This window comes from Mesocryomonas lacus, from assembly GCF_055730105.2.
In genome coordinates this window covers 1-112,037 of record NZ_JBUZWF020000003.1, presented here as the reverse complement: position 1 = coordinate 112,037, position 112,037 = coordinate 1, and the positions used below count along the sequence as shown (strand labels likewise).

Genomic DNA, 112,037 nt, shown 5'->3' with positions numbered 1-112,037 from the left:
TGTCGGTGTTCATCCGCCCCATCTCGGCCGAGATGCGAAAGCCCATGCCGACGATGGGGGTGCCGAAGAACTCCGCGACGATGGCCCCGATCAGCGCCAGCGTCGAGTTGATCTTGAGGGCATTGAACACGAAGGGCATGGCGGCGGGAAGCCGCAGTTTGGCGAGCGTGACCGCATGACCGGCGGCATAGGTCCGCATCAGGTCCCGCTCCATCGCGCCGGCCGCCGAGAGCCCCGCCAGCGTGTTCACCAGCATCGGAAAGAAGGTCATCACCACGACGACGGCGGCCTTCGATTGCCAGTCGAAGCCGAACCACATCACCATGATCGGCGCGACGCCGACGATCGGCAGCGCCGAGACGAGATTGCCGACCGGCATCAGCCCGCGCTTCAGGAACGGCGACCGATCGATCGCGAGCGCGGCGAGAAAACCTGTGCCGCAGCCGATGAGATAGCCGGCGATCACCGCCTTGAGAAACGTCTGCGCGAAGTCGGCCCAGAGGATCGGCAGCGAGGCGGCGATGCGCAACCCGATCGCCGAGGGCGGCGGCAGCAGCACCGAGGGAACGGCGAGACCGCGCACCACGCATTCCCAGAGAAACAGCAGCGTCAGGCCAAAAGCTGCGGGCACCGCGACGTCGACCAGCCGCGCCATACCCGGCTCCTTTGGCGCCAGCGCCGCCAGCCGCGACGTCAGCTGCCAGGCGACCAGCCAGAACGCCACCACCAGCAGCCAGAAGCTCGCGCCGAACTGCCCTTCACGCAGTGAAGGCACGAGCACCACCACGGCGGCGGCGACGAGGCCGGCCGGGAAAAGCAGCCCAGTATACGGGTTCTGCGACCGCGTCCTCATCGCAACATCCCCGTTCGCTTCAGGACGGCCCGCTCTGCCAGCGAGACCAGCGCGACCAGGACACCCGCCATCGCGGCGGCGGCGACCAGCGCCGACCAGATCTGGATCGTCTGCCCGTAATAGGAGCCGGCGAGCAGCCGCGCGCCGAGCCCGGCGACAGCCCCCGTCGGCAGCTCGCCGACAATCGCCCCGACCAGCGCCGCCGCCACCGCGATCTTCATCGACGCGAACAGGAACGGGAGCGCAGCCGGAAATCGGAGTTTCGCCAGCACCTGCAGGGGGCTCGCCGCATAGGTACGCATCAGGTCGAGATGCATGGCTTCGGGCGAGCGCAGCCCCTTCACCATGCCGACCGCGACCGGGAAGAACGAGAGGTAGGTCGAGATCACCGCCTTCGGAAACAGACCCTGGATGCCGACCGAGTTCAGGACCACGATCACCATCGGCGCGACCGCGAGGATCGGGATGGTCTGCGAGGTGATCAGCCACGGCATCAGGCTGCGGTCGAGCGTGCGCGAGCCGATGATGCCGATAGCCAAGAGGATGCCGAGCACGGTGCCGATGGCAAAGCCCAGCAAGGTCGAAGACAGCGTCACCCCGGCATGGAAGAGCAACGACCGCGGCGAGCTCGGCTTGACCATCACCGTCGTCTTCCAGATGTCCCCGACGATCTGGTGCGGCGCCGGCAGTAGCGGCCTCTCCGCGCTCCAGGTTGCGCCGACGGTCTGAGTAAAGGACGCAGGCGTCCCCGCCCGTGCCAGCCGGTCGACGGTGGTCTGCCAGTTCATGGGGATTGCCGCCACATACCAGACCGCAAGGATCACCAGCACGACGACGGCAATGGGCAGCGCGCTGCCCTCGGCAAGACGGCGCCGCAGGGCGGCGGCGGTGGCACTCATGGCGCCCTCACCGCGCCACCGGCCACATCATCAGCACCAGACCGCTCAAGCCCAGCGCCATGCCGGCGAGCTGCAGCGGCGGGAGGCGTTCGCCGAAGGCGAGGACCGCAACGAGGTTGACCAGCAGCAGCTGCGCGATGCTGGAGACCGAGATCGCCAGTGCGAGCCCGCTTTCGCGCATCAGCCGCACCATCATCAGATTGCCGATGCCGTAGAGCGTCAGCATGCCGCCCAGCGCCCAAAAGGAGTTGTTGGCGACGTAGAGCCGCGACAGCGACGCCGCGGTGAGGAAGACCGGGATGGTCGCCAGCAGCCAGAGCGAGGCAAGCCCGCTCATGCCGGCGCCCCGGCGTTCGGCGCGCCCTCAAACCCCGTCATAGCTGTGCCCTGCCCTCAGTCCCTCGCGCACCTGGTGGGCGATCGCCAGGAATTCCGGCGTCTCGCGGATTTCGAGCGGCCGGTCCGGCCCGAGATTGCAATCGATCACCTCGTGGATCCGTCCGGGCCGCGGGCTCATCACCACGATCCGCGTCGACAGGAACACCGCTTCCGGGATCGAGTGCGTGACGAAGACCACGGTCTTCCGCGTCTTCGCCCAGAGCTTCAGCAGTTCGGCATTCAGGTGGTCGCGGACGATCTCGTCCAGCGCCCCGAAAGGCTCGTCCATCAGGAGGAGGTCGGGATCGAAGGACAGCGCGCGGGCGATCGAGGCGCGCTGCTGCATGCCGCCCGACAGCTGCCAGGGAAATTTCTTGCCGAACCCGGTCAGGCCGACGAGTTCCAGCCCCTCGGCCACCCGACGCGCGCGCTCCGCCTTGTCGGTGCCCATGATCTCCAGCGGCAGGCCGACATTGCGCTCGATGTTGCGCCACGGGTAAAGCGCCGCCGCCTGGAACACGTAGCCATAGGCCCGCGCCCGGCGGGCCGCGTCCGGCGTCAGGCCGTTGACGGTGATGGTGCCGGCGGTCGGTTGCTCGAGATCGGCGATCACCCGCAAAAGCGTGGTCTTGCCGCAGCCGGACGGACCGATCAGCGAGACGAACTCGCCGCGGCCGATGCTGAGATCGATGTTCTTCAGCGCCTGGACCGGTCCGTCGGAGGTCGAGAAGACGAGGTCGAGGCCACGGGCCTCGACGACCGCCGCGGCACCCGGCGCTGCCCTCGATGGCGCCGTGGCTGGGGATCGCACGTCAGACATGCCGGCTCCGAAATGCCGATCCTTGGCCGGGCGGCGACAAGCGGGACGCCAGCGCGTTACGGCGGCGCGAAATCGGATTAGCCTTCCTAGGTCCGCCGTTCCCGGCGTCTGACGTTTCGAGAGGAGCCGCATCGATGAGAATGACGAAGCAGCATTGCGCCTTGATCCGACCGGAGGCGACGTATGAGGGCAAGCAGGGCTTCCGGTATCTCGCCGGCATTTCCGCCGAAAGCGTCGGTTCAACCGGCATCTGCATGCATCTCCTGACCATTCCGCCTGGCGGCCGCGCCAAGGCGCATCTGCATGAGCGCCACGAAACGGCGATCTACGTCGTCAGCGGCGTCGCCGAGGTGTTCTACGGCGAGAGCCTCGAGCAGCATGCCATCACCGCCGCCGGCGACCTCTTCTATATTCCCCCGGGGGTGCCGCATCTGCCCTACAACCGGGGCACCGAGCCTTGCGTCGCGGTGATCGCGCGCACCGACCCCAACGAGCAGGAGAGCGTCGTGCTTCGGCCGGATCTTGATGGCCTTGTGGCGATCTGAGCTATCGGTCCCGCGCCGGCATCTGCCGTCCAGGACTGCCATGCCGCTCAAACGCCCGCCGGAATGCCGGAGCGTTCGACCCGGCGTGGCGCCGTCAGTTCCTTCCAAGTCGACAGGGCCTTGCCGACGGCCGCCCCCGCCGGCCGCGGCACGAACTGCCCGCTGCCGGTCTCAGCCCGCACCTCGCCGTCGCGATAGGCGATACGCCCGCGCGACAGGGTGACAGCGGCAAGCCCCCTCACCTCGACGCCTTCGAAGACGTTGTAGTCGATGATCGACTTCTGCGCCGCCGCCCGGATCGTCTTGGTCGCGCCGGGGTCGAAGACGACGAGGTCGGCATCGGCGCCTGGCAGGATGGCGCCCTTGCGGGGATAGATGTTCAGGATCTTGGCGATGTTGGTCGAGGTGGCTGCGACGAACTCGTTCATCGTCAGGCGCCCGGTGGCCACGCCCTTGGTCCAGAGCACCGACATCCGGTCCTCCAGCCCCCCGGTGCCGTTCGGGATCTTGGTGAAATCGCCGACGCCCATCCGCTTCTGCGCCGTCGTGAAAGCGCAATGGTCGGTCGCCACCACCTGCAGCGAGCCGCTGGCAAGGCCCGCCCAGAGCGAATCCTGGTGCTGCTTGTTGCGGAAGGGAGGGCTCATCACGCGGCGCGCGGCATAATCCCAGTCCGAGTTGAAGTACTCCCGCTCGTCGAGGGTCAGGTGCTGGATCAGCGGCTCGCCGAAGACCCGCATGCCCTTGGCCCGGGCCCGGCGGATCGCCTCGTGCGCCTGCTCGCAGGAAACGTGCACGACGTAGAGCGGCACGCCTGCCTGGTCGGCGATCATGATCGCCCGGTTGGTCGCCTCGCCTTCGACCTCGGGCGGGCGTGAATAGGCATGCGCCTCGGGCCCGCTATTGCCCTCGGCCATCAGTTTGGCTTGCAGGAAGGCGACGACGTCGCCGTTCTCTGCATGCACCAGCGGCAGCGCGCCGATCTCGGCGCAGCGCGAGAACGAGGCGAACATCTCGTCGTCGTTCACCATCAGCGCGCCCTTGTAGGCCATGAAGTGCTTGAACGAATTGATGCCGCGTTTCACTACCAGCGGCATCTCGTCGAACACCTGCTGCTCCCACCACGTGATCGCCATGTGGAAGGAAAAGTCGGTACGTGCCTTGCCGGCCTTCTGGTGCCAGGCCTGCAGCGCGTCGATCAACCCCTCGTTCGGCGCCGGCAGGCAGAAGTCGACGACCATCGTCGTGCCACCCGACAGCGCGGCCGCCGTGCCGGTGTCAAAATCCTCGGCGGCGTGCGTGCCCATGAACGGCATTTCGAGATGCGTGTGCGGGTCGATGCCGCCCGGCATGACATAGGCGCCGGACGCGTCGATCACCTCGTCGCCCTGAAGATCCGGCCCGATTGCCGCGATGGTCTCTCCGTCGATCAGCACGTCGGCGCGAAGGGTCAGGTCGGCGGTGACGACGGTGCCGCCCTTGATGACGATGGTCATGATGGATCCCTGAAATTCGAGAAATCGGCCAGCACTTGCCCAAGACCCAGGATGGTCAGGAGAGCGAAGTTGATGGACCGCATGTCGTCTTCATCGAGCGTCCCGATGATGGTGCCGATCTCGCGGGGCATGGCACCGGTGATCCGGTCCACCATCGCCTGCGAGAGGACATGCAAACCGTTGACGATGGAAGGCTTGAGCAGGGGCCGGATGATCGTCACTGGCACGAGTTCACTGGAAAGCGGGCACACGAGGACAGGATGATCGGTCCTGATCAAGGGAGTCGCTTGAACGATAATTCCGGGCCTTGGCTTCGCTGCCAGCCCGCGTGTGGAAACGGTGAAGACGTCACCCCGCTTCACGGCGTTTCATCGCCCCAAAGATCCCCCCGGACCTGGCGGATCCAGTCGTCGATCGTCGGATCCTCTGCGTCCGCGGCGGCGATCAGATCCATCTCTGCCCCAATACGAGCAGAGAATTTCGAGCTATCCCAATCCGGCACCCAAATCTCGACCGGCTTGTAGCCCTTGGCCAGAAGCTCCGTCCGCTCCGCCTCCGTCAATTCCCGCGGCCTTCCCATTCCAGCCTCCACCGAAAACTCGATCCTACGCCACGATCCCTGCCGTCTCGACCACGGCATGGAACAGCACGTTGGCCCCGGCCTTCGCCCAATCCTTGGTGATGGCCTCCGCCTCGTTGTGGCTGAGGCCATCGACGCAAGGGCAGAAGATCATCGCCGTCGGCGCCACGCGGTTGATCCAGCAGGCGTCGTGGCCGGCGCCAGAGACGATGTCGCGGTGGCTGAGGCCGAGCCGTTCGGCCGCCGAGCGGACGGCCGAGACGCAAGTCTGGTCGAAGGTGACGGGGTCGAAGTGCCCGACCTCTTCGACCGTCACTTCTAGCCCGAGCCCCTCAGCAATGATGTCGATCCCATCCTCGATCGCCGCACGCATGGCCTCCAGCGTCGTCTTGTCAGGCGAGCGGATGTCGACGGTAAAGACGGTGCGGCCGGCGATGATGTTGCGCGAGTTCGGGTACACCTCCATGTGCCCGACCGTGCCGACGGCACCCGGCTGGTAGTCCATCGCCACGGAGTGAACTAGTTCGAGCACCCGCGCCATGCCGAGGCCGGCATTGTGGCGCTTGCCCATCGGGGTGGAGCCGGTGTGGCTCTCCTTCCCCGTCAGGGTGACCTCGAGCCAATAGAGCCCTTGCCCGTGGGTGACGACGCCGATGTCGATACCCTCGTCCTCGAGAATCGGCCCTTGCTCGATGTGGTATTCGAAGAAGGCCTTCATCTTGCGCTCTCCGACCGGCTCGTCGCCCTCCCAGCCGATGCGCTTGAGTTCGTCGCCGAAGCGCTTGCCGCCGGCATCCGTCCGGTTCTTGGCCCAGGTCTCGTCCATGACGCCGGCGAAGACCCCGGAGGCGAGCATGGCGGGAGCGAAGCGCGCACCCTCCTCGTTCGTCCAGTTCACCACGACGATGGGATGCCTGGTCTTGATGCCGAGGTCGTTCAGCGTGCGGATCAGCTCCAGCCCCGCCAGGACGCCGAGCACACCGTCATACTTGCCGCCGGTCGGCTGGGTGTCGAGGTGGCTGCCGACATAGACCGGCAGCGCGTCGGGATCGGTGCCCTCGCGCCGCGCGAACATGGTGCCCATTGTGTCGAGCCCCATCGAGAGGCCGGCGGCCTCGCACCAGGACCGGAACAGCGCCCGCCCCTCGCCATCGGCATCCGTCAGCGTCTGGCGGTTGCTGCCGCCGGCGATCCCCGGACCGATCTTCGCCATCTCCTCCAGCGAGTCCCAGAGCCGGTCGCCGTCGATCTGGAGGTTGGTGGCAAGGGCCATGCGGGTCTTCTTCTGCTGGTGGCGGGAAGGCGGATGCCGTCAATCGAGATTGGCGAGGATGGTCCGCAGCGTTTCGGCGATCTCGTCGATCTGGGCCTCGGAAACGATCAGCGGCGGCGACAGCGCGATGATGTCGCCAGTGGTGCGGATGAGCAGCCCCGCCTCGTAGGCTTTCAGGAAAGCGGCGAAGGCGCGCTTCGTCGGCTGGCCCTGGATCGGCTCCAGCTCGATCGCGCCGATCAGGCCGACCGTGCGGATGTCGATGACATGCCGGCAGCCCTTCAGCGACTGGATCGCCTGAGACCAGACCGGCATCAACTCCTTCGCCCGCTCGAACAAGCCTTCCTCGCGGTAGGTGTCGAGCGTCGCCAGCGCCGCCGCCGAGGCGATCGGGTTGCCGGAATAGGTGTAGCCGTGCGCGAACTCGATCATCGCCGGCGGGCCCTGCATGAAGGCCTCGTAGATCTCGTCGCGCACGAAGACCGCGCCCATCGGGATCACGCCATTGGTCAGGCCCTTCGCGGTGACCATGATGTCGGGCGTGACGCCGTAATGATCGGCGGCAAAGGCCGCGCCCATGCGGCCGTAGCCGGTGATCACCTCGTCGAAGATCAGGAGGATGCCATGCTGGTCGCAGATCTCGCGCAGGCGCTTGAGGTAGCCTTTCGGCGGCGGCAGCACGCCGGTCGACCCCGCCACCGGCTCGACGATGACGGCGGCGATGGTCGAGGGATCGTGCAGGGTGGCGATCCGCAGCAGGTCGTCGGCGAGCTCCATGCCGTGCTCGGCCTCGCCGTCGGAATAGGGATTGCGGACGGGATCATGGGTGTGGCGCATGTGGTCCACGCCGGTGAGGAGCGTGCCGAACATCTTGCGGTTGCCGACGATGCCGCCGACCGAGATGCCGCCGAAATTGACGCCGTGATAGCCGCGCTCGCGGCCGATCAGCCGGAAGCGCCCGCCCTCGCCCTTCACCCGCTGGTAGGCCAGCGCGATCTTCAGCGCCGTCTCGACGGACTCCGAGCCGGAATTGGTGAAGAACACGTGGTCGAGCCCGGTCGGGGCGATCGCCGCCAACCGCGAGGCCAGCTCGAACGCCTTCGGATGCCCCATCTGGAAGGCCGGGGCGTAGTCGAGCTCGGCAGCCTGGCGCTGGATCGCCTCGGTGATCTTCGGGCGGCAATGGCCGGCATTGCAGCACCAGAGCCCGGCGGTGCCGTCCAGCACCTGGCGGCCGTCGGCCGTGGTGTAGTGCATGTCCTTGGCACCGACGAACATGCGCGGCGCCTCCTTGAACTGCCGGTTCGAGGTGAACGGCATCCAGAAGGCTTCGAGATTGTTGGGGGCGACCGGGGCGCCTCCCCGGATCGGCGCGGTGTCGTTCATGATGGGCGCTCCCCTCGATTCCGCGTCCATCCGCCAGGACACCGCGAATTCTTGACTACATGGTCAAAGGGAAGGCTAGAAGTGAGGCTCGAGCCGGTCAAGCGGCATTGCGGACGGCAGGTGGATTGTTTGGCCGGGGATACCGGGGATCGGCAGAACATGGATGCGAAGGCGGGCGAGGACGCAGGATCGGCCGGCGGGGAAGAGCGCCAGCAGACGCGAATCCAGCAGATCAACCGCGGCATCATCCTCGACGCGGCGCGTGAGGTCTTCTCCGTGCATGGCTTCCGCGGCTCGACCGTCGACCAGATCGCCGCCAAGGCCGGCATGTCGAAGCCGAACCTTCTCTACTATTTCCGCCGCAAGCAGGACATCTATGCCGCGGTCCTGGAATCGACGCTGGACGAATGGCTGGCACCGCTCGAGGCTCTTGATCCCAGCGGTGATCCCATCGAGGAACTGCGGCGCTACATCTCGGTGAAGCTCGCACTGTCGGCCGACAAGCCCGAAGCCTCGCGGCTCTTCGCCAACGAAATCCTGGCCGGCGCGCCGGCGATCGGCGGCTTCCTCACGACCCGCCTCAAGACACTGGTGCAAAAAAAGGCCGGCGTCATCCGCCGCTGGGTCGACGAAGGCAGGCTGGCGCCGATCGATCCGCACCACCTGATTTTCATGATCTGGGCGACGACCCAGCACTATGCCGATTTCGACATCCAGATCCGGGCGGTGCTCGGCCAGCAGGTCGGCAAGCCCGGCTTCCGGGAGCAGACCGCGCAGGCGGTGCTCAGCATCGTCCTCAACGGCATCCGTCCGCGGGATCAAGCCGCGGTGCCTCCGTCGGGATGCGCAAGGGACACTCTCCCTTCCTGAGACGACACATTACCGCAGACCGTCGCTGGCAAGCCTGCGCCCGGCCGGCACACCGAAAGCTTCGCCATCCAGCCGCTGCAGCTGCTGCGATACCGCCAGCAGCAGCAAGGGCAGTTCGCCAGCTGGCCGTGGCCGGCTGAACAGATACCCTTGCATATGGCTGCAGCCCTCCTCCTGCAGCAGCCGGTACTGTTCGACCGTCTCGACGCCCTCGGCGATGACCGCGATGTTCAAGGCGCGGCTGATCCCGAGGACCGCGCTGACGACTGCCCGGCTCTCGGGCTTGTCGATGTCGCGGACGAAGGACTGGTCGATCTTGATCTTGTCGAACGGGAAGCGCGTGAGGTAGCCGAGCGACGAGTAACCGGTGCCGAAATCATCCATCGCGATGCGCACACCGAGTTTGCGAAGGGCCGTCAGCATGTCGAGAATTTCCGGCGCCGGCGAGAGGAACAGCGACTCCGTGACCTCCATCTGCAGCCGGCCGGGCGCCAGTCCCGAACCGGCAAGCGCTGCGGCAACGTCGGACACCAAGGTCCCGCTGCGGAACTGAGCCGCGGAAAGATTGACCGAGAGCATCAGCTCCTCCGGCCATTCCGCGGCCTGTCCGCAGGCCGTCCGCAAGGCCCAGAGGCCGAATTCATCGATCAGGCCGAGTTCCTCGGCCACGGGAATGAATTGGGAAGGGGAGACGAAGCCCCGAAGCGGATGATTCCAGCGCAGCAGCACTTCGAAACCGGAAATCTGGCAGCGGCCGGCATCGACGAAGGGTTCGTAGACGAGATCGAGTTCGCCGTTCACCAATGCCAAGCGGAGATCGTCCTCGAAGGCATGGCGGATCTTGAGGTCCTCGCGCATTTCCGGGACGTAGAAGCGATACGCACTGCCCGCCTGTCGCTTGGCCGCATAAAGCGCAAGGTTGCAGCTCTGCATGACCGCGTCGGGCAAGCGCGTCGCCGCTGCATCCTTGTACGATACGCTGACGATACCGATGCTGGCCGATATCTGAACCGGGCGTGCCTCGATCGGGAAAGGCTGGAGGAAAGCTCGCAGAAGGCAATCGGCCAGGGCCGTCGCCGCTGCGGGCTGCGCGCCGGCTTCCTGGATGATGGCAAATTCGTCGCCGCCCAGACGCGCGACGACGTCGCGGGGCCCGGCGCAGGATCTCAGCCGTTCAGCAACCGCCTGCAGCAATCCATCGCCTGCCGGATGACCATAACTGTCGTTGATCAGCTTGAAGCCGCCGAGGTCGATGTAGAACACCGCGATCTCGCCAAAACCCGAGCCTCCCGTCAGAATGTCCTGCAGCGCCGTGCTGAACTGTCGGCGGTTGGCAAGCCCGGTCAGCGCGTCGTGTCCTGCAAGGTGCTCCAACCGCTGCGCGAAACGGTGCTGGACGGTGACATTCTCGAAGGTGATGACCAGCCCGCCGCCCCCGACACCGCGCCGCTTCACCTGGTAGATCTCGCCGTTCTCCATTTCGTGCAGGAAGACGCCGGTCTGGTGCGGTTCCAGAAACAGCTGAAAGGTCGGGTCGGCGAGGATGGTCGCGGCGCAGGCGCCGTGCCGGAATTGCTCGAACAGCTTTGCGAAGGGCTCGTTGAAGACGACGAGGTTCCGCTCGTGGTCCAGCATGCAGAGACCCTGCGGCATGTTGTTCATCGCTGCGAGGAACTGGTTTTCCTTGGCCGTCAGCGCGCTGCCGAGTGTGGTTGCTTGCATCAGGATGGAGCGCCGCCGGAGCTCGCTCTGCGTGCTGACCCAACTCCCGAGGTCCTTCAAGGCCAGTTGCAGGGCCATCAACTCCCGGGCACCGGCCGGCGCCTCCTTGCCGGCCGGCTTGCCCGTGGCCATCCCGCCGATGGCCGCCGTTGCCCGTCGCACCGGCTCGACCAGACTGCGGGAGATCCAGAAGGCCACCGCGGCCAAGCCGAGGAAGGAACAGGCAAGTCCCGCCAGATTGCTGCGGGCGGCGAGTGCGATCAGTCCGGTGACCTCACCCGCCAGGCGGCTCGCATCCTCGCGGGACGCGGCGATCGCCGCGTCGAGGGCGATTTCCAGCTTTGCGAGTTGTGCGAGGAGCGAGCGGCGGGTCAGATCGCCCCGGGTGCCCTGCAGGCCGACGAGGTCGTAGACGACGGCGTCGGTGGCACGCTGCGCCTCGGGCGCACGGACCGTGGGCATCGAGGCGCGAACCTCGGCCAGCATGCGGCCGACCGCGGCGGCAAGCACCCCTCGGTCGGCGGTATCGAGGGCAACCTCGGAGCCTTGCAACTGGGAAAAATGCGCCTCGGTCAGCGCCGCGGCGTGACGGGCGGCTTCAAGGTTCGACGCCGAGGCCAGCACGGCCGCGTATTCCTGGTTGAAGCGCACGTCGATCCTGTCGTGCGTGCGCTCGCTGACGATCCCGACCAAAAGTGTCAGAACGCCAAAGACCCCACATAGCAGCATCAACCGCAGATTGATCGACATGACGGCTTAGGCCCCTGGTCAGGGGGATCGTGCGAACCGTGCGCCCCCGTGAGTAATAGCTTAGGTAGCTACTAACTTCCAGAAAGTTAAGGCGAAACGAAAAGACGTACGCGGCCATGCCCTCGATCGCGGAGACCTTGACGCTAGCAACCAGGCTCAAGCCGGCTCGAGCTTCGCCGCCGGGTTGCTCGGATGCGTTGTCCAGTTCGCGTAAGTCGCCGGGATCGGACGATCGGTGCGGGGATCATAATCGCCGATCTGCTCCATGGTGATGCAGTCCTCGACCGGGCAGACATTGACGCAGAGATTGCAGCCGACGCACTCCGCGTCGATCACCTCGAAGTGCCGGACACCGTCGACCTCGCGGGTGATCGCCTGATGCGAGGTATCCTCGCAGGCGATGTGGCAGCGGCCGCACTGGATGCAGAGATCCTGGTCGATCCGCGCCTTGGTGACGTAGTTGAGGTTAAGGTACTGCCAGTCGGTGACGTTCGGCACCGCGCGGCCGCGGAAATCCTCGATCGTCCGGTAGCCCTTCTCGTCCATCCAGTCGGAGAGGCCGGACACCATCTCCTGCACGATCTTGAAGCCGTAGGTCATGGCCGCGGTGCAGACCTGCACGGTGCCGCAGCCGAGCGCAATGAACTCTGCCGCATCGCGCCAAGTGGTGATGCCGCCAATGCCGGAGATCGGCATGCCGCGCGTCGCTGCGTCACGGGCGATCTCGGCGACCATGTTCAGCGCGATCGGCTTCACCGCCGGGCCGCAATAGCCGCCATGGCTGCCCTTGCCGTCGATGGTCGGGGTCGGCGCGAAATTGTCGAGATCGATCGAGATGATCGAGGAAATGGTGTTGATCAGCGACACCGCATCGGCGCCGCCGGCCCGCGCCGCGCGGGCGGGATAGCGGATGTCGGTGATGTTCGGCGTCAGCTTGACGATCACCGGCAACCGCGAGTGCTGTTTGCACCAGCGCGCCACCATCTCGATGTATTCCGGCACCTGCCCGACCGCCGAGCCCATGCCGCGTTCGCTCATGCCGTGCGGACAGCCGAAGTTCAGCTCGACGCCGTCGGCGCCCGTCTGCTCCACGGCCTGGACGATCGAGCGCCAGCTCTCCTCCTCGCAAGGGACCATCAGCGAGACGATCATCGCGCGGTCCGGCCAGTTCCGCTTGACCCGCGCGATCTCCTCGAGATTGAGGTCGAGCGCCCGGTCGGTGATCAGCTCGATGTTGTTGAGGCCGAGCAGCCGTCGGCCCGGCCCATACACAGCGCCATAGCGCGGTCCGTTGACGTTGACGACGGGATCGCCCTCGCCAAGCGTCTTCCAGACGACCCCGCCCCAGCCGGCCTCGAAGGCGCGCTGGACGTTGTACTCCTTGTCGGTCGGCGGTGCCGACGCCAGCCAGAACGGGTTCGGCGAAGAGATGCCGAGGAAGGTCGTCGACAGGTCGGCCATAGCTTTCTCCTCAGCGCGCGGTCAGGGACGAACAGGCGGAGGACAGCGTCCCGGCGAGCCGGGCGGCGATCCCCGCCGGGGCACTCAAGGCCTCGTGGATGCTCATCGCCGCCACCTTGCCGTCCTCGACCGCGACGACGGTAAGGTCCTCGCCGCCGGCCGCGCAATCGCCGCCCGCCCAGACACCGGCAAGACTGGTGCGGCGGTCGGCATCGACCTTGATGCGGCCCGCCTCCAGCGCGAGGAGGCCCTCGACGCCGACCGGCAGAAACGCCTGGCCGATCGCCTTGAAAACCTGGTCGGCCTCGATCGTCACCCGCTCGTCGGTCACGATCAGGCGCCCGTCCTCGACCAGTGTGCGCGCAAACACGACGCCGGACACCGCGCCGCCCTCCGTCAGGATCTTCACCGGCTGCAGATGCAAGCGCAACGAGACGCCGCGGGTTTGCGCCAGTTCCTGCTCGTAGCGCGAGGCGTTCATCGCCGCCTGCCCGCGGCGGTAGGCGACCGTCACTTCCTCGGCGCCGAGGGCCTTCGCCTGGACGGCGGCATCGATGGCGGTCATGCCGCCGCCGATCACCACGACACGCCGGCCGATCGGCACCGTCGCGACGTCATCGGCCTGCCGCAGCCCCGCAATCCAGTCGACCGCGTCGAGCGCGCCGGCCGCGGCCTCCCCCTCGACCTGCAGCGCGTTGACGCCGGCCAGCCCCATGCCGAGGAAGACGGCGTCGAAGGTGGCGTTGAGATCGTCCAGCTGCAGGTCGCGACCGAGCATCTTGCCGGTCTCCACCGTGATCCCGCCGATCCCGAGGATGAACTCGACCTCGCGCTGGGCGAAGTCGTCGACGGCCTTGTAGGCCGCGATGCCGAACTCGTTGAGGCCGCCAGCTTTCGGACGGGCGTCGAAGAGGGTGACGTCGTGCCCGAGGAGAGCCAGCCGGTGGGCGCAGGAGAGGCCCGCAGGCCCCGCCCCGACAACCGCCACCCGCTTGCCGGTCGGCGCGGCGCGGCTGAAGGGATGCCCTTCGCGCGCCATCAGATGGTCGGTCGCGTGGCGCTGCAGGAGGCCGATCCGCACCGGCTTGCCCTCGGCCACCTCGCGCACGCAGACCTCCTCGCACAGCGTCTCGGTCGGGCAGACGCGGGCGCACATGCCGCCGAGGATGTTGGACTGGAGGATGGTTTTTGCGGCGCCCGTCGGGTTGCCGGCCTGGATCTCGCGGATGAAGAGCGGGATGTCGATCGAGGTCGGGCAGGCTGTCATGCACGGCGCGTCGTAGCAGAAATAGCAGCGGTCAGCCTCGACCAGTGCCTCGTGCCGGTCGAGCGGCGGGTGCACGTCTGCGAAGTTGGCGGAGAGTTGCTCCGGCGAAAGCCGGGCACAGGCAATATCGAGAACGGCAGGCGCTTCAGTCATGCGAAACCAGCCTCATCTGCAGCCGTCCGGTCAGTGCGCCGGACTGATCCAGTTTAGAATGGTCCGAAATTTCAGAACGGTCAAATTTTTTATCATCTGGTCAAAGATTTTGCCGCGGTGTCGGCAAGGCCCTGCTTTGCGGCCAATGCGCCGTCCTGAAGCGCGCGCTACCGGACATCAGACTGGATCGCCGACCGATCCTTCCGTATGAAGCGGCGAAGCTCCCAAATCCTCCCTTCCCATCATCGGACAAAGCCCATGAAAACCCGCCCGCTCGGCCGTACCGGCCTGGACGTCAGCGAGATCTGCCTCGGCACCATGACCTGGGGCAGCCAGAACAGCGAGGCCGAGGGCCATGCTCAGATGGACTATGCCGTCGCGCACGGCGTCAATTTCTTCGACACCGCCGAAATGTACCCGACGACGCCGCTGGCGAAAGAGACCGTCGGTCGGACCGAGGAGATCGTCGGCAGCTGGCTGAAGGCCTCCGGCAAACGGCAGGACATCATCGTCGCGACCAAGATCATCGGCGCCGGCAATGACAAGGTTCGCGATGGCGGGCCGATCTCGCCGGAGAGCCTGAAGATCGCCGTCGACGGCAGCCTCGCCCGCCTGCAGACCGACGTCATCGACCTCTACCAGCTGCACTGGCCGAACCGCGGCTCCTACCATTTCCGCAAGTCCTGGACCTATGATCCGTCGGGACAGGATCCCGTCGCCATCCGCGACAACATGCAGGCCGTCCTCGAGACGCTCGCGGAGCTGATCGCCGCCGGCAAGATCCGCCACGTCGGACTGTCCAACGAGACCGCCTGGGGCACGGCGCAATTCCTCGAGCTGTCGCGGGCCCAAGGCCTGCCGCGCATGGCCTCGCTGCAGAACGAGTACAGCCTGATGCACCGCATCTACGACCTCGATCTGGCGGAGCTCTCGCTGAACGAGGATGTCGGGCTGCTCGCCTATTCGCCGCTCGCCGCTGGCCTTCTCACCGGCAAATATGCCGAGGGCGCCAAGCCCGAGGGGTCGCGCGCGACCATCAACACCGATCTCGGCGGCCGGTTCACGCCCTCGGCGCTGTCGGTGGCCGACGAATACACCGCGATCGCCCGCCGGCATGGGCTCGACCCCAGCCAGATGGCTTTGGCCTTCTGCCTGACCCGGCCCTTCATGGCCTCGGTCATCATCGGCGCGACGACGATGGACCAGCTCGCCACCGACATCGGCGCGGCCGATCTCGTGCTCGGCGCCGACGTGATGGAAGAGATCGCGGCCGTCTACCGCCGCTATCCCCTCCCCCTCTGACGCCGCCGGGGGTGAAGCGGTTGTAAAGACGCCGTTTACCATGACGGCCTATCCTGCCGGCGACCGTCAAATCGCCGGCTTTGCGTGCGATCGGCATCGTGGTCGCACGCAACCTGCCGATGCTGGCCCCATGGGCTCTGGAGAAACGATGCTATCTGGCTTGCGCATCCTCGCGATATCGGCGGCCCTCGCTTTGACGGGCTGCGTCTCCGTGACGGAAGACGCCTACAAGGGCATTGCCGAGATCGCCGCCCTGCAGCAGCGGCCGCAAGGCTCGGTGCTCGTGCGAATCTTCAAGGAGGAAAGCGAGCTTGAGGTCTGGAAGCTCGGCGCGGACGGACGCTATGCGCTGGCCAAGAGCTTTCCGCTTTGCCGCTGGTCCGGCAAGCTCGGCCCGAAGACCAAGATCGGCGACCGGCAGGCGCCCGAAGGCTTCTACCGCGTCACCAGGGCCAATCTGAACCCGAACTCGAAATACTACCGCTCTTTCAATCTCGGCTATCCCAACCCGCTTGAGGCGTCGCTCGGCTACACCGGTGACGCACTGATGGTGCACGGCGCTTGCTCGTCGGCCGGATGCTTTGCGATGACCGACGAGGGCGTCGGCGAGGTCTACGCCATGGTCGAGGCTGCGCTTGCCTCGGGCCAGACCGATTTCCAGGTCCAGGCCTTTCCGTTCCGCATGACGCCCACCGAAATGGCGAAGCACCGCTTCGATCCGAACATGGCGTTCTGGAAGAACTTGAAGCTCGGCTACGATGTTTTCGAGGCGACCCGACGCGAACCGAAGGTCGACGCCTGCGGCGGTCGCTATGTTTTCGATGCCGAGCCCGCCGTTCCCGGCACGGTGATCAACCCGGCGGCCGCCTGTCCGCCGATGAAGAGCCGGATCGACCAGCGTGTGGCCGCCCAGAGGGCCCGCGACAGCGTGCAGTTGCAGGCATTGCTGGAGTCCGGAAAGGCCGGCAGCGCCTCCGCCTATGCCGATGGCGGGATGCATCCGCGGTTCCGCGACATGCTGGCGCAACTCGGCGCCGACGGCCTTGCCAAGCAGACCTCGGGCACCTCTGTCCAGATCAGCCGGCCGGATGCAGCGCTCGCCGATCCCTACGTCGCCCCCGCTCCCGCAAAATCGCCTACGCCCTGAACGCGTCGTCGCCCTCTTTAATGGGGAACGCGCCCGACTGAGTTTAGCCTGCGTTCTGAACTGGTCTTCTTAAGCGTGGGCCCTCGGGGCGGCTGCGCAGGATCACTCGGAAGTGACGATCTCGCGCCCCTGCAAAGCCTGAGTTTGCGGGCGGGTGCGCCATTGGCATGGACTGGAATCGGAACGTCAGACGCGCCACGTGCGTATTGCTGGAACGAAACATTGACGTGAGATATCCATGCTGAAGTCCCTCATCGCCGCGACGCTGGTCCTGTCCTCGACTGCTGCCTTCGCGGCAGAGCCTATCGTCGGCAAGTGGAAGGCGCCCGGCGGCGGCATCGTGAATATTGCCCCCTGCTCGAGCGGCTTCTGCGCGACGGTCATTTCCGGCCAGCACAAAGGCAAGGATGCCGGGACGATGAACGGCTCCGGCGCAAAGTACGAGGGCACCGTCACCGACCCGCGCGACAACAATACCTATAGCGGCAGCGCCGACGTGCAGGGCGACAAGCTAAACCTGACGGGCTGCGCTCTCAAAATTCTTTGCAAGACGCAGGTCTGGGTCCGCGTTTAGGACGATCGAAGACAATTCAAACATGCAAGGCGCACTTCCTTTTCTCGTTTAGAGGGGGTGCTACTTGCAGTTTCTATGTCATTCGACCTGCTGGCTGCAGCCAGCTCCCTCTGATCATTCGGCACTTGCTGCCAGGCATTGAATGCCGTTCTTAACGCTTCAAACGTTGGTGCGCATTTTAGGCTATCGCAGCTGAAAGCCTTCCGAGATGGCTCTTGAGATCGAAGTCAGCGCTCGCGATTTCGGCTTTTGCCAGCGTGAAATCACCTGACAGAAATTTGCGGCCTGCCATGTGGTCGCCGGGACGATTGACCGTCTCGATCCCGAGGAGACGGTCGCCGCGGAAGCAGTAGGTGATGAGGCGGCCCTCGGTGAATGAACCGGCGACATGGACATGATCGGCTGACGCGGTAATGCCGGCGATCTGTAGCTTGTAGCTCCCCTGATCGCTCCAGAACCACGGCACGCTGTCGTAGGCCGTGTCGCCCCCGATGATGCGTGCCGCAACGCATTTCGCCTGATCGACCGCGTTCTGGACCGATTCCAGCCGAACCCATCCCGCCGCATGCCGGCTGTGAAAGACCGCACAGTCCCCGATCGCGAAGATCCGCGAATCGCTGGTGGTCATGAACCGGTCGACGGTGATTCCGCCCGCCGTCTCGAGGCCGGCATGGGCCGCGACCTCGTCATTCGGCACGACGCCGGCGGCCATCAGCACCAGGTCCGCTGGGTCGAACCCTCGGTCCGTCTCGACCCCGCGCACCGCCGTCTCGCCAGCAATGCCGATGATCGCAGCACCCAGCACCACCGTCGTCCCCATGGCGCGGTGCGCTTCCAGAAAGAAGTCGGAGATCGCCGGCGACACGACGCGACCCATCAGCCGGTCCGTCGCCTCGTAGACGGTGACGGCAAGGCCTTTCAACCGCGCCGAAGCGGCGACCTCGAGGCCGATGAATCCGCCACCGATCACCGCAAGACGCTCAGCCGTCCCGAGAGCGAGGCGCAGTTGTTCCGCCTCGGCTGCGCTGCGCAGCAGGTGAACGCCGGGAAGCCCCGCTCCCGGCAAGGCAAGCACCCGGTTACGGGCGCCCAAAGCGAGGATGAGGTGGTCGAAGGCGACGGTCGTGCCGGAGGCGAGTTGGACCCGGCCAGCCTCCCGGTGGATCTGCCGCAGCCCATCGGACAGGCGGAGTTCAATGCGGTTCTGCTCGTAGAAGTTTTCGGGACGCAAGGGCAGGCGATCGAAGCCGAAGTCGTCTTTTAGATAGGCTTTCGACAGCGGGGGGCGTTGATAGGGCAACCGGCCCTCGTCACCGACAAGCATGATCTCGCCGTCAAAGCCCGCCAGCCGCAGGCTATGTGCCGCCTGGAATCCCGCCTGACCGGCACCGGCGATGACGACGCGCGTCATCGCGAAGTTCTAGTGGCGACGAACCGCAAGTGCGTGGTTTGCCTGAGGGGGAAAAGAGACGACGACTGCATCCGGAACCTTCATGCAAGAGCGCGTCGGTCTACAGCGGTTTCGAGCGCCGATCCAGCGCCCGAGTCTCCATGGCGGAGCAGATACCTTATCAAAAAACTGGCCTTATTCAGACGGGAAGGCACTTCAGCAATCTCGGCGCCAACGGCTGCGCCTCGCGCGCGAGGCGTTCGGCAGCCTGGGCCGCGTTCATGGGCCGGTCGAACAGGTAGCCTTGCCCCTCGCTGCACCCGGCGGCGCGAACCATGGCGAGCTGTTCGGCGGTCTCGATGCCTTCCGCCACCGTCGCCATGCCGAGCTTGCTGGCGAGATCGCAGATGGCGTGGATGATGACGGCCTCGTTCGATCGATGCGAAGCGCCGCGGACGAAGGACTGATCGATCTTGATGACGTCGAAGGGAAAGCGCGTGAGATAGCTTAGCGAGGCATAGCCCGTCCCAAAGTCGTCGAGTGCGATCTGCACGCCGACCTCGCGCAGTGCGTTAAGCGTGACCAGCACGGACTGGTCGTTCTGCAAAAGCGCCGACTCGGTGATTTCCAGCGTCAGCCGTTCCGGCGTCAGCGCATGACGGGTCAGGGCATCGAGCACACAGGATCGAAGATCGGGGTCAACGAACTGCCGCGCCGACAGATTGACCGCGACGCCGACATCATCGGGCCAACCGGAAGCCACCGCGCAGGCCCGGTCGATGATCCACCGTCCGACCGGCAGAATGAAGCCGGTCTCCTCGGCGATCTCGATGAACTCGCCCGGCAGCACCCAGCCTCTTGAGGGGTGATTCCAGCGTAGCAGAGCCTCGAAGCCGCTGGTGCGTCGGTTGTCCAGAACGATGATCGGCTGGAAATAGACCTCGAACTGACCTTCCGCCAGCGCGACGTCAAAATCGCTGATCAGCGTCTGGCGCGCCAGATAGGCAGCTTTCAGCCCGGGCTCGTAGACATGGTATCCCCCGCGCCGTGCACCCTTGGTGGCGTAAAGCGCAAGATCGGCATTCCGCAGCAACTCGTCGGGGTCCCGGTCGTCCGGGCTGGCCACCGCGATCCCGATGCTGCCACCGGTGACCAGCATCTTCTGCGCCACCGCGAAGGGGGTCTCGAAGGCCTCTCCGATCCGCTGTGCCGACGCTTCCGCGGCCGCCAACGCGTCTGGGCAACGATAAATCGCCGCGAACTCGTCTCCTCCCAGCCGCGCGAACAGCACGGCGTCGGACAGGACCGGCCGCAGCCGTGCAGCCACCATCGTCAGCAGCTGGTCGCCGGCGGCATGGCCTTGCGTATCGTTCACGTCCTTGAAGAAATCGAGGTCGAACGTCAGCACGGCCAATGTCTCGCGTGGCTTTGCGGCCTGGAATTCGGCGGCCAGCACGGTGTTGAACGCCAGTCGGTTCGGCAACCGCGTCAGCACGTCGATGCCGGCACTCTTGTGGGCCCGCCGCCGCGCCCGCCGCAGCAGCGCGATCACGGTGATGCCACAGGCGAGCAAGCCGAGAATGTTCCCCAGCAACAGCCAGAGGATGTAGGCGAGCTTGTGCTCGTTGTCGGCGATGCGGGTTGCCGCCGACGATGTCGTCAGCGCCGCCAGCCGTGTCGCTTGCCGGTTCAAGGGCTCGAAGATCGCCAAGACGTCGACCGCGTCCTCCGCGCTGCGAAGCTGTGCGACCTTCGGCGCAGCGGCCGCGACAGCTGACCGCAAGCGCCGGATGAGGTCGCTGGCCTCCTCGCTGTCCTGGCGAACCTTGCGGGACTCAGCGGTCGCCAGCACCAGCATGCGGTTCTCGAGGATCGAGAACCGCAGCGCGACATCGTCGTCGGTGATCGTCGACCCCGGCAGGAACCGCGCGGCGACGGTCGACTGAAGACGGGCCAGTTCAGGCGACGTCGCCATGACCTCGTAGATGACGTTGTTCTCGGACGAGGTGGCAATGCGCTGGATGTACCGGGTGCTCGACAGGAGCATCGCCGCCGCGACGATACCGAGCCCCGCCGTTACCACCAGCAGCGGCAGTTCCCACCTGTCTTCGATCCGGGTCATGCCGCACCTTGTTCCGGACGATCAGGCTAAAGAATGTCCATCCGAGCGATCTGCCAAACGCAGCGCATGTAGAAGCTCTGTCGCTGGAGTTCGGTGGCGTCGTCGAAAGGATAGACGATGAAGAGCGGCCCCTTATTGCTGACCGGCATCAATTCTCCATCGCGGCGAATGGCCAGGATCGAGCCCTCGTCCGCAAGGCCGGCCATCGGCATGTCCGCAACGTAGTCGTTCAACGCCGTCGTGCGAATGGTGGAGCCGGAGGCTTCGACCGCCTTCATCAGAACGCTCATCGGCACGCCTTCCCAGGTGACGACACCATCGGTCCACGGCGTCTTCGTCTTGAAGCTGCGGGTGCCCAGAGCGTCCAGCATCGCGACGTCGAAGACGGCCTCGTCATCCACGTTGTGCAGGCCGATCTTTCCGCCGATGCGCAGCACCGGCTTTCCCGTCGGCTTGCCGAGTTCGGCAGCCTGTGCGCGAGGGCCAAGGCCGCAAAGCGCCGCGCCGGTGGCCATCGCCAGGAGATGCCGGCGCGTGAGAGAAACAGTCATCGTCTCGGATCTTTCCTGTTGGACCAAGGCTGTCCCGGATACCGGGATCAGCCGGGATCTGTTGTCGTTGGTGTCCGCCGACGACCCGCCGGAGTTACTAACAACCGCGGACGGCGGATGCGCTCATCTCGAGGACAAAGCAGAACCGCCCGAAATGACCAGGAATCTTATAGCGATCGCTCATTAACAACCTACCAATTCATTCTCTTTAACATTAGCAGCATGAAACGAGTAAAGATTTGTAGATTGATTAACGATTAGCCTGACAATCAGCAGAGCAACCTATGGAACGCTTTCGGTGAGGCGGAACACGACTCTCCTATCGGCTGAAATAGTTCACCATCCGCAACTTACACCATAGGTAAAGCTACGCCTTGGTTGAAGCGCGGCAGCCGTGCCAACCAGAACGACAGCGGGAGCAACGGTCGACGTGCGCCCGAACCGGCTCGGCCGGTGCGCCCCATTCCGGCTTCACCGTCACGCGCTCCCCTGTTAAGGAGGCGCGTCCCCCTTCCAGAAGGATTATCCGAATGACCATTCGCCGCATCGAGCCGGGCACGCGCATGTCCGGCGCTGTCGTCCACGGTGACACCGTCTACCTCGCCGGCCAGGTCGGAAACGCCGGCGACGACGTCACGGCGCAGACCAAGACCGCGCTTGCAGAAGTCGACCGGCTGCTCGCTGCCGCTGGCACGGACAAGTCGAAGATCCTGAACGCCACCATCTGGCTCGCGGACATCGCTGATTTCGGCAAGATGAACGCCGTCTGGGATGCCTGGGTGGACCCGGCCAACCCGCCGGCGCGAGCCACCGGCGAGTCCAAGCTGGCAACGCCGGACTACCTCGTCGAAGTGATCGTCATTGCCGCCGTCTGATCCGGCGCCGCGCTTAACCTCAGATGCAAGACCTTGCGCCGGCGGCCGATGCCGCCGGCCTCAGCCCATGAACTGGCCGCCATTCACTTCGATCACCTGCCCCGTGACGTAGCCGGACAGAAGGCTGGAGGCGAGGTAGAGATAGGCCGGCGCGCAATCCTCGGCCGTGCCGAGGCGCTGCAGCGGGATCACCTTTGCCGTGGCCTGCAGTTTCTCCTCCGACGAATAGCGGCGGTGGAAGTCGGTCATGATGGTGCCCGGCGAGACGGCGTTTACCCTGATGCCGTCCGGCGCAAGTTCCCGCGCCAGCGCACGGCTCCAGGTCGACACGAAGGCTTTCGCGCCGGAATAGAGCGAAGAGCCGGCGCTGCCGCCGGTGCGCGCGGAAATCGACACCGTGTTGACGATCGATGCCACCTTGGCATCCCGGAGGCGGGGAATGAGCGCTGCCGTCAGCGCGACCGTGGCGCGGATGTTGAGATCGAGAATGGCATCATAGGCCGCAGGCGTTTCTTCGGCGGGAACCCGGCCGCCCATCGTCCCGGCATTGTTGACGAGGACATGGATGGGGCCGCCTTCCGAGAGCACCGCGCTCGCCAGTCCCTCGGCGCCGCCGGGGACGGAAAGGTCCGCCGTCAGCACGCGCAGCCGGTCGAGCGCCTCGGCCGTCAGACCCGGCGTCAGGTCACGCGCGACATATTCCTCCGTACGGCCGACATGCGCGACGACCTCCGCCCCGCAGGCGAGGAAGCCCCGCGCGACCGCCGCGCCGATGCCGCGTCCCGCCCCGGTGATCACCACCCGCTGGCCGGCGAACAGGCTCTGGTCAAATCCTCGCATCGTCACGCTCCCCCGACTGCCTCTGCCCTTTGTGTCCGGCCGCTGCCAGCACCGCGCCGATCACCACCAGCAGCCATCCACCGATCAGGATCATCCCGCCCGCCGGTGCCGCATTCTCGAACAGCCGGTCGCCGAGAAAGCGACGGGCGGCAAGGTCGCCGGAGAACAGCAGTGTCCCGACGATCAGAACGAGGCCGGAGGCCGCGCGCCACCGGAGGAGATCGCGCGGCAGCGCCGCCAGCGCCAGGAGAACCGGCGCGTGCACCAAGGCGATCGCGGCGGCGATGGCCACGAAGCGATCGTCGCCGCCATGCGCGGCAACGGCGGCACCGCCGACGCCCAGCATGCCGAGAAGGCCGGCGGCGATGATCAGGACGGATCGGAGGGCTTTCTGCATCCTGCCTGTCTAGCGCAAGCCCGCGCGCCGGCACAGCCTTTCCGGCACTGCCCGAGGACAGCGGAAAAGTTGCACGACCGCCGGTCACTTTACCTTTGCCGCCCGATTTGCGACCAACGGGGACACGGAGAACTCCATGCCCCCTCGTCATTTCGATCCAGACAGCGACCTGCCCATCCTGGTGGCGGCCACCAAGGCGGCTGCCGAAATCGTCCTGTCGGGATTTGGCGGGGAGCTCGATCATGAGACAAAACGCGATGCCTCGCCCGTGACGGAGTGGGACCGGGCGGCCGAGCGGCTGATCGTCGACGCGCTGACCCGCGCATTTCCCGACATCCCGATCGTCGCGGAGGAACAGATCGCGGAGGGACATCTCCCCCCCGATCTCGGCTACCGCTTCTTTCTGGTCGATCCACTCGACGGCACGCGTGAATTCGTAGCGGGCCTCCCCGACTTTACCGTCAACATTGGCCTGGTGGAGGATGGCGTCCCCGTTTGCGGTGTCATTCTCGCGCCCGCCTTTGACGAGCTCTACGTCGGTAGTGCCAGAGGCGCGTTCAAGTCGCGGCGCCTGCGCAACGGCGACTGGACCGATCCCGAGATCATCGGCACGCGGCGGGGACCGGACCGGTTGCTGGCCCTTGCCAGCCGGTCGCACCGCACGCAGGAGACCAACAGCTACCTCGCAGGCCTCTCGCTGGAAGCGGTCATCCCGGTCGGTTCGTCGCTGAAGTTCTGCCGTATCGCCGAAGGAGCGGCGGACCTCTACCCTTGTTTCGGCCGCACCATGGAATGGGACATTGCCGCCGGCCACGCTCTGCTGAACGCGGCCGGAGGGAGCGTCAGGCACATCGATGGCAGCGAAATGCGCTATGGCCAGCGTGGCCGGTCCGATCTGCCGGACTTTGCCAACCCGCATTTTATCGCGACCGGTCAGACAAGCTTGCCCGCACCATAGACCGTTCGCTTCACCTCATTGCGAGGCTCGCCCGGCGCGCTTAACTACGCGGGCAGAACTCGGCGCCGGTGCCCTTTCTGTGGGCAACCTCGCCGACGGCCTCTTCTCTCAGAGCTTCATCCCGGTTCGTTGACATACGGGCCCCTTGTCAGGATTATCGCCTTGCTCCGTAAGATCGAAACCGCCGCCACCCCGGCTTCCGCCGTATCGCCTCCGGCAATGCCCGCGCCAAAGGCCGACAAGCGGCCTGAGCGGTTCGAACAGCACGGCCGCACGCGCGAGGACGACTATGCCTGGCTGCGGGCCGGCAACTGGCAGGATGTGTTCAAGGACACCTCGGTGCTCGACCCATCCATCCGCGCCTATCTCGAGGCCGAGAACGCCTATCAGGACGCGGCGATGGCACCGACTGCGGCGCTGCGCGAGGCGCTGATCGCCGAGATGCGCGGGCGGATCAAGGAGGACGACAGTTCCGTCCCCGCGCCCGACGGCGCGTTCGAATACGGCGTCGCCTACCGCGAGGGCGCCGAATATCCGCGCTACATCCGCCGTCCGCGCGGCGGCAGCCTTGGCGACGAGACGGTGATCTTCGATGCCGAGAAGGAAGCGGCGGAGCGCAGCTACTTCTCGCTCGGCGGCGTCGATCATTCGAGCGACCACAAATGGCTTGCCTGGTCGGCCGACGACAAGGGCTCCGAATTCTACGCCATCGCGCTCCGCGATCTCGCCACCGGCGAGGACCAGCCGCTGCGGATCGAGGATACCAGCGGCGGCGTCGTCTGGTCGGCGAAGTCGCGCGGCTTCTACTACACCCGCCTCGACAGCAACCATCGCCCGAGCCGGGTCCACTACCACAGGCTTGGCGACGATCCCTCTGACGACGCGCTGATCTACGAAGAGACCGATACTGGATTCTTCATGGGCGTCGGCAAGACCCAGTCGGGCGAGTACGTGGTCATCCACATCCACGACCACGAGACCTCCGAGGCCTGGCTGATCCCCGCGCTTAATCCGGCGGCCGAGCCACGGCTTCTCGCCGAGCGGGAGACCGGCGTCGAATACGATGTCGACGAGGCCAACGGCACCCTCTACATCCTCACCAATGCCGACGGCGCGCGCGACTTCAAGATCGTCACCGCCCCCGTCGACGCCTCCCGCCGCGCCGAGTGGACCGACTATGTCGCGCACGAGGATGGCCGGCTGATCCTGAGCCACATGGTGCTGAAGGAGCACTTGATCTGGCTGGAGCGCCGCGACGGCCTGCCGCGGATCGTCGTCAAGCGCCTGTCGGATGGCGAGGAACACGCGGTCGCCTTCGACGAGGAGGCCTATTCGCTCGGCCTGTCCGGCACCTACGAGTTCGACACAACGGTGATCCGCTTCACCTATTCCTCCATGACGACGCCGTCGCAGACCTTCGACTACGACGTTGCGACGCGCGAGCGCACCCTTCTGAAAACGCAGGAGGTGCCGTCCGGCCATGATGCCGGCGACTACGTGACACGCCGCATCTTCGCCACCGCCGCCGACGGCGAGCGCGTCCCGGTCTCGCTGCTCTACCGCAAGGACACGGCGCTCGACGGCACGGCGCCGCTGATGCTCTACGGCTACGGCGCCTACGGCATCTCGATCCCCGCCTCGTTCTCGACCAATGCGCTGAGCCTCGTCGACCGCGGCTTCGTCTGGGCCACCGCCCACATCCGCGGTGGCAAGGACAAGGGTTTCGCCTGGTATGCCGCCGGACGGCGCGAGCACAAGGAGAACACCTTCTCCGATTTCATCGCCGTCGCCGACCATCTGGTCGCCGAGAAGTTCACGTCGCACGACCGGATCGTCGCGCAAGGCGGCTCGGCCGGCGGCATGCTGATGGGCGCGATCGCCAACATCGCGCCGGAAAAGTTCGGCGCCGTGGTGGCGGTGGTGCCCTTCGTCGACGTGCTCTCGACCATGCTCGACGACACGCTGCCGCTGACCCCGCCGGAATGGCCGGAATGGGGCAACCCGCTGGCCTCTGAAGCCGACTACGACCGCATCGCCGGCTACAGCCCCTATGACAATGTCACGGCGAAAGCCTATCCGCCGATGCTGGTGCTGGCCGGCCTGACCGACCCGCGCGTCACCTATTGGGAGCCGGCGAAATGGGTGGCGAAGCTGCGGGCGCTGAAGACCGACGACCACCTCCTCCTTCTGCGCACCAACATGGACGCCGGCCATGGCGGCGCCTCCGGCCGCTTCGCGAGGCTGGAGGAGATCGCCTACATCTACGCCTTCTCGCTGCTGGTGATGGGCAAGAGCTGAGGGTCCGTCGCCCGCTTCTGCCTACCTGGCCAAATGCCCGCCGGCCCACCTCTCCGATCTTCATCCCGGCCTTGAGCCAGGATCCATTCCTCTGCGCTTCGTCAATCGGTCCAGTGCAGAAGGGAAGGTCGACCGGAGTGGTGTTGTTCGGCTATTTCGAATGGATCCCGGCTCATGGCCGGGATGACGAACTAAAAGGGCTGCGCTCTTCAGTCATCGTCGGAAGGGGCTGCGCCCTTCGTTCGATATCGGCAAGAGCTGTGCCCTTCCTTCGACGTCGGAAAGGGATGCGCTCTCTACTCGATATTGGAAAGAGCTGTGGACCTTAAATGACGATGATGGAGGCTCGCTCGTCCGCGCCGAACGTGCCACGTGCCGCCATCTTCCCAGCCCTCACCCTCCGATCGCCGGCACCGCCTTCAGATAAGCAGCGATCGCTTCGCGGTCCGCCGCTGGTAGCTTGGCAAGGTTCGCCTGAACCTCGACCATGGCCCCGCCAACGGAATCGTAGTCCGGCGTGAAGCCCGTCTCGAAATAGCTGACGAGATCCTCCTCAGACCAGTCCTTGGTGCTGCCGCCGGGGGTGATGTTCGGCACCCGGCCCTTGCCGGCCGGGTTCGGTGCTCCGCCGAGCCAGTTCGCCGTGTCGAGCCCGCCCGCGCCGCCGAACTGCCGCGGCGTGTGGCACTCGCCGCAATGGCCGGGGCCCTCGACGAGGTACTGCCCGCGCTTCACCGCCGCCGGGGCATCCGAGGCCAGCGTCACCACCGGTGCGGGATCGAGGAAAACGCGCTGCCACAGCGCAACGCCGCGCCGGATGTTGAACGGGAAGGTCAGCTCGTTCGACGGCGCAGCGCCGGAGACCGGCGGCACGGTCTTCAGGAACGCCCAGAGGTCGGCGACATCCTGCGGTGCCATGCGGACATAGGACGGGTAGGGAAAGGCCGGATAAAGCGCGCTGCCGTCGCGGGCGATGCCGCGCTGCATGGCATTGGCGAAATCGGCATAGCTCCAGTCGCCGAGGCCGTCGGCCTTGTCGGGCGAGATGTTCGGCGCGTGAAAGGTGCCGAAAGGCGTGACCAGCGGTTCGCCTCCGCCCAGCTGCAGCTTGGCCTCGCCCTCTGCCTTCGGCGCTGCATGGCACGACGTACAGCCCCCGGCCCAGAAGACGGCCTGTCCCCTGCCCGCGTCCCCCGTTGCCTCGTCGACGAGCGACGCCGCCTCCAGACGTTGCGGCGTGGTGAAAGCATAGAAGCCGGCGCCGGCCAGAAGGAGGATGCCGGCCGAGACCAGAAGAAGACGCTTCACCCTGTCGACGCTCCCCTGCCTGCCCCGTCACTGGCCCGGCCACCGGGCACATCGCCCGTCCAGCCGATCGTCGCCATCCGCCTGCGACCGACAACGCCAGCAAATGACGTTGCCTGCCAGCGGGGGCAAAGCCAGCTCCGCCCTCCGATCGGCCTCGGCCGACGAAGCCTTGTCTCCTGCGGCGCGTCCGACCTACTTGTCGACGCGGAACTCCTGGTGGCAGCTCTTGCAGTTGGCGGACACCGTCTGGAACGACGCCTTGAAGCTGTCGAGGTCGGCTGGCTTGGCGGCGATGGCCGCGGCGATGTCACCCTGGAACTTCGTCAGCTTGGCCTTGAACTCTTCCGGCTTCTGCCAGATCGCCGGCGCGGCCTCGGTGTCACCGCCGGTCTTGCTGTCCTCCGGGAACAGGCCGCCGAATTTCTCGGCCGAGGCCTGCATATCGGTGAACACGGCGGCAGCGGTCGCTGCGTCGAAGGGCTTCTCGCCTTTCAGCATCTGCCCGCTGGCCTTGGCCGCCTTGCCGATGGTCTTCATGGCGGTTTGGCGCTCTTTGATGACGTCGAGGTTCTGGGCCGAAGCCGGAAGCACGAGCGGCGCGACGGCCAGCATGCCGAGGCAGGCGAAGGCGAGAGAATTCATCTTCATCGTCGTTCTCCATTGCACGCGCGCACCGGCGGCGCTTCCCGCCATTGGACGGGAGATCGCCGTCATCCGCAATCTGGAATCTTTCTCAACTCGGCGTGACTAACGATTTCTCCGCACACCAAAACGAAAACCCCGTCGCGCAAAACTGCGCGACGGGGTCATAGACTAGCTCAGGGAATAGGTGATCAGGCGCCGGTGGCCTCGTAGCGCTCGAGCACGTAGTCCCAGTTGATGAGGTTGTCGACGAACGCTTCCAGGTACTTCGGCCGCGCGTTGCGGTAGTCGATGTAGTAGGAATGCTCCCAGACGTCGACGCCGAGGATCGGCTCGGCGCCGTGCACCAGCGGGTTCTCGCCGTTCGGGGTCTTCATGATCGACAGCTTGCCGTCCTTGACCGCGAGCCAGGCCCAGCCCGAGCCGAACTGGCCCTTGCCGGCATCCATGAAGTCGTTCTTGAACTTGTCGTAGCCGCCGAGGTCGCTATCGATCGCGGTCTGCAGCTTGCCCGGCAGGCTCTTGCCGCCGCCATCCTTCTTCATCCACTTCCAGAAATGGATGTGGTTGTAATGCTGGGCGGCATTGTTGAAGAGCGGCTGGTTCTTGCCGAACGAGGCCTTCACGACTTCCTCGACCGAAGCGTCCGCCATGCCGGCTTCGGCGGCGAGCTTGTTGCCCATTTCGACATAGGCGTTGTGATGCTTGTCGTGATGGTACTCGAGGGTCTCCTTCGACATGTAAGGCTGCAGGGCCTCGTAGTCGTACGGCAGCTCGGGAAGCGTGAAAGCCATGATGGTCTCCTTAAGGGGTCAGACGGCGAACGTGGCCCGTGTCAGGGACCGTCCGCGCCAATCACGTGGGCATAGTTAGCGTGTTGCGGCCGGAAGGCCATGCGCATTCGCGCGGGAGCGGCGAAGTTCCGGTCGCGCCATCAGGCTGCGAGCGGCGCCGTCGCGCGGGCGAATTGCCAGTACAGCTCCCGGGCGCGCTCGTAGAAAGGCCCGGCCTGCAAGGCCCTGCCCTCGATCCGGGTCACCGGCACGACCTTGGAATGATTGCCGGTCGAGAAGATCTCGTCGGCACTGAGGAAATCTTCCACCGTCAGGCTGCGCTGGACCACCCCGACCCCATTCGCGTCGAACAGGCTGATGATGCGCTGGCGCGTGATCCCGTTCAGGAACGTGCCGTTCGGGATCGGCGTGAAGAGGACGCCGTCCTTCGCCATGAAGACGTTCGAGGTGCCGGTCTCCGCGACATTGCCGATCATGTCGCGCAGCAGCGCGTTGTCAAAACCCCGACCGCGCGCCTCCATGATCGCGCGACCATTGTTGGGATAGAGGCAGCCGGACTTCGCGGCGGTCGGCATCGTCTCCGGCGTCGGCCGGCGGAAGGGCGAGACCGTCAGAGAGAAGCCTTCTGGCGAGATCATCGGCGATTCGTAGAGGCAGAGGCAGAACCGGGTCGATTCCGGCGCCGCCGGAACGCCCATGTAGCCGCCCTCCTCCGCCCAGTACATCGGGCGGATGTAGACCGCGGTGTTGCCGTCGAAACGCTGCAGCCCTTCGGCGACGAGGCCGACGATCTCCGCGCCCGTCATCGTCGGCTGCAGCCCTAAGGCGGTCGCGGAATAGTTGACGCGGTCAGCATGGAGATCGAGGTCGGGCGCCAGCCCGTCGAACCAGCGGCCGCCGTCGAACACCGAGCTGCCGAGCCACATCGCGTGGCTGCGCGGGCCGATGATCGACGGATTGCCTTCCAGCCATTCGCCGTCGAGAAAGGTGAAGGTGCGGCTGAGGGGCGAGGCCATGGTCTTCCTTTCGGGCTGCGGCCAGAAAGCCGCGCAGGGATCGCCGGTCCGACCCGGCGCCGTGCCGTCATGCCACGCCGTGCCGGACAGGCAAAGCCTTCCCCTCTGCGCGCATCGGCCTATGACAATCGCCAGGGCATGCTGTTCGGGAGTAGCATTGTGCATTCGATTTTCGTCTTCGACGCCTACGGCACACTGTTCGACACCGGCGCCGCCGTCGCCCGCCATGCGGCCGAGCTCGGCGCGGCAAGCGATAAGCTCGCCGAAGTCTGGCGCCGCAAGCAGCTGGAATATTCCTGGGTCCGCACGCTGATGGGTGACGGCGCCCGGGACTTCTGGACGCTGACCGAAGAGGCGCTCGACTATGCCCTCGCCACCTTGCCGGCGGCCAATCCGGCCTTGCGTGCGCGGCTTCTCGAAGCCTATCGCGACCTCGACGCGTTTGCCGAAGTGCCGGAGGCGCTGCGCAAGCTGAAGGAGCGCGGGACGCGGCTCGCCATCCTGTCGAACGGCTCGCACGAGATGCTGGTGCGGGCGGCGCGGGCGGCCCGCATCGACCATCTCCTCGACGACATCTTCTCGGCCGAAGATGTCCGGCGCTACAAGACCGCCACCGAGGTCTACGAACTGGTGACCACTGCCTACCGGGTCTATCCCGATGCCGTCTCGTTCCAGTCTTCCAATCGCTGGGACATTGCGGGCGCCACCCGCTTTGGCTTCCGCACGGTCTGGATCAACCGCAACGAGGCGCCGGACGAGTATCAGGACCTTCCGCCGGCACTTGTCCTTCCCGATCTTGCCGGCCTTGCCTCACGGGCCTGACCAAGAGGTGTTGCCTCTCGACCACAATCCCGGCAAAGCGTTCGGACAGCGCAACCTTCAGCTTCACTGCCTTGTTCAGGCTGCAAAATCGGGCGACGTCGGTTGCCTGTGATTCTCCCGGCCGGGAGGACAATCTTCCCACGACAGGCAGGCCATGAACGACAAGCTCCTCGACCGCGGCATCTCGCGCCGCCATCTCCTGCTCGGCCTCGGGCTTGGCGCGACGGCCTTGGCGGCCGGCTGCACCACCGGCCCGCGCGCCCGGATCCTCGGCAGCTATGATGGCGCGGTCCAGCCGGAATACGGCGGCTCACTTGCCATGTACGGACCAATCGACGACGGCGGCTACCTCATTCCCGGCATCAATCCGCAGCGCGTCGATCCGCGGTTCTTCCGCCAGGAAGTCGCCGACCCAACCGGCGAGGCCCCCGGCACGGTGGTCATCGACACCAACAACTTCTACGCCTACTTCACCGAGCCGGGCGGCCGCGCCATGCGCTACGGGATCGGCGTCGGCCGCGACGGCTTCTCCTGGAGCGGCCGCGCCGTGATGCAATGGAAACGCAAGTGGCCCCGCTGGACCCCGCCGAACGAGATGATCGACCGCCAGCCGGAACTCGAGCCCTACCGCAATGTCGGCATGGACCCGGGCCTGATGAACCCGCTCGGCGCGCGCGCGCTCTACCTCTTCCAGAACGGCAAGGACACGCTGTACCGCCTGCATGGGACGCCACAGTACTGGACGATCGGCACGGCTGTCTCGTCGGGCTGCGTTCGCTTCATGAACCATGACATTATCGACCTCTACGAACGTGTGCCGAACGGCGCACCGGTCGTCGTGGTCCAGAACGGCATGGTCTAAACACTAATTCCGCTCCGCCCGAGAAGGGTGATGAATTCAAGAACGGCGGGATCCTCGGGTCCCGCCGTTCTTGTTTGAGCGCTGGTTGTCGGTCAATTTGGCAGAACCAAGCCTATCCTGCCCGCCGCTCCCGCTCGATCGACGACAGCCGGTGCTCGACCTCGCCTTGCCGGACCATGCCCGGGACCAGGAAGAGATCGACAATCTGGCCGATGCCCAGAAGACCGAAGGTCAACAGCCACAAAAGCCCGGTCCAAGGCCGGCCGAGGTAGAAGCGGTGCAGCCCGCAGAAGCCGATCAGGCAGCCGAGCCAGAGGAGGTAGGCGGTGGGCGTCGATCTCATGCAGGCGTTTTCCTTCTTTCCATAGACCCTCAATATGGGATCTGCGGAGGCGCTACGGCAGAGGTCAGTGCCAACGGCCGGTTATTTTCCGCGTTTCAGGCTTCCGAGCACCCCGCGCAGGATGGCGCTGGTAACGGTCGAGGCGACCGTGCGCCCGACCTGCTTCATCACCGTCTCCGTCAGCGTCTGGCGCTGGTAGCCGGAAGACTGCCGCCGCGGCGCCGAGCGGCGCGCGACGGGTGCGTCCCGCTCTTCCTCGACCTCCTGCGCGTCGTCACGACCGCCGCCGCCGAGGCCGAAGTCCGGCAGCTGGAAACCGGTGCGCGTGCGGGCCGGCGGTGTGTCGCGCGCCTCGGCCGCCCGCACCTCAGCCTCCTCGGCGCGCTGCCGTGCGCTTTCGGCGCGGCGCTCCGAGACGTCGCGGCTGGCGGCAGCCTTCGCCTCGGCCTCGGCCCGGCGCTGATCCTCTTCCTTCTTCAGGTCAGCGGCCGCCCGGCCGACCAGCATCTCGTAGGCGGACTCAGCGTCGATCGTGACGTCGTAGAGCCCGGCGACGGGGCTCTGGCGCATCACCTCGGCCCGTTCGTCATCGCTGATCGGCCCGACGCGCCCGGCCGGCGGACGGATCAGCGTCCGCTCCACCATCGAGGGCACGCCGCCCTTGGTCAGCGTCGACACCAGCGCCTCGCCGACGCCGAGTTGGGTGATCGCGGCGAAGCAGTCAAATTCCGGGTTCGGGCGGAAGGTTTCGGCGGCGGTCTTCACCGCCTTCTGCTCGCGCGGCGTATAGGCGCGCAGCGCGTGCTGCACCCGGTTGCCGAGCTGCGCCAGCACCGATTCCGGCAAGTCCAACGGGTTCTGCGTGACGAAGTAGACGCCAACACCCTTGGAGCGGATCAGCTTCACCACCTGCTCGATCCGGTCGGTCAGGATCTTCGGCGCCCCGTCGAATAGGAGATGCGCCTCGTCGAAGAAGAAGACGAGCTTCGGTTTTTCGGGATCGCCGATCTCCGGCAGTTCCTCGAAGAGTTCCGATAGCAGCCACAGCAGGAAGGTGGCGTAGAGCCGCGGGTTCAGCATCAGCCGGTCGGCGGCCAGCACGTTGACGTAGCCGCGGCCGTCGCGGTCGGTGCGCATGAGGTCGGAAATCTTCACCGCCGGCTCGCCGAAGAAATCAGCGGCGCCTTGCTGCTCCAGTACCAGGAGCGAACGCTGGATGGCGCCGACGGACTGCTTGGCGACATTGCCGTAGAGCCGCGAGATCTCCTCGGCATTCTCCGCGACGTGGCCGAGCATGGCCTGCAGATCCTTGAGGTCAAGCAGCAGCAGCCCTTCCTCGTCGGCGATCTTGAAGGCGATGTTGAGAACGCCCTCCTGCGCGTCGGTGAGGTTCATCAACCGCGCCAGCAAAAGCGGCCCCATTTCCGCGACGGTCGCGCGGATCCGGTGCCCCTTCTCGCCGAAGATGTCCCAGAACATCGTGGGATAGGCGTCGTGGTAGTAGGGATCGAGCCCGATCGCCGCCGCGCGGGCGACCAAATAGTCCTTGTCCTCGCCGCGCACCGCGATGCCGGAAAGGTCGCCCTTGATGTCGGCGCAGAACACCGGCACGCCCGCCTCGGAAAACCCTTCGGCCAGAATCTGCAGCGTCACCGTCTTCCCCGTTCCGGTGGCGCCGGTGACGAGGCCGTGCCGGTTCGCGAGCTTCAGGTCGAGATATTCGCCTTGCTTGATCGCACCATTGGGAGCTTGACTGGATCCCAGGAAAATCTTGCCGTCTTCGAGCATCCGCCCCTCCCATGTCATCACGCCTACTATGCCCAGCGCCCGCACGGACACAATGCGGAGGCCCTATCGGGGTGCCAGGCAAGGCGGTTTTGCCGATTGCCTCTTTCTCGGCGCTTTGCAATGGTCCGCCCATGCCGAACGGGCCGCAGATCAGCGGTGGCGCGGGACCAAGGAGGGTTTACCGATGGAAGAAGTATTGAACCGCATCGCGGCGGAAACGGGCCTGACACAGGACAAGGCGAAGGAAGCCGTCGGGCATATCCTCGCCTACATGAAGGCGGAAGGCACGGACCCCGCGGTCGAGACGATGATCGCCGAGACGCCCGGCGCCAACGAGGCGATCGCTGCAGCCGGCGGTGGCGGCGGCGGCATGCTCGGCAGCGTGATGGGGGCCTTCGGCGGCGGGATCATGGCGCTCGGCGCCAAGCTGATGGGCCTCGGCCTCGACATGGGCCAAATCCGGATGATCGCATCCGAGCTGATCACCTACGCCAAGGCGAATGCCGGCGATGAAACCGTCGACCGTGTCATCGCCACCACGCCGGGCCTCGCGCAGTTCGCCTGACGCCTCCGCCCATCGGGGTGGGACACGAGGAGGGCGGTTTTGGCCGACCCTCCTCGCAGCAGGCACACCGTCTCGTGACCGGCCTCGGGACTGAGGCCGGCCGCTGAGCTTGGAAGCTACGCGGCGAACGGGTATGACGACCTGATGCCCGCGACAAACGACGTGAAATTGGAGCGCCCGGACGGTAAAGCCGTTTCGGCGGCTGACCTGGATATGACGATAGAGATCAACACGGCACGGCCGCGGGTTGCCAGGACCTGGTCCTACCGCCTTTCCCGGCTTCTGCGCCGGCCGCCGCTGCTCGTGCATCTCGCCGGTTTCGCGCTGATCGTGCTGATCCCCGCGCTGGTGTTCAGCGCCTTCCTGATCCTGCAGTTCTCGTCGCAGCAGAAAGAGATCGCCGCCGGCCAGGTCTCCGATACTGCCGAAATCATCTCCGACGCGGTCGACCGCGAGATCTACGGCCTCATGACGGCCGCCAAGGTGCTGGCGGCATCGGCCTTCGTCAACGAGGACGACCTCACCGAGATGCACCGGCGCGCGGCCGCCGCCCTCGCCACGACCAAGACCGACGCAGTGTTGATCGACCCGGCACTGCGCGTCGTCGTCGACACGCGGGTGCCGCTCTCCGAGCCGCTGACCGGCACCACCGATGCCCGCGCCGCGGAAATGGTGTTCCGGACCCGCCTCCCCTACATCTCCGACATCATCGGCGCAGCTGCTGACCAGCAGGCGTTCCACATCGCGGTTCCGGTGATCCGCGGCGACCGGGTGATCTACGTCCTGGCGATCGCCAAGCGCGCGAAGGATCTGCGCTCCGTCATCGCCGACCGGAACCTGCCGCAGACATGGACGGCGATGATCACCGACCGCCAGGGCAACCGGGTCATCGCGGCTCTCGCCACCGAAGGCCGCATGCGCGAAAGCCAGACGCCGTTCGAAAATCCCTCGATCGTCGGGTCGCTCGGCGATGCGCTCGGTCCCGACCTGATCGAGGCGTCCTACGGCTCGATCCTAACGGGATGGACGACCCGCGTCGCCGTCCCTGACTCGGTGATCGGGCGGCCGATCATGCGCTCCTGGCTCATGCTGGTCGGCACCGGCGTGGTGCTGCTGCTGTTCTGCGTCGGCCTTGCCGTCTTCTTCGGCCGCCGCGTCGCCTCGCCCATCCGCCATCTCGCCAGCCAGGCCCGGGCGATCGGCAAAGGCGAGCCGGCTTTGCCGGTGCAGACCAACATCGAGGAAATCGCCGAGGTCTCGAAGATCCTGGCGCATTCTTCGCGCGAGCGGCGAGAGGCGGAAGAGCAGAACCGCTTTCTGATGCGCGAGATGACCCACCGCGCCAAGAACCAGTACGCGCTCATCGCCGCCATCGCGCGGCGGGCCGCCAAGGAAAGCGCGAGCACCAACGAGTTCCTGGACACGCTGTCGGAAGCCTTGAGCTCGCTCGCCCGTTCGGCGGACCTCCTCTCCGACGGCGGCTGGGAGAGCGCTGCGCTCGACGGTTTGGTGGAAACCCAGCTGAAGGCTTTCGGCGCCGGCAAGGGCGGGCAGATCGAGACGCACGGACCAAACGTCCGCCTCAGCCCCACGGCCGCGCAAACCATCGGCCTTGCCTTGCACGAGCTCGCGACGAATGCCGCCAAATATGGCGCGCTATCCGTCAACGAGGGCTATGTGCGCATCGACTGGACGCTCGACCCGGTCTTCAGCCTCACCTGGCGCGAGATCGGCGGGCCTGTGGTGGTGCCGCCAAAACGCTCCGGTTTCGGCACGCTGGTGACGCAGAAGATGACGGCGCGCGCCCTCGGCGGCGAGGTCGAGATGGCCTATGCCCCATCGGGAGTGGTCTGGAAGCTGACCGCGCCGCCGGAGATGATCATCGCCAGCTGATGCGGCGGCGGCACGGCCGCCCAGCGTGTCATCTCCCCACGCCGAACCGCGGACAACGCTTGTGCGTCGTCGGTCAGCAACGGCCTGCCGGATCGTGCTGACCGGTCAGGCCGTGCCTGTCATGCCTGGCCGGTTACCCGCCAGATGACGTTGCCGACATCGTCCGCCACCAGCAGCGAACCGTCCGGGCCAATCGCGACGCCCACCGGGCGGCCATAGGATGCCTTCTCGTCCGGAGCGAGGAAGCCCGAGAGGATGTCGCGCGGCGGGCCGCAGGGCTTGCCGTTCTCGAACGGAATGAATATGACCTTGTAGCCGCTGAGCGTCGAGCGGTTCCAGGAACCGTGCTGACCGATGACCATGCCGTCGGGAAAGCCGGGCAGCGTGCCGGCCGGCATCCAGCAGAGGCCGAGCGAAGCGGTATGGCCGCCGAGCGCATAGTCCGGCGTCAGGGCGCTCGCGACCTTCGCCTTGTCCTGCGGCACCCGGCCGTCGACGGTCTGGCCCCAGTAGCAATACGGCCAGCCGTAGAAGCCGCCATCCTTCACCGAGGTCAGGTAGTCCGGCGGCGTCTCGTCGCCGAGGCCGTCGCGCTCGTTGACGACGGTCCACAGCGCCCCGGTCGTCGGCTCGAAGGCAAGACCCACGGCATTGCGCAGGCCGCCGGCGAAGATGCGGTTGGTGCCGGCGGCCAGATCCAGCTCGTAGATCGCCGCCCGGCCCTCCTCGGCTTCCATGCCGCTGTCGCCGATGTTGCTGAGCGAGCCGACGCCGGCATAGAGCTTTTGGCCGTCGGGGCTCAGCAGCAGGCTGCGCGTCCAGTGGCCGCCCGGCTTGAAGGTCGACAGACGCTTGCCCGTCCCGGTGATCTTGCTGGCGCCCGCGGTGTAGGGAAACGCCATGACGCCGTCGGTATTGCCGACGTAGAAGGTGTCGCCGGCCAGCGCAATGCCGAAGGGGCGGTTCAGGTTCTCGAGGAAGACGTTGGAGCTCTCCGCCACGCCGTCGCCATCGGCATCGCGGAAGGCGAGGATGCGGTTCATGCTGACGCCGACGGCCGCCGCGCGCTTCATCGTGGCATACATCGCGTAGTCGAAGGCGGTCTTGATCGGGCCGTTGTCGCCCATCGCCTCGGCCACCAGCACCTCGCCGGTCGGCAGGACGTGGATCCAGCGCGGATGCTTAAGGCCGGTCGCAAAGGCGTTGACCTTTAGCCCGGGCGCGGCAACCGGCGTCTGGTTGCCGGTCCAGCCTTTGGCCGTTGGCATCTTCAGCGTCGGGATGCCCTGGGGCTTGGCCGCCGGGATCGACGGCGCGGTTCCCATGGCCTGTGCATGGTCGCTGCCCTCGAACTTCCGCAAGCGGATCGCCGCGGCGCCGACCAGCGCGACGACGTGTCCGAAGATATTGGTGATGCTCATTCTGTGCCCCCTCATGTTGCCGCGCAAACTAGCGGATGCGGGCGTGGCTGGAAACCTGCGTGAGCGGCGATTTGCAGGCATTGGCGGGCATTACAGAGGACGCATACTGACGCAGGGACGGAGCCAATGCGGCGCCCCCTGCGATTGGCGAATTCACGATCTCTGTGAAAGATGCTCTGGTCCCGGAAAACAGGAAAACGCGCTATGCGCGCCCCGCCAAGCGAAAATCGCTCTATGTATGTCGCCGGGAGGAACCGCGATGATGGCTGACGACTGCAGCGAGGCCGACTGGCGGCAGCTAGCCGAGAAGGCGCTGGCCGGTGCTCCGTTTTCCACCCTCGTCTCGCACAGCGAGGACGGCGTTGCCTACGGACCGGTTTACGCCGAAGCGGCCGTGCGCCCGATCCTGCGCGGTACGCTGGCGCCCTGGTCGATGGCGCAGCGGCTCGACGATCCCGATCCCGCGCGCGCCAACCATCAGGCCCTCGCCGACCTCGACGGCGGTGCGGATGCGCTGGTGCTGGTGCTGGAGGGCGCGCCCTCGGCTTACGGCTTCGGCTTGCCCGCCGCGGCGCTGGAAACCGCGCTCGCCGGGGTGATGCTGGACATCGTCCATCTGCGGCTCGAGGGTGGGGAGGATGCGCTTGCCGCCGCCGAAGGAACTGCCGCGATCGCCTTGGCGCAAGGCGTTCCAACGGATGCGCTCGATATCGACCTCTGCCAGGATCCGCTCGGTGCCATGGCGCTTGCGGGAAGCTTTCCGCCTGACGACCATGACCTCCAGCGAGCGTTTGCAACCGGCTTCGATCGGTATCTCGCCCGCGGCTTTACCGGCCGCTTTGCCGAGGCCGACGGGCGGATTTACCACGAGGCCGGCGCGACCGAGGCGCAGGAGCTCGGCGCCGTGCTGGCAAGCGCGGTTTACGCCCTGCGGAGCCTCAACGGTCACGGCGTCGACCTTTCGCAGCTGCCGCGCCGGATCGGTTTCACCCTCGCCGCGGACCAGAAGCAATGGCTAATGACGGCGAAGCTGCGGGCGTTGCGCTTGCTGTGGCAGCGGGTCCAGCTTCTCTCGGGCATTGCCGACCCGGCCCCTGCCCGGCTGCACGTCGAAACATCGATGCGGATGATGACGGCGGTCGACCCGCACGGCAACATCCTGCGCACGACCATCGCCGCCTTCGCCGCGGCCACGGGCGGCGCCGACCGCATCTCGGTGCTGCCGTTCACCACGGCCAACGGCCTGCCGGAGGCCAAGGCGCGCCGGCTCGCCCGCAACACGCAGCTGATCCTGCGCGACGAGGCGGGGCTCGGCCATGTCGGCGATCCCGCCGCCGGCTCGGGCGGCATCGAGGCACTGACCGAGAGCCTCGCCGCGGCCGCCTGGCAGGAGTTTAGGAAGATCGAAAGCGAGGGCGGCCTGTTCTCCAGCCTCCGCCAGGGCCATCTGCAGCGCCGGATCGCGGCGAGCCGGGCGGACCGCGCGGCAGCCATCGCCGACCGGAGCGCGCCGATCGTCGGCGTGACGCTCTACCCGCTCGCCACCCCGCGCGATATCGCCGTGGCCTTGCCCCGACCGGCTGAGCCAGCGGTGCCAGACGGCGCCCCGGAGCCGACGGTATCGCCGCTCGCCCCGATCCGTCTCAGCCAGCCGCTGGAGACCGCCACATGAGCCGCATCCCCGATTTCACCGATATCGAATGGCAGTCGCCTGTCCTGCCAACGCCGAGCCCACCCTCGGAGACGCTGCAGACGCCGGAAGCCATTCCGCTTGCGGCCTTTTACACTGAGGCCGACCGGTCGGCGCTGCCGAACCGGCAGACCTGGCCGGGCGCCTTGCCCTATCTGCGCGGGCCCTACCCGACGATGTATGTGCAGAAGCCCTGGACGATCCGGCAATATGCCGGCTTCTCCACCGCCTCGGCATCCAATGAATTTTACCGCGCCAACCTCGCGGCCGGGCAGAAAGGCCTGTCGGTCGCCTTCGATCTCGCCACCCACCGCGGCTATGATTCGGATCACCCTCGGGTCGCCGGCGACGTGGGCATGGCCGGCGTTGCCATCGACTCCATCCTCGACATGCGCGAGCTGTTCGACGGCATTCCGCTCGGCGAGATGAGCGTCTCGATGACGATGAACGGCGCCGTGCTGCCGGTGATGGCGCTCTACATCGTCGCGGCCGAAGAGCAAGGCGTGCCGCAGAAGGCACTGTCCGGGACCATCCAGAATGACATTCTGAAGGAGTTCATGGTCCGCAACACCTACATCTACCCGCCAGCCGCTTCGATGCGGATCGTCGCCGACATCTTTGCCCACACCGCGGCGCACATGCCGAAATACAACTCGATCTCGATTTCCGGCTACCACATGCAGGAGGCAGGAGCGACGGCGGATCTCGAGCTCGCCTACACCCTCGCCGACGGTATCGAATACGCCAGAGCCGGCGTCGCCGCCGGGATGGACATCGACAGATTCGCGCCGCGCCTCTCCTTCTTCTGGGCGATCGGCATGAACTTCTTCATGGAAGTCGCCAAGCTGCGGGCGGCACGGCTCGTCTGGGCCGAGCTGATGCGAGCGAACTTTGCGCCGACGGATCCGCGCTCGCTGTCGTTGCGCACGCATTCGCAGACCTCCGGCTGGTCGCTGACCGCCCAGGACGTCATGAACAACGTCGTGCGCACCGCCGTCGAGGCGATGGCGGCGACGCAAGGCGGCACCCAGTCGCTGCACACCAACTCCTTCGACGAGGCTCTCGCCTTGCCGACCGACTTCTCCGCCCGCATCGCCCGCAACACCCAGCACGTGCTGGCTCGCGAGACCGGTGCCAACCGCATCATCGATCCCTGGGGCGGCTCGGCCTATGTCGAGAGCCTGACGCACCAACTGGCGGCGAAAGCCCGCGCCCACATCGCCGAAGTCGAGGCGCTGGGCGGGATGGCCAAAGCGATCGAGCGCGGCTTGCCGAAGACCCGCATCGAGGAGGCGGCGGCAAAGACCCAGGCCCGCATCGACAGCGGTGCGCAGGTGGTGGTCGGCATCAACCGCTACCGCAGTGAGGCCGCCGACGACATCGACGTGCGACGCGTTGACAATGCCGACGTCCGCCGCCAGCAGTTGGAAAAGCTCGCGCGGCTGAGGGCGGAGCGCGATCCGGCGGCGGTCGCCACCGCGCTCGATGCCCTAACCGAAGCCGCCGCCCGCAACAGCGGCAACCTCCTCGCCCTCTCGATCGATGCCGCGCGCGCGCGCGCCACCGTCGGCGAAATGGCGTCGGCGCTGGAAAAGGTGTTCGGTCGGCACGTGGCGAGCGGTCAGGTGATTTCGGGCGTTTACATGCGGGAGGCCGGCATCATGCGGGGCAAGATCGACGCGGTGCTCGCGAAGACGAAGGCTTTCGCAGTCGCCGAGGGAAGGCGGCCGCGTATTCTGGTGGTCAAGATGGGTCAGGACGGCCACGATCGTGGGCAGAAAGTGATCGCCTCCGCCTTCGCCGATCTCGGCTTCGACGTCGACATCGGCCCGCTGTTCCAGACGCCGGAGGAAGCGGCACGGCAAGCGGTCGAGAACGACGTCCACATCGTCGGCGCCTCCTCGCTCGCCGCCGGCCATCTCACCCTCGTGCCGGCACTGAAGGCGGCGCTCGAGCAGGACGGCCGCGGCGACATCATGATCGTCGTCGGCGGGGTCATTCCGCCGCAGGATTTCGAGGCGCTCACGGCGGCGGGCGCCGCGGCGATCTTTCCCCCCGGCACGGTCATCGCCGAGGCGGCGGAGGATCTGCTCGCCACGCTCTCGGCCCGACTCGGCCACACGGCGGCGGGATAAGCCCTGCTGCCGCCTCGCCCTTTTGGTCAGGGACTTGCGCGCCCGGGCCAAACGGGTGCATGCAGCCGCGAGCCACCTGACCGTCTCCCAGGCGAGGGAAATCCACCATGATCGAAGTCTACCGCGCCGACGCGATGGCGCAGATGCATGCCGAGCGCGTGAACCCCGGTGAGAGCATTCCGCCTGATGCGATCTGGATCGACCTGATCAGCCCGACCAAGGCCGAGGAGCGCATGGTCGAGACGATGTGCGCCATCGAGGTTCCGACGCGCGAGGAAATGCGCGAGATCGAGGTGTCCAGCCGCCTCTACTCCGAGGACAATGCGGACTTCATGACCGCGTCGGTGGTCTTCGGCCTCGACAGCGGCTCGCCGGGCTTTGCGCCGGTGACCTTCATCCTCACCGGCAAACGCCTGGTGACGCTGCGCTACACCGAGCCGAAATCCTTCGTCATCTTTGCCGGCAAGCTCTGCCGCGATCCGTCCGACGCCACCGTCCGCCAGGCGTTGACGCTGGAAGGCGAGCCGGTTCCGCTCGGCAGCACTAAGAGCCCCAAGGTGCCGTCGGCCGATGGAATTATGATCGGCCTCGTCGAGACCGTCATCGACCGCGTCGCCGACATGATGGAGGCGATCGCCGCCGATCTCGACCGTATCGCCAGCGACATCTTCAGCGCCTCGACCCGCAAGACGCCGACCGCCAATGCCGACTTCAAGTCGCTGCTGCAGCGCATTGGCAGCGCGGGCGACCTCATCTCGCGCACGCGCGAGAGCCTTGCCACCCTCGATCGGATGATGCCTTACCTGCAGTTCGTGCTGGACCGCCGCAAGGGACCGAAAGAAGCCAAGGCGCGGGTCAAAGCGATGTCGCGCGACATCACCTCGCTGAACGATTTTGTTGCCTTCCTGTCGAACAAGACGACGTTCCTCCTCGACACCACGGTCGGCATGATCTCGATCGAGCAGAACGCCATCATCAAGATCTTCTCGGTCGCCGCCGTCGGCTTCATGCCCCCGACGCTGGTCGCCTCCATTTATGGCATGAACTTCAAAATAATGCCGGAGCTCGACTGGCAGTTCGGTTATCCCATGGCGATCGGCCTGATGCTGATCTCCGCTGTTTTGCCGCTCATCTTTTTTCGCCACAAGAACTGGCTCTAGCCAACAGGCGGTCCGGTATTGCGTCCGGTTGCGTTCGTTCGCCTACTCTTGCTGATAAATCATAGATAGAATCTTAGGTCTTGCAGAGCAATGTTCGCGTCTTAGAGCTCCCGAAAAGTGACCATGCAGACCGCAAAACTACAGGCCTCTGACGACAGAAACGATCGCGGATACGCAGAGCGTGTTCCCGGCCTGCTGTATACGGATGCAGTGAGCTTCAGCGTGGGCTGCATTTGCACGCTGCTGGCCTGCGTCGTCACCTGTTTTCAGACCGACACGGTACTGGCCTGGACGGTCTGCTACGCGCTCGGCATCGTCACATTCCTCAGGGTCATTGCTGTCTCGGTCTACGGCCGGTTCGACGCTCTATCGCGCATCTCCAATTCCATCTGGTCCAAGTTCTATTCGATTTCGGGCCTCTTTCACGTCTTCCTCGTGGGGCTCTGGCCGCTGGCGATCTTCGCCGCGCCGCAGAACACTTCCTCGCAGCTCTTCTCCTTCGCCACCGCCATCTGTTTCCTTGTCGGACTGATTGCCCGCAATTTCGCCTCGCCGGTCCTGGTGCGCCGGCAGTTGCTGCTGGGCGCCATCCCCATGGTGACCGCGCTGATCATCCCCGGCGAGATCTGGCACGCGGCCTTCGCCTTCTTCTTCGCCGTGTTCTGCGGGACGCTGCTGCGGATCTCGGACCGGATGCGCGAGACCTTCTCGCAGGCGATGCAGGCGGCGGAGGAAAATCGGCGCCTCGCCTACAGCGACACCTTGACCGAGCTGCCAAACCGCGTCGCCATGACCCGCCTGATCGAGACCGCAGCCAAGGCCGAGACGCCCTTCGCGCTGCATTTCATCGATCTCGACCGGTTCAAGCGCCTGAACGATTCCTATGGCCATGCCTTTGGCGATCGGGTGCTAATCGAGGCGGCGGCGCGTATCGGCGGCGTTGCGGGCGCTGGAAGCACGCTGTCGCGCTTTGCGGGCGATGAGTTCGTGCTGCTGCAGATGAACGTGCGTACAAGGGCAGAGGCCAGCGAAATGGCCGCCGCGGTGATCGCCGCGATGACCGATCCGATGCGGATCGAGGGCATATCGCTGACCGTCGCCTGCAGTCTTGGAACGGCGCTCTTCCCGTCCGACGGAAGGGCGTTGAGCGAGGTCATCCAGCGGGCCGATACCGCGCTCTACGCCGCCAAGGCGGCCGGCCGTGGCCAGCACATGTTCTTCGACAAGTCGATGGAGCACCGCGAGAAGGAGCGGGTGCGGATCGAGGCGGACCTGCGCGAGGCGATCAACGAGGACCAGCTTCACCTCGTCTTCCAGCCGATCGTCGACTGCGCCACCCACAAGGTGGCCTGCTGCGAGGCGCTGCTCCGCTGGGATCACCCGTTGCGGGGCCGGTTGTCACCAGGGGTTTTCCTGCCGATCGCCGAGGAATGCGGGTTGATGAAGGCGATCACCGACATCACGCTGCGCAAGGCCTGCGAGGCCGCCGTCACCTGGCCCGCCGATGTCGGCGTGGCGATCAACCTGTCGCCGAGCCAACTCGACCGGCCGGACATCGTCGAGACCGTGCTCGCCAGCGCCCGAAATGCTGGCTTGCCGGCGGAACGCGTCGAAATCGAGATCACCGAGAACCTCTTCCTCGACCAGGACAGTTGCGTGCTCGACAAGTTGCTCAAGCTCAGAGCCGCCGGCATCCGCTTCTCGCTCGACGACTTCGGAACGGGCTATTCCAATCTCGGCTACATCTCTCGGCTGCCGCTGGACAAGATCAAGATCGACCGGTCTTTCGTCGTTCAGGCGATGCAGCACGACAATGATCGGGCCCTGCTGCGCGGCATGATTCGGCTGATCCATTCCCTGAACCTCAAGATCGTCGTCGAGGGCATCGAGAACGACGCCCAGCTGCGGATGGTGATGGCCGAAGAGCTGGTCGGGGAACTGCAGGGGTTCATTTTCGGGCAACCGCTGCCATCTCCGGCGATCGGCGAGCTTCTCGGAGCCCTCGATGGCGGTGCCATGGCAGGAGCGCTACCGCACGGCGGCAGCCCGCTCCACGCGGCCTGCACAGCATAGATTGCTGCACTGCAGCAGAAAATTAACCAAGCCCGCGAAAATTTATGCAAATTTTAATTAAATGCTTCGAATATTATTATGGCTCGCGTACGTTTTCCCCAAAGCGCCAGGGGATATATGGAATGCAGCCCAAGACCCAAGCATCGCAGTCCCACTTCGAACAAGAGCTCAATGCCACTCTTGCGCGAACCAGCTACTTTCGTGTCGAAAGTGACCGGGACAAAGACATCATCTACCGGTTGCGCTACGAAGCCTATCGGCTGGAGAACGCCATCGTGTCGCGGGACGACCGGCGGTTCCACGATCACTACGACCGCGACCCCAATACTACCGTCTTCGGCGTCAACATCGACGGTCAACTGGCCGGCACCATCCGTCTTCACGTCGTGACGCCCGAGCATCCGGTCGGCCCCGCCATGGACACTTATGGCGACGTGCTGGGCCCGCTGGTGGATGCCGGCGAGAGCTTCATCGACCCCAGTCGCTTCGTTACCAACCCCGTGGCGCGTCCGGGTGCCAAGCTGCTGCCCTTCGCGGTCACCCGTCTCGCCTGCATGGCCGCTGAACACTACGAGGCGGACTGGATGCTGGCGACGGTGCGTCTGGAGCATGCGGCGTTCTACCGTCGCTTCTGCAGCCTGAAGCCGCTGACCGAGCCGAGGGCCTATCCCGGCCTCACCAAGCCGCTGATGCTGCTGGGCGAGCGCAACGAGGATATCAGCGACAGCGTCTTCACCAAGTACCCGGTGTTCTCGTCGACCCTCGGCGAACGGCTGGCCCTCTTCAGCGGCATCAGCAACGATCAGGCAAGCGCGCCTTTCAACGACAACGCCAGGGGCAAGCCCTTCGACGCGGCGTGACCGACGCCAACGAAGGCTGGCGCTACCTTATGCCGAAAGCGCGATAGACGGGCACGCCGCTGCTGGCGCTTGGAATAGCCGATTCGGTGACGGCGATGTCGCCGAGCGCCACATGGAAGTCGGACTTGATGCAGGCGGGGTCGGTGTTGCTGGCATCCCCCGTCAGCGCCAGCGCCTGGCAGCGGCAGCCGCCGAAGTCGATGTGCTTGCGCTCGCAGGAACGGCAAGGCTCCGGCATCCAGTCGGTGCCGCGATAGGCCTCGAAGGCCGGGGAAGCCGCCCAGATGTCGGCGATCGAGTGATCGCGCACCGACCAGAAGTCGAGATGCGCGATCGTCTGCGCGGCATGGCAGGGCAGCGCCAGACCGGCCGGGGTCACGCTCAGCGTGCGCTGGCCCCAGCCGCCATTGCAGGTCTTGGGATAGCGCGCGTAATAGTCGGGGAAGACCGCGTCGATCACCAGGACGCCCGCCAGCCGCGCCCGCGCCTCCTCGACCTCGACGATGGTGCGGTCGACGTCGGCGCGGGCCGGCATCAGCTGGGCGCGGTTCTTCAGCGCCCAGCCGTAATACTGGGTGTGCGCGATCTCCAACCGCTTGGCGCCGAAGGCGACGGCCTTGTCGATCATCGCCGGCACCTGGTGGATGTTGGTGCGGTGGATCACGGCGTTCAGCGTCAGCGGAAAACCGCGCTTCACCACCTCGGCCGCGAAGGCCTCCTTGCGCTCGAACCCGCCCTTGTAGCCGCCGACCGCCTCGGTGATGGCGGCATCCGCGCCTTGCAGCGACAGCTGGATATGGTCGAGCCCGGCATCGTAAAGGGCGTCGAGCGTCGCGAGGCTCACGCCGATGCCGGAGGTGATGAGGTTGGTGTAGAGCCCGACCTCGGCCGCATGCCGCGTGAGTTCGACGATGTCCTTCCTCGCCGTCGGCTCGCCGCCGGAAAGGTGGATGTGGATGACGCCGAGTTCAGCCGCCTCGGTGAACACCCGCTTCCAGGTCTCGGTGTCGAGCTCGGTCGAGCGGGTATCGAGTTCGATCGGATTGGAACAATAGGTGCAGCGGAGCGGGCAGCGGTGCGTCAATTCCGCCAGCAGACCGATCGGCGGCGGCGGCACGGCACGGCCGGTCTCGACGGTGGCCGGTGCGACAAGCTCGTTCATAGCGTCACCATCTGCTTGGACTGCAGATCCAGAAGGAAGCTCTCGACGTCCGGCCGGATGACCGCCAGATCGGCCGCGAAGATCAGGCTGAGCGCCTCGAGGATTTCGCCGAGGCTCGCCTTGCCGTCGATCCGCTTCAAGATCTCGACCGAGACCTCGTCGGCATTGAAGATCCGCTCGGGCGCAACGAGGATAAAGGCGCCGCGCGCCTTGTCCTCGCGAAACCGGACGCCGTGTGGAAAGCGCGGCACGATGCTGTCAGCAATTCCCGCCATCAGGACGTCTTCCCGTCAGCACCCGGCTGCCACACATCCGGCGGCGGCAGCTTCGGATCGACATAGGCATGCTCCAGCGCGTCGAGCTGCGCCCACAGCACCGAGCACTTGAAGCGCAGCGCGTTCAGCACCGCGCGCTGCTCGTCCGGACGGCGGGCATGGCGGATGCAGTAGTCGAGCGCAAAATCGGAATCGCGTTTCGCCTGCACCGGGCGCTTGTCGAAGTAGGCGAGCGTTTCCGGCGAGATGAAGTCGTAGTGCTCGAGCATGCCGCGCACCCGCACGCCGATGACGCCGGGCGAAAAAAGTTCGGTCAGCGAGGAGGCAATCGCCTCGAGCAGCGTGCGCTCGCGCACGAAAGTGACGTAGGCGTCGACCGCAAAGCGGGTGCCGGGCAAGATGCCCTCCCCCGCCAGCACGTATTCGCGATCGAGCCCGACCCCGTCGGTCAAGGCGATCCATTTCTCGATGCCGCCGCGGTTTTCGGCGTCGCCGTCATGGTCGATGATCCGCTCGCGCCATTCGCGCCGAAGCTCGGTCGTGCCGAGGCGGGCAAGGATGTAGCTGTCCTTTATCGGGATCTGCGACTGGTAGTAATAGCGGTTCAGCGCCCAGGCCTGCACCTGCGTCTTGTTCAACTCGCCCGCCTGCAGCTTCAGCTGGAAGGGATGCAAGTGATGGTAGCGGGTCGCGCCGATTTCGCGCAGGGCCGACACGAAATCATCCGGGCTCAGCATCGTCACAGCGAAATCTCCATCCCGTCAAAGGCAATCCGCCAGCCCGCCGCCTCTGCCGCCGCCCGCTCGGGCGAGCCGTCGATCAGGACCGGGTTGGTATTATTGATATGGATATAGACGCGGTCCTTTACACCGGCGTCCGCGAAGGCGTGCATGCTGCCCCCTTCGCCGGAGATCGGCATGTGACCCATCCGGCGGCCGGTCTTGATCCCGACGCCGGCGCGCTGCATCTCGTCGTCGACGAAGACCGTGCCATCGAACAGAAGCACGTCGGCATCGGCCACTCGCTCCACGAGGTGATCGGGCACATAGGCGCAGCCGGGGATGTAATACGCTACCTTGCCGCCCGCCGAGAGGCGAACGCCCACCGTCATCTCGCCCTCGGCGCCGACGTCGACCTCAGCAGTCTCGAGATAGAGCGGCACCTTGCCCGGCACCGAAAAGATCTCGACGGCTAAGCCCGGCACCGGTTCGAACCTCTCGCCGACCCCAACGGGACGGCGCGCGACGAAGGCGGGATCGAGCACGGAGAAGATCGGGTTGTCGGCGATGATGCCGAGCACGCCCTCTGTTCCGTAGAGCGTGTAGGCTTGCTTCTCCCGAAGGGTCAGCAGACCGGCGACATGGTCGACGTCGCCATTGGTGACCAGCACGGCGGAGAAGGGCGACGCGCGCTTGGCGTCGAGCGACGCCCCCGCCATCGGCGACATCGGCGGAGAGACCTGGATCTGCTGGCGAAGGTCGGGCGAGGCGTTGAGGAGCAGCCAATGCTCTCCGTCCACCGTCGCCGCGATCGACGACTGCGTCCGGGGCGAGACACGTGGGTCTCCGTCCCAGGCGAGGCGGCAAACCCCGCAAAGGCAGTTCCACTGCGGGAACCCACCGCCCGCAGCCGAACCCAAAACAAAAAGCCGCAGATGGGGTTCATCCCGTCCGCGGCTTTTCCCAGTTGTCACCGATTTAGAATTCGATCGGCATGTAGCCGTTGATTTCCATCGCGACGCAAACTTCAACGAGTACGGGTTTCTTCCAGGCCATGGTGGTCGCTCCCAACTGTGACGGCGGACATGTCCGTCTGCCAATGATGATCGGTGCCCTAGGCTCCAGATATAGACGAAGACGGGCCCGTCTTAAAGTGGGAGGCGAATTAAAAAGCCGTAATACGCAGGTTGGCTCAAGCGGTTAGCCCGGAATTCGTTGCTGCAGTGCACGCTGCGATCCGCCTCGACAGCGCGCCTGTCCTCGCCTAGAGCGGGGCATGGCCCTGATCGACGTCCAGAAGCTCGCAGATGGCGTCCTCGCAGGCGAACGCGCCCCTCTTTCGCGCGCCATCACCCTCGTCGAGTCGACCCGCAGCGACCACCGCACTGCAGCTGACGCCCTGCTGGACCTCCTCGTCCGCCACACCGGCGGCGCCATCCGGATCGGCTTGACCGGCATACCGGGCGCCGGAAAGTCCACCTTGATCGACCGCCTGGGCGCAACGCTCACCGCTGAGGGCCGCCGCGTGGCCGTCCTCGCCGTCGATCCGAGCTCGCAGCGCTCCGGCGGATCGATCCTTGGCGACAAGACGCGCATGGCGCGGCTGGCAGTCGATCCCCGCGCCTTCGTCCGCCCCTCCCCGACCTCCGGCACGCTCGGGGGCGTTGCGTCCCGGACGCGGGAGACCGTGCTACTCTGCGAGGCCGCCGGTTTCGATGTGGTGATCGTCGAAACCGTCGGCGTCGGCCAGTCCGAGATCGTCGCCGCCGACATAGTCGACCTCTTTGTCCTCCTGATGCTGCCGGGCGGCGGCGACGAATTGCAGGGCATCAAGAAAGGCATCGTCGAGATCGCCGACATCATCGCGGTCAACAAGGCAGATGGGGACCGCAAGGAAGCCGCCCGCCGGGCAGCCGCGGAAATTCGCGCCGCGCTCGACATCGTCGGCCCGCGCGATCCCGCCTGGACGCCGCCGGTGCTAACGCTGTCGGGCGAGACCGGCGAGGGCCTTGCCGAACTCTGGGCCGCCGTCGGGCAGTTCCGCGCGATCCAGGTCGCGTCCGGTGCCTTCGCCGAGCGGCGTGCGGCGCAGAACGTGCAATGGCTCTGGTCTGAACTCGGCGACGGCCTGCGGCGAGCGCTGCTCGCCTTTCCCGGCCTTGCGGAGGCCATGGCGGCAGGCGAAGCCGACGCGCGCGCCGGTCGCCGGGCACCGCCGGCCATCGCCGCCGGCGTGCTGGCCGCTTTCATGGCGCGTTAAGCCTGTCGGACGAAATCTGCCGGGCAGGCCGAGGGCCGCCCGCATCATACCGCGCCTTAAGCCGCAGCATGCCACCCTGATGACATGGCCACACCTTTGCTTCACCGGCGCCGATTGCTCGCGGGCCTTCTGGCAGCTGCCGGGACGCTGGCCGTGCCCGCCACCGCGCGCACCCGTCCACCGGGGAACGCTGGCCTTCTCGATGCGTCGACGCGCGGGCTGACGTCCGGCGCCAACCAGACGAAACTCCTGCAAAAGCTGCTCGATGAGACGGCCCGCAGCGGCGAAGTGCTGTTTCTGCCGCCCGGCGAGTACATCTGCGACACCCTGCAGCTGCCCGCGGTCACCCGGCTCGCCGGCATCCGCGGCGCATCGCGTCTTATCGGCCCCCGCCTTTCCCTGCAGGCGAGCGGCGCAACGCACATCACTCTCACGGGCCTGTCGCTCGACGGGCTCGCCCGACGGGGGGAAGACCTCGGACGTCACCTCGTCGAGATCGCCGGCTGCCTCGATCTCGTGCTGGAAGACTGCGACCTCATCGGCGCCGGCGGCCATGCCCTGGCGCTGACCTCCGTCGGCGGACGGATCGCAACCTCGCACATCGCCGGGACGGGGCTGACCGCCCTGTTGTCGCGCGATGCCACGGGACTCGCTGTCATCGACAACACCATCGAGGACTGCGGCAATGGCGGCATCCTCATCCACCGCAACACGCCCGGCCAGGATGGCTCGATCGTGCGCGGCAACCGCATTCAGCGCACCCGCGCCGATGCCGGCGGCACCGGCCAGAATGGCAATGCCGTCAACGTCTACAAGGCCCACGGCGTCAGCATTTCCGGCAACCAGATCGAGGACAGCGCCTTCTCCGCCATTCGCTGCAATGGCGGCTCGAATGCTTTGGTCTCGGGCAATTCCTGCCTCAATTCCGGCGAAACCGCCGTCTATGCCGAGTTCAGGTTCGAAGGCGCCGTGATTTCCGGCAACCTCATCGACGGTGCCGCGATCGGCATTTCCATCGCCAATTTCAACGAAGGCGGCCGTCTCGCCGTCTGCACCGGCAATCTCATCCGCAACCTTCGCACCCGTGGCCCCTACCCGGCGGACGCCCCCGGCTTCGGCATGGGCATCTCGGTCGAGGCGGATACCGTGGTGTCCGACAACGTCGTCGAGGGGGCTCCGCTGTTCGGGCTGAAGCTCGGCTGGGGGCCTTATCTCCGCGACGTCTCGGCGACGGGCAATGTGCTGCGCGATTGCGGCGTGGGGATCGGCGTCACCGTCGTCGAGGGATCCGGCCGGGCCGTGATCGCCTCGAACCTCATTTCCAATGCAGCCGCTGGCGCCATCATCGGCTATCGCTGGACCGAGAAAGCCACCGCCGATCTCGCCGATCACCCCGGCAGCGCCCCGGCCCATCTCACGCTTACCGCCAATACGGCGGCGTAATACCCCGTCCCCGCTTTGCCCGGGACATGCTAGAGCTCACCCAACGCATCTGGCCGCACAGCGGCCCCGAAAGGCCCGAGCGGCCTTGAAACGTGAAAGCAAACGACATGAACGACAGCAGATCCGCACGCCTTGCGGTCCTGATCGACGCCGACAACGCCTCCGCCCGCATCGCGGACGGCCTGTTCGAGGAAATCGCCAAGATCGGCGAAGCCAGCGTCCGCCGCATCTACGGCGACTTCTCCACCCAGCGCATGAAGGGCTGGACCGACATCCTCGCCCGCCACGCCATCATCCCGCACCAGCAGTTCGCCTACACCACCGGCAAGAACGCTTCCGACATCACCCTCGTCATCGACGCGATGGACCTTCTCCATTCCGGTCGCTTCGACGGCTTCTGCCTCGTTTCCTCCGACAGTGACTTCACCCGCCTCGCCTCGCGCATCCGCGAGCAAGGCGTCGCCGTTTACGGCTTCGGCGAGCAGAAGACGCCGGAAAGCTTCCGCCAGGCCTGCCGCCGCTTCATCTACACCGAGAACCTGCTGCCGCAGCGCGGCACGCCGAACCGCGATTCGGTCGAGCCGGAAACCGAGATCGTCGTGCCGCTGCGCCAGAAGGCGGATGCTCTGCCAATGCTGACGCGCGTCATCGACCAGATGGAGAGTGAGGACGGCTGGGTGAACCTTGGCACCTTCGGCAAGCAGCTGCAGGCGCTCTATACCGACTTCGACCCGCGCACCTATGGCGAGCGCAAACTGAGCGATCTCGTGCGCAAGACCAATGCCTTCGAGGTTCGCCATCCCGAGGGCGGCAGCCTGCTAATCCGCATCAAGGCGGGAACGAAGCCTGCCGCTGCGGCCGCCGCCGCGCCGACACCGGCGCGTCCTGCCGCAGGCCTTGCCCCAGCGCCCATCGTCGCCCCGATGCCGACGGCAGCCGAACTGTCGGAAGCGGTTGCCGCCCCCGTCAAGCGGACGCGCGCCTCTGGCCGCAGTGCGACGCCAAAGGCCGCCGGCACCGCCGCTGCGCCCTCCCGCCGGGCCCCGACACGGGCGGCTGCGAGCCCCAAGGAGACCGCGGCCAAGCCGGCGCCGGTCAAGACCGAGACCGTCGTCGCCCCGGCATCGGAGGTTCCCGCCGCCGCACCGAAACTGCAGCAGGTCGTTTCGCAGGCCCCGGCAGCTGCTCCGGCTACGCTCGCTCCGGCCACGCCGGCGCCCGTCAAACCGGCGGCTGCTGCACCAGTGCCTGTCGCACCGGTGCCGACCACCCCGGCTGCTGCCGCTCCGGACAGCCCAGCTCCGGCGAAACCGGCGACCCGCCGGACGCACCGCCCGCTCGGCACGCCGCGGTCCTGAGCGCCGGGGGCCGGCGCATCCGGTGGATTATGATGCACTTGCCGCCGCCCGCGCCGGGCGACGGCTACGAACGGCGGACGCTGCCGGCATGATGTCCTGCCGCCGCTTGGCCTCCACGCCGTGAAGAGGGGAGTTACCGCTTAGGCGGGCACCGCCCTCACCTCGCCGACGACCGTCTTTTCCCAGTTGCGCAAGGTCGTGCGGGAGAGATCGGCGTAGGTGTCGGCCATCACCGGATCATGGCCGCGGAACATCTGCGCGAGCGTCGCGGCGGCCGCGGCTTCCGAAGCGCGGGTCGCGCCGTCGTCGACCTTCAAGGCAAAGCCGAAACCGAGTTCCGGCACCGCGCCGCAGAACACGCCCTCGGCGCCGGTCTTGACGAACACCCGACCCTTGCCCGCCTCGATCAGCGAGACGCAGGCGCGCCCGGTGCCCGCCATGTACCAAGGCTCGGCGATGCAGGCGGCGATCAGGCGCTGGCCAGCCCGCGCCCGCTCGGCCGCCACATTCTGGCCGGAGACGAGCTTGGCAAAAGCCGTCGCAAATGCAGCAACAGGCGCGGCATAGGTCGGGATCGAGCAGCCGTCGGTGCCTTCGACGTCCTCTCCCAAGGTGCAACCGGTGAGATCCTCGATCGCCGCGCGCGCCCGCTGCTGCACCGGATGCGCCGAATGGACATAGCCCGCTGTCGTTTCGCCGAGATGCACGGCGGTGCAGAGGAAGCCGGAATGCTTGCCGGAGCAGTTGTTGTGCAGCGGCGTCGGCGTCTCGCCGTCGCGCGCCATGGCCAAGGCCCTGTCGAGCGCGAAGGGCCAGTGGCAGCCACATTCCAGTGCCGTCTGATCGAGTCCGGCGCGGCCAAGCATGTCGGTGGCCAGCGCGACATGGCCGGCCTCGCCTGCATGCGAGGCGCAGGAGAGCGATAGTTCCCGGTCACCGAAGCCGAACGCATCCGCCGCCCCCGTTTCGATCAGCGGGATCGCCTGCAGCACCTTGATCGCCGAACGCGGGAAGACCGGCACCGAGACGTCGCCGGTCTGGTGAACCATACGCCCCATCGCGTCGGACACGGCGACCGCGCCGCGGTGCCGGCTCTCGACCAGGGACCCGCGTGTCACTTCTACCAGGATGGGATTGCTCATGCTGCCAACTTTCGCCGTTGTGGGTCTCTGCCGAGCTCTAGCAGCGCTACCCCTGCGTTGCCATGTTTCGGGAGAAACACAGTTCCCGGAGCACGGATGCGCCCCTTGAAATTCCTTCTTCTTTTCGTCCTCCTCGTCTACATCGCCCCCGTCGCCTTGGCCGCCTTGCTGTGGTGGGGCGGCAGCCATCCGGCGTCCTGGCGCGACGCCGATTGGACGAGTGCCGGCGTCCTGCCGGTCGCGGACGCGTCCGAGGAGGCCGCGGTCTACGTTCTTTCCGCCCGCACAGGCGGGTTGAAGGGTGCCGTGTCAGAGCATTCCTGGATCGTCGTCAAGAACCCCGGCAAGACGTCCTACGAGCGGTGGGACAAGGTCGGCTGGGGCTCGCCCATCCGCCGCAACGCTTACCCGGCGGATGGCCGCTGGTACTCCAACGCGCCGCGCGTCATCCTTGCGCGCAACGGTCCAGCTGCTGAGGCACTGATCCCCGGCATCCGCGCCGCCATTGCCGCCTACCCGTTCGCCCAGGCCGGCGGCTATCACATCTTCCCCGGCCCGAACTCCAACACCTTCATTGCCCATGTGCTGCGCCACGTGCCGGGCCTGACCGCCACCCTGTCGCCCCTGGCGGTCGGCCGCGATTACCCCAGCGAAGGGCAGTTCGCCTATTACGATGCCGATCGCGGCGACCTCCGCCTGTCGCTCCTCGGTTATGCCGGCGTGACCGTCGGACGCTCGGCCGGGCTAGAGCTTAACTTCCTCGGTCTCGTGGCGGGCATCGACCCCGGCCGGCTTGGCATCAAGATCCCGGCCTTCGGCACCTTCGCCTTTCTCCCCGATACGGCGTGAACCCGGACGTCGGCGGTTTTCGCCGCCGAAATTTCCTGCTAGCGCGGTGACATCAGGGCGACCCCCGGGCGCCCGCGGAGGAGAGCACCATGTTCCTGAGCTGTGGCGATGCCCTGTTCGATGTCTTTGCCGATCCAGATGCCGACGTTGCCCGCATCGGCCTCAATGCCGTGGTCGGCGGTTCGGCCCTCAACGTCGCGCTCGGGCTGTCGCGCCTCGGCCACCCGGCAGCGCATTTCACCAAGATGTCCGGGGATCTCTTCGGTCGGCGGCTGCGCGCCTTCATGGAGCGCGAGGCGATCGACCAGCGCTTCCTGATCCCGACCGAGCGCAACACCACGCTCGCCATCGTCGCTCTCTCGCCGGCGGGGTCGGCGACCTATTCCTTCTACACCGAGGGCACCGCCGATCGTTCCATCGAGCCCGCCGAGGTGCCCACCGACTTTCCGGCAGAACTCGCGGCGATCCATATCGCCGGCTCCTACTCCACCGTCAGCGAACCGACAGCCTCTGCGCTGTCAAAGCTCGTCGCACAGGAGAAGGACCGCCGCTTTATCTCGTATGACCCGAACATCCGCGCCTCCGTGGTGCCTGACCTCGACCAGTGGCGCGCCAAGGTCGCCGAACTTGGCCCCTCGGCGGCGTTGATCAAGGCAAGCGACGAAGACCTATCGCAGCTATATCCCGGCCAGTCGCTGGAGAACGTCATGGCGGACTGGGTGTCGGCGGGAGCCAGTCTCGCGGTGATCACCCGCGGCGAAAAGGGCGCGATCGCGCTGTCGTCGAAGGGTACCTCGGCCGAGGTGCCGGGCCTCAAGGTGCACGTGGTCGACACCGTCGGCGCCGGCGACACCTTCCAGGCGGCAACCCTTGCCATGCTGAAGGAGAATGGCGCGCTGAGCCGAGCGGCATTGGAGGCGATGGACCAAGCGGGGCTGCAGGCGCTCCTGGGCTTTGCCATCCGCGCGGCTGCCGTCACCTGCGCCCGCCGCGGCGCCGACCTTCCCCGCCGCAGCGATCTCGGCCTGCCGCCGCTCTGAACCGACAACAAAAAACCCGCCGGATCAAACGATCCGACGGGCTCTTGCAGTCCAGGCTAAGCCGGGGGACGAGCCCCCGGCAAACCGTTTCTTAGTTGAAGTGGTAGGAAGCCTTGGCCATCACCGAGTGATAGTCGAGGTCCGACTTCGAGGTGGCCGAGAAGCTGTTCGCCGGATCGTTGATCGCGTCGAAGTCAACCGTGGTCTTGGCCTTGCCGAGGTCGGTGTAGAGGTACTCGAGGCCGAAGGAAACGTTCTGGGTCGCCAGGACGTCGAAGCCGGCGCCAACCGCGTAACCGACGTCGTCGGTCTTGCTGCGGGCCGAAACGGCGTAGCTGTCGTTCGCGCCGTTGAAGGCATTGCCGCCACGGACCTTGCTGTCGATGTCGGCGTAGGCGAGACCACCGGTCGCGTAGACCATGAAGCGGTCCATGGCATAACCAGCCTTGGCGCGGACGGTACCGACGTAGTTGATGTCGGTCTCAACGCCGAAGCGGCTGTCGCCGCCCTGGAGCGGGTTGTTGGCGATCGAGAACGACGAGTCGGCGTTCGCGTCGATGTAGTTCAGGTCGGCAACGGCGCCGAGGACGAAGTTGCCCATCTGGTAGTCATAGCCGACATGGCCACCACCGATGAAGCCGGTCTCGCCGCCATCATTGCCGCCGTTGAAAGCCGAATTCTCCGAGGAGAACGCGCCCGAGTCGCGGTTGAAGGCAACGCCAGCCTGGCCACCGACGTAGAAGCCGGACCAGTTGTACATCGGGGCGGCTTCAACCATCGGCGCCGGTGCCGGCGGCTCTTCGTAGATCACGTCGGCGGCGAGAGCCGGGGTGACGAAGGCGACGGATGCGAGAAGCAGAGCGAAACGTTTCATGATTATTACTCCAAACTGTATGTGCCGCAGGTTGCGACGTTCGATCGGTGGGCATTTCCCTCGTAAGGCCAACCGAAGTTCTGACCAGGGCGAGATGCACCCGTCTTGTGGCCAAATGTGGTTCCGCGGGAAACGTTGCTACAGGTCCCTTTGATAACCTCGCTGCCGTTGCTGAAGTGTCACACTTCGATTTCGCTAAGGCAGCGTTGGTAAACCTTTCCTAAGCCGGGACCGTTGATTTTGAATTAAAAAACCCGCCGGGCGGAGCGCCCGGCGGGTAACGAAGTGTTGAGGAAATGCGCCGCTTCGGCGGGGAACTTAGTTGAAGCGGTAGGAGACCTTGGCCGTCACGGTGTGGAAGTCGAAGTCTTCCTTGGTGTCGAACCGGGTGGTGCCGGTGCCGGCGGCGCCAGCGAACGGGCCGGTGGTGAAGGTCGCCGAGGAGTCGCCCTCGCCGAGGTTGGTGTAGAGATACTCCGCGCCGAACGAGACGTTGTCGGTGAGCTTCACTTCCATGCCGCCGCCGACGCTGTAGCCGAAATCGTCCTCGTCGCTGCGGGTGCGAACGCCCGCGGCCGAGCCGGAATTGGTCTCGAACTTGTAGTCCATGTCGGCATAGGCGAGACCGCCCGTGGCGTAGGCCAGCGCCATCGGCGTGACCAGGTAACCGGCGCGCAGGCGGGCGGTCGCGAGGTAATCGATGCTGCGCTCTTCGTTGTAGAAGGCGTCGGCGGTACGGGAAACGACGCCGGCCTTGCGGGAGAAGTCGACCGCATTGATGTCGATCACGGCGCCGAGGACGAACTGGTCCATCTGGTAGTCGTAGCCGGCGTGACCGCCGCCGATGAAGCTCGAATCGGAGGACGAGGAGTAGTTCGAGGTGAACTGGTCAACGCCGCCGACGACGACCGGGGTGCCGAACGAGGTGTCGACGTTGATGTTGTCCGGGTTGTTCGGGTTGAACGCACCGCCGCCCTGAACACCGATGTAGAAGCCGGTCCAGGTCGGGACGGGGGCCATGGCGACGGGCGCCGGCGGCTCTTCGTAGATCACGTCGGCAGCGAGAGCGGGCGAAACGAAAGCGGTTCCGGCGGCCAGCAAAAGGGCAAAGCGCTTCATGTTTATTCTCCTAGGGCCGCGGCGCGGCAACTCGATGCGGCGGCCCGGTCATCAGCCAGGACCGTAAAACGGCGTTGACTAATCTCGAACATCCTGTCGCCACAAAGCCGCCCCGCTTGCCCTTATTCAATCCCCCTCCGGCCGCTCGCCTGCGACGTGTGGCTTGCCTGCCACGCTGCGACTTCGCAGGGCAACCTTCCGACTTTCCGAAGTAAGATTCTAAGCTTCTGAAATAAGTAGAGTTTTTTGGCAGTGTTGCAGGATGGCGCGGACAGCGGATGACTGCAGTCTCACAGACTTGTCATGACCTCCGTAACCGAGACGAGCTCTTCTGCGGAGCGGTACATGAGACTTCAGCGCGCGAAGAGGTGAACTCTGCGATTCGATGAGGGCGCCTTGTGACGACCGTGGACGTTGTCCGTGAGGTCCCCGGATTGCCAAGTTTGGAATGGCTCTCATATGCTCGTGTCGGGTGGCACCAGCAAACATTCGGGAGGAAGCATGCGTTTCACGACAATCATGGCCGGCGCTCTTTTTGTGGTCGGCCTTTCCGCGCCGGTGATGGCGCAATCAGCCGACGTCGAGGCCGGGAAGAAGGTCTTCAACAAATGCCGCGCCTGTCACGCGGTGGGACCCGGCGCAACCAACAAGGTCGGCCCGACGCTGAACGGCGTCACGACCGAGCCTGTGGGCTCGGCGGAGGGCTACAATTTCTCGCCGGCTTTCAAGAAATTCGCGGAGGCGCATCCTGCCTGGGACGATGCGCTGTTCACGGAATGGCTGACGGACCCGAAGAAGCTGGTGCCGGGCACCAAGATGGCGTTTCCGGGCCTGAAGAAGCCGGAGGAGATCACCGCGGTGATCGCTTACCTCAAGAGCTTCGACAAGACAGGGGCCACAGTCGCGCCCGCGAACTGACCTTGGCGGCGCCAAAACACCTTCGGGGGCGCCTTAATTCGAGGCCTGCGGCAATTTGTCCAGCAGGCCCTGAATCTCCGGGTAGAAGTAACGTCGGCCGGGATAGCCCATCATCCGGCCGACTTCTTTTCCATGGTCGACCAGCACGAAGGTCGGCGTGAAGATGGCGGGGTCGAGGCCCTCGACGCCACCGGTTCTGCTCTCGTGAATGTCGACATGGCGCAGCGGCGCCAGGCTCCCAGCCTTGCTCTGCGGATAGTCCGGCGCGATCTCGCGGTTAAAGGCCGCGCAGAATGGACAGGCCGCCTGCTCGAACATCAGAAGCTCAGCCGCCGTCGCCGTCCCGTTCGCCCCGCAGAGGACGGTGGCCGTAAGAGCGACGGCCAGCCAGTGTCGAGCAGGGAGGCGAGATCTGTTCATTGGCTCAGTCTAGGCTGATGTCGCCGAGCATTCCTCTCACATCGGCGGCAACTGTTCCCAAACATTTAATCGTCAACGAAAAGGCCCGCCGACAATGTCGACAGGCCCTTTCCGCAAGGTCAGACTGGATCAGGCGTAGACGCTCATCACCTGGTCGAGCAGCTTCAGCGCCTCGTCTTTCGGGCGCTGGAACGAGTTGCGGCCGATGATGGAGCCGTTGCCGCCGCCGTCGCGGATCCCCTGTACTTCCGCCATCAGTTCCTCTGTCGTCTTGGCAGCACCGCCGGAGAAGACCACCAGCCGCTTGCCGGCGAACGAGGCCTGCATGATGTGCCGGACGCGGTCGGCCGCAGTCTTGGCGATCGGCGACTTGTCGTAGGTCGATTTCGCCGCGGCGAGGTCGATGACGTCCGTCGGCAGCTTCACCTTGATGATCGTCGCGCCCATCAGCGCCGCCATGTGCGCGGCATAGGCGATGATGTCGAGACCGGTCTCGCCGTCCTTCGACACCTGCCCGCCCCGCGGATAGGACCAGACCACGGTCATCAGGCCGCGCGACTTGGCCTTCAAGCTGATCTCGCGCAGTTCCTCCAGCATGTCGTAGGCGCTGTCGGAGCCGGGATAGATGGTGAAGCCAACGCCGACGCAGCCGAGCCGCAGCGCGTCCTCGACCGTGCCGGTCAAGGCCTGATCGTTGGAGCCGGAGGCGAGCGAATTGCCGCTGTTCAGCTTCAGGATCGTCGGCACCTCGCCGGCGAAGGTGTCGGCGCCTTGCTCGAGCAGGCCGAGCGGCGCGGCATAGCCGGACACGCCGGACTCGATCGCCAGTTCGTAGAGGTAGTGCGGGTCGTAGGCGGCAGGGTTCGGCGCGAAGCTGCGGGCCGGACCATGCTCGAAGCCCTGGTCGACCGGCAGGATGACGACCCGTCCGGTGCCCGCCAGCCGGCCGTGCATCAGGAGACGCGACAGGTTGCTCTTCAGGCCGGGGGTCTCGCCCTCGTACCAGGACAGGATTTTGCGGACGGTATCGGTTCTCAGCATGGTGCCTCTTTCGGTGGACGCAAAGACCTCGCCAGCGGCGAAGACGGTAATGGGCCCTCTTTTGGGTGGCGCACACCGTCGCGTAAAGGTGTGGCCACCGTGGTCGCCATATTAAAATCGGTTGAAAGCCGAACTTCGGTTCTCAGCGCACGCTATCGCGCCCAAGGGATGCGACAAAGATCTGTCCGGCGCCCGCACATCTGCGCTGACATTGTCCTGAAACCATCGTCTTCTCTGGACGTCAGCGGCCGACACCCTCGAAAGCTTTGCGGACTTCGGCCAATGATCGTGCGGTGTGGCGATGGCGATCGCAGCTTACGCCATGACCGTTTGCCAGCGATCGGCGCGCCGGCAGCAAAGTCCAAAGTAGAACGGCTCTAAACTGAAGCTCAGGCGGCTGCCACAACTAATCTTGACAATAACGGTCAACAATTCTAGCGAATTCTATCACGAACGGTCGAACCTGCGGCCGTGAAGGCCGATCTCGGATACGCACGCCGGGGCCTTGCCCTGATGGAGGATGGAATGCGCCACCGTTCGAACCACGCCAGACGGCTGGCCTGTGTCTGCCTCGCCGCGATCAGCCTCGGCTTCGGTAGCGCCGCCGCCGAGACCAAGGCGCCGGATATGCCGGCCGTCCTCGCGCACTACGCCGACATCGCGCTGGCGGGTTATGGCGATGCGCTGACCTCGGCCGAAACGCTCGATCAGGCCGTCGATGCGTTGATCGCGGCGCCCACCGAGGCGACCCTGGCGGCGGCCCGCAACGCCTGGCGCGCCGCGCGCCCCTCCTACCAGCAGACGGAAGCGTTCCGCTTCGGCAACCCCATCGTCGACGACTGGGAGGGCCGAGTGAACGCCTGGCCGCTCGACGAGGGCCTGATCGATTACGTCGCGCCGGCCTACGGCAAGGAGTCCGACTCCAACCCGCTCTACGTCGCCGACATCATCGCCAACCCGAAAGCCGAGATCGCCGGCGAAGCCGTCGACTTCACCACGATCACCCCGGAACTCCTGCAGGACAAGCTGCAGGAGGCCGGCGGCGTCGAAGCGAACGTCGCCACTGGCTACCACGCGATCGAGTTCCTGCTGTGGGGCCAGGACCTCAACGGCACGGGCCCAGGCGCCGGCGACCGCAAGGCCACCGACTATTCCACCACCGACTGCACGAACGGCCATTGCGATCGCCGCGGCGCCTTCCTGAAAGCGGCGACCGATCTCCTCGTCGCCGATCTCAAGGAAATGGTCGGCCACTGGAAGGATGACGGGGACGCCCGCAAGGCGCTTCTGGACAACCCGGAAGCCGGCATTTCGGCGGTCCTCACCGGCATGGGCTCGCTCTCCTATGGCGAACTCGCGGGCGAGCGGATGAAGCTCGGCCTCCTGCTGCACGACCCGGAGGAAGAGCATGACTGCTTCTCCGACAACACGCACGTCTCGCACCTCTACGACGCCATCGGCATCCGCAACGTCTATCTCGGCAGCTACACCCGGCTCGACGGCACGACGATGACCGGCCCCTCGGTCTCCGATCTCGTCGCCGCCAAGGCATCGGAGGTCGACACCGAACTGAAGGGCAAGCTCGACGCCACCGTCGCCGCCATGCAGGCGATCGCCAAGGCCGCCGAGGGCGGCGAAGCCTACGACCAGCAGATCGCCGAGGGCAACGAGGCCGGCAACGAACGTGTCCAGGCCGGCATCGACGGCCTCGTCGCGCAGACGCGGACGATCGAGCGGGCCGTCACGGCGCTCGACATCAAGGACGTCAAGATCGAGGGCTCCGACAGCCTCGACAATGAAAGCGCCGTCTTCCAGTAGGCTGGGGCGGGCCGGACAAGAGCCGGTGCGACAATTGCCCGGCTCCCTTGCCCGCACCAACCCGCTAAGACCACCCAGCCGCCGCGGTCGCGGCGCGTTCGAAACGGCGTGCGTCCATGTCCACCTTGCGCAACATCCTGATGCTGGCGGCGCTTTCGGCCGCATCCGCGTCGCTCCCCGTCATCGCGGCGCTGGGTGGGAGCCCGGCGGTGCGCGACGACCTGACGCCGGCCGACCTCAAGCGCGTCGCCGCCGTCACCCGGCCTTCCACCGACTTCACCAAGCCCGAGCCGTTCGAGGCCCTCCCCGGCGGCGCCGGCACGACGAAGAAGATCGTCAACCGCGACATCTTCAGCCAGATCGCCGCCAACCAGCCCTTTGAGGGCGAGGACACGTTCAAGCTCGGCAATGCGCTGTTCCGAAAATTCTGGGTGTCGTCGCCTTCCTCGACCGAGGCCTCGGACGGCCTCGGTCCGCTGTTCAACGCGCGCTCCTGCCAGAGCTGCCATCTGAAGGACGGCCGCGGCCAGCCGCCGCTTGGCGACGAGCCGGCGGTGTCGATGTTCCTGCGCCTCTCCGTGCCCCCGCACACCGCGGAAGAAAAGGCGTCCCTCGCCGACAAGTCGATGCTGCGCATCCCCGAGCCGACCTATGGCGGGCAGCTGCAGAATTTTGCCATTCCCGGGCTGAAGCCCGAGGGCCGGATGCGCATCGCCTATGCCGAGACGCCGGTGACGCTCAGCGACGGCAGCGTCGTCAGCCTGCGCCACCCTACCTATAGCGTCAGCGACCTCAGCTACGGCCCGATGGCGCCGGACGTCATCCTCTCGCCGCGGGTCGCGCCACCGATGATCGGGCTCGGTCTCGTCGAAGAGATACCGGCCGCCGACATCCTGGCGCACGCCGACCCGGAGGACGCCGACGGCGATGGCATTTCCGGCAAGGCGAGCATGGTGCGCGATCCCGAGACCGGCGCGCCGGTGCTCGGCCGCTTCGGCTGGAAGGCCAGTGCCCCGACGATCAAGGCGCAGACCGCCGAGGCGTTCTCCGGCGACATCGGCATCTCGACACCGCTGGTGACCGACAGTTTCGGCGAGTGCTCGATCGCCCAGTCGGTCTGCCGCGATGCCCCGAACGGCGTGCAGGCGCGGCTCGGCGAGGTCGAAGCGCCCGATCCCGTGCTCGATCTCGTCACGTTCTACTCCAAGAATCTTGCCGTTCCCGCCCGCCGCGACATCGCCCGGCCCGAAGTGCTCAAGGGCAAGCAGCTATTCTACGCCAGTGGCTGCGCCGCGTGCCACACCCCGAAATTCGTCACCAGCCGTGCCGCGCTCGACCCGCCGCAGCGCTTCCAGTTGATCTGGCCCTATTCCGACTTCCTCGTCCACGACATGGGCGAGGGCCTTGCCGACGGCGCCACCAACGGCGATGCCGGGCCGCGGGAATGGCGCACCGCGCCACTCTGGGGCGTCGGGCTGACCAAGACCGTCAACGGCCACACCCTTTTCCTGCACGATGGCCGCGCCCGCAATCTCACCGAGGCGATCCTTTGGCATGGCGGCGAGGCTCAGGCGGCCCGCGACCGTTTCGCCGGCGCCGCCGAGGCTGATCGCGACGCCCTCCTCGCCTTTCTGGAATCTCTGTGATGCCCCTTCGCCCACCCCTGCTGCTGGCCATCCTTCTCTGGGCCGCAGTCACTAGTCCGGTCGCCGCACAAGTCGCGCCATCAACCCATGCCTTCGGCAAGATCGACGTCGTCCGCGGCGCGATCGACGGGTATATCCGGCCGGCCTATGCCGATCTCGCCGCCACGGCGGCAAAGATCGAGGCAGACCAGGCCGCGCTCTGCGACGCGCCCTCGGCCGCGGCGCTCGACCGGTCGCGCGCCGACTTTGCCGCGCTGATTGGCAGCTTCTCGCGCATCGAGTTCGTCCGCTTCGGCCCGATCATGGAGGAAAGCCGCATCGACCGCATCCTGTTCTGGCCGGACCGGCGCGGTGTCGCCCTGCGCCAGGTCCAGGCCCTGCTCGCGCAGAAGGACCCGGCGGCGACGGACCCGAAGGGCCTGCGGGCCAAGAGCGTCGCCGTGCAGGGCCTCAACGCGCTGGAATTCGTGCTGTTCGGCAGCGATGCGGGGCAACTCGCGACGGCCGAGGGCGGCTATGCCTGCCGCTTCGGCGCGGCGATCACCGCCAACATCGCCGCAGAAACCGCCGCCATCGCCGCCGGCTGGCAGGCGCCCGACGGCATCGCCGGCGCGATGCTCGATCCGAAGCCGACCAACCCGGCCTATCGCAGCCTCGACGATTCCCTGCAGGAGATCGCCGGCATCTTTATCCACGGCCTCGAGGCGACGCGCGACCTGCGCCTCAACCCGGCACTCGGGGAATCGATCGAGAAGGCCAATCCGAAGACGCTGATCTATCCCCGCGCCGGCCTCGCCAAGGCTAGCCTCCAGGCCAATGTCGCCGGCCTCGAGGCGCTTTATGATGCTTCCAGGATCGCTGGCCTGCTGCCTGCGAAACAGAGCGCCGTCGGTGCGGAGATTTCGGCCGAGTTCGAGAAAGCCGACGGGCTCTTCGCCGGGCTCGTCGTGTCGCTGCCGGATGCCGTCGGCAATCCGGCGGAGAGGCCGCGCGTCGAGGAGATCCTTGCGCTGACCCACAGCCTGCAACGCCGGTTCGCCGAGCAACTGGCCCCGGCCCTCGGCCTCAGCGCCGGCTTCTCCTCGCTCGACGGAGACTGAAGGTGCAGCTCATCGACCGCCGCAGTTTTCTGGGCAGTGCCGGCGCCGTCTTTCTCGCCGGATTGGCGCCGCAGGCCGCCGAGGCTTTCGACCGCACCAGCGCCGTCTTCGGCGCTGCCTGCCAGAAGCCCGACGGCAGTTTCGGCTGCGCGGTGTTTTCCGAGCGGGGCGAGATTCTGTCGATGATCGACCTTCCCGACCGCGGTCATGACGTCACCTTCGACCTCCGCTCGCAGCGCGCGGTCGCCTTCGCCCGCCGCCCGCGCACCTTTGCCGTGGTGTTCGATCCCCAGAGCGGCAGGACGCTGCAGACCATCACCTCGGTCGAAGGCCGCCACTTCTTCGGCCACGGCTTCTTCTCGCCGGACGGCAGGCTGCTCTATGCCACGGAGAACGAGATCGAAACCGCCGCCGGCCTCATCGGGGTCTACGACGTCGCGGACGGCTTCCGGCGCATTGGCGAATACCCGACGCATGGCATGGACCCGCACGAGGCGCTGCTGATGCCGGACGGCGAGACCATCGTCGTCGCCAATGGCGGCATCGAGACCTATCCCGACTACGGCCGGCAGAAGCTGAACATCGCGACGATGGAACCCTCCCTCGTCTTCATCGACCGCCGCTCCGGCGCGCTCCTCGAGCAGCACCGCCTGCCGGCCGCGCAGCACCAGCTGTCGATCCGGCATCTCGCGATCGATGCCGGCAGCCGCGTCTGGTTCGGCTGCCAGTACGAGGGCAGCTCGACCGATACGCCGCCGCTGGTCGGCTTCGCCGCGCGGGGCGCCGACTTGAGGATGATCGACATCGCCCCCGAGCCGCTGGCGGCGCTGTCGAACTATGTTGGCTCGGTCGCCGCCAATGCCGACGGCAGCCGGATCGCCTTCGCCTCGCCCGTCGGCGGCACCATCCTCACCGTCGACGCCGCGACCGGGGCCGCCGCCGGTCGCTTTACGCTGACCGACGGCTGCGGGCTCGCCGCAGCCGGCGCCGGCTTCCTCGCCACCAGCGGCCGCGGCGACGTCCTGGACCTCGCCTCCGGCGCCGACCGGAGGCCGTCTAAGCCCGTGCTCTGGGACAACCATATTCTCGCCATCGGCAGCGAGGCCTAAGAGCTTTCCCGGGACCTTACACCGCCCTTGGCATCGCGGCCGGACGGCCAGCTCGCGCCCCTCGACAACCCCAGGATTTTCCGCCTCACTGGGTCTGTGAGACGATGGTCAGGGGAGAATACCGAATGAAAATTTCAGCCAATCTGATGGCGGCGGCGGCGATCTTCCTGGCGGCAGTGCCCGCCGCCACGGCGGCCGATGGGCTGTGGGGCGTCTACGACAGCGCGCTGAAGGGCGCGAAATACGTCGACCTAACGCACACAATCACCCCCACCATCCCCGTCTGGTCCGGCTTCTCCGATGCGACGTTTGCGCCCGCCAAGGCCGGCTCGGACATCGAGAACTACGCCAAGAAGGGCGACGTCTACACCTATGAGAAGCATGGCTTCGAGGCGACCGAGTACAGCCTGAAGACGGACCAGCTCGGCACCCAGCTCGATCCGCCCGCCCACTGGGCACCGGAATATCCCGCCATCGACGAGCTGCCGCCGACCTATGCGGTGCGCCCGCTCGCCGTCATCTCGATCGTCGAGCAGTTGAAGACCGATTCGAACTATCACCTGAAGGTCGCCGACATCGAGGAATGGGAGAAAGCGCACGGGCGGATACCGGAGGGGTCGGTGGTGTTCGTGCGCTCTGACTGGTCGAAGACCTGGCCCGACCCGGCGCTCGCCAAGCTGAAGCAGTTTCCCGGCGTCTCGCTCGACGCCCTGAAATTCCTGCACGAGCAGCGCAAGATTCTGTTCCACGGCCACGAGCCGCTGGACACCGACTCAACGCCAACGCTCGAGGGCGAGTACTGGCTGATGCACAACGGCTATGCCCAGGCGGAAGGTGTCGCCAACCTCGACGAGGTGCCGGAAACCGGCGCGCTGGTGGCGATCGGCTATCCGAAATTCCAGGGCGGTCTCGGCGGCTACGCCCGCTACGTCGCCATCTGCCCGCCCGACTGGAAGTTCGGCGCCAGCATCGGCCCGGCGGACACGCCTTTGCCGAAGTCGGACAAGACGCTGCACTTCGACGCTGCGCAGGGCATGCGGGTGCGGTAGGCGGCTGCGGGGTAGATGCCCCAGAACGCTGGAATGCGGGCTGCGGACTCGAGACTTGTTCGCGGCGCCGCGTTATCTGCTGTGGTTCAAGCTGTGACGCCCCTCCTTCGCCACTCCCCGCCGGCGCCTCCATCAGCATCCCGCCGACAACCTATTTCGTCATCCCGGACTTGATCCGGGATCCATTCCTCTCCGGGTCCATCGCGGTCCGGTTCAGAAAAGCGGGAATGTCGAACGGCGTGAATTCGTTTGAAGATTTGGAATGGATCCCGGGTCAAGCCCGGGATGACGATTCTGAAAGGTCCGCGACAGCGACGCGCAAAGTCTGGAACGACGCGGAAAGCCTAGGATGCCAATACTGCCCCTCACCAGATGCCAATAACGCCCCTCACTAGCATCCTGCCGGCCCCCTTCATCGTCTCTCCGGCCTTCAGCCAGGCAACGAGCGTCGAGGCGGAATCAACGCTGCAGCTCGACCTTAGACCGCCGGCGCGCGCGCTGCCTCAACCAGCAGCGCCCAGAGGTAGTCCGCGAAAGACCGCCCGCAATAAACCTCGAAGCCGGTCTCGCTGCGGCGCCAGATGATCACGTCGATCTTCTGCATCAGCGAGCGGCTAGCGACGCCGACCGGGAAAGAACGCAGCCGAAGGTCTTGCGGGCAGCCGGCCGACAGCACGGCTTCGGCCGCCGGCCCCTCGACCGCGATGGCGATGAAGCGGTCGGAGACATCGACGGCCGAAACGTCCGGCGTCGGCGCCGCCTCGAGGGCGGCGATCAGTCCTGCCGCCTCGTCCGGATTCGCGGACGCGCCGACGATAAGCCAGTCCTCGGGGCCGAGCCAGAGCGCGGCGAGCGTTTCGGTCTCGGTGACGGTCTTCGGCCGGGTCGGCAGCGACAGGCCGAGCGCGGTGCCCAACGCCGCGGTTGCCTCGGGGTGGCCGTGCAGGCTGACCTTCGGCCGGGCCGGCACCGGCAGGAGCGAGACGCCGGGTCCGGCCGCGTAGTGGCCGGCAAGCGGGTCGAGGCTGCGAAGGCTGGCGGTCATGACGGTCTCAACCATGGAGGCGCTCCCCCTCGGAATCGTAGAACATTGGCGCGGTCACCTCGGCGGCGAGCGTTTCGTCCGGCATCGGCACGAACAGCGTCTGGCCCTTCAGCGCAGTGCCGTCCGCCACCAGCGCCAGTGCAATCGAGCGCCCGAGCGTTTCCGACCAGTAGCTCGAGGTGACGTGCCCGATCATCGTCATCGGCACCTTCTGATGGGGATCTGCGACGATCTGCGCGCCCTCCTCCAGCACCGTCAAAGGATTGCGGGTTAGAAGCCCGACCAGCTGCTTGCGGCCGGACCGGACGAGGTCGGGGCGGGTCAGGCCGCGCTTGCCGACGAAGTCCGCCTTCTTCTTCGATACCGCCCAGTTCAGCGCGGCGTCCGCTGGCGTCACCGTGCCGTCGGTCTCCTGGCCAATGATGATGTAGCCCTTCTCGGCGCGCAGCACGTGCATCGCCTCGGTGCCGTAAGGCTCGAGCCCGAGCGGCCGGCCTATCTCGCGCAGCCGGTCCCAGACCGCGCGGCCGTAGCGCGAGGGCACGTTGATCTCGAAGCCGGTCTCGCCGGTGAAGGAGACGCGGAAGAAGCGCGTGGGCACGCCGAGGAACGTCCCCTCGGCCACCGACATGTGCGGGAAGGCGTCGGGCGAGATGTCGATGCCGCCGACCAGGGGCGTCACGATCTCGCGGGCGCGCGGGCCCTGGATGGCGATGGTGGCGTATTCCTCGGTGATCGAGGTCGTCCACACCCGGAGATGCGGGAACTCGGTCTGCCGGTAGTCTTCCATGTGGTTCAGCACCCGCGGCGCACCGCCGGTGGTGGTGGTCACGTGGTAGCGGTGCTCGCCGATGCGGGCGACGATGCCGTCGTCCATCACGTATCCCGCCTCGCTCAGCATGATCGCGTAGCGGCAGCGGCCGACGGCAAGGCTCGCGATCGGCGTTGCATAGATGAGGTCGAGGAACTCGGCCGCATCGGGCCCGCAGACCTCGATCTTGCCAAGCGTCGAGGCGTCGAACATGCCGGCGGCATCGCGCACCGCGCGGCATTCGCGCTTGACCGCCGCGTGCATCGAGGCGCCGCGCGGAAAATACCAGGCCCGTTTCCAGGTGCCGACATCCTCGAAAGCCGCCCCCTCGGCCTCGGCGCTGTCGTGGATCGGCGTCTTGCGGATCGGGTCGAACAGGTCGCCGCGGGAGAAGCCGGCGATCGCGCCGAAGGTCACCGGCGTAAACGGCGCGCGGAAGGTGGTGAGGCCGACCTGCGGCATGGTCACGCCCAGCGCCTCGGCGGCGACGCCGATGCCATGGATGTTCGACGTCTTGCCCTGGTCGGTCGCCATGCCGTTGGTGGTGAAGCGCTTGATGTGCTCGACCGAGCGGAAGCCTTCGCGCGTGGCGAGACGGATGTCCTTGGCGGTGACGTCGTTCTGAAAATCGACGAAGGCCTTGCCGTAGGTGTCGGGGCCAGCCGCCGGCGTCGCACCGGCCGAGCCGCCCCGGAAATGCGAGGCACCCTCGACAGTGACGCCCGCGCCTGACGGAGCATCGGCGCCAGCGGCCGCGCGGCCGGCGGCACGTGCCTTGTCGATGGTTGAGGCAAGGTCGAAATCGCCGGCACAGGCGCCAACGCTGACATTGTCCTGCGCCGCTTCGCCCGGCACATAGGCCATGACGTCGGCGTCGAAGGCGACCTTGCCGCGCGACTGCGAGAACAGATGGACGGAGGGCGTGAAGCCGCCGGACATCAGCAGCGCGTCGCAGTCGAAGCCGCGACGGTCCTGGCCGGACCGGGTCTCAGACACGGTGATGCCGCGGATGCGCTTGACACCGCGCACCGCGGCGACGCCATAGCCCGTCAGCACCTCGATGCCGAGGCTACGTGCCTCGCGGGTCAGCGCCGCATCCGGCTCGTCGCGAAGGTCGATGATGGCGGGAACCTCGACGCCGGCGCGCTTCAGGTCGAAGGCGGCGGCATAGGCGGCATCATGCGTGGTGAACACCGCGACGCGGTTGCCGGGCTTGACGCCGTAATGGTTGAGGAAGGTCCGCCCTGCCCCCGCCAGCATGATGCCCGGCCGGTCGTTGTCGGGGAACACCAGCGGCCGCTCGATCGCACCGGTCGCCAGCACCACCTTCGCCGCACGCACCTGCCACAGCCGCTCGCGCGCGCTCGCCGGATCGGGCTCGGACAAATGGTCGGTCAGCTCCTCGACGAGGCCGACGAAGTTCTGGACGTAGTAGCCGAAAGCCGTGGTGCGCGGCATCAGCCGGACGTTCGGCATCGCCTTCAGCCGGGCGACGGCATCCGCCACGAAGGCCATGCCGTCGACGCCGTCGATGGTGACGGTGCTTTCGGCCTTCAGCCAGCCGCCGTAACTCGAGCCCTCGTCGCAGATAATGACGCTCGCCCCGCTCTCACCGGCAGCAAGCGCCGCGGAAAGGCCGGCCGGTCCGCCGCCGACGACGAGGACGTCGACGTGTTCGAAGCGGTTGGCGTAGTGGTCGGGATCAGGCTCGGTCGGCGATTTGCCAAGACCCGCTGCGGCACGGATGTTGGGCTCATAGACGTTCGCCCAGAACGACTTCGGCCACATGAAGGTCTTGTAGTAGAAGCCGGCCGGCAGGAAGCGCGACAGGAGCCCGTTCACCGCGCCGATATCGAAGGCGAGCGAGGGAAAGCGGTTCTGGCTGAACGAGGTCAGCCCGTGATAGAGCGGCTGCATCGTCGCGCGGATGTTCGGCTGCCGGCGTGCCTTGTCGCGGCGGATCTCGATCAGCGCGTTCGGCTCCTCCGAGCCGGCACCGAGGATGCCGCGCGGCCTGTGATACTTGAACGAGCGGCCGGTCAGATGCACGCCGTTGGCCAGAAGCGCCGAGGCGAGCGTGTCGCCGTCGAGGCCGTCATAGCGGTTGCCGTCGAAGCTGAAGGCGATGCGGCCGGCATTCTTCAACCGGCCGCGGCCGGGAACGCGATAGGACGTCACTGCTGCGCCTCCGTGCGGGCCACCGGGGTGTGCTCGGCGTCTCCCATGACACCGGGCTCGACATTGGCGTCGAAGCCCGCCGCCGCGACGAGGCGCCCCTCGGCATCAATCTCGGGCTTCGGCTCGCCGGCCTTGTAGGTGGTGATGAACTTGTCGGTGACCGAATGGCGTGCGGCGTTGAAGAAGCGGCCGCAGCCGTGCACGTGGCGCCAGCGCTCGAAGACCAGGCCCCGCTCGTTGGAGCGGAAGTACAGGAGTTCGGCGGTCGCCTGGTCGCTGAGGCCGGCCGAACCCTCGGGGCGCTGCAAATGCGCCTCGCCGGAATGGCGGAACTCGGTCTCCGGACGGGCCTCTTCGCAATAGGGGCAATGGATGAGAAGCATCGGTTCCCCCTTAATGCGCGACGGCGGCAGCCGCCGCCTCGTCGATGAAGCGTCCGGTGACGAAGCGGTCAAGGCTGAAGGCCGCGTTGATCCGGTGCGGCTCGTCGCGGGCGATAGTATGGGCGAAGACATTGCCCGAGCCCGGCGTCGCCTTGAAGCCGCCGGTGCCCCAGCCGCAATTGACGTAAAGCCCCTTCACCGGGGTCTTCGACAGGATCGGCGAGCGGTCGGGCGTCACGTCGACGATACCGCCCCACGACCGCAGCATCTTCAGCCGGCGGAACATCGGAAACATGTCGGTGATGGCGTCGAGCGTGTGGTTGAGGATGTGGAGGCTGCCGGCCTGCGAGTAGGACGGGTACTGGTCCGTCCCCGCGCCGATGACCAGTTCGCCCTTGTCGGACTGGCTGACATAGGCATGCACGGTGTTCGACATGACGACGCACGGAAATATCGGCTTGATCGGCTCGGAGACCAGCGCCTGCAGCGGAAAACTCTCCAGCGGCATGCGGATGTCCGCCATTTCCATCACGGTGGAGGTCGAGCCGGCGGCGACGACGCCGACCTTCTTCGAGCCGATGAAGCCGCGCGAGGTCTCGACGCCCTTGACTGCACCATCAGTGCCGCGGCGGATGCCGGTGACCGCGCAGTTCTGGACGATGTGGACGCCCATCGCCGAGGCCGCGCGCGCGTAGCCCCAGGCGACGGCGTCGTGCCGGGCCGTGCCGCCACGGCGCTGCAGGGCGGCGCCGATGATGGGATAGCGCGCATCGGGCGAGATGTTCAGCGGCGGGCAGAAGGCCTGCGCCTCCTCGCGCGTCAGCCATTCATTGTCGACGCCGTTCAGCCGGTTGGCATGAATGTGGCGCTTGAAGACCTGCTGGTCGTGCACATTGTGCGCCAGCATCATCACGCCACGCGGCGAGTACATGACGTTGTAGTTCAGCTCCTGGGAGAGCCCCTCCCACAGGTTCAGCGCGTGGTTATAAAGCCCGGCCGATTCGTCGTAAAGGTAGTTGGAGCGGATGATGGTGGTGTTGCGGCCGGTATTGCCGCCGCCAAGCCAGCCCTTCTCGATCACCGCAATGTCGGTGATGCCGTGCTCCTTGGCGAGGTAGTAGGCGGTGGCGAGGCCATGACCGCCGGCGCCGACGATGATGACGTCGTAATGCTTGCGCAGTTCGGGCGAGGCCCACTGCTCGCCCCAGCCCGTATGGTTCCGGAAGGCTTCCCTGGCCAGCGCGAAGGCTGAAAAACGACGCATCCGATAATCCTTGAAAGGCGAGAGCCGGGAGCGCGAGACGGGCGCGGGGACCCGATCGACCATGCGGGGCACGCTAGCCGTTTCAGCCTCAGATCATGCTCATTTTGCGACGGCGGGTGACGCTTTGCCGGAAACGGCCGCGAAACGAGCCGCCGCCAAACGAAAACGGCGGAGCGCTGGGCGCTCCGCCGTTCGGTGTTCAGGGTGTTGAAGGCTGCTTAGACACGAGCGACGACGACACGCGGCTTCGGACGACCGGCGAGGCCGCCGACGGCACCGACGATAAGGCCGAGCAGCAAGGCGACGAAGGTCGCGAAGGCAGCGGTGGACAGTCCGGCAGCCGCCTTGTCGGCAGTAACCTTGGCCTGCTCGACGGCCTGGTCGTAGGTTGCCTGGAACTCGGTCAGGCGACGCTCGGCTTCGGCCTGCGGAATGCCGGCCTGCTGCGAGATGACCGTGACGGCGGCTTGGCGCTGCTCAGGCGTCGCGTCCTTGGCGAGACCGGCAGCGATTTCAGGGATGGCCTTGGAAAGATCGGCCTCGCCGGTCGCCTGGCGAGCGGTGTTCGCCGCCTGCTGGCCCTGCTGCTGGGCGTCAGTCGCGGCCTGATCGACCTGCTGCTCGCCGCGCTGCAGGAGGCCACGCACCTGGGATTCGATGCCGTCCGGAAGGACCGACAGCGAGTTCGGGGTCAGCGAGGTCGCCGCGCTAGTGAGGCCCGAGATCGAGCTTCCGAGGGCGCCGAAAGTGCCGCCGATGACGGCCGAGACGCCCGAAGTCAGGAGGTAGACGATGACGAGGGTCGAGGTTGCCCAGGTGACGATGCCGTGCAGCACGCCGTCCGTCTTCTCGCCGACGCCGGAGAGGCGGGCGGCGGCATAAGCGCCGATGAAGGTCGCGATCAGCACGGTGACGATCGTCCAGATGCCGCCGGCCGAGCCGAGGGTCGCAGCGTCCGGCGAGCCGTTGCCGGCGGGATCGAGCGTGGCGAGGCCGATGCCGACGCCGAGCAGCGACAGCATGATCTGGATGACGAGGGTCAAGATCGCACCAGCGAAAATGGCGCCCCAGGAGACGCGGCGCAGGCCAGTTGGCACCGCCGGTGCGACGACCGAACGATCGTAGATCGCTTCAGACATGAGATTACTCCAGATAGGCCATCGGCGCGGCAAGACCGGCGATGGAAGACAAAAAGCGGGGACGTCATGTCTGGCCGCGACGCAGGCGTGTCGGCCCCTTGAACTGAGAGGGTACGGAAAGCGTTCCGTGAGCCGACCTCCTAAATAATCGACACCCTCCCGCCATACGCCGGAACCAAACCGGACGCCGCTCATCGACAAAGGAACGGCTTCGTTTCACGGCGCCGAAAATGCTAGCCGTGAAGCTCTCGGCAGCCGCCGACTTGCCCTGGAACGCCATGCAGATCGCCCTCGCCCGAAGCCTCGTCGACCTTCGCACCATGCTGCTCGCCTCCGACCCCGCACTTTCGCGGCTGCGGATGGGGGCGCGCGTGACGCTGACGCTAATGGCCGTCGGCCTGGCGCTGATCGGCCTGCACCGCCTGATCCCGCTGCCGATCGCCGCCTATAGCGTCATGGTGATCACCGCGATGCAAGGAACGCTCGTGGTGCGCGACGCGACCTCGCGGGCCCGCGCCGTCACCCGCCTCTATTCTGGCCTGACCGGTTTTGCGGCGGTCGCCGCGGCGACGCTGCTCTCGCCCTCGCCAATCGTCTCGGACGCCGTCTTCGTGCTCTTCGTTTTCGGTGCGGTCTATGCGCGCAAATACGGCGCCCGCGGCAACGCCATCGGCATGTTCGCCTTCATGTGCTATTTCGCGGGGGCCTACCTCCACCCTTCGATCGCCGACCTCGCCAGCATCGCGCTAACGATCGCGCTGTCGGCCATCATCGCCCACGGCATTCGCAACTACGTCCTGCCGGAGCGGCGCGAACAGGATTTTCGCCACACCATCGTCGCCATCGGCCAGCGGCTCGCCACCCAGGCGGCACTGCTGAAAGCGGGTGCCGCCCGCGGCTGGACGGCGGCGTCGCGCCGAGAGGTGCTGCGCCAGCAGGAGCGGATCGGCGACGCCATCCTCACCGCCGAGGGTTTCCTGCCGCCGATACCGTCCGACACCCACCGGGAAGCCGCGGTCCGGGAACTGACCATCGCCTTGTTCGACCTTCACCTCGCCAGCGAGACGGCTGTGATGACCGCCTTGCGCGCAGAGGAGACGTCGCCTGAGACCAAGGGCGCGCCACGGCTCGGCACCGCCCTCGAGCATCTCGACACCGCCCGCCGCATTGCCTTCGAAGAGGCCGCTGCCATGCCTCCCGCCTGGTTCGAGGGGGTCGGCGCTGACCCCCCGGCCCCGCCCGAAGCAACGCCTGCCACGGGATGGATCCGCGACCCGGCCCTCCGGCTCGCCATCCAGGTGACGCTCGCCTCGGCCATCGCGATGGCCGGCGGACTGATGCTCTCGGAGGCCCGCGGCCTTTGGGCGATCCTCACCGCCTTTTTGGTCTTCATCAACACCCAGTCGCGCGGCGACGCCGCGCTGCGGGCGCTACAGCGGGCGGCCGGAACCCTCGCCGGGATCATCGTCGGCATCGGGCTGGCAACGCTCCTGCACGGTCAGTTGCTGGTGTCGGTGACGCTCGCCTTCGCCTTCGTCTTCATCGGCTTCTACCTGCTGCAGATATCCTATGCCGCGATGACCTTCTTCGTGACGCTGGTGCTCGCCTTGCTGTACGGCCTGACCGGTCAGTTCACGCCCGACCTTCTGGTGCTGCGGCTGGAGGAGACGCTGATCGGCGCCGCGTCCGGCATCTTCATCGCCTTCATCGTGCTGCCGAGATCGACGAGCGCGGCTGCGGGAGAAGCTGCCGACAGCTTCTTTTCCGCGCTCGACACGCTGCTCGCCGCCGCCGGCCAGCAGGTCGCGGGCGAAATGCCCCAACCGAGCCTCGTCACACTGTCGCGCCGGCTCGACCGACGCTATGCCGCCCTCGCGACGGCCGCCCGTCCGCTCGGCAGCCAGTGGCAGCTGGTGCAGAAGCCCGGCCGGGTCCGGCAGGCGCTGACGCATTTCATGGCCCTGTCGCATTGGGCAAGGATCCTCTCGCGCAGCGTGGCAGCAGCACCGATCGCGGCGGCAGACCGACCGGCAGTCTGCGCGTCGATCGCGGCCCTGCGCGCCCAGATCGACGAGGCCAAGGGCGGCGAAGCCGGTTTTTTCGGCGCCCAGCCAACGCTGAAAGCAGCCTCGACCCGTCCCGAGCCCCGGCCCGCCGACTTCTCCGCCCGCTCGAGCGATCCACGCTTTGCGCTCGACGTGCTCTCACACATCATCGACCGCGCCGCTCATGGCGGCACCCGCGTCGGCCGTGCTGCAGCGATCGACGACGCGCCGCAGCCGCGGGAAGAGGACGCCACAGCTACCGCCACGGCGCCGTCCATCACCGCAAACCGACGCGAAAATGATTCCGAATTCTAGTTCGATGCTGTAGGCAGACGAGATCGGCAGGATAGGCATGGTCCGGCCAGCGCAGACATTGGCGGCATTGTTGTCGTGTCTGGGGGTCTGCAGTGTTGTGCCGCCGGGCAGGAAGAGTTTACGCCCGGTTGTTGCCCGGATGCTCTGGCCCGCGCTTCTGCGTTGGGGCAAGCCACTTCAAACGTGAAGACGAACAAAGACATACGAAGAGGACTACCGGTTTGACACCTGATCTGAAGCGCGCGGAGCGTCCGGCCGGGACCCTCGACAAGACGGCCTTGCGCCTTGCCGCAGGCCTTGGCCTCGCGCTGATGCTCGGCGCCTGCCAGTCGGCGATCCCCGATGCCAACGGCATCCGTCTCGACCAGGCGCAAGGCTCGAGCCAGAACATCTCCTCGCTCACCGCGACGATCAACGCCAATCCGCGCGACCCCGAAGCCTACAACGTGCGCGGCACCGCCTACGGCAAGGCCGGGCAAAACCGCGACGCGGTCCAGGATTTCACCACCGCCCTGCAGTTGAACCCGAACTTTTACCAGGCCTATGCCAACCGCGCTCTGGTCTACCGGCAGATGGGCGACAGCGCGAAGGCCGTCGCCGACTACAACGCCGCGCTGCAGATCAATCCGCGCTATGACAGCGCCTATATCGGCCGCGGCAACATCTACCGCATCGCCGGCCGCAACCGCGAGGCGCTCGGCGATTTCCAGAAGGCGATCGACCTCAACACCACCGATCCCCGCGCCTTCCACAACCGCGGCCTGCTCTACCAGATCGATGGCCAGCACAAGCTGGCGATCGAGGATTTCTCGACCGCGATCTCGCTGCAGGCCGATGCGCCGGAGCCCTATTCCGGCCGCGGCGTCTCCTACCTTGCCCTTGGCGACGAGGAGAACGCGTTCACGGATTTTAACACGGCCCTGAAGCTCGACGACAAGTCGGCGGAGTACTGGACCAACCAGGCGCTGATCTTCGAGCGCCGCAACGAGAAGTCCCGCGCCTTCAAGTCCTATGCACGTGCCGCACAGCTCGATCCGAACTACCGCCCGGCGAAGGACGGGATGAGCCGCACGCGGAGCTAACCATAGGTCTGCAACGAACCAGGCCGACCCATCGATGTAAAGATTATTTATATCGAAATATTTCAGGCCTAGCCCGGATTTGGAGGACTTGGAATTTCTCATGTTTTCGCACTCAGCGGGAACCTTGTAGCCGCCGACGACTTTCTGTGCCGAATGATTATTCAGGCACAGAAAGTTAACCCATGAAAATCCTCCTCGCTTCGACGATTGCTCTTGCAGCCCTTACCGCGGCACCGCTGGCGGCGCAGGCCGAGACCACCCTTGGCCAGCTGACATGCAAGAGCGACGGTTCCACCGGCTACATCATCGGCTCGTCCGAGAACGTCATCTGCGACTTCTCGCCGGCCAATTCCGCAGCGCCGATGGAGGTTTATGCGGGCACGCTCAACACCATAGGCCTCGATGTCGGCGTCACAGGGCAGACGATCATGACCTGGTCGGTGCTCGCCGAGAGCGACAAATACGAGCCGTCCTCGCTGGCAGGCGAATACATCGGCGCCAGTGCCGATGCCTCGGTAGCCGCAGGCGTCGGCGTTAAGGTGCTAACCGGCGGCCCGAACGGCGGCTTCAGCTTGCAGCCGCTCAGCGTCCAAGCCCAGGAAGGCCTGAACGCAGCCATCGGCGTGACCAAGTTCACGCTGAAAGCTGCAGCGCCTGTAGTTCCGATCGTCGTCGTTCCCGCCAATTAAATCTGCGGAACAATTTTTCCCGCGATAGCCCGCGCCGTAGCGCGGGCTATCGCGTTTCTGGGATTGTTGCAGCTCGATCCAAGCCGTGATCGGGCAGGCTGAAACTTTCCTGCGACGTCAGGGTTACTGCGGCACATCATTCAAGGAGTACAGCCATGAAGACCCGTTCCCTGCTCGCCGCCGCCGCCCTCGTTGCCGCCACCGCCCTGCCGATGTCGGCTGCCAATGCAGGCACCAAGCTCGGCCTCCTGTCCTGCCAGAGCGACGGCACGCTTTCTTACATCGTCGGCTCCAGCAAGGAATACCTATGCGTCTTCAAGCCAGCCGACGGCTCGGGTCGTGAAGCCTATATCGGCACGCTCGACACGGTCGGCGTCGATGTCGGCATCACCGGCCGTCAGGACCTCAGCTGGATCGTCTACGCCGCATCCTTCCAGGACGGCGAGCCGCGCTCGCTCGACGGTAACTATTACGGCGCGACGGTCGATGCTTCGGTCGCCGTCGGCGGCGGTGCCAAGGCGCTGGTTGGCGGACCGAACAATGGCTTCACCCTGCAGTCAGTGAGCCTCCAGGCGCAGTTCGGCCTGAACGCCACCGCCGGCCTCTCGCGCTTCTCGCTCCAGGCCGCCCCGACCGAGCCGGCCGTCTACAAGCCCTGAGCTTCGAGGCTATCGCATGAAAAACGCCCGCGAACCTAAAGGTTCGCGGGCGTTTTTGTTTAGGAATTGGCTCAGGAGCCTCGGCCTAGAAGACGATGTAGGCCCCTGAAAAGTCGTCATCCTCGGCCGCAGGCCGGGACCCATGCCGCCGCGAGAACGCGCCGGTTCGGATCAGGATAGCGCAGACACCCCACCCGCACGGAACTCGCTTGACCGGCTCGGCATGGGTCCCCGGGGCTACTGCCCCGAGGATGACGACATCGGGAAGTTAGCGCCTCTATCTTGCGTAGATCACATACCCCGCTGGACGGCCTACCCGCTCCCTCAGTGCGCCATCGCCTTGACGATCGCTTCCACCATCTTCTTGGCGTCGGCGAACAGCATCATCGTGTTGTCCTTATAGAACAGCGTGTTGTCGATGCCGGCATAGCCGGAGCCCATCGAGCGCTTGACGAAAAGGCAGGTCGCCGCCTGGTCGACGTTGAGGATCGGCATGCCGTAGATCGGCGAGGTCTTGTCGTCGCGGGCGGCAGGGTTGGTGACGTCGTTGGCGCCGATGACGAAAGCGACGTCGGTCTGCGCGAACTCCGAATTGATATCCTCGAGCTCAAAGACCTCGTCATAGGGCACGTTCGCTTCGGCCAGGAGCACGTTCATGTGGCCGGGCATGCGGCCCGCGACCGGGTGGATCGCGTACTTCACCTCGACGCCGTGCTTCTTCAGCGTGTCCGCCATCTCGCGCAGCGCATGCTGGGCCTGCGCAACGGCCATGCCGTAGCCCGGCACAATGATCACCCGCGAGGCGTTCATCATGAGATAGGCCGCATCATCTGCCGAGCCTTGCTTGACCGGCCGCTCGAGGCCGTCGCCACTGGCGGCCGGACCGCTCTCGCCGCCGAAACCGCCGAGGATCACCGAGATGAAGGAGCGGTTCATGCCCTTGCACATGATGTAGGAGAGGATCGCCCCGGACGAGCCGACCAGCGCGCCGGTGATTATGAGCGCGAGGTTCTGCAAGGTAAAGCCGATGCCGGCCGCGGCCCAGCCGGAATAGGAGTTCAGCATCGAGACGACGACCGGCATGTCGGCGCCGCCGATCGGCACGATCAAGAGGACGCCGAGCGCCAGCGCGATCGCCACCACCGCCCAGAACGCCAGATGGCTTTCCGTCGCCGCGAAGACCACGAGGAAGACGACGAGCGCTGCGGCGAGGCCGATGTTGATGAGGTGGCGCGAGGGCAACATGATCGGCTTGCCGCCCATCCGCCCGTCGAGCTTCAGGAAGGCGATGATCGAGCCGGTGAAGGTGATCGCGCCGATGGCGACGCCGATCGCCATTTCCACCAGCGCCTGGGTGTGGATGTGGCCGGGGGTGCCGATGTTGATCGACTCCGGCGCGTAGAGCGCGGCGGCCGCGACCATGACGGCGGCCAAGCCGACGAGGCTGTGGAAGCCGGCGACGAGCTGCGGCATGGCCGTCATCGGGATGCGCTTGGCGATGACCGCGCCGACACCGCCGCCGAGCGCGATGCCGACGATGATGAGCAGCAGCGCCCCCATGGAAGGTCCGGCGAAGAGCAAGGTGGTGAGGACAGCAATGCCCATGCCGACCATGCCGAAAATGTTGCCCTGGCGGCTGGAGGTCGGGTGCGACAGGCCGCGCAGCGCGAGGATGAACAGCACACCGGAGACGAGGTAGAAGAAGGCGGCGACGTTCTCTGACATCTCTCGTCTCCCTACTTTTCTTTTTTCTTGTACATCGCCAGCATCCGGTGCGTGACGAGGAAGCCGCCGAAGATGTTGACGCTGGCCAGCACCAGCGCGACGAAGCCGAAACCGGTGGCGATGCCCGATGCGGACAGGCCGACGGCAAGGATGGCGCCGACGATGATCACCGATGAGATCGCGTTGGTCACCGCCATCAGCGGGGTGTGGAGCGCAGGGGTGACGGACCAGACGACGTAGTAGCCGACGAAGATCGCCAGCACGAAGATCGCGAGGTGGAAGACGAAGGGGTTGGCGCCGGCGACCACGTGATCGACCGCGGGCGAGGTCATCATCTGCTCGACGCCGAGACGCGCGTCGCGGATGGCAGCGCCGGCATCGTTGAGGTGCTGCAAGGTCTTCTGGGTCAGATCGTTTTCCATCAGGCGTCTCCCGTCTGTGCCGGCGCGGCGCCGGCGGCGAACATGGTCTCGGGCTGGGCGGGCTCGGCCGGCGCAACCGGGGCAGCGGGCTCGACCGAGGCAGGCTTGGCAAAGCCCGCATGGACGACCGCGCCATCGCGCGTCAGCAGCGTCGCCTTTACCAGTTCGTCGTCGGCATCGACCTTCAGCGCCTTGGTCTCCTTGTCGATCAGCGTCTCCAGGAAGGCGCTGACGTTCTTGGCGTAGAGCAGCGAGGCGGTGGCAGCGATGCGGCCGGGCACGTTGAGGTGGCCGACGATCCTGGCCGGGCCGACGTCGACGACCTTGCCCGCCTCCGCACCCTCGACATTGCCGCCGCGCTCGACCGCGAGGTCGACGAGGACAGAGCCGGGCTTCATCGACTCGACCATGGCCCGCGAGACGAGACGCGGCGCCGGCCGGCCGGGAATCAGCGCGGTGGTGATGACGATGTCCTGCTTGGCGATGTGGGCAGCGACGAGCTCGGCTTGCTTCGCCTGGTATTCCTTCGACATTTCCTTGGCGTAGCCACCGGAGGTCTCGGCCGCCTTGAACTCGTCGTCCTCGATCGCGACGAACTTCGCGCCGAGGGATTCGACCTGTTCCTTGGTGGCCGGCCGCACGTCGGTGGCGGTCACCACGGCGCCGAGGCGCCGCGCGGTGGCGATCGCCTGCAGGCCGGCGACGCCGACGCCCATGACGAAGACGCGGGCGGCCGGCACGGTGCCGGCGGCGGTCATCATCATCGGAAAGGCGCGGTCGTATTCGCTCGCGGCGTCGAGCACCGCCTGGTAACCGGCGAGATTGGCCTGGCTGGACAGCACGTCCATCACCTGGGCGCGGGTGATGCGCGGCATGAACTCCATGGCGAAGGCCATGATCCCGGCCTCGGCCATGGCGGCGACGTCCTCGTCGCGGCCATAGGGGTCCATGATGGCGATCACCGCGGCGCCGCGCTTGTAGTGCGAGAGTTCGTCGCGGCCGGGCCGGCGGACCTTCAGGACGACGTCGGCGGTCTCTGCATCGGCAGCGCTGCCGATCGTCGCGCCAGCGGCGGCGAAGGCGGCATCGGGAATGCGGGACTTCAGCCCAGCGCCTGTCTCGACGACGATCTCGAGGCCGAGACCCTTCAGCTTCTTGACGGTATCAGGAGAGGCGGCGACGCGCGGCTCTCCACCATCGTGCTCCAGCGGCACGAAGATTTTCATCTGTTCTCTCCCAGTCGCCCCGTCCACACTTCGGGGCGGATCAGGGGAGTTTCAGTCCCAGCGCGCGGCCGTTACTTCATCAGGTACGTGGCAGCAATTCCGGAAATCAGGAAGGCGAGAATGCCGGCGAAGAAGCCAGCCGAGGTGATCAGGCCGACGAGCATGCCGATGAGGATCGCGACGACCCAGATCGAGCCGAACTTCACGAGCTTCAGGAAGAGCGCGTAGGTCCGGTCGTGCTCGGGATAGTCCATCTTATCGGCGAAGCTCAGCTCGCTATTCCCGTGATGTTCAGCCATGCCAACCTCCTCAGCCGCGGCGCCCCTCACCGCTCTCGCCGCCGACCGCTTCCGGAAACAGCCGGATGCGTCCTGCCGGAGCGTCTCATCCCTCGGCCTTACACGAAGTCGCCACAAACTGGCAATGCGGCACGGACGATCAAATGCGAGGCGTCCCTTTGAACGCTTGCCTAGCGATCCTCGGCCGCGTCTCGTGCCGACGCGGTAGAACCTGCTGCAAGGGCGCAAGGCCTGCCGTCGTTCGTCAGAATTGATCGTCTTCGTCGGGGTCATGATCGATCGCGGCGCGGGCATCGCCGAGCGAGAAGCCGGCGCGCATCATGGCGGCGATGTCGCGGTCGCGGCGCTCGGTGCGGTCGCGCAGGCGGTACGGGCCGAGCCGCCTGCGGCGGGCAAAAGCCATGGCCGCGGCGCGGTCGTCGGTCTCGTCGCCGCCGACCACCTCGGCGATCAGCTCGCGGTCGACGCCCTTCTGCGACAGCTTCGCCTCAACCTGGCGGATCGAGGTGCCGCGGCGGCGAAGGCTGGCGAGCCGCGCCTCCGCGAAAGCGCGATCGTCGAGCAGCTTCAGCTCAAGGAAATGCGCGACCGTCGCCTCGACCATGAGGGCCGCTTCGCGGGGATCGGGCGCCTTCGGATCGTCGCCCCAGTCGCGGATCCGGCTCGCCACCTTACGCTCCAGCACGCGGCGCAGGTTCTCCGCCGTGCTGGCATAGCGGCCGAGATAGTAGGCCGCCGCCCGGAACAGCCATTCGCGGCTGACGGGGCGCGGCTTGCGGGGCTGGTCGCGTGGAGATGCCATGGCGCCGGTATAGATCGGCGGCGCGCGCGCCACCATGCAGCGCGTGCAGTGAAAAGGAAAAAGGCCCGCGGCAGAGCCCGGGCCTTTCTGGAGATCGACCTGTGCCCGATCGGGGTGTGGCAAAAGCGCGTCAGGCGGCCTTGCTGAACTCCACGGCTTCCGGCGCGACCTTGGTCGCGGAGCCCCCGAGGATACCGGACTCGTAGGCGAGTGTCGCGGCTTCCGCACGGGCCCGGTCGAGGCCCGGCGCGATGTTGTCGGAGAGGCTGAAGATCGTGCCGCCATGCAGGAACGGCGCCTCGTAGGCGGCGCGCAGCACGAGGCCGATGTCGAGCCTTGCGATCTCGCTCTCCTGGATGATGGTCTCGACCAGCCGCGCGACCCGGCTCGGAATGTTGGTGATGGCGGTCGCGGCCAGCGCCCAGTCGCGGCTGCGGCGGCCCTTGCCGGCATCGGCGGCCAGCATGCGCTCGGTGGCGATCGCGGCATGCGCCGAGAGCGGCGAGAAGCGCACCGGGATCAGCGTGCGATCGGCGAGCTTGGCGGCGGTGCGGATGGTCTCGGCATCGTCGCCAGCGTCGATGATGGCCAGATCGCCGCGGCGGCGGGCGGCCCGCACCAGGCGCTCCATTGTCGCCTCGTCGTCGGCGACTTCCACGGTGATCTTGGCGGGGCACTGGCCCTTGGCCGCCCAGGCGACGAGGTCCTTGTCGCGGGCGGCGTCGATCAGCACGACCGGAATGTCGGCGGCCGCGGCAACGCCCGCGAGCGTCAGGGCAAGGGTGGTGGTGCCGGAGGTCTTCAGGGAGCCGATGGAGATGACGGGGATCATGCGGAGCGCCTAACCTTGGGTTGCGGGAAGCCTCGGCGGCCTATTCCGCAGATGGCTCGATGGCGTGATGTCTGCCGCTGTTCTGGAACCCGAAGATGTCGCGAAGCTGGAAAGACGAACAATTGGTTAAAGCGCGCCGCCGCCTTCCTCCAATGCGTTAGCGCTCATCCGCTTTTCCCTGAAACCCTTTGCCGGCAAGGGATTGCGCCGTGTCGCGGGGGAGCGGTCACGACAGTGCCATGCGGACGGCTGCGCTTTGAAACGGGCGCTAACCCACATTTAAGGAGCGAACTCCGGCTACCCGGCGACTGACAAATCTGCGTGAAGTCGTCGTTCACCGGTTGTCGGCGGTAACGGACAACGCGCCCTCGCGCTGCTTGATCATCATGAAGGTGTCGAAGGTGTATTCGGCCACCTGCTGGTAGAGATAGGTCTCGTTCCGGAACGCCATCAGGCTGTCGTGGATCTTCTTAAACGCAGCACTGCCGCCGGAAATCTCGCCGTACAGCGTCGTCGCCGCATCGAAGCAGGCATTCAGAACGTCCTGCGGGAACGGCCGCAACTGGGCCCCGGCCTCGACCAGCCGCTTCAGCGCCGGCGGGTTCTTGAAGTCGTATTCCGCCAGCATCTCCAAGGAAACCGCCCTCGCCGCGGTCGAGAGCACGCTCTTCCAGGCGGGCGGCAAGGCGTCGTGTTTCGGCTTGCCGATCAGGAAAGCCAGCGACAGGCTGCCCTCCCACCAGCCGGGGTAATAGTAGTAGGGCGCGACCTTCACCAAGCCGAGCGCCTCGTCGTCCTGAGGCCCCATCCACTCCGCCGCATCGAGGGCGCCGCGCTCCAGCGCGGCGTAGATGGCGGAAGGCGGCAGATCCTGTGGCACGACGCCAAGCTTCTTCAACACCTCGCCACCCAACCCGCCAATGCGCATGTTGAGGCCGCTGAGATCCTGCACGCCCTTGACCTCGCGGCGGTACCAGCCGCCCATCTGCGTTCCCGTGGAGCCGCCCGGCAGGAAGACGAGTTGCTGCTCGGCGAAGAAGCCCTGCAGCAGGCCGATGCCCTCGCCCTGGTAGAGCCAGGCATGGAGACCGCGTACGTTCAGCGTGAAGGGCGCAGCACCGGCCAGGCCGAAGACCGGATCCTTGGCGAAGGAGTAGCTGGCAGCCGTATGCGCCATGTCCACGGTGCCGGCGGTGACCGCGTCCATCGCGGCGGTCAGCGGCGCCGTCTCGTCGGGGGCGAGAACCTCGATCTCGAAGCCGCCGTCGGTCGCCGCCCGCACCATGGCGGCCAGCCTGACGGCGCCGCCGTGCAGCGCGCCAAGCCGCGGCGGAAAGGCCGACTGGCAGCGCCAGCGCACTTTCGGCGGCGTCTGCGCGAGGGCCGGCATCGCCAACCCGGCCGCCGACACCGCGCCCAGCGTGCCGAGCCCACCCGCGCGCATGAAATCCCGGCGATCCATCCTTGCTTTCCCCACTTCCGCGTTCCGGCGCCAAGAGCATGGAGCCCGCCCGAGAGGCAAGGCCAGCGGCATGATCGCGTCGGAAATGCGGCGCGGCAACCAAAGCCGCCCTCGGCGCGCCGGACAGGCGCCGGTCCGGCGGCGATAGCGGTTGACCTGCCCGCGGTTTCCGTGATGGGTCGGCGGATCTCCTGCCGTTGGAAACCCTGCCATGTCCGCGCCTGCCATTCTCGTCGCCGTTCCCGCCGATATCCGCACCATTGGAAACCACCGCTGGCACTGTGCGCCGGAAAGCTATCTGACGGCAGCGCTCCGCGTCGCGGGCGCGATCCCGGTGATCATTCCCGCGCTCGCCAGCGAGATCGACGTCGCCAGCATTCTCGAGCGGGTCGACGGCGTGCTGGTCACCGGCTCGGTCACCAACGTCCATCCCGAGCGCTACGGCGTCTCACCCTCCGCCGCCTACGAGCCCTATGATACCGACCGCGACGCAATGACGGAGAAGATGATGAAGGCGGCGATCGACGCCGGCATGCCGCTCCTCGCCATCTGCCGCGGCCTGCAGGAACTCAACGTCGCGATGGGCGGCTCGCTCGCCACCGAGATCCAGGACATCGAGGGGCGCTCCGATCACCGGGCGAAGGATCATCCCGAACAGAAAGAGCGCTACGCGATCCACCAGAGCGTTCTGGCGAAATCCGGCAGCCAGATCGACCGCATCGTCGGGCGCACCGAGTTCAAGGTGAACTCGTTGCACCGCCAGGCGATCGACCGGCTGGGCGACGGGCTCGTCGTCGAGGCGACAGCGCCCGACGGCACGATCGAGGCGGTGTCGGTCGAAGCGGCCAAAGGCTTCACCCTCGGCGTCCAATGGCATCCAGAATACTGGGCCGAGAGCGACGCCCCCTCTGCCTCGATCTTCACCGCCTTCGGCGATGCGTGCCGCGCCTATCGCAAGAGCCGCGCCACCGCCCGGTAAGGGCCACCAGAGCCGCGACCGACCCTTGCCGGGCAGGCTTCGCCGGCGCCGTCAGACGATGGCGCCGCCGAGCAGCGCAAGGCCGAGCAGCAGAACGAGGATGGCGCCGAGGATCTCCACAGCGTCGAGCACGCCCTGGCGAGCCCCGCCGGCCGACCCAAAGCGCAAGGCGACATCCTTGGCGTAGACGGCAAGGGCCGCGATCGCCGAGACGGTGATGGCGGTGCCGAGGGCCATGGCAAAGACCGACAGCACGCCGCCGAGATAAAGGCCGTTCAGGAGGCCGAAGGTCAGCACCACGATCGCGCCCGAGCACGGGCGCAAGCCGACGGCGATGACGGCCGAGGCGGCCGAGCCGAGCGTCAGCCGCGCTGCGCCGAGCACTGCGGGATCCGGCATGTGCGCGCGGCCGCAATCGCAGTCGTCGGCGTCGTCGGTGCAAACGTCGGCGGCGAACCCGCCGGCCGGCCGCATGATCGGTCCAGCGCCCAGGCTCCGCGGCATCGCCCCGGTCCGCAGCATCGCCGGCATCCGGCCGACCGTTGTCGTCGCCGGCTCAGGCGCGAAGCCAAACCCTTGTCCCGCGGCGGCGGTGTCGGCCTTGGTGCCGCGCAGGGCCGTGCCGGACGCGGCGAAGGCAAGGCCGGCCCCGCGCCGCGGCCGACGGATCATCCGCCAGATCTTGCGAACCAGGAGAGTGGCCCCAAAGCCTGCGATCATCACGAAGGAGGCGATCTCGAGCCAGTTGGTGGCGTCGGTCATCGACACCGTCGTCCCCCGCAGGAAGTACCAGCCGACGCCGACGACCACGAGCGCCGTCACGCCCTGCAACAGCGCCGAAATGAACGAGAGCGCGATGCCGCGGCGCAGCTGGACCTCGTTGGCCAGCACATAGGACGAGATCACCGCCTTGCCGTGGCCGGGACCGGCGGCATGGAAGATGCCGTAGACGAAGGAGACGCCGACGAGGAAGACCACGCCGCCGGCGCCGTTCTTCATGCCGACGAGCGCCTGCCGGAGCTCGGTAAAGAACTCCCGCTGAACCCGGTTGATCTCCACGAAGAGAGAAGCGAAGGGCCCGCTCGGCGCCGATGTCGACTCCGCCGTGCCGATGCCGAGCGACGATTTGGCAAAACTCGGCTCGGCGACGACCAGCACCAAGACACACGCCAGCACGACCAGCGCGACGGCCTCGTTTCTGCTCACCCGCGCTAGCTGCATTTGATCTCGACCTTGGTCGCCAGCGCCTGTGCAAAATCGGTACTGGTCGCCGGCACCGTCTCGTCGGGTGCAAGATCGGCGATCGAGGCCATCCACTGCTGTGCCGCCTCGTCCTCGTCCGGCACGTTCATGGTCTTGGTGCAGCCGGCCGGCATGTCGACGAGGTCGAAACTCGTTTCGTCAGCGAAGTCGAAGGCGACGTAGAAGGTCTCGTCGAAATTGGCGACCGTCAGCGCCTGGGTCTTCAGATCGATCGGCTCGCCGGCCTTCAGCTCGAAGAACAACAGCAGCTGCCCATCCTGATACAGCGCCCGGATGGACTCCGGCGGCAGCATCTTCACCGGTTTTCCCGCCGTCGTGACGAAGGTGTAGAAGTCCCATTCGGCGATGGACTCCTTCACCGTGTCGCCCACCGCCTGCAGTTCATCGTCGTCGAGGATCCCGTTCGCATTCTTGTCGAAGTCGACGACGACACTCGAGGAGAACAGATCGTCCATGCGCCAGATGTTGCGCACGGCGGCGAGCTCGGCGGCGGGATCACCGACGATCTCCATCCGAGCCTCCGCGAAGACATGCGGATGCGCCTCGGCCCGCTGGGCGTGCCAGGAGAATGCCGCCAGGCAGAGGGTCACCGCAAGGCAGCGCTTGATCGAGGACATGGCCTCTCCCGGATGGAGGATGATGCCACCTCCTGACAGGAGAAGGATGGCCGAAATTTGGAGCGGAGCGGATGGCATGCCTTAGATGGGCATACCGCACCAGCGGCAAGATGCCGCCGGCCCGCACTCTCACCCCGCCGCAAGGCCGCAAGAAGCAGCGGGTTAGCAGCGTGATCCATGCCAGCGACCCGAGATCGCGCCGGCCAAGCAGGAACGATAACAGGCCAAACCGGTTTACGGACCGAACAGACATCCCCCAGCTTTGAGGAGACAGCCATGCACACCCCGACCCAAGCCGAGATCGAAGACCAGATCGCCGCGCTGCGCAACGAGGTCGCGTCGCTGACGAAGTCGCTGTCGAAGACCGGGGCATCCGCCTTCAACACAATCGAGGACCGTGCTTCAGATCTGTATGGTTACGTCCAGGATCGCAGCCCGGAAGTCGTGCGCGAACTGCGCAAGCAGGCTCGCTACATCGAGAACAGCGCCCGCGAGAACCCGGTCGCATCGATCGCCCTCGCCGCCGTGGCGCTCCTGGTGATCGGTGCCATCGCTCGCCGTTGAGCCGACAGCATTTTGAATGAAAAAACGCTCCTTCGGGGGCGTTTTTTTATGGCTCGTCCCTTTGGGCGTCGAACTTCCTGAACCAGGCGGCGAGATAGTCGACGAAGAGGCGCACGCGCATCGGCAGATGCCGACGATGCGGGAACACCGCATAAACGCCGGCCTCCTGCGGCATGTAGGCATCGAGGACGGTTACCAGCCGGCCCGCAGCAATGTCCGCTCGGACGACGAATTCCGGAATCAGTGCAAGGCCAAGACCCGCCATGACCGCCGCGCGGACGGCGACCGGGCTGTTTACCGTGAACTGTCCGGAGACGGGGACGGGAAACGGCTCGCCCTTCTCAGGGTCGGTGAACTGCCAGTTCGAGAACATGCGCGAGTTGGAATCGATGACGGCCGGATAGTTCGACAGTTCCAGCGGATGCGTCGGGGTGCCCAGCCGCTGCAGCAGCGTCGGACTGGCGCAGAGCGAGAGGTCGAGCGATGTCAGCTTGCGGGCGATCATCGAGGAGTCGGTGAGGCGCGTCATCCGGATGGCGACGTCGAACCCCTCCTCCACGAGATCGACGAAGTTGTCGTCGAGCTGGATGTCTAAAGAGATGTCGGGATGCGCGACGGCGAAGTCGACCAGCGAATGGCCGAGTTCGGCGTCGCCGAAAGTGCGGGCTGCCGAGATCCGTATCCTGCCCTTCGCCTCGCCTGTCGCCTCCCGGGCCTCCTCGTTGAGGCTTTCGAGATCGGCGAGGATGGCCGAGGCCCGGGTGAGATAGACCTCGCCGGCGCCGGTCAGAGCGATCTGCCGTGTGGTGCGGTTGATCAGAAGGACGCCGAGTTCGTCCTCGAGCTCGCGCACGTATTTCGACAGCAGCGCCTTGGACCGGCCGGTCTTGCGCGCAGCCGCCGAAAACCCTTCGTTCTCGATGACGGCGATGAAGGCGCGCATGCGCGTCAGCGTGTCCATGGGCGCTCCAGGCTGGCGTGAAACTTGTGTTTTGTTGCCGCAAGTCGACACTTGCTCCCTTCCTCGGCTGCATGGCCGAGAAAATCAACTGAGTGCCCATTTTCCGGTTGTGTATGACGAAACACGGTCATACATAGCGCTTGCCCAAAGTCGCACGAGCCTGTGGGCGTCCCCCGATCCTCATATGCGAGGGCCATCGGGCCGGTCCTGGAGATTGCCTCCAGTCGACTGCGCAGCAAGCGCAATCGAGGACGCCTTAAAGCAACGACGGTGCGGGCTTTTTTGGTCTCCCCTGGTCTCCACAGCCGGGAATACTGAAGAGGCACACCCTCATTGCCCCATGTGCGGCGGGTTCAAGCCCTCCAAGCCAAGGCAGACAACGATCGACCCGGAGCGACAGCCCCGAGTTCGAGCCACGTCGCGGACCGACCAACCTTGTGAAACGCCTTGCCGGCGATCCAGGGAACGCTTGTGTCCGCCCTCGCCACCCTTGGTTTACGGGAATTGCCCCATGGCTACGCAGCGCATCCTCGACTTCCTCGCCACCCGACGTCCGACTGGCCCTTGCCTCGTCGTCGATCTCGATGTGGTCGAGACCAATTTCAACGCCTTCCGCAAGGCGCTGCCGGATTCGTCGATCTATTATGCCGTGAAGGCCAATCCTGCGCCGGAAGTCCTGCGCCTCCTTTCAGCGCTCGGCTCCAGCTTCGACTGCGCCTCGGTCGCCGAGATCGAGATGGCGATGGATGCCGGCGCGACCGCCGACCACATCTCCTTCGGCAACACCATCAAGAAGGAGCGCGATGTCGCGCGTGCCTTCGATCTCGGTGTCCGGCTGTTCGCCGTCGACTGCGTCGAGGAAGTCGAGAAGGTTGCCCGCGCAGCGCCCGGTGCCAAGGTGTTCTGCCGCGTCCTGACCAATGGCGAAGGCGCCGAATGGCCGCTGTCGCGCAAGTTCGGCTGCGTGCCGGCGATGGCGATCGACGTGCTGGTGCACGCCAAGAGTCTCGGCCTTGTCGCCACCGGCGTCTCGTTCCACGTCGGCTCGCAGCAGACCGATACCGAGGCCTGGGATGCGGCCATCGCCGATGCCAGCCACGTCTTCCAGACGCTGGCCGAGAAGGGCATCGTGCTGACGCTGGTCAACATGGGCGGCGGTTTCCCGACGCGCTACCTGAAGGACGTGCCCTCGGCGGAAGCTTACGGCCGCTCGATCTTTTCGTCGCTGCGCCGGCATTTCGGCAACAAGATCCCGGAGACGATCATCGAGCCAGGCCGCGGCATGGTGGGCGACGCCGGCGTGATCAAGGCCGAGGTGGTCCTTGTCTCCCGCAAGTCGGCGACCGATGAGAACCGCTGGGTCTATCTCGATATCGGCAAATTCGGCGGCCTCGCCGAAACCATGGACGAGGCGATCCGCTATCCCATCACCACCCAGCGGGATGGTGACCGGATGGAGCCTTGCGTGCTGGCCGGCCCGACCTGCGATTCGGCCGACGTGCTCTACGAGAAGAAGCCCTACCCGCTGCCGATCACGCTGACGGTCGGCGACGAGGTGCTGATCGAGAACACCGGCGCCTACACGACGACCTATTCGGCCGTCGCCTTCAACGGCTTCGAACCGTTGCGATCCTACGTGATCTGAGTTCCGGCGCGTCCCTAGCGCCGGGCCTTCGCCCGCGCGCCGGACGCCCTTCAAGCTCCGGCGCCCCCTCTCGGCCTCTCCTGATACGAGGTTGATCCCATGATCGCATCTGCCATTTCCGCCGTCGCTGCGATGTCGCCGCGCGTCGCCCCCTATTTCCAGATCTTGACCGAGACCGCCGGCGACGTCGCCGCGCGCGAGGCGCTGCTCGACCGCGCCATGGGTCCCGGCCGTCGCCGCAAGTCGTCGGAATCGATCCGCCGCGGCCGCCAGCCGGCCGAAGGCCTGTCGCTGGTCGCCAAGGGCGAAAACGGCGAACTCCTCGGCACCGTCCGGCTCTGGCACGTCGCCGCTGGCGCTGCGGGTGCGCCCGCCCTGATGCTCGGCCCGCTCGCGGTCGCACCGGAACTCGCCGGCTACGGCATCGGCGTTGCCTTGATGCGGCGCGCGATTGCCGAGGCGCAGTGGCGCGGCCACGGGGCCATCGTCCTTGTCGGCGACCCCGACTACTATGCGCGTTTCGGCTTTACCGCCGAACCAGCCGCAGAGCTCGCCATGCCCGGCCCGTTCGAGCGGCACCGCCTGCTCGGACTGGCGTTGAAGCCGGGTGCTTTGGCGGGTGCGGCCGGCCTGATCCGGCCGACCGGCGTCCGCGCCGTGGCTGCACGCTTGTCTGCAGCTGCCTCGGCGCCGTCCACTCGCATCGGCTCGGCCGCCCGGTAGTCATTCCTTACAGGTAGAGCTCCGGACGCCGCATTTCTGCGTCCGGAGTGCCGGCATTAGAGTGCCGGCTTCCCGTGCTTTCCAGCATTAGCTGGCAATGTCGACGACTCCCGCCTCGCCTTCCTCGCTGCCGAAGACAAGCCGAGCACCCTTCGCGTCCCAGCCCATGGTTCGAACCGCACTTTTGCCGCCCCGGCGGAGCACCGCCTCGCGGTTGTCCGAGATCCGGACGGCGAGGATCATGCCGTCCTCGTAACCGATCGCCAGCATGTCCTCGACCGGATGGCAGGCGACCGCCGTGACCATGCTGTCACCGCGGGTGCCGAGTTCGAGCGGCGCCTTGCCGATCGGGCCTTCCTTGCCGGAAAAAGGCCAGAGGATCGCCGCCGGTGCGCCGGAGGTGGCGAGGTACTTGCCTTTGGCAGACCAGGACCAGTCCTTCACCTTGGCGGGATAGCCCGTCATCTTCATGTGCTTACCGTCCTCGACCCGCCAGCCATGCAAGGCATTCTCATGCATGCGGGTGACGAGGAAGCGTCCGTCCGGCGAGAAGGCGATGCCGATATGTGCGCCCTTCCATTCGAGAAGGGCCGGCGGGCTGTCGGTGCCGGCGAAGAACAGCGAGGTCCCGTCATAGCGCGCGGTGGCCATGCGCAAGCCCTTCGGCGCAAAGGCGATGTCCTCGACCGAGCGCTCGTGCGCAAACGCCTTCAGCGTACCGTCGGCGAGACGGACCGTTGCGGTGCGGCCATTGGCAAAGCCGACCACCCCGTTCGGGCCGCCGGCCACCGCGTCGATCCATTTCCGGCCGATCGACGCTAGCTCGATATGGCTGCCGTCGGCGGTGATGGCGAGCACGCGGCCATCCTCGCCGCCCGTCAGCAGTCTCTGGCCGAAACTGTCATAGCGGGCCGTGGTCAACCCGCCGCGATGCGCCTCGATGGTGCGCTCTCCCCCGGCGGGAAAGCGCACGGTGCCGTCGGCCAGCGCGAACACCGGCTCGTCTTTCAGAAACAGTGCCGTCTCGACGAAACCCTCGAAATCATAAGGGGCGATCGAGGGCATCAGGCATCGGCTTTCTGGCGAACCGCACATTCCTCAAAGGCGGCCGTGAGCGAGGCGCGGTCGAGATCGCGGCCGATGAACACCAGCCGGCTCTCGCGCGGCTCGTTATCGCGCCATGGCCGCTGGTGGTCGCCCTCGATGATCATGTGGACGCCTTGGACGACATAGCGATCGGGATCTCCGGCAAAGGCGATGATGCCCTTGAGGCGCAGGATGCTCGGGCCTTGCGCCTGGGTCAGCGCCTGGATCCACGGGAAGAACTTCTTCTGGTCCATCTCGCCGCCGCGCAGCGACACCGACATTACGGTGACGTCGTGGATCGGTGAGGCAGGGCCGTGATCATGTCCATGATGGTCGTGGTCGTGATGGGCATGATCGTGATCGTGGCCGTGCGCGTGATCGTGGCTGTGATCGTGGCCGCAGCTTGGGCCGCAATTCTCGTCGTGCACATGCTCGTCGTGCGAGTGCCCGGCCTCGACGAGAAACTCCGGCTCGGCATCGAGAACACGCGACAGGTCGAACGCGCCCTGGTCGAGCACCCGGTCGAGCGCGATTTCGGCGCGCTGGGTCCGGTGGATCACCGCATGCGGGTTGATCGCCCGCACCGTCGCTTCGATCTTGGCGAGTTCCTCGGGCGTCACGAGGTCGGTCTTGTTGAGAAGGACGACGTCGGCGAAGGCGATCTGGTCCTCGGCCTCGCGGCTATCCTTCAGGCGCAAGGGCAGGTGCAGCGCATCGACCAGCGCTACTACGGCGTCGAGCCGGGTCTTGGCGCGCACGTCCTCGTCCATGAAGAAGGTCTGCGCCACCGGCACGGGGTCGGCGAGGCCGGTGGTCTCGACGATGATACCGTCGAAGCGGCCCTTGCGCTTCATCAGCCCCTCGACGACGCGCACCAGATCGCCGCGCACCGTGCAGCAGACGCAGCCATTGTTCATCTCGTAGATCTCTTCGTCCGATTCGACGATGAGGTCGTTGTCGATTCCGATCTCGCCGAACTCGTTGACGATGACGGCATAGCGCTTGCCGTGGTCGCCGGAGAGGATGCGGTTGAGCAAGGTGGTCTTGCCCGAGCCGAGATAGCCGGTGAGAACGGTGACGGGAATCTGTGCTGACGTGTCGGACATCTCTGCCTCCTTGATGGTCGGCCGGATATAGGCGCGTCGAGCGAGGATTGCACGGGGGTGGGTGCAAAGCCGGCCAAGGGCAAATCGCTGGGCGTTCTCAGGGGCGAAGCCTAGGCTTAGGCGCAGAGACCGATTCCAGGAGCGCTCCGTGGTATGGATGAGTTCGAATGGGACGAGGCGAAGCGTACGGTTAACCTCGAGAAGCATTCGGTCGACATCTTGAAGGCCGCCCGCATTTTCCGTGGACCCACCATCGACGTGGTCGATCGGCGGTCGGCGTACGGCGAGGAGCGCATCCGGTCTGTCGGCATTGTCGGCGATGAGTGCTATGTTGTGGTCTGGACTTGGCGGGGTCGCGCCCGCCGTCTGATTTCCGCTTGGAAGGGAGGACGCCGTGACCGGAAAAAATATCAGGCGGGCAACGCTCGATGAGATTTTCGAAATGGATCGACGCGGCGAACTATACCACAACCCCGACGCCCCGGACGGCCCCGAGCTCGGCGACGAGTTCTGGGCGAATGCCGTGGTCTCGCCCGCCCCGCCGCACGACACCATCGTGTTGCCGGTGCAGCGCGAGGTGATGGAGTGGTTCAAGCGGGAATACCCGGACTATCCCCACCGCATGAACGAGATCCTGCGCGACTACATGCAGGCCAAGGACATCAAGAAGGCGGGCTGACGCTCACGCCAGTCGCGCGAGATCGAAGGCCAGGACGTCGGCGATCATCTCGGCAAAGCCTGCCGCCTGGTATGCCGCGATCGCCGCGCCCTTCTCCGCCGTCGCCAAGCGCGTGTCGCCGACGACGCCGGCCGCGTTGAGGTCGCCCGCCATCCAACCGAAGTTCAGACGGCCGTGCGCCCGCAGCCGCCGCATGTCGCGCGCAAGCTCGGTCTGCAGCGAGCGGAAATCGTCGATCTCTTCGCTGCGCACGAGATCCGGACGGAAATGCAGCATCAGCGCCGTCTCCACCGCGCCGCCATGGATCCCGTCAGCGATCTCCGCATCAGGAAGGAGGCCGTCTGGGTAGCCGAAGCGCATCCAGCTGCAGGTGGCGACGAACAGGCCGAGCGAGCGGCGCAGCTCCAGCGCCGCCGTCTCCATCACCGGCGTGTTGCCGCCATGCGAGGAGACGAGGATGATCCGGCGGAAGCCGGCTTCCGAGAGGCTTTCGCCGATCCGGATAAGGCTCGTCGTCGCGGTCTGCCAGTCATGGTCGATGGTGCCGGGGAAATGCGTGTGCTCGGCCGACTTGCCGATCCGCAGCGTCGGCAAAAAGGTCGCGCGCAGCCCGGCCGGCAACAGCCTGGCGGCGGCGGCAACCATCCCGTCGGCGATGATGGCGTCGGTGCCGAGCGGCAGGTGGGCGCCATGCTGCTCGATCGCGGCGATCGGTAGGATGGCGACGGCACCGGCAAGATCGTCATCGCCGGCCAGCTCGCTCGACGTCATTTCCTCGTAGAATCGACGCATCACGCTTTCGTCCCGCTGTCGCCGGCCTGTTGCCGCGCCCGTGCTCTCTACCCCGCGCTGCCCGGCGGCGGAAGCGCGGCTAGACTTTGCCCGGTCGCTTGTCCATCTTGCGCGCCAGCGCTGGGCGGGAACCGGATGACACCCAAGAAAAAGAAAAGGTCGACGATGACCCAGCTCGTGCTCTCCGCCCGTGCGGGCCGGACTGCGCTGTCGGCTCGGCTGTCGGCGATGGGAATTTATCCCGGCCAGGATGCAGTTCTGCTGGCGCTTGGCGCCGAGGACGGGATGTCGCTGCGCGACCTTGCCGACCGGCTGACGGTGCGGCCGCCAACCATCACCAAGACCGTCGCCCGGTTGGCTGGCCAGGACCTCGTGGAAAAGCGCGCCTCGGGCACCGATGCCCGCCAGAGCCACGCCTTCCTGACCGAAAAGGGCCGCGCGCTGGTGGCGGAAGTGCGCGAGACCCAACGGGCGGTCGAGCGCTATGCCCTGCGCGGCCTGTCGGAAAAGGAGCGCAAGACGCTGCGCAAGCTGCTGCAGCGGGTGGAACGCAATCTCGTACCCGAAACCGAAACGGACGAGGCGCCCCTTGACGCGTGAGGCCGTGAAATGGGTCTGGCGCCAGCGCGCCGGGTCCACCCGCAATTATTTTCTTCCCGCACCCGCCGGTCTTTGCCATACGTCCAGAATGACGAGCGAGATGGACCGGACATAGGTGGCGCAGAAGGTCAAACTCTCGACGATCGCCGATGCGCTCGGCCTGTCGACCGCCACCGTTTCGCTCGCGCTGCGGGATAGCCCGCTGGTCGCCGAGGTGACGCGGGAGCGCATCAAGGAAGAGGCCCGCACCTCCGGCTACATCTACAACCGCCGCGCCGCGAGCCTTCGGACCTCGAAGTCCGGCATCGTCGGCGTCTGCGTGCACGACATCATGAACCCGTTCTTCGGCGAGATCCTGAAGTCGATCGAGGATGAGCTCGATCGCCACCGCCAGACCTTCATCCTCTGCAACCATTATGACGAGCTGTCTAAGCAGCGTTCCTTCGTCGACACCATGTTGCAGCTGGGTGCCGACGGCATGATCCTGTCGCCGGCGATCGGCACGCCACCCTCCGACATTCACCTCGCCGAAGAGAACGACCTGCCTTGCGTGCTGATCGCCCGTACCGTCGAGGGCTCGGGCGTCACCAGCTTTCGCGGCGACGACAGTTTCGGCATGGGCCTCGCCGTCCAGCACCTCATCGGCCGCGGCCATCGGCGCATCGCCATGATCGGCGGCACGGAGATGACCTCGACCGGGCGCGAACGCGAACGCGGCTACCTTCGTGCGCTTTCCGAGGCCGGCATCGACTTCCAGCCGGAATGGCGGATCAGCGGGCCGCGCAGCCGTCATTCCGGCTTCGACGCGACGGGGCAGTTCCTGGCGCTCGAGGACCGACCGACGGCCGCCTGCTGCTTCTCCGACCTCGTGGCGCTCGGCTTCATGTCCGGCCTCAGCCGCGCGGGCCTGCGCCCGGGCGTCGATGTCGCCGTCATGGGCTATGACGACATCGACGAGGCGGCGATCGCCATGCCGTCGTTGTCGACCGTCGCCAATGGCCAGAGCGAGGTTGGCCGCCGCGCCGCCGCCGCCCTCCTCGCCCGCCTGCAAGGCGAGCCCGGCTCCGGCAAGGTCGAGCTGATCACGCCCCAGCTCAAGATCCGACAATCCTGCGACTATGCCTGGCCGGGCCAGACGGCCTGAGGAGACGACATGACCGATCTGAAGTCCGTCCGCGTGCTGGTGTCCGGCAAGCTGCACGCGCCGACCCTCGAGCGGCTGCGCAGCGTGTTCGATGTCCACTATCTCCCCGACGGCGCGATCGACGCGATGAGCGAAGCCGAACGCGCCGCCGTGCGGGGCGTCGCCCTGCGCGGCGGCATGACGCCGGCAAAGCTGGCGCTGCTGCCGAACGCTGAGATCGTCGCAAGCTTCGGTGTCGGCTATGACGGGATCGACGCGGCAGATGCTGCCGAAAAGGGCGTCGCTGTCGCTAACACGCCCGACGTGCTGAACGACGAAGTGGCCGACACCGCCGTGGCACTCCTCCTCAACACAGTGCGCGAGTTGCCGAAAGCCGAGGCCTATCTGCGCGCGGGCGACTGGGTGTCGAAGGGCGACTATCCCCTCACCCGCATGACGCTGCGCGGCCGCCGCATCGGCATCATGGGCCTCGGCCGGGTCGGCCTCGCCGTCGCCAAGCGTCTCGAGGCCTTCGGTGTCAGCATCGCCTACCACAACCGCTCGCAGCGCAACGACGTGCCCTATGCCTACCATCCGACCCTCACCGCGCTGGCGGAGGCGGTGGATACGCTGGTGATCGTGGCGCCCGGTGGCAGCAGCACCGACAAGGCGGTGAACGACACCGTTCTGAAGGCGCTCGGACCCGATGGCGTGCTGATCAATGTCGGGCGCGGCACGGTGGTCGACGAGGCCGCGTTGATCTCGGCCCTGCAGGACGGCACCATCCGCGCCGCCGGTCTCGACGTCTTCGCACACGAGCCGAAAGTGCCGCAGGCGCTGCTCGACGCGGACAATGCCGTGCTGCTGCCGCATGTCGGCTCGGCCTCGGTGCACACGCGCGATGCGATGGGCGATCTCCTGGCGGACAACCTCGTCGCCTGGTTCGAGGGACGCCATCCGCCGACTCTGGTGCCCGAAAGCGAGAAGGCCGGCCTCTCGCCCCGGCGCTAAACCTGTCTACCCGGCAGTCCCAGCCCGCCATCACATGCCCTCCATCACGGCGGTGACAGGCGGCGGACGTGCGCTCTGCTCCCGCGAGCGTCATGAAGAAAGCGTTTGCTTCGACAGTTTCGGTTAACCTTTGGTTCATAGTATGCGGACGATAAGTTCGGTCAATCCGACGAGGAGAGCCGTGATGAGATTTGTCGCCATAGCCATGGCCATCGGTGTGCTCGGCACCTTTCTGGCCTCCAACCTGCAGGGCGCAGTCCTGTCGGGAGACGTCCGTCCCGCGACGCTCCTGACCGACGACACGATCACCGGAAGCGTCGTGCCGCTGAACCGACAGGAGGCGCCCGACGCGGTGCGCCTGATCGATCTGCGCACCGGTGCCACCTGCAAGCTCGCCAAGCCCGATCCTGAGGCAAGGACGTTCCAGCTGATGCTGTTCGGGCCCGACTGCAGCCGGTCGCCCGGCATGTCGCGCGCCGCCTACTGGCGCTCGACCGACAATGGCGCGCTGATCATCGCCGACAGCGGCGGCGGCACGGTGCTGGAATTCGCACCGGGCGACGGCGTGCTCTACGAGAGCATCTATCCCGACAACGAACTGATCACCATCGTCCCTGCCAAAAGCTGAAGCGGGAGGTCCTGGAAAGCCAGGCAGCGCAAAGACTTTCCAGGACCGCAGATCCACGAGCTCTATGCCGCTGAGCGCGTCCTGATCTCGTTGAGGGACAGTCGCTGGCGGCCCGTACCATCGTCGTTTGACGGATCGAGCCACGCTTCGAAGGCTTGTTTCAGCCGCGGCCAGTCACCGTCGAGGATGGCGTACCAGGCGGTATCCCGGTTCCGGCCCTTGACGATCAGGTGCTGGCGAAAGAGCCCCTCCCAAGTAAAACCCAGCCTCTCGGCCGCGCGCTTCGATGGCGCGTTGGCGTCGTTGCATTTCCACTCGAAGCGGCGGTAGCCGAGCGTGTCGAAGACGTAGGCCATGAATAGGGAGAACGCCTCGGTCGCCGCCGCCGTCCGCTGCAGCGCCGGCGACAGGCAGACATGCCCGATCTCCGTGACGCCGTTTTGGGTATCGGTGCGCATCAGCGCAGCGACGCCGGCGGCCGTGCCGGTGGCTTTCTGGATGATGGCGTAGAAGACCGGCTCGCCGCCGAGATAGGTCGTGCGCGCAAAGGTCTCGAACGCAGCGCGGTCGGCGAAGGGGCCGTAAGGCAGCCAGGCCCAGATCGCGCCCTCCGCGTCGGCCGCAAAAGCTTCGTAGAGCTCGCCAAAGCGCGTTTCGTCGACGATCTTCTCCAGCCGTACATGCCGTCCGTTTGCCGCAAGGCTGTCCGGGCGCGCACGTGGCGCGAAGGTCGACAGGTCTGCGGTCATGAGTGGCTCCGGATGAAGGCGAGGACTTTCGGGCGTATCGTCTTGTCGCCGAACGGCAGAGCCGTCGCCAGCGCGCTGATCGCACCAACATGATCGACGCCCTCGACGATGTCGACATTCGCCACGCCGCCGGCGGCCTTGACCTTCGAGCCGAGCGACCGCGTGTTCTTCGGATCAACGGTCGTGTCGTCGGATCCCGCGATCAGCAGCATCGGCGGCGTGCCCGAACGAACGAAGTTCACCGGCTGGCTGGCGGCAAGGAGGTTCTTCGGGAAGATGCGGATGTATCGCTCTTCGGTCAGCGGCAGGAAGTCGTAGGGACCGGCGAGCCCGATGAAGCCGGCAAAGCGGCGGTTCGGCGCATTGGCCACGCCGAGATAGTGCGGGTCGAGCGTCAGGAGCGATGCGATCTGGGCGCCGGCGGAATGACCCATCATGAACACCGGACGCTCGCCGCCGGGAAGCGCGTCGGTGCCACGCCGTGCGAGAGTCTCGATCGCCGCGACCGCCTTGGCGCCATCCTCGACGAAACCCGGAAACTTCACCTCGGGATAGACCCGGTAGTCAGGAATGGCGACGGCAATGCCCTCGCTCGCCAGCGACTGGCCGACGAAGCCATAGATGCCCTTGTCGCCTGAATCCCAGGCACCGCCATAGATGAAGATCACCAGCGGTGTCTTCGCCGTCGCCCCATCCGGCACGTAGAGATCGAAGGTGCCGCGATCGCCCTCGGCATAGCGCAGGCCGTGCTGGACGGAATAGCCGGACTTGCTGGTGATGGCGTTGAGGACGGCGGGGCCGGCGCAGGCGACGAGACCGGCGGTCAAGCCGCAGACAGCGGCGAGAACGAGAAAGAGGCGGAGCAACATGAAAACCTGCGGGAGACGAAACGGGAGGCCATAGCGTCACCGAGTTCAGCCGCGATCAAGCCGTCCGGTGACCGGCTGCGATCACTCTCTCGTGCCGGCCCGGCCGCGGCCTGTCACCGGTACAACCGGCGCGGGCGGCCGGGCTTTGCGCTCAGGCGCGCAACGCCGCGGCTTCGGCGGCAAGGCGGGTGATCTCGGCGAAATCGCCGGCGGCGAGCGCTTCTTTCGGCGCGACCCAAGACCCGCCGACGCAGACGACGTTCGGCAGCGCCAGGTAGTCGGCGACGTTCTTCATCGACACGCCGCCCGTCGGGCAGAAGCGGATCTGCTGGAAGACCGGCGCGAGCGACTTGAGATAGGCGATGCCGCCGGACTGCTCGGCGGGGAACAACTTGAGGAGGTCGTAGCCTTCCTCGAGCATCGCCATCAGCTCGCTCGGCGTCGTCGCCCCCGGCAGCAGCGGCACGGACGAACCCTTGGCGGCGTCGAGCAGTTCGACGGTGGTGCCCGGCGAGACGATGAACTTTGCCCCCGCCTCCTGCGCCTGGTCGAATTGCTTGGGATTGAGAATGGTGCCGGCGCCGCAGACGCATTCCGGCACTTCGGCCGAGACGGCGCGGATGGCATCGAGCGCCGCGGGGGTGCGCAGCGTGATCTCGATCGCCTTCAGCCCGCCCCTCGCCAGCGCCCGCGCCAGTTCGACAGCCTCGGCGGCGCTCGACACGGCGACGACCGGCATGACCGGCTGCGCCGTCAGGATGCTCATCAGGAGGTCTTTGTTCTGCGCCATCGTCATCTTCCGCTCTGCATGTCCTCTCGGACGGTGGAAAAGCTCTAGCGCAACTGGCGCCCGAACCGAAACCTCATCCGATGCTTTTCGCCGTCAGGTCCACCGCCGCGGCGAGAACGGATCCTCGACCGTCGGATGCCCTTCGGTCTCGGCGGTCTCCAGCGCGGCGATGAAGCTGTCGCACCAGTGCGCTGCCGTGCCCTCGAACACCCGCGCGCGCATTGCCTGATAGCGCCGCTGGCGCTCCTTCAGCGGCATGGTCAGCGCTTCCTGCAGCTTGCGCGCCATGTCGTCGGAGGAATACGGATTGACCACCAGCGCATCCATCAGCTCGGCCCGCGCGCCGGCAAAGCGCGAAAGGATGAGGACGCCGGGATCATCGGGATCCTGGGCCGCGACGAACTCCTTGGCGACAAGGTTCATACCGTCGCGCAGCGGCGTGACCATGCAGACCCGCGCCGCCCGGTAGATCCCCGCCAGCGCGCGCCGTGTGAAGCCGGTCGTCATGATCTTGACCGGCGTCCAGTCGAGCGTCGAGAAACGGCCGTTCAGATTGCCGGCCAGGCCCTCGAGCTCGGCGCGCAGGTCCATGTAGGCGTCGAGTTCGGATCGCGACAGCGGCGCGATCTGAAGGAAGTTCACGTTGCCGCGGTTGTCCGGGTAGTCCTCCAGCAGCCGTTCGAAACCGTGCAGCCGCTCGACAAGGCCTTTGGAATAGTCGAGGCGATCGACGCCGACGATCTGCAGCCGGTCGCGGCCGATGTCGCGCAGCATTTCCTCGTGCTCGCTTGCCTCGGGGGACATCGCGAATCGGGCGAACCCTTCCGCGTCGATGCCGATCGGAAACGCCGAGGCCTGCACGACGCGGTCCCCGACACGGATCCGGTCGCCCGGCAGCTTCTCGCCGCCCAACTCGTGCACGCAGAAGTTCGCGAAGTTGCGCCGGTCCTGCGGGGTCTGGAAGCCGATGAGGTCATAGGCAAGCATCGCCCGCACCATGTCGTGCGAGCCCGGCAGAGCGGTGAAAATCTCCGGTGGGGCGAAGGGAATGTGCAGGAAATAGCCGAGGCGACCATCGAAGCCCGCTTGCCGCAGCTCCAGCCCCAGATAGAAGAAATGATAGTCGTGTACCCAGACGATGTCGTCGTCGCTGACGAGTTCGGCCAGCGCCAGTGCGAAGCGCTTGTTGACGGAGCGATAGATCCGGTCGGATTCCCGGTCGAACTGCACGAGGTCGAGCCGGTAATGCAGCAGCGGCCAAAGCGAGCGGTTGGCATAGCCGAGATAGAAGCCGTTCTGCTCCTCCTCGGTCAGATCGATCGTCGTCAGCGCCGTCGAGCCGAACACCTCGGTCTTCGGCGTCGCGGTCTCGGCGTCTTCGGCGGTCTCGCCGCTCCAGCCGAACCACAGCCCGCCGCGACGCCGCAGCGCGTCGGCCAGACCCACGGCCAGACCGCCGGCCTTCCCCTCGTCGCTGAGCGGGCCGACCCGGTTGGAAACGACGACGAGCCTTTTCTGGGCATCCTTCATCGGATTGCTCTCCTGTTGGCGCCGCTCACGCCGCATCCGCCCCGAGCCAGCGGTGCACCGCGGCGACGTCCTCCAGCCGGAACTCGGCAACGGTCGGAGCGGCTCCGACCTTGATCGAAATGCCGCCGGCTTCCCGCACGAAGGCGAGCGCGAATTCGTCGGTCACGTCGTCGCCGGCATAGACCGGCACGCGACCGGCAAAGGCTGGCTCGAGCAGGAGGTCGGCCAGCGCCTTGCCCTTGTCCATGCCCGCCGGATGCACCTCCACCACCCCGTCGCCCGCCATCACCGCAAGGTCGACTCGCCCGGCGGTGACCTCGGCCATGATCGCCTGCGCGGTCGGCCCCAGAGCCGGTACGGTGCGGTAGTGCAGCACCAGCGCGGTGCCCTTATCCTCAAGGTGAAGGCCGGGAAAAGCCGCAAGGCGCGCGGTCAGGGCGGAACGGAGGTCGTCGAGATCGGCAGGCTCGGCCAGCCGCAGCGTCGGCCCGGCCGGATGCAGGCGCCGTTCGAGCCCGTGCACGCCGGCGGCCGCGAACTCGAGCGGCGCCAGGAACTGGTCGAGATCGGCGATCTGGCGACCGCTGACGATGCCGAGCGCACCGGAGAGTTCTGACTTCAGGACGGTGAGCCGGTCGAGCACGGCGGGCTCGATCCTGACGCCCGCAGGGTCGTCGCAGAAGCCGACGAGGGTGCCGTCGAAGTCGAGAAAGAGCGCGTGCGTCGGGGCATGCAGAGAAGGGGGTAACGTCATGCGCCGGTAGATAGCATGAAGGGCCGGCAAAGCCACCTTCCGCACGGCAACAGCCCGACCGTGCGATGAGCCGCAAGTCAGCCAACAAAAGAAGCCGGAGAGGACCTCGCTTTAACAATATACACCAGCCATCTCCCTCCTCTATACAATATAGATATCTCAGAGGCGGGAGGCTTTGAATGCTGACAACCCGTGATATCCAGAAGAGACTGATCGATCTTGGCTACAATCCCGGTGTAGTGGACGGGGTCCGTGGCCGGCAGACGATTGCCGCCATCCGCGAGTATCAGACCAACCAAGGCCTGTTGGCGGATGGCATTGTCGGTCCGGTGACCCGCAGCAAGCTGTTCGGAACGTCGCCAGGCCTTCTGGTAATGACCACCGGGGCACCGCTGGGCGCCGAGCCGGACCTGCCCTGGTATGAGGAAGCCCGCCGCCTGCTGGGTGTGCGGGAAGTATCCGGCGGCGGCAGCAATCGGCAAATCCTCGACTGGGCAAAGGACCTCGACGTCGCCTATTCCGGAGACGACGTACCATGGTGCGGGCTGTTCGTCGGCCACTGCATCGGATCGACGCTTCCCGACGAGAACCTTCCCTCGTCTCTTCTCAGCGCGCGGAGCTGGCTCAAGTTCGGCCGCCCCTGTGCCCCGACCAAAGGCTGCATCCTCGTTTTCTGGCGGGGCGAGCCGCAAGGCAGCAAAGGCCATGTCGGCTTCTACGCCGGTGAAGACGAAGACAGTTTCTACGTCCTGGGTGGCAACCAGTCCGACCGTGTCAGCATCGCCCGTGTCGCGAAAGCGCGCCTTCTGGACACGCGCTTTCCGACAACCGCCGTCTTCGGCGAACGGCGAACCGTGCTGCTGACGCCCGGCTCGGATCCTTTTTCGACAGACGAAGCCTGACGGAAGGGAAGCGAGCCCGGCGCTATCAGGCGGCCTGTTGGCTGGACAGAACGGTTTCCGACAGTCTCACTGCCTTCGGCGCCGTCTTCATCGCGCCCGCCACCGTGCCGGCCACCATGTCGGCGGTGATGCCGCACAGCGTCCAGCCGAGATGGCCGTGGCCGGTATTGTAGAAGACGCCCGGCAGTTTGCCGGCGCCGACGCGCGGGATCATGTTCGGCATCATCGGGCGCAAGCCCGCCCAGGGGACCGACGACACGGTCGAGACGCCGGGGAAGCGCTTCTGCACCCACTCGGCCATTGGCGTGATCCGGGACATTCGGATGTCGCGGTTCTCGCCGGCGAACTCCGCCGTGCCGGCGACGCGCAGTCGGTCGAGGCCGAGCCGGCTGGTGACGATCTTCGCCTTGTCGTCGAGGAGGCTCACCCAAGGGGCGGCCGCCTGGCTCGCCTCGTCGCGAAGGTTGACCGTCAGCGAGTAGCCCTTCACCGGATAGATGTTGACGCGGTCGCCGAGCATGGCGGCAAAGCGCCGGCTCTGGGTGCCGGCGCAGACCACGATACCGTCGAAATGCCGGAGATCGGCCTGTCCGGCGACACTGTAGGCGACGTCGACGCCCGCGCCGGTATGCTTCAGCGTCGCGACCACGGCGTCGTAGCAGAAGCTGACGCCCTTTCTGGCAGCGGCTGCCGCGAGGCCGTGGGTGTACTTGTGGATGTCGCCTGTGAAATCGCTCTCGGTGAAGAAGCCGCCGTGGAAGGTGCCGGCAATGTTCGGCTCGATCGCGGCGATCTCGGCCGGGGTCACCGCGCGGCGGTCGAGCCCGCCCTCGGCGAGCATGGCGTTGACGGCCAGGCCATGGTCGAACTCGGCCTTGGTCTCGTAGACGTGCAGGATGCCGCGCTTCTCGAGGTCGAAGGAGACGCCTTCGGCATCGGCCATGGCGATCAGATGGTCGCGGGCGGCGACGGCAAGACGCGCCGTGGCGACGGTGTTCTCACGATAGTTCTTCGCGGCCAGCACGAATTCCATCATCCAGGAGATCTTGTGCCAGGACGGCGCGGGATGGACGAGCAGCGGCGCGTCCTTCTTCAACATCCACTTCAGACCCTTGAGGAAGGTCGAAGGATGGTTCCAGACCTCGGCGTTCGAGGCGGAGAGCTGGCCGCCATTGGCGAACGAGGTCTCCATGCCGGCATGCGACTGGCGGTCGAAGACCGTCACGTCATAACCGAGGGCGTTGAGCTTATAGGCAGTCGTTACGCCGGTGATACCGGCGCCGATCACGGCAATAGAGGTCACATCGATCCTTCCGACCAAGGAGGTGCCCTCCCCGGTCCATCGTTGTGCCCCTCCGTTCCTGGCCTGAGAGTTTCACGCCGCGGGATGATCCCGCTGGACGCTTGCTCCTTCGGCGGACGGGTTTGACGCCGTCACTCTCCGGATATGTCTTGAACCGCGCGGTCCTTTGTGCCTGAGAGTTTCCGGGGCGGTTGCTCCTTCGGCGCCGGACTAAAACCGGTCTCTCCCGCTGCGGCAGGTGGTCGCAACACTACGCCCGCAGCCCCCGGCGAGCAAGTGCGAAACGCCGTTGCTGCACCTGCGAAGACTGGCTTTTGCGGGGTTTATTCTCCGCGTGGATAACGCTTCGATTCTTCCAGGATGTTGAGGTCCATATGGTTGCGCATGTAGCGCTCCGAGGCCTTCTGCAGGGGCTGGTAGTCCCAAGGGTAATAAGCCCCGTTGCGCAGGGCCTCGTAGGTCACGTGCCGCCGTGCCTGGCTCTCGCGCACCGCCCGGTCGAAGGCCGGCAGGTGCCAGCGGGCGGCGACCTCCGCCTTAAACCGCGCGACGGTCTCGAGCTGCGCCGGATCGGCGGCAAGGTTCGTCCGCTCATGCGGGTCGGCGCCGAGATCGAACAGCTGCGGCGGATCCATGTCGCACAGAGTGAATTTAAAGCGTCCCTCGCGCAGCGCGACCATCGGCGCGATGGATCCCTCGGCGGCGTATTCCATTGGCACCGCGGCACTCCGCCGCCCCGCCGCCCGGGTCTCGAGCAGCGAGATGCCGTCCGTCCACGGCGCAATCTCCGCGAGATCAATCCCGGCAAGATCCGCCAGCGTCGAAACGATGTCGAGCGTCGAGACAGGCGTTGCCACCCGCCCCGGCTCGATCCCCGGCCCCGCCAGCATCAGCGGCACCCGCGCGGATCCCTCGAAGAAGTTCATCTTGAACCAGAGGCCGCGCTCGCCCAGCATGTCGCCATGGTCGGAGGTGAAGAGCACGACCGTGTTCTCGTCCATCCGGCAGCGCTTGAGGATATCGATGAGCTCGCCGATCTTCTCATCGACATAGGAGATGTTGGCGAAATAGCCGCGGCGGGCGCGCGCGGTCTCCTCGTCCGAAATGGCATAGGCGGCATCGTCGCAGGCCGTCATCAGGCGCTGCGAATGCGCGTCCTGCTCATCGAACGGAATGCGGGGGACGGTCGGCTGCAGCGCCGGGCAATTGTCATAGAGATCCCAGTATTTTCGCCGGGCGACATAGGGGTCGTGCGGATGGGTGAAGGACACCGTCAGGCAGAACGGCCGCGTCTCGGCGCCGCGCGACAGGTCGTAGAGTTTCTGTCCGGCGAGGTGGGCGACATCGTCGTCGTATTCGTACTGGTTGGTGATCTCCGCGACCCCCGCACCGGTGACGGAGCCAAGGTTATGGTACCACCAGTCGATCCGCTCGCCCGGCTTTCGATAGTCCGGCGTCCAGCCAAAGTCGGCGGGATAGACGTCGGTCGTCAGCCGCTCCTCCAGCCCGTGCAGCTGGTCCGGCCCGACGAAGTGCATCTTGCCGGACAGCGCGGTGAAATAGCCGGCGCGGCGCAGGTGATGCGCATAGGTCGGGATCGAGGAGGCGAACTCCGCCGCATTGTCGTAGACGCCAGTCCTCGACGGCAACTGCCCCGACATCAGCGATGCCCGAGCCGGCGCACAGAGCGGGCTCGCGGTGTAGCAGTTCGCGAACCGCACGGAGCGCTCGGCCAGTTCCTTCAGGTGCGGCGCGTGCAGGAAATCGGCGGGGCCATCGGGAAACAGCGTGCCGTTCAGCTGGTCGACCATGAAAATCAGGATATTCGGGCGCATCGGGTCCTGCAGCTGGCTGGCGGTTATGGATGACGGATGACGGATGACGGAGCCTATGCGACGATCGGCTGGCCACCGCAAGCCGGCTGGCCACCTCGGGAGGATAGGATCGCCGCGCGACAGACGAGCGGTCCAGCAACGCCGCGACCGGCCGCAATGAGGATAACGGGACCGGACGTCACAGAAGTGCACGCCAGGCAGAGATAAGACGATCTGACAGGCGATCCGGCGCACTCTCCTGCCGAAGCGCGACGCGGTTTCCCTTGCAAGCCAAACATGGAAGTCTGGCGCCCTGCGGTCCTTGAAGGACGCCAGCGATTTCAGGATGCCCGCATGACGCTGTTTCATGGCCTTTCCGCTTTTCCGATCACGCCGACCGACGGGCATGGCGTGGTCGACCGTCCGGCACTGGCGAAACTGGTCGAACGCCTTTGCAGCGCCGGCGTCGATTCCATCGGCCTCCTCGGTAGCACCGGCGGCTATGCCTATCTCGGCCGGGCTGAGCGCCTCGGCGCGGTCGAGACGGCAGCGAGTGTCTGCCAGAACAGCGTGCCGCTGATCGTCGGCATCGGGGCGCTCGCGACGGACGAGGCGATAGATTTGGCCCGCGACGCCGCGGCGCTGGCGCCAGCGGATTGCTGCTGGCGCCAGTCTCCTACACTCCGCTGCTGGAGGAGGAGGTCTACCAGCACTGTGCCGCCGTCGCAGCCGCAACGCCCCTGCCGCTCTGCATCTACAACAACCCGGCGACGACGCACTTCACCTTCAGCCCGACCTTGCTCGCCCGCCTTGCAGCGCTGGCGACCATCGAGGCGGTCAAGATGCCACTGCCGTCGGACGGAGATGTTTGCGGCGAACTGGCACAGCTGCGCGAGATCACGCCAAGCGGCTTTGCCATCGGCTACAGCGGAGACTGGGGCGCTGCCGACGCAATGCTGGCAGGAGGAGACGCCTGGTACAGCGTCGTCGGCGGCTTGCTGCCGGTCTCGGCCCTCCGCCTTTTGCGCGCCGCGAAGGGCGGCGATACCGCAGAGACGCGCCGGCTCGATCAGCTCTTCCAGCCGCTCTGGCACCTCTTCAAGGAGTTCGGCAGCATCAGGGTGATCCATGCCGCCGCAGAGCACCTGCAGCTGACCACCGCTGCGCCACCGCGGCCGATCCTCCCCCTCGACGCGCGCGCATATCACCGCGTGGCAGAAGCCCTCGCGGCGCTCGGCGAGGGATAATGCGGGAAGCTGTCGCGGCCGGTCTTTCTCCCAGCGCCCAGCGTTGCGACATCGGCAAACGAGGCAATCTTAAGGAGCGTAATTTTCAGAGGGCCGAAACAAAGGCGGCCCCACGATTGCTCGTGGGGCCGTTGGTTGCGGGGACAGGATTTGAACCTGTGACCTTCAGGTTATGAGCCTGACGAGCTACCGGGCTGCTCCACCCCGCGCCATTTCCGAGACGCTTGCGTTCGTTGCCGAACCCGTCGTCTGCGGTGAGCTCGGTATATGCGACAGCGCGATGAATGGAAAGGGCCTGGCGGAATTTTGTGACAAAAAGTTTGCCAGCGTCGAGGCATGCTCGAAACCGTCGGGCCTTGTCGGCGCAAAATAAACGTCATTGCACCGGCAATTGCAATCCAGCGCCGGAGGCCTGCCTCCTCTGGCCGGCCTGAATGCCGAATCGATGATGATGCGACTCGGCTAGTCGTCGCGTAATTTGCGTCGCAGGACTTTTCCAACGTTCGACTTCGGAAGCTCGTCGCGAAATTCGATATGCTTGGGTCGCTTGTAACCGGTCAGTGCGCTCTTGCAGTAGGCCTTCACCGTGTCGGCGGTCATGGCGGCATCGGCGGTCACCACAAAAAGCTTGACCGCCTCCCCCGAGCTTTCGTCGGGCACGCCGATCACCGCTGCCTCGATGATCCCCGGCATCTGGGTAACGATCTCCTCGATCTCGTTGGGATAGACGTTGAAGCCCGAGACGTTGATCATGTCCTTCTTCCGGTCGACGATGGCGAAGTAGCCGTCCGGCCGCATCACCCCGATGTCGCCGGTCTTGAAGTACCCGTCTTCGGTCATCGCCCGCGCCGTCTCGTCGGGGCGATTCCAGTAGCCGGCCATCACCTGCGGCCCGCGAATGGCGATCTCCCCCCGCTCCCCCGCTGCCACATCCCGGTTCTCATCGTCGAGGATCCTGAAATCGGTGGAGGGAAGCGGCAGACCGATTGTGCCGGTGTAGGAGACATCGTCGACCGGGTTGCAGCTGGCCGACGGCGAGGTCTCCGACAGTCCGTATCCCTCGCAGATCGCACTCCCCGTCAGCTCGAACCAGGCCTTCGCCGTCGCCGGTTGAACTGCCATGCCGCCACCGACCGAGAGTTTGAGGCTCGACCAGTCGACGCTGCCGGCATCCTTGTGCCGGGCAAGCGCTGCAAAAAGCGTGTTGACCGCCGGGAAAGAGTGGAAGGGCTGCGCTTTCAGAGCCTTGAACACGCTCGGCAGATCCCGCGGATTGACGATCAGCACATTGCAACCACCTGTGCGCATGGCGAGCATCAGGTTCACGGTGAATCCGAAGATATGGTAGAGCGGCAAGGCTGAGATGGTCACCACCTGCTCGCCTTGCGGGATGCGCTGCATGGCCGGCGAATGCCAGAGCTCGGATTGCAGGACATTGGCGATGATGTTGCGGTGAAGCAACGTTGCGCCCTTGGAAACGCCGGTGGTGCCGCCGGTATACTGCAGAACCGCGACGTCCTCGAGCGTCGTGTCCACCTTCCGGAATGCCGCTGCCTTGCCCTTGGCGATCGCCGCGGCCCAGCGGACGGCACCGGGCAGAGCGTAGGCCGGCACCATCTTCTTCACCCGGCGCAGCACGAAGTTCACCAACAGGCGCTTCGGTGCCGGCAGCATGTCGCCGACAGCGGTGAGGACGATGTGCTCAATCGGCGTCGTGCCCCGGCACACCTCCAGCGTATGCGCCATGTTCTCGAGGATGACGATCGCCCGGGCGCCCGAATCCGCCAGCTGGTGCTCCAGTTCGCGCGGCGTGTAGAGTGGATTGGTGTTGACCACGACCATTCCGGCCCGCAGCACACCCGCCACGGCGACGCCATACTGCGGCACGTTCGGCATCATCAGCGCGACCCGGTCTCCCTTCACCAGCCCGAGCGACTGGAGATAGGACGCGAACGCGTGAGACTGCCGGTCCAGTTCACCAAAGGACACCGAGGTGCCCATGAAGTGGAACACCGGCAACGCTCGGTGTCGGGTAAAGGCTTCATCGAAGAGGTCGGTCAGCGACCGATAGGGAAATGCCGGCAGATCAGCCGGAATCGCGGCAGGGTAATGCGCCAGCCATGGTCTCTGCATGCTCGTTCCTCCCGCTCAGGAGGCTATACGAGACAAGAGCAAAACGAAATTGCTTTCCGTTTACGTCAACGGCAGCCAGACGTTCGGTACCCATGCGCCTCTCGGCGCGCCTCGTAAACGACGACAAATCACTTCGCCTAGTGATACTGTTGGCCTTCTCTTGGCATACC

Annotated in this window: 100 protein-coding genes, 1 tRNA gene, 3 pseudogenes and 1 riboswitch (1 of these 105 running past the window's edge); of the genes and pseudogenes, 44 read left to right on the top strand and 60 right to left on the bottom strand. The window is 66.2% G+C overall.

The window, feature by feature from the left end; genetic code table 11:
• The 4 genes in view from ACZLZQ_RS10365 to ACZLZQ_RS10350 are tightly spaced (at most 27 nt apart) and all read right to left on the bottom strand, a layout consistent with a single transcriptional unit that may run on beyond the window.
• On the bottom strand, positions 1-853 hold the 5' portion of the coding sequence (locus ACZLZQ_RS10365) for an ABC transporter permease (protein WP_472949317.1). Its footprint begins 113 nt before the window's first position; the window shows 853 of its 966 coding nt (coding positions 1-853); the start codon lies at positions 851-853; its stop codon lies off the left edge, out of view.
• Complete coding sequence (locus ACZLZQ_RS10360) at positions 850-1,752, bottom strand: ABC transporter permease (RefSeq protein ID WP_472949316.1); 903 nt, start codon at positions 1,750-1,752, stop codon at positions 850-852. Before ACZLZQ_RS10360 ends, ACZLZQ_RS10365 begins: the two co-directional genes overlap by 4 nt.
• A gap of 7 nt (positions 1,753-1,759) precedes the next feature.
• Complete coding sequence (locus ACZLZQ_RS10355; RefSeq protein ID WP_472949314.1) at positions 1,760-2,089, bottom strand: hypothetical protein; 330 nt, start codon at positions 2,087-2,089, stop codon at positions 1,760-1,762.
• Between the two features lie 27 nt (positions 2,090-2,116).
• Positions 2,117-2,950, bottom strand: a complete 834-nt coding sequence (locus tag ACZLZQ_RS10350; RefSeq protein WP_472949313.1) for an ABC transporter ATP-binding protein — start codon at positions 2,948-2,950, stop codon at positions 2,117-2,119.
• A 134-nt stretch (positions 2,951-3,084) separates the two neighbouring features.
• Between ACZLZQ_RS10350 and ACZLZQ_RS10345 the strand changes: the two genes are divergently transcribed.
• Positions 3,085-3,495, top strand: a complete 411-nt coding sequence (locus ACZLZQ_RS10345; protein WP_472949312.1) for a cupin domain-containing protein — start codon at positions 3,085-3,087, stop codon at positions 3,493-3,495.
• A 47-nt stretch (positions 3,496-3,542) separates the two neighbouring features.
• On the opposite strand, the gene hydA is transcribed toward ACZLZQ_RS10345, so the two are convergent.
• From hydA to aptA, 5 genes are read right to left on the bottom strand one after another with little or no spacing between them, the layout of a single operon-like run.
• On the bottom strand, positions 3,543-4,991 hold the full coding sequence (gene hydA / locus ACZLZQ_RS10340; protein WP_472949311.1) for a dihydropyrimidinase: 1,449 nt from the start codon (positions 4,989-4,991) through the stop codon (positions 3,543-3,545).
• Complete coding sequence (locus tag ACZLZQ_RS10335; RefSeq protein ID WP_472949310.1) at positions 4,988-5,353, bottom strand: type II toxin-antitoxin system PemK/MazF family toxin; 366 nt, start codon at positions 5,351-5,353, stop codon at positions 4,988-4,990. The genes hydA and ACZLZQ_RS10335 overlap by 4 nt, the downstream gene beginning before the upstream one ends.
• Positions 5,350-5,553, bottom strand: coding sequence for an antitoxin MazE-like protein (locus ACZLZQ_RS10330; protein WP_472949309.1), 204 nt, complete (start codon positions 5,551-5,553; stop codon positions 5,350-5,352). Before ACZLZQ_RS10330 ends, ACZLZQ_RS10335 begins: the two co-directional genes overlap by 4 nt.
• A 43-nt stretch (positions 5,554-5,596) precedes the next feature.
• On the bottom strand, positions 5,597-6,844 hold the full coding sequence (locus tag ACZLZQ_RS10325; RefSeq protein ID WP_472949308.1) for a Zn-dependent hydrolase: 1,248 nt from the start codon (positions 6,842-6,844) through the stop codon (positions 5,597-5,599).
• Between the two features lie 39 nt (positions 6,845-6,883).
• Positions 6,884-8,230, bottom strand: a complete 1,347-nt coding sequence (gene aptA, locus ACZLZQ_RS10320) for an omega-aminotransferase AptA (protein WP_472949307.1) — start codon at positions 8,228-8,230, stop codon at positions 6,884-6,886.
• Between the two features lie 159 nt (positions 8,231-8,389).
• On the opposite strand from aptA, the gene ACZLZQ_RS10315 reads away from it, so the two are divergent.
• The gene (locus ACZLZQ_RS10315; RefSeq protein WP_472949306.1) at positions 8,390-9,100 is read left to right on the top strand and encodes a TetR family transcriptional regulator C-terminal domain-containing protein; all 711 of its coding nucleotides are present in this window, start codon (positions 8,390-8,392) and stop codon (positions 9,098-9,100) included.
• A 9-nt stretch (positions 9,101-9,109) separates the two neighbouring features.
• Here ACZLZQ_RS10315 and ACZLZQ_RS10310 read toward each other — a convergent pair whose 3' ends face one another.
• The 3 genes from ACZLZQ_RS10310 to ACZLZQ_RS10300 all read right to left on the bottom strand — a co-directional run bounded on the left by ACZLZQ_RS10310 (position 9,110) and on the right by ACZLZQ_RS10300 (position 14,453).
• Positions 9,110-11,572, bottom strand: a complete 2,463-nt coding sequence (locus ACZLZQ_RS10310) for a putative bifunctional diguanylate cyclase/phosphodiesterase (protein ID WP_472949305.1) — start codon at positions 11,570-11,572, stop codon at positions 9,110-9,112.
• A 156-nt stretch (positions 11,573-11,728) separates the two neighbouring features.
• Complete coding sequence (gene preA / locus ACZLZQ_RS10305) at positions 11,729-13,033, bottom strand: NAD-dependent dihydropyrimidine dehydrogenase subunit PreA (protein WP_472949304.1); 1,305 nt, start codon at positions 13,031-13,033, stop codon at positions 11,729-11,731.
• 10 nt (positions 13,034-13,043) lie between these two features.
• Complete coding sequence (locus ACZLZQ_RS10300) at positions 13,044-14,453, bottom strand: NAD(P)-dependent oxidoreductase (RefSeq protein ID WP_472949303.1); 1,410 nt, start codon at positions 14,451-14,453, stop codon at positions 13,044-13,046.
• Between the two features lie 258 nt (positions 14,454-14,711).
• Between ACZLZQ_RS10300 and ACZLZQ_RS10295 the strand changes: the two genes are divergently transcribed.
• From ACZLZQ_RS10295 to ACZLZQ_RS10285, 3 genes are all read left to right on the top strand, one after another.
• Positions 14,712-15,755, top strand: a complete 1,044-nt coding sequence (locus ACZLZQ_RS10295; RefSeq protein WP_472949302.1) for an aldo/keto reductase — start codon at positions 14,712-14,714, stop codon at positions 15,753-15,755.
• A gap of 148 nt (positions 15,756-15,903) precedes the next feature.
• Positions 15,904-16,902 (top strand): L,D-transpeptidase family protein, encoded by a 999-nt coding sequence (locus tag ACZLZQ_RS10290; RefSeq protein WP_472949301.1) that lies wholly within the window; start codon positions 15,904-15,906, stop codon positions 16,900-16,902.
• Between the two features lie 238 nt (positions 16,903-17,140).
• Positions 17,141-17,476: a DUF2147 domain-containing protein gene (locus tag ACZLZQ_RS10285; protein WP_472949300.1), complete on the top strand. Its 336-nt coding sequence runs from the start codon at positions 17,141-17,143 to the stop codon at positions 17,474-17,476.
• A gap of 178 nt (positions 17,477-17,654) precedes the next feature.
• Here the strand turns inward: ACZLZQ_RS10285 and ACZLZQ_RS10280 are convergent, their stop codons facing one another.
• From ACZLZQ_RS10280 to ACZLZQ_RS10270, 3 genes are all read right to left on the bottom strand, one after another.
• A complete protein-coding gene (locus ACZLZQ_RS10280) occupies positions 17,655-18,887 on the bottom strand; it encodes an NAD(P)/FAD-dependent oxidoreductase (protein ID WP_472949299.1) in 1,233 nt (410 codons plus the stop codon).
• 178 nt (positions 18,888-19,065) lie between these two features.
• Complete coding sequence (locus ACZLZQ_RS10275) at positions 19,066-20,988, bottom strand: putative bifunctional diguanylate cyclase/phosphodiesterase (RefSeq protein WP_472949298.1); 1,923 nt, start codon at positions 20,986-20,988, stop codon at positions 19,066-19,068.
• Positions 20,989-21,014: 26 nt separating this feature from the next.
• Positions 21,015-21,539, bottom strand: coding sequence for a putative pterin-binding protein (locus ACZLZQ_RS10270; protein WP_472936137.1), 525 nt, complete (start codon positions 21,537-21,539; stop codon positions 21,015-21,017).
• A 530-nt stretch (positions 21,540-22,069) separates the two neighbouring features.
• Here ACZLZQ_RS10270 and ACZLZQ_RS10265 point away from each other — a divergent pair.
• Positions 22,070-22,414, top strand: coding sequence for a RidA family protein (locus ACZLZQ_RS10265; protein WP_472936138.1), 345 nt, complete (start codon positions 22,070-22,072; stop codon positions 22,412-22,414).
• A gap of 60 nt (positions 22,415-22,474) precedes the next feature.
• On the opposite strand, the gene ACZLZQ_RS10260 is transcribed toward ACZLZQ_RS10265, so the two are convergent.
• Together ACZLZQ_RS10260 and ACZLZQ_RS10255 are read right to left on the bottom strand one after the other, a co-directional pair.
• Positions 22,475-23,254, bottom strand: a complete 780-nt coding sequence (locus tag ACZLZQ_RS10260; protein ID WP_472949297.1) for an SDR family NAD(P)-dependent oxidoreductase — start codon at positions 23,252-23,254, stop codon at positions 22,475-22,477.
• Entirely contained in the window at positions 23,241-23,651 is a 411-nt protein-coding gene (locus ACZLZQ_RS10255; protein WP_472949296.1) for a DUF423 domain-containing protein, read from the bottom strand. The genes ACZLZQ_RS10260 and ACZLZQ_RS10255 overlap by 14 nt, the downstream gene beginning before the upstream one ends.
• A gap of 136 nt (positions 23,652-23,787) precedes the next feature.
• Between ACZLZQ_RS10255 and cysQ the strand changes: the two genes are divergently transcribed.
• A complete protein-coding gene (gene cysQ, locus ACZLZQ_RS10250) occupies positions 23,788-24,609 on the top strand; it encodes a 3'(2'),5'-bisphosphate nucleotidase CysQ (protein WP_472949295.1) in 822 nt (273 codons plus the stop codon).
• 219 nt (positions 24,610-24,828) lie between these two features.
• Complete coding sequence (locus tag ACZLZQ_RS10245) at positions 24,829-26,907, top strand: S9 family peptidase (RefSeq protein WP_472949901.1); 2,079 nt, start codon at positions 24,829-24,831, stop codon at positions 26,905-26,907.
• 393 nt (positions 26,908-27,300) lie between these two features.
• Here the strand turns inward: ACZLZQ_RS10245 and ACZLZQ_RS10240 are convergent, their stop codons facing one another.
• The 4 genes from ACZLZQ_RS10240 to ACZLZQ_RS10225 form a co-directional block, all read right to left on the bottom strand.
• The gene (locus tag ACZLZQ_RS10240; RefSeq protein WP_472949293.1) at positions 27,301-28,215 is read right to left on the bottom strand and encodes a cytochrome c; all 915 of its coding nucleotides are present in this window, start codon (positions 28,213-28,215) and stop codon (positions 27,301-27,303) included.
• 192 nt (positions 28,216-28,407) lie between these two features.
• On the bottom strand, positions 28,408-28,863 hold the full coding sequence (locus ACZLZQ_RS10235) for a c-type cytochrome (RefSeq protein ID WP_472949292.1): 456 nt from the start codon (positions 28,861-28,863) through the stop codon (positions 28,408-28,410).
• 185 nt (positions 28,864-29,048) lie between these two features.
• Positions 29,049-29,651: a superoxide dismutase gene (locus ACZLZQ_RS10230; RefSeq protein WP_472936144.1), complete on the bottom strand. Its 603-nt coding sequence runs from the start codon at positions 29,649-29,651 to the stop codon at positions 29,049-29,051.
• Positions 29,652-29,791: 140 nt separating this feature from the next.
• A complete protein-coding gene (locus ACZLZQ_RS10225; protein WP_472949291.1) occupies positions 29,792-30,667 on the bottom strand; it encodes a branched-chain amino acid aminotransferase in 876 nt (291 codons plus the stop codon).
• 156 nt (positions 30,668-30,823) lie between these two features.
• On the opposite strand from ACZLZQ_RS10225, the gene ACZLZQ_RS10220 reads away from it, so the two are divergent.
• Together ACZLZQ_RS10220 and ACZLZQ_RS10215 are read left to right on the top strand one after the other, a co-directional pair.
• The gene (locus ACZLZQ_RS10220) at positions 30,824-31,489 is read left to right on the top strand and encodes a haloacid dehalogenase type II (protein WP_472949900.1); all 666 of its coding nucleotides are present in this window, start codon (positions 30,824-30,826) and stop codon (positions 31,487-31,489) included.
• A gap of 154 nt (positions 31,490-31,643) precedes the next feature.
• A complete protein-coding gene (locus ACZLZQ_RS10215) occupies positions 31,644-32,351 on the top strand; it encodes a L,D-transpeptidase (RefSeq protein WP_472936146.1) in 708 nt (235 codons plus the stop codon).
• A 112-nt stretch (positions 32,352-32,463) separates the two neighbouring features.
• Here ACZLZQ_RS10215 and ACZLZQ_RS10210 read toward each other — a convergent pair whose 3' ends face one another.
• Complete coding sequence (locus tag ACZLZQ_RS10210; RefSeq protein WP_472949290.1) at positions 32,464-32,694, bottom strand: NINE protein; 231 nt, start codon at positions 32,692-32,694, stop codon at positions 32,464-32,466.
• A gap of 81 nt (positions 32,695-32,775) precedes the next feature.
• On the bottom strand, positions 32,776-34,482 hold the full coding sequence (locus tag ACZLZQ_RS10205; RefSeq protein WP_472949289.1) for a helicase HerA-like domain-containing protein: 1,707 nt from the start codon (positions 34,480-34,482) through the stop codon (positions 32,776-32,778).
• A 184-nt stretch (positions 34,483-34,666) separates the two neighbouring features.
• Between ACZLZQ_RS10205 and ACZLZQ_RS10200 the strand changes: the two genes are divergently transcribed.
• A complete protein-coding gene (locus ACZLZQ_RS10200; protein WP_472949288.1) occupies positions 34,667-35,047 on the top strand; it encodes a hypothetical protein in 381 nt (126 codons plus the stop codon).
• 213 nt (positions 35,048-35,260) lie between these two features.
• Positions 35,261-36,940: a sensor histidine kinase gene (locus tag ACZLZQ_RS10195; protein WP_472936150.1), complete on the top strand. Its 1,680-nt coding sequence runs from the start codon at positions 35,261-35,263 to the stop codon at positions 36,938-36,940.
• A 119-nt stretch (positions 36,941-37,059) separates the two neighbouring features.
• Here the strand turns inward: ACZLZQ_RS10195 and ACZLZQ_RS10190 are convergent, their stop codons facing one another.
• Complete coding sequence (locus ACZLZQ_RS10190) at positions 37,060-38,361, bottom strand: PQQ-dependent sugar dehydrogenase (protein ID WP_472949287.1); 1,302 nt, start codon at positions 38,359-38,361, stop codon at positions 37,060-37,062.
• Positions 38,362-38,623: 262 nt separating this feature from the next.
• Here ACZLZQ_RS10190 and ACZLZQ_RS10185 point away from each other — a divergent pair, with 262 nt between their 5' ends.
• The 5 genes from ACZLZQ_RS10185 to ACZLZQ_RS10165 all read left to right on the top strand — a co-directional run bounded on the left by ACZLZQ_RS10185 (position 38,624) and on the right by ACZLZQ_RS10165 (position 46,279).
• Entirely contained in the window at positions 38,624-40,033 is a 1,410-nt protein-coding gene (locus ACZLZQ_RS10185; protein ID WP_472949286.1) for a methylmalonyl-CoA mutase family protein, read from the top strand.
• Complete coding sequence (scpA, locus tag ACZLZQ_RS10180) at positions 40,030-42,186, top strand: methylmalonyl-CoA mutase (RefSeq protein WP_472949285.1); 2,157 nt, start codon at positions 40,030-40,032, stop codon at positions 42,184-42,186. The genes ACZLZQ_RS10185 and scpA overlap by 4 nt, the downstream gene beginning before the upstream one ends.
• A 107-nt stretch (positions 42,187-42,293) precedes the next feature.
• Positions 42,294-43,346 carry a magnesium transporter CorA family protein gene (locus ACZLZQ_RS10175; RefSeq protein WP_472936154.1) on the top strand — a complete coding sequence of 351 codons (1,053 nt, stop codon included), beginning with the start codon at positions 42,294-42,296 and terminating at the stop codon, positions 43,344-43,346.
• Between the two features lie 210 nt (positions 43,347-43,556).
• Complete coding sequence (locus ACZLZQ_RS10170; protein WP_472949284.1) at positions 43,557-45,419, top strand: putative bifunctional diguanylate cyclase/phosphodiesterase; 1,863 nt, start codon at positions 43,557-43,559, stop codon at positions 45,417-45,419.
• A gap of 122 nt (positions 45,420-45,541) precedes the next feature.
• Positions 45,542-46,279 carry an N-acyl amino acid synthase FeeM domain-containing protein gene (locus ACZLZQ_RS10165; RefSeq protein WP_472936156.1) on the top strand — a complete coding sequence of 246 codons (738 nt, stop codon included), beginning with the start codon at positions 45,542-45,544 and terminating at the stop codon, positions 46,277-46,279.
• Positions 46,280-46,301: 22 nt separating this feature from the next.
• Here the strand turns inward: ACZLZQ_RS10165 and pqqE are convergent, their stop codons facing one another.
• From pqqE to pqqA, 4 genes and pseudogenes are all read right to left on the bottom strand, one after another.
• The gene (pqqE, locus tag ACZLZQ_RS10160; protein ID WP_472949283.1) at positions 46,302-47,441 is read right to left on the bottom strand and encodes a pyrroloquinoline quinone biosynthesis protein PqqE; all 1,140 of its coding nucleotides are present in this window, start codon (positions 47,439-47,441) and stop codon (positions 46,302-46,304) included.
• Positions 47,438-48,453 (bottom strand): annotated as a pseudogene (gene pqqC, locus ACZLZQ_RS10155) (pyrroloquinoline-quinone synthase PqqC). Before pqqC ends, pqqE begins: the two are co-directional and overlap by 4 nt.
• A 2-nt stretch (positions 48,454-48,455) precedes the next feature.
• Positions 48,456-49,370 (bottom strand): pyrroloquinoline quinone biosynthesis protein PqqB, encoded by a 915-nt coding sequence (gene pqqB / locus ACZLZQ_RS10150; protein WP_472949899.1) that lies wholly within the window; start codon positions 49,368-49,370, stop codon positions 48,456-48,458.
• A gap of 43 nt (positions 49,371-49,413) precedes the next feature.
• Positions 49,414-49,491 (bottom strand): pyrroloquinoline quinone precursor peptide PqqA, encoded by a 78-nt coding sequence (pqqA, locus tag ACZLZQ_RS10145; RefSeq protein ID WP_156381978.1) that lies wholly within the window; start codon positions 49,489-49,491, stop codon positions 49,414-49,416.
• A gap of 220 nt (positions 49,492-49,711) precedes the next feature.
• Between pqqA and meaB the strand changes: the two genes are divergently transcribed.
• The 3 genes and pseudogenes from meaB to ACZLZQ_RS10130 all read left to right on the top strand — a co-directional run.
• Positions 49,712-50,695: a methylmalonyl Co-A mutase-associated GTPase MeaB gene (meaB, locus tag ACZLZQ_RS10140; RefSeq protein ID WP_472949282.1), complete on the top strand. Its 984-nt coding sequence runs from the start codon at positions 49,712-49,714 to the stop codon at positions 50,693-50,695.
• 84 nt (positions 50,696-50,779) lie between these two features.
• Positions 50,780-52,138 carry a TIGR03808 family TAT-translocated repetitive protein gene (locus tag ACZLZQ_RS10135; protein ID WP_472949281.1) on the top strand — a complete coding sequence of 453 codons (1,359 nt, stop codon included), beginning with the start codon at positions 50,780-50,782 and terminating at the stop codon, positions 52,136-52,138.
• A gap of 107 nt (positions 52,139-52,245) precedes the next feature.
• Positions 52,246-52,971 (top strand): annotated as a pseudogene (locus tag ACZLZQ_RS10130) (NYN domain-containing protein); the annotation flags it as partial.
• Positions 52,972-53,636: 665 nt separating this feature from the next.
• Here the strand turns inward: ACZLZQ_RS10130 and ACZLZQ_RS10125 are convergent.
• Complete coding sequence (locus tag ACZLZQ_RS10125; protein WP_472949280.1) at positions 53,637-54,638, bottom strand: asparaginase; 1,002 nt, start codon at positions 54,636-54,638, stop codon at positions 53,637-53,639.
• A 96-nt stretch (positions 54,639-54,734) separates the two neighbouring features.
• Here ACZLZQ_RS10125 and ACZLZQ_RS10120 point away from each other — a divergent pair, with 96 nt between their 5' ends.
• Both ACZLZQ_RS10120 and ACZLZQ_RS10115 read left to right on the top strand, forming a co-directional pair.
• Positions 54,735-55,487, top strand: coding sequence for a DUF3750 domain-containing protein (locus tag ACZLZQ_RS10120; RefSeq protein WP_472949279.1), 753 nt, complete (start codon positions 54,735-54,737; stop codon positions 55,485-55,487).
• An 89-nt stretch (positions 55,488-55,576) separates the two neighbouring features.
• The gene (locus ACZLZQ_RS10115) at positions 55,577-56,527 is read left to right on the top strand and encodes a carbohydrate kinase family protein (RefSeq protein ID WP_472949278.1); all 951 of its coding nucleotides are present in this window, start codon (positions 55,577-55,579) and stop codon (positions 56,525-56,527) included.
• A 91-nt stretch (positions 56,528-56,618) separates the two neighbouring features.
• Here the strand turns inward: ACZLZQ_RS10115 and ACZLZQ_RS10110 are convergent, their stop codons facing one another.
• Entirely contained in the window at positions 56,619-57,401 is a 783-nt protein-coding gene (locus tag ACZLZQ_RS10110; RefSeq protein ID WP_472936163.1) for an outer membrane protein, read from the bottom strand.
• 318 nt (positions 57,402-57,719) lie between these two features.
• A complete protein-coding gene (locus ACZLZQ_RS10105) occupies positions 57,720-58,520 on the bottom strand; it encodes an outer membrane protein (protein ID WP_472949277.1) in 801 nt (266 codons plus the stop codon).
• A gap of 501 nt (positions 58,521-59,021) precedes the next feature.
• Between ACZLZQ_RS10105 and ACZLZQ_RS10100 the strand changes: the two genes are divergently transcribed.
• Positions 59,022-59,438 carry a c-type cytochrome gene (locus tag ACZLZQ_RS10100; protein WP_472949276.1) on the top strand — a complete coding sequence of 139 codons (417 nt, stop codon included), beginning with the start codon at positions 59,022-59,024 and terminating at the stop codon, positions 59,436-59,438.
• 33 nt (positions 59,439-59,471) lie between these two features.
• On the opposite strand, the gene ACZLZQ_RS10095 is transcribed toward ACZLZQ_RS10100, so the two are convergent.
• On the bottom strand, positions 59,472-59,756 hold the full coding sequence (locus ACZLZQ_RS10095) for a thioredoxin family protein (RefSeq protein WP_472949275.1): 285 nt from the start codon (positions 59,754-59,756) through the stop codon (positions 59,472-59,474).
• A 231-nt stretch (positions 59,757-59,987) separates the two neighbouring features.
• A complete protein-coding gene (locus tag ACZLZQ_RS10090; RefSeq protein WP_472949274.1) occupies positions 59,988-60,899 on the bottom strand; it encodes a class I fructose-bisphosphate aldolase in 912 nt (303 codons plus the stop codon).
• A 525-nt stretch (positions 60,900-61,424) separates the two neighbouring features.
• Between ACZLZQ_RS10090 and ACZLZQ_RS10085 the strand changes: the two genes are divergently transcribed.
• The 5 genes from ACZLZQ_RS10085 (at position 61,425) to ACZLZQ_RS10065 (ending at position 67,621) form a co-directional block, all read left to right on the top strand.
• On the top strand, positions 61,425-62,717 hold the full coding sequence (locus ACZLZQ_RS10085) for an imelysin family protein (protein WP_472949273.1): 1,293 nt from the start codon (positions 61,425-61,427) through the stop codon (positions 62,715-62,717).
• Between the two features lie 116 nt (positions 62,718-62,833).
• Entirely contained in the window at positions 62,834-64,363 is a 1,530-nt protein-coding gene (locus tag ACZLZQ_RS10080; RefSeq protein ID WP_472949272.1) for a di-heme oxidoreductase family protein, read from the top strand.
• Positions 64,363-65,463, top strand: coding sequence for an imelysin family protein (locus ACZLZQ_RS10075; protein WP_472949271.1), 1,101 nt, complete (start codon positions 64,363-64,365; stop codon positions 65,461-65,463). Before ACZLZQ_RS10080 ends, ACZLZQ_RS10075 begins: the two co-directional genes overlap by 1 nt.
• Before the next feature lie 2 nt (positions 65,464-65,465).
• Positions 65,466-66,572, top strand: a complete 1,107-nt coding sequence (locus tag ACZLZQ_RS10070; protein WP_472949270.1) for a DUF1513 domain-containing protein — start codon at positions 65,466-65,468, stop codon at positions 66,570-66,572.
• Between the two features lie 125 nt (positions 66,573-66,697).
• A complete protein-coding gene (locus tag ACZLZQ_RS10065; RefSeq protein ID WP_472949269.1) occupies positions 66,698-67,621 on the top strand; it encodes a cyclase family protein in 924 nt (307 codons plus the stop codon).
• A 478-nt stretch (positions 67,622-68,099) separates the two neighbouring features.
• Here the strand turns inward: ACZLZQ_RS10065 and ACZLZQ_RS10060 are convergent, their stop codons facing one another.
• From ACZLZQ_RS10060 to ACZLZQ_RS10040, 5 genes are all read right to left on the bottom strand, one after another.
• The gene (locus ACZLZQ_RS10060; protein WP_472949268.1) at positions 68,100-68,681 is read right to left on the bottom strand and encodes a sarcosine oxidase subunit gamma; all 582 of its coding nucleotides are present in this window, start codon (positions 68,679-68,681) and stop codon (positions 68,100-68,102) included.
• Positions 68,674-71,655, bottom strand: coding sequence for a sarcosine oxidase subunit alpha family protein (locus ACZLZQ_RS10055; protein ID WP_472949267.1), 2,982 nt, complete (start codon positions 71,653-71,655; stop codon positions 68,674-68,676). The genes ACZLZQ_RS10060 and ACZLZQ_RS10055 overlap by 8 nt, the downstream gene beginning before the upstream one ends.
• Positions 71,652-72,038: a sarcosine oxidase subunit delta gene (locus ACZLZQ_RS10050; RefSeq protein ID WP_472949266.1), complete on the bottom strand. Its 387-nt coding sequence runs from the start codon at positions 72,036-72,038 to the stop codon at positions 71,652-71,654. The genes ACZLZQ_RS10055 and ACZLZQ_RS10050 overlap by 4 nt, the downstream gene beginning before the upstream one ends.
• A 10-nt stretch (positions 72,039-72,048) precedes the next feature.
• Positions 72,049-73,302, bottom strand: a complete 1,254-nt coding sequence (locus ACZLZQ_RS10045; protein ID WP_472949265.1) for a sarcosine oxidase subunit beta family protein — start codon at positions 73,300-73,302, stop codon at positions 72,049-72,051.
• Between the two features lie 218 nt (positions 73,303-73,520).
• The gene (locus ACZLZQ_RS10040) at positions 73,521-74,441 is read right to left on the bottom strand and encodes a hypothetical protein (protein WP_472936177.1); all 921 of its coding nucleotides are present in this window, start codon (positions 74,439-74,441) and stop codon (positions 73,521-73,523) included.
• Positions 74,442-74,671: 230 nt separating this feature from the next.
• Here ACZLZQ_RS10040 and ACZLZQ_RS10035 point away from each other — a divergent pair, with 230 nt between their 5' ends.
• The 4 genes from ACZLZQ_RS10035 (at position 74,672) to ACZLZQ_RS10020 (ending at position 79,231) form a co-directional block, all read left to right on the top strand.
• The gene (locus tag ACZLZQ_RS10035) at positions 74,672-76,801 is read left to right on the top strand and encodes an FUSC family protein (protein ID WP_472949264.1); all 2,130 of its coding nucleotides are present in this window, start codon (positions 74,672-74,674) and stop codon (positions 76,799-76,801) included.
• Positions 76,802-77,022: 221 nt separating this feature from the next.
• On the top strand, positions 77,023-77,883 hold the full coding sequence (locus ACZLZQ_RS10030) for a tetratricopeptide repeat protein (protein ID WP_472936179.1): 861 nt from the start codon (positions 77,023-77,025) through the stop codon (positions 77,881-77,883).
• 182 nt (positions 77,884-78,065) lie between these two features.
• Positions 78,066-78,572, top strand: coding sequence for a DUF992 domain-containing protein (locus ACZLZQ_RS10025; protein WP_472936180.1), 507 nt, complete (start codon positions 78,066-78,068; stop codon positions 78,570-78,572).
• A 155-nt stretch (positions 78,573-78,727) separates the two neighbouring features.
• A complete protein-coding gene (locus ACZLZQ_RS10020) occupies positions 78,728-79,231 on the top strand; it encodes a DUF992 domain-containing protein (protein WP_472936181.1) in 504 nt (167 codons plus the stop codon).
• 324 nt (positions 79,232-79,555) lie between these two features.
• Here ACZLZQ_RS10020 and ACZLZQ_RS10015 read toward each other — a convergent pair whose 3' ends face one another.
• The 7 genes from ACZLZQ_RS10015 to ACZLZQ_RS09985 form a co-directional block, all read right to left on the bottom strand.
• Positions 79,556-80,956 (bottom strand): NAD(P)(+) transhydrogenase (Re/Si-specific) subunit beta, encoded by a 1,401-nt coding sequence (locus ACZLZQ_RS10015; protein WP_472936182.1) that lies wholly within the window; start codon positions 80,954-80,956, stop codon positions 79,556-79,558.
• Between the two features lie 11 nt (positions 80,957-80,967).
• Positions 80,968-81,378: an NAD(P) transhydrogenase subunit alpha part 2 gene (locus tag ACZLZQ_RS10010; protein ID WP_472949263.1), complete on the bottom strand. Its 411-nt coding sequence runs from the start codon at positions 81,376-81,378 to the stop codon at positions 80,968-80,970.
• On the bottom strand, positions 81,378-82,604 hold the full coding sequence (locus tag ACZLZQ_RS10005; RefSeq protein ID WP_472949262.1) for a Re/Si-specific NAD(P)(+) transhydrogenase subunit alpha: 1,227 nt from the start codon (positions 82,602-82,604) through the stop codon (positions 81,378-81,380). Before ACZLZQ_RS10005 ends, ACZLZQ_RS10010 begins: the two co-directional genes overlap by 1 nt.
• A gap of 71 nt (positions 82,605-82,675) precedes the next feature.
• On the bottom strand, positions 82,676-82,903 hold the full coding sequence (locus ACZLZQ_RS10000) for an aa3-type cytochrome c oxidase subunit IV (RefSeq protein WP_472936185.1): 228 nt from the start codon (positions 82,901-82,903) through the stop codon (positions 82,676-82,678).
• Between the two features lie 244 nt (positions 82,904-83,147).
• Complete coding sequence (locus ACZLZQ_RS09995) at positions 83,148-83,741, bottom strand: regulatory protein RecX (protein ID WP_472949261.1); 594 nt, start codon at positions 83,739-83,741, stop codon at positions 83,148-83,150.
• Positions 83,742-83,835: 94 nt separating this feature from the next.
• Positions 83,836-84,537 carry a P-loop NTPase family protein gene (locus tag ACZLZQ_RS09990; RefSeq protein WP_472936187.1) on the bottom strand — a complete coding sequence of 234 codons (702 nt, stop codon included), beginning with the start codon at positions 84,535-84,537 and terminating at the stop codon, positions 83,836-83,838.
• Positions 84,538-84,871: 334 nt separating this feature from the next.
• A complete protein-coding gene (locus tag ACZLZQ_RS09985; RefSeq protein WP_472949260.1) occupies positions 84,872-85,999 on the bottom strand; it encodes a TRAP transporter substrate-binding protein in 1,128 nt (375 codons plus the stop codon).
• Between the two features lie 211 nt (positions 86,000-86,210).
• Between ACZLZQ_RS09985 and ACZLZQ_RS09980 the strand changes: the two genes are divergently transcribed.
• A complete protein-coding gene (locus ACZLZQ_RS09980) occupies positions 86,211-86,978 on the top strand; it encodes a gamma-glutamyl-gamma-aminobutyrate hydrolase family protein (protein WP_472949259.1) in 768 nt (255 codons plus the stop codon).
• Between the two features lie 51 nt (positions 86,979-87,029).
• Here the strand turns inward: ACZLZQ_RS09980 and ACZLZQ_RS09975 are convergent, their stop codons facing one another.
• Together ACZLZQ_RS09975 and ACZLZQ_RS09970 are read right to left on the bottom strand one after the other, a co-directional pair.
• The gene (locus tag ACZLZQ_RS09975) at positions 87,030-88,184 is read right to left on the bottom strand and encodes a nickel/cobalt transporter (RefSeq protein ID WP_472949258.1); all 1,155 of its coding nucleotides are present in this window, start codon (positions 88,182-88,184) and stop codon (positions 87,030-87,032) included.
• Positions 88,185-88,189: 5 nt separating this feature from the next.
• Positions 88,190-88,858, bottom strand: a complete 669-nt coding sequence (locus ACZLZQ_RS09970; protein ID WP_472949257.1) for a DUF1007 family protein — start codon at positions 88,856-88,858, stop codon at positions 88,190-88,192.
• Between the two features lie 276 nt (positions 88,859-89,134).
• Here ACZLZQ_RS09970 and ACZLZQ_RS09965 point away from each other — a divergent pair, with 276 nt between their 5' ends.
• Positions 89,135-89,422, top strand: coding sequence for an ElaB/YgaM/YqjD family protein (locus ACZLZQ_RS09965; RefSeq protein ID WP_472936192.1), 288 nt, complete (start codon positions 89,135-89,137; stop codon positions 89,420-89,422).
• A gap of 46 nt (positions 89,423-89,468) precedes the next feature.
• Here the strand turns inward: ACZLZQ_RS09965 and ACZLZQ_RS09960 are convergent, their stop codons facing one another.
• Positions 89,469-90,383, bottom strand: coding sequence for a LysR family transcriptional regulator (locus tag ACZLZQ_RS09960; protein WP_472949256.1), 915 nt, complete (start codon positions 90,381-90,383; stop codon positions 89,469-89,471).
• 511 nt (positions 90,384-90,894) lie between these two features.
• Between ACZLZQ_RS09960 and ACZLZQ_RS09955 the strand changes: the two genes are divergently transcribed.
• Together ACZLZQ_RS09955 and ACZLZQ_RS09950 are read left to right on the top strand one after the other, a co-directional pair.
• Positions 90,895-92,028 carry a type III PLP-dependent enzyme gene (locus ACZLZQ_RS09955; RefSeq protein WP_472949255.1) on the top strand — a complete coding sequence of 378 codons (1,134 nt, stop codon included), beginning with the start codon at positions 90,895-90,897 and terminating at the stop codon, positions 92,026-92,028.
• Positions 92,029-92,127: 99 nt separating this feature from the next.
• On the top strand, positions 92,128-92,751 hold the full coding sequence (locus ACZLZQ_RS09950) for a GNAT family N-acetyltransferase (RefSeq protein ID WP_472949254.1): 624 nt from the start codon (positions 92,128-92,130) through the stop codon (positions 92,749-92,751).
• Between the two features lie 87 nt (positions 92,752-92,838).
• On the opposite strand, the gene ACZLZQ_RS09945 is transcribed toward ACZLZQ_RS09950, so the two are convergent.
• Together ACZLZQ_RS09945 and ACZLZQ_RS09940 are read right to left on the bottom strand one after the other, a co-directional pair.
• A complete protein-coding gene (locus tag ACZLZQ_RS09945; protein ID WP_472949253.1) occupies positions 92,839-93,816 on the bottom strand; it encodes a WD40 repeat domain-containing protein in 978 nt (325 codons plus the stop codon).
• A complete protein-coding gene (locus ACZLZQ_RS09940) occupies positions 93,816-94,943 on the bottom strand; it encodes a CobW family GTP-binding protein (protein WP_472936197.1) in 1,128 nt (375 codons plus the stop codon). Before ACZLZQ_RS09940 ends, ACZLZQ_RS09945 begins: the two co-directional genes overlap by 1 nt.
• Before the next feature lie 153 nt (positions 94,944-95,096).
• Between ACZLZQ_RS09940 and ACZLZQ_RS09935 the strand changes: the two genes are divergently transcribed.
• Together ACZLZQ_RS09935 and ACZLZQ_RS09930 are read left to right on the top strand one after the other, a co-directional pair.
• Positions 95,097-95,375: a BrnT family toxin gene (locus tag ACZLZQ_RS09935; protein WP_472949252.1), complete on the top strand. Its 279-nt coding sequence runs from the start codon at positions 95,097-95,099 to the stop codon at positions 95,373-95,375.
• The gene (locus tag ACZLZQ_RS09930) at positions 95,338-95,622 is read left to right on the top strand and encodes a hypothetical protein (RefSeq protein ID WP_472949251.1); all 285 of its coding nucleotides are present in this window, start codon (positions 95,338-95,340) and stop codon (positions 95,620-95,622) included. Before ACZLZQ_RS09935 ends, ACZLZQ_RS09930 begins: the two co-directional genes overlap by 38 nt.
• 3 nt (positions 95,623-95,625) lie before the next feature.
• Here the strand turns inward: ACZLZQ_RS09930 and ACZLZQ_RS09925 are convergent, their stop codons facing one another.
• The gene (locus ACZLZQ_RS09925) at positions 95,626-96,414 is read right to left on the bottom strand and encodes a creatininase family protein (RefSeq protein ID WP_472949250.1); all 789 of its coding nucleotides are present in this window, start codon (positions 96,412-96,414) and stop codon (positions 95,626-95,628) included.
• 165 nt (positions 96,415-96,579) lie between these two features.
• Here ACZLZQ_RS09925 and ACZLZQ_RS09920 point away from each other — a divergent pair, with 165 nt between their 5' ends.
• From ACZLZQ_RS09920 to ACZLZQ_RS09905, 4 genes are all read left to right on the top strand, one after another.
• Entirely contained in the window at positions 96,580-97,014 is a 435-nt protein-coding gene (locus tag ACZLZQ_RS09920) for a MarR family winged helix-turn-helix transcriptional regulator (RefSeq protein ID WP_472949249.1), read from the top strand.
• 115 nt (positions 97,015-97,129) lie between these two features.
• The gene (locus ACZLZQ_RS09915; RefSeq protein WP_472949248.1) at positions 97,130-98,158 is read left to right on the top strand and encodes a LacI family DNA-binding transcriptional regulator; all 1,029 of its coding nucleotides are present in this window, start codon (positions 97,130-97,132) and stop codon (positions 98,156-98,158) included.
• Positions 98,159-98,167: 9 nt separating this feature from the next.
• Positions 98,168-99,148, top strand: a complete 981-nt coding sequence (locus ACZLZQ_RS09910) for a 2-hydroxyacid dehydrogenase (protein ID WP_472949247.1) — start codon at positions 98,168-98,170, stop codon at positions 99,146-99,148.
• A gap of 184 nt (positions 99,149-99,332) precedes the next feature.
• Positions 99,333-99,776 carry a hypothetical protein gene (locus tag ACZLZQ_RS09905; RefSeq protein WP_472949246.1) on the top strand — a complete coding sequence of 148 codons (444 nt, stop codon included), beginning with the start codon at positions 99,333-99,335 and terminating at the stop codon, positions 99,774-99,776.
• A gap of 62 nt (positions 99,777-99,838) precedes the next feature.
• Here the strand turns inward: ACZLZQ_RS09905 and ACZLZQ_RS09900 are convergent, their stop codons facing one another.
• The 5 genes from ACZLZQ_RS09900 to otsB form a co-directional block, all read right to left on the bottom strand.
• Positions 99,839-100,525, bottom strand: a complete 687-nt coding sequence (locus ACZLZQ_RS09900; RefSeq protein WP_472949245.1) for a GNAT family N-acetyltransferase — start codon at positions 100,523-100,525, stop codon at positions 99,839-99,841.
• Positions 100,522-101,394 (bottom strand): alpha/beta hydrolase, encoded by an 873-nt coding sequence (locus ACZLZQ_RS09895; protein ID WP_472949243.1) that lies wholly within the window; start codon positions 101,392-101,394, stop codon positions 100,522-100,524. Before ACZLZQ_RS09895 ends, ACZLZQ_RS09900 begins: the two co-directional genes overlap by 4 nt.
• Before the next feature lie 151 nt (positions 101,395-101,545).
• Positions 101,546-102,184 (bottom strand): 2-dehydro-3-deoxy-phosphogluconate aldolase, encoded by a 639-nt coding sequence (locus tag ACZLZQ_RS09890; RefSeq protein ID WP_472949242.1) that lies wholly within the window; start codon positions 102,182-102,184, stop codon positions 101,546-101,548.
• A gap of 93 nt (positions 102,185-102,277) precedes the next feature.
• Positions 102,278-103,714 (bottom strand): alpha,alpha-trehalose-phosphate synthase (UDP-forming), encoded by a 1,437-nt coding sequence (locus ACZLZQ_RS09885; RefSeq protein ID WP_472949241.1) that lies wholly within the window; start codon positions 103,712-103,714, stop codon positions 102,278-102,280.
• Between the two features lie 25 nt (positions 103,715-103,739).
• Complete coding sequence (gene otsB, locus ACZLZQ_RS09880; protein ID WP_472949240.1) at positions 103,740-104,468, bottom strand: trehalose-phosphatase; 729 nt, start codon at positions 104,466-104,468, stop codon at positions 103,740-103,742.
• 179 nt (positions 104,469-104,647) lie between these two features.
• On the opposite strand from otsB, the gene ACZLZQ_RS09875 reads away from it, so the two are divergent.
• Complete coding sequence (locus tag ACZLZQ_RS09875) at positions 104,648-105,370, top strand: NlpC/P60 family protein (protein WP_472936210.1); 723 nt, start codon at positions 104,648-104,650, stop codon at positions 105,368-105,370.
• 25 nt (positions 105,371-105,395) lie between these two features.
• On the opposite strand, the gene ACZLZQ_RS09870 is transcribed toward ACZLZQ_RS09875, so the two are convergent.
• A complete protein-coding gene (locus tag ACZLZQ_RS09870; protein ID WP_472949239.1) occupies positions 105,396-106,673 on the bottom strand; it encodes a D-amino acid dehydrogenase in 1,278 nt (425 codons plus the stop codon).
• Between the two features lie 150 nt (positions 106,674-106,823).
• A riboswitch (glycine riboswitch) is annotated at positions 106,824-106,912 on the bottom strand.
• An 84-nt stretch (positions 106,913-106,996) separates the two neighbouring features.
• Complete coding sequence (gene betC / locus ACZLZQ_RS09865) at positions 106,997-108,508, bottom strand: choline-sulfatase (RefSeq protein ID WP_472949238.1); 1,512 nt, start codon at positions 108,506-108,508, stop codon at positions 106,997-106,999.
• A 333-nt stretch (positions 108,509-108,841) separates the two neighbouring features.
• Here betC and ACZLZQ_RS09860 point away from each other — a divergent pair.
• Positions 108,842-109,734 (top strand): annotated as a pseudogene (locus ACZLZQ_RS09860) (dihydrodipicolinate synthase family protein).
• 132 nt (positions 109,735-109,866) lie between these two features.
• Here ACZLZQ_RS09860 and ACZLZQ_RS09855 read toward each other — a convergent pair.
• Positions 109,867-109,943, bottom strand: a tRNA-Met gene (locus ACZLZQ_RS09855).
• Positions 109,944-110,196: 253 nt separating this feature from the next.
• Positions 110,197-111,867 (bottom strand): AMP-binding protein, encoded by a 1,671-nt coding sequence (locus tag ACZLZQ_RS09850; RefSeq protein ID WP_472949237.1) that lies wholly within the window; start codon positions 111,865-111,867, stop codon positions 110,197-110,199.
• Between the last annotated feature and the right edge of the window lie 170 nt (positions 111,868-112,037).

Excerpts from the sequence above, each read along its gene's own strand:
- ACZLZQ_RS10285 (WP_472949300.1), top strand. The coding sequence starts at position 17,141 with ATGCTGAAGTCCCTCATCGCCGCGACGCTGGTCCTGTCCTCGACTGCT.
- ACZLZQ_RS10080 (WP_472949272.1), top strand. The coding sequence starts at position 62,834 with ATGTCCACCTTGCGCAACATCCTGATGCTGGCGGCGCTTTCGGCCGCA.
- ACZLZQ_RS10010 (WP_472949263.1), bottom strand. The coding sequence starts at position 81,378 with ATGGAAAACGATCTGACCCAGAAGACCTTGCAGCACCTCAACGATGCC.
- ACZLZQ_RS10270 (WP_472936137.1), bottom strand. The coding sequence starts at position 21,539 with ATGACTGTTTCTCTCACGCGCCGGCATCTCCTGGCGATGGCCACCGGC.
- ACZLZQ_RS09950 (WP_472949254.1), top strand. The coding sequence starts at position 92,128 with ATGATCGCATCTGCCATTTCCGCCGTCGCTGCGATGTCGCCGCGCGTC.
- ACZLZQ_RS10090 (WP_472949274.1), bottom strand. The coding sequence starts at position 60,899 with ATGCTGAGAACCGATACCGTCCGCAAAATCCTGTCCTGGTACGAGGGC.
- ACZLZQ_RS10290 (WP_472949301.1), top strand. The coding sequence starts at position 15,904 with ATGCTATCTGGCTTGCGCATCCTCGCGATATCGGCGGCCCTCGCTTTG.
- ACZLZQ_RS10000 (WP_472936185.1), bottom strand. The coding sequence starts at position 82,903 with ATGGCTGAACATCACGGGAATAGCGAGCTGAGCTTCGCCGATAAGATG.
- ACZLZQ_RS10065 (WP_472949269.1), top strand. The coding sequence starts at position 66,698 with ATGAAAATTTCAGCCAATCTGATGGCGGCGGCGGCGATCTTCCTGGCG.
- ACZLZQ_RS10360 (WP_472949316.1), bottom strand. The coding sequence starts at position 1,752 with ATGAGTGCCACCGCCGCCGCCCTGCGGCGCCGTCTTGCCGAGGGCAGC.
- ACZLZQ_RS10045 (WP_472949265.1), bottom strand. The coding sequence starts at position 73,302 with ATGCGTCGTTTTTCAGCCTTCGCGCTGGCCAGGGAAGCCTTCCGGAAC.
- cysQ (WP_472949295.1), top strand. The coding sequence starts at position 23,788 with ATGCCCCCTCGTCATTTCGATCCAGACAGCGACCTGCCCATCCTGGTG.
- ACZLZQ_RS10050 (WP_472949266.1), bottom strand. The coding sequence starts at position 72,038 with ATGCTTCTCATCCATTGCCCCTATTGCGAAGAGGCCCGTCCGGAGACC.
- ACZLZQ_RS10135 (WP_472949281.1), top strand. The coding sequence starts at position 50,780 with ATGGCCACACCTTTGCTTCACCGGCGCCGATTGCTCGCGGGCCTTCTG.
- ACZLZQ_RS10095 (WP_472949275.1), bottom strand. The coding sequence starts at position 59,756 with ATGTTCGAGCAGGCGGCCTGTCCATTCTGCGCGGCCTTTAACCGCGAG.
- ACZLZQ_RS10005 (WP_472949262.1), bottom strand. The coding sequence starts at position 82,604 with ATGAAAATCTTCGTGCCGCTGGAGCACGATGGTGGAGAGCCGCGCGTC.
- ACZLZQ_RS10195 (WP_472936150.1), top strand. The coding sequence starts at position 35,261 with ATGACGATAGAGATCAACACGGCACGGCCGCGGGTTGCCAGGACCTGG.
- meaB (WP_472949282.1), top strand. The coding sequence starts at position 49,712 with ATGGCCCTGATCGACGTCCAGAAGCTCGCAGATGGCGTCCTCGCAGGC.
- pqqA (WP_156381978.1), bottom strand. The coding sequence starts at position 49,491 with ATGGCCTGGAAGAAACCCGTACTCGTTGAAGTTTGCGTCGCGATGGAA.
- ACZLZQ_RS10100 (WP_472949276.1), top strand. The coding sequence starts at position 59,022 with ATGCGTTTCACGACAATCATGGCCGGCGCTCTTTTTGTGGTCGGCCTT.
- ACZLZQ_RS10210 (WP_472949290.1), bottom strand. The coding sequence starts at position 32,694 with ATGAGATCGACGCCCACCGCCTACCTCCTCTGGCTCGGCTGCCTGATC.
- ACZLZQ_RS10345 (WP_472949312.1), top strand. The coding sequence starts at position 3,085 with ATGAGAATGACGAAGCAGCATTGCGCCTTGATCCGACCGGAGGCGACG.
- ACZLZQ_RS09850 (WP_472949237.1), bottom strand. The coding sequence starts at position 111,867 with ATGCAGAGACCATGGCTGGCGCATTACCCTGCCGCGATTCCGGCTGAT.
- preA (WP_472949304.1), bottom strand. The coding sequence starts at position 13,033 with ATGGCCGACCTGTCGACGACCTTCCTCGGCATCTCTTCGCCGAACCCG.
- ACZLZQ_RS09895 (WP_472949243.1), bottom strand. The coding sequence starts at position 101,394 with ATGTTGCTCCGCCTCTTTCTCGTTCTCGCCGCTGTCTGCGGCTTGACC.
- ACZLZQ_RS09875 (WP_472936210.1), top strand. The coding sequence starts at position 104,648 with ATGCTGACAACCCGTGATATCCAGAAGAGACTGATCGATCTTGGCTAC.
- ACZLZQ_RS10190 (WP_472949287.1), bottom strand. The coding sequence starts at position 38,361 with ATGAGCATCACCAATATCTTCGGACACGTCGTCGCGCTGGTCGGCGCC.
- ACZLZQ_RS10105 (WP_472949277.1), bottom strand. The coding sequence starts at position 58,520 with ATGAAGCGCTTTGCCCTTTTGCTGGCCGCCGGAACCGCTTTCGTTTCG.
- ACZLZQ_RS09910 (WP_472949247.1), top strand. The coding sequence starts at position 98,168 with ATGACCGATCTGAAGTCCGTCCGCGTGCTGGTGTCCGGCAAGCTGCAC.
- ACZLZQ_RS09980 (WP_472949259.1), top strand. The coding sequence starts at position 86,211 with ATGTCCGCGCCTGCCATTCTCGTCGCCGTTCCCGCCGATATCCGCACC.
- ACZLZQ_RS10060 (WP_472949268.1), bottom strand. The coding sequence starts at position 68,681 with ATGGTTGAGACCGTCATGACCGCCAGCCTTCGCAGCCTCGACCCGCTT.
- otsB (WP_472949240.1), bottom strand. The coding sequence starts at position 104,468 with ATGACGTTACCCCCTTCTCTGCATGCCCCGACGCACGCGCTCTTTCTC.
- ACZLZQ_RS10275 (WP_472949298.1), bottom strand. The coding sequence starts at position 20,988 with ATGACCCGGATCGAAGACAGGTGGGAACTGCCGCTGCTGGTGGTAACG.
- ACZLZQ_RS10310 (WP_472949305.1), bottom strand. The coding sequence starts at position 11,572 with ATGTCGATCAATCTGCGGTTGATGCTGCTATGTGGGGTCTTTGGCGTT.
- ACZLZQ_RS09960 (WP_472949256.1), bottom strand. The coding sequence starts at position 90,383 with ATGGACACGCTGACGCGCATGCGCGCCTTCATCGCCGTCATCGAGAAC.
- ACZLZQ_RS10110 (WP_472936163.1), bottom strand. The coding sequence starts at position 57,401 with ATGAAACGTTTCGCTCTGCTTCTCGCATCCGTCGCCTTCGTCACCCCG.
- ACZLZQ_RS10015 (WP_472936182.1), bottom strand. The coding sequence starts at position 80,956 with ATGTCAGAGAACGTCGCCGCCTTCTTCTACCTCGTCTCCGGTGTGCTG.
- ACZLZQ_RS09970 (WP_472949257.1), bottom strand. The coding sequence starts at position 88,858 with ATGTCCTCGATCAAGCGCTGCCTTGCGGTGACCCTCTGCCTGGCGGCA.
- ACZLZQ_RS10300 (WP_472949303.1), bottom strand. The coding sequence starts at position 14,453 with ATGACTGAAGCGCCTGCCGTTCTCGATATTGCCTGTGCCCGGCTTTCG.
- ACZLZQ_RS10120 (WP_472949279.1), top strand. The coding sequence starts at position 54,735 with ATGCGCCCCTTGAAATTCCTTCTTCTTTTCGTCCTCCTCGTCTACATC.
- ACZLZQ_RS10075 (WP_472949271.1), top strand. The coding sequence starts at position 64,363 with ATGCCCCTTCGCCCACCCCTGCTGCTGGCCATCCTTCTCTGGGCCGCA.
- ACZLZQ_RS10260 (WP_472949297.1), bottom strand. The coding sequence starts at position 23,254 with ATGCGAGGATTTGACCAGAGCCTGTTCGCCGGCCAGCGGGTGGTGATC.
- ACZLZQ_RS09995 (WP_472949261.1), bottom strand. The coding sequence starts at position 83,741 with ATGGTGGCGCGCGCGCCGCCGATCTATACCGGCGCCATGGCATCTCCA.
- ACZLZQ_RS10185 (WP_472949286.1), top strand. The coding sequence starts at position 38,624 with ATGGCTGACGACTGCAGCGAGGCCGACTGGCGGCAGCTAGCCGAGAAG.
- ACZLZQ_RS10325 (WP_472949308.1), bottom strand. The coding sequence starts at position 6,844 with ATGGCCCTTGCCACCAACCTCCAGATCGACGGCGACCGGCTCTGGGAC.
- ACZLZQ_RS10215 (WP_472936146.1), top strand. The coding sequence starts at position 31,644 with ATGAACGACAAGCTCCTCGACCGCGGCATCTCGCGCCGCCATCTCCTG.
- ACZLZQ_RS10175 (WP_472936154.1), top strand. The coding sequence starts at position 42,294 with ATGATCGAAGTCTACCGCGCCGACGCGATGGCGCAGATGCATGCCGAG.
- ACZLZQ_RS09935 (WP_472949252.1), top strand. The coding sequence starts at position 95,097 with ATGGATGAGTTCGAATGGGACGAGGCGAAGCGTACGGTTAACCTCGAG.
- ACZLZQ_RS09985 (WP_472949260.1), bottom strand. The coding sequence starts at position 85,999 with ATGGATCGCCGGGATTTCATGCGCGCGGGTGGGCTCGGCACGCTGGGC.
- ACZLZQ_RS10255 (WP_472949296.1), bottom strand. The coding sequence starts at position 23,651 with ATGCAGAAAGCCCTCCGATCCGTCCTGATCATCGCCGCCGGCCTTCTC.
- ACZLZQ_RS10230 (WP_472936144.1), bottom strand. The coding sequence starts at position 29,651 with ATGGCTTTCACGCTTCCCGAGCTGCCGTACGACTACGAGGCCCTGCAG.
- hydA (WP_472949311.1), bottom strand. The coding sequence starts at position 4,991 with ATGACCATCGTCATCAAGGGCGGCACCGTCGTCACCGCCGACCTGACC.
- pqqE (WP_472949283.1), bottom strand. The coding sequence starts at position 47,441 with ATGAACGAGCTTGTCGCACCGGCCACCGTCGAGACCGGCCGTGCCGTG.
- ACZLZQ_RS10025 (WP_472936180.1), top strand. The coding sequence starts at position 78,066 with ATGAAAATCCTCCTCGCTTCGACGATTGCTCTTGCAGCCCTTACCGCG.
- ACZLZQ_RS10085 (WP_472949273.1), top strand. The coding sequence starts at position 61,425 with ATGCGCCACCGTTCGAACCACGCCAGACGGCTGGCCTGTGTCTGCCTC.
- ACZLZQ_RS10035 (WP_472949264.1), top strand. The coding sequence starts at position 74,672 with ATGCTAGCCGTGAAGCTCTCGGCAGCCGCCGACTTGCCCTGGAACGCC.
- ACZLZQ_RS09940 (WP_472936197.1), bottom strand. The coding sequence starts at position 94,943 with ATGTCCGACACGTCAGCACAGATTCCCGTCACCGTTCTCACCGGCTAT.
- ACZLZQ_RS09945 (WP_472949253.1), bottom strand. The coding sequence starts at position 93,816 with ATGCCCTCGATCGCCCCTTATGATTTCGAGGGTTTCGTCGAGACGGCA.
- ACZLZQ_RS10295 (WP_472949302.1), top strand. The coding sequence starts at position 14,712 with ATGAAAACCCGCCCGCTCGGCCGTACCGGCCTGGACGTCAGCGAGATC.
- ACZLZQ_RS09955 (WP_472949255.1), top strand. The coding sequence starts at position 90,895 with ATGGCTACGCAGCGCATCCTCGACTTCCTCGCCACCCGACGTCCGACT.
- betC (WP_472949238.1), bottom strand. The coding sequence starts at position 108,508 with ATGCGCCCGAATATCCTGATTTTCATGGTCGACCAGCTGAACGGCACG.
- ACZLZQ_RS10315 (WP_472949306.1), top strand. The coding sequence starts at position 8,390 with ATGGATGCGAAGGCGGGCGAGGACGCAGGATCGGCCGGCGGGGAAGAG.
- ACZLZQ_RS10280 (WP_472949299.1), bottom strand. The coding sequence starts at position 18,887 with ATGACGCGCGTCGTCATCGCCGGTGCCGGTCAGGCGGGATTCCAGGCG.
- scpA (WP_472949285.1), top strand. The coding sequence starts at position 40,030 with ATGAGCCGCATCCCCGATTTCACCGATATCGAATGGCAGTCGCCTGTC.
- ACZLZQ_RS09890 (WP_472949242.1), bottom strand. The coding sequence starts at position 102,184 with ATGGCGCAGAACAAAGACCTCCTGATGAGCATCCTGACGGCGCAGCCG.
- ACZLZQ_RS10235 (WP_472949292.1), bottom strand. The coding sequence starts at position 28,863 with ATGAAGATGAATTCTCTCGCCTTCGCCTGCCTCGGCATGCTGGCCGTC.
- ACZLZQ_RS10125 (WP_472949280.1), bottom strand. The coding sequence starts at position 54,638 with ATGAGCAATCCCATCCTGGTAGAAGTGACACGCGGGTCCCTGGTCGAG.
- aptA (WP_472949307.1), bottom strand. The coding sequence starts at position 8,230 with ATGAACGACACCGCGCCGATCCGGGGAGGCGCCCCGGTCGCCCCCAAC.
- ACZLZQ_RS10115 (WP_472949278.1), top strand. The coding sequence starts at position 55,577 with ATGTTCCTGAGCTGTGGCGATGCCCTGTTCGATGTCTTTGCCGATCCA.
- ACZLZQ_RS09920 (WP_472949249.1), top strand. The coding sequence starts at position 96,580 with ATGACCCAGCTCGTGCTCTCCGCCCGTGCGGGCCGGACTGCGCTGTCG.
- ACZLZQ_RS10350 (WP_472949313.1), bottom strand. The coding sequence starts at position 2,950 with ATGTCTGACGTGCGATCCCCAGCCACGGCGCCATCGAGGGCAGCGCCG.
- ACZLZQ_RS10225 (WP_472949291.1), bottom strand. The coding sequence starts at position 30,667 with ATGGCCTCGCCCCTCAGCCGCACCTTCACCTTTCTCGACGGCGAATGG.
- ACZLZQ_RS10020 (WP_472936181.1), top strand. The coding sequence starts at position 78,728 with ATGAAGACCCGTTCCCTGCTCGCCGCCGCCGCCCTCGTTGCCGCCACC.
- ACZLZQ_RS09965 (WP_472936192.1), top strand. The coding sequence starts at position 89,135 with ATGCACACCCCGACCCAAGCCGAGATCGAAGACCAGATCGCCGCGCTG.
- ACZLZQ_RS10040 (WP_472936177.1), bottom strand. The coding sequence starts at position 74,441 with ATGTCTGAAGCGATCTACGATCGTTCGGTCGTCGCACCGGCGGTGCCA.
- ACZLZQ_RS10245 (WP_472949901.1), top strand. The coding sequence starts at position 24,829 with ATGCCCGCGCCAAAGGCCGACAAGCGGCCTGAGCGGTTCGAACAGCAC.
- ACZLZQ_RS10205 (WP_472949289.1), bottom strand. The coding sequence starts at position 34,482 with ATGCTCGAAGACGGCAAGATTTTCCTGGGATCCAGTCAAGCTCCCAAT.
- ACZLZQ_RS10165 (WP_472936156.1), top strand. The coding sequence starts at position 45,542 with ATGCAGCCCAAGACCCAAGCATCGCAGTCCCACTTCGAACAAGAGCTC.
- ACZLZQ_RS09900 (WP_472949245.1), bottom strand. The coding sequence starts at position 100,525 with ATGACCGCAGACCTGTCGACCTTCGCGCCACGTGCGCGCCCGGACAGC.
- ACZLZQ_RS09990 (WP_472936187.1), bottom strand. The coding sequence starts at position 84,537 with ATGATCCCCGTCATCTCCATCGGCTCCCTGAAGACCTCCGGCACCACC.
- ACZLZQ_RS09885 (WP_472949241.1), bottom strand. The coding sequence starts at position 103,714 with ATGAAGGATGCCCAGAAAAGGCTCGTCGTCGTTTCCAACCGGGTCGGC.
- ACZLZQ_RS09905 (WP_472949246.1), top strand. The coding sequence starts at position 99,333 with ATGAGATTTGTCGCCATAGCCATGGCCATCGGTGTGCTCGGCACCTTT.
- ACZLZQ_RS10265 (WP_472936138.1), top strand. The coding sequence starts at position 22,070 with ATGACCATTCGCCGCATCGAGCCGGGCACGCGCATGTCCGGCGCTGTC.
- ACZLZQ_RS09925 (WP_472949250.1), bottom strand. The coding sequence starts at position 96,414 with ATGCGTCGATTCTACGAGGAAATGACGTCGAGCGAGCTGGCCGGCGAT.
- ACZLZQ_RS10200 (WP_472949288.1), top strand. The coding sequence starts at position 34,667 with ATGGAAGAAGTATTGAACCGCATCGCGGCGGAAACGGGCCTGACACAG.
- ACZLZQ_RS10355 (WP_472949314.1), bottom strand. The coding sequence starts at position 2,089 with ATGAGCGGGCTTGCCTCGCTCTGGCTGCTGGCGACCATCCCGGTCTTC.